Annotated in this window: 104 protein-coding genes and 7 tRNA genes (2 of these 111 running past the window's edge); 92 read left to right on the top strand and 19 right to left on the bottom strand. The window is 36.5% G+C overall.

Annotated features, from left to right (window positions below; translation table 11 throughout):
- The 8 genes from COMX_RS02550 to COMX_RS02585 all read left to right on the top strand — a co-directional run.
- Nucleotides 1–867 carry the 3' portion of a dihydroorotase gene (locus COMX_RS02550; protein ID WP_034336653.1) on the top strand. The gene continues 453 nt to the left of window position 1, outside the view, so 867 of the gene's 1,320 nt are visible here — the last part of the coding sequence; the start codon falls outside the window, past its left edge; the stop codon is at nt 865–867.
- Nucleotides 868–925: 58 nt separating this feature from the next.
- A complete protein-coding gene (locus COMX_RS02555) occupies nt 926–1,300 on the top strand; it encodes a hypothetical protein (protein ID WP_051461806.1) in 375 nt (124 codons plus the stop codon).
- A gap of 78 nt (nt 1,301–1,378) precedes the next feature.
- A complete protein-coding gene (locus COMX_RS02560) occupies nt 1,379–2,083 on the top strand; it encodes a tetratricopeptide repeat protein (protein WP_051461807.1) in 705 nt (234 codons plus the stop codon).
- A complete protein-coding gene (locus COMX_RS02565) occupies nt 2,080–3,459 on the top strand; it encodes an outer membrane protein assembly factor BamB family protein (protein ID WP_034336656.1) in 1,380 nt (459 codons plus the stop codon). The genes COMX_RS02560 and COMX_RS02565 overlap by 4 nt, the downstream gene beginning before the upstream one ends.
- Nucleotides 3,460–3,470: 11 nt before the next feature.
- Complete coding sequence (der, locus tag COMX_RS02570) at nt 3,471–4,850, top strand: ribosome biogenesis GTPase Der (protein ID WP_084051496.1); 1,380 nt, start codon at nt 3,471–3,473, stop codon at nt 4,848–4,850.
- A gap of 389 nt (nt 4,851–5,239) precedes the next feature.
- Complete coding sequence (locus COMX_RS02575; RefSeq protein WP_034336661.1) at nt 5,240–5,803, top strand: recombinase family protein; 564 nt, start codon at nt 5,240–5,242, stop codon at nt 5,801–5,803.
- Nucleotides 5,804–6,157: 354 nt separating this feature from the next.
- Complete coding sequence (locus tag COMX_RS02580) at nt 6,158–6,724, top strand: Spy/CpxP family protein refolding chaperone (RefSeq protein ID WP_034336664.1); 567 nt, start codon at nt 6,158–6,160, stop codon at nt 6,722–6,724.
- Nucleotides 6,725–6,838: 114 nt separating this feature from the next.
- Nucleotides 6,839–7,762, top strand: a complete 924-nt coding sequence (locus COMX_RS02585; RefSeq protein ID WP_034336667.1) for a hypothetical protein — start codon at nt 6,839–6,841, stop codon at nt 7,760–7,762.
- Here the strand turns inward: COMX_RS02585 and COMX_RS02590 are convergent.
- A complete protein-coding gene (locus COMX_RS02590; protein ID WP_051461808.1) occupies nt 7,757–8,125 on the bottom strand; it encodes a MerR family transcriptional regulator in 369 nt (122 codons plus the stop codon). The genes COMX_RS02585 and COMX_RS02590 overlap by 6 nt on opposite strands.
- Nucleotides 8,126–8,144: 19 nt before the next feature.
- Entirely contained in the window at nt 8,145–9,338 is a 1,194-nt protein-coding gene (locus COMX_RS02595) for an MFS transporter (protein ID WP_034336670.1), read from the bottom strand.
- 296 nt (nt 9,339–9,634) lie between these two features.
- Between COMX_RS02595 and ffh the strand changes: the two genes are divergently transcribed.
- The 10 genes from ffh to leuB all read left to right on the top strand — a co-directional run bounded on the left by ffh (nt 9,635) and on the right by leuB (nt 17,748).
- The gene (ffh, locus tag COMX_RS02600) at nt 9,635–11,023 is read left to right on the top strand and encodes a signal recognition particle protein (RefSeq protein ID WP_034336672.1); all 1,389 of its coding nucleotides are present in this window, start codon (nt 9,635–9,637) and stop codon (nt 11,021–11,023) included.
- 42 nt (nt 11,024–11,065) lie between these two features.
- Nucleotides 11,066–11,419: a 30S ribosomal protein S16 gene (gene rpsP / locus COMX_RS02605; protein WP_034336674.1), complete on the top strand. Its 354-nt coding sequence runs from the start codon at nt 11,066–11,068 to the stop codon at nt 11,417–11,419.
- 36 nt (nt 11,420–11,455) lie between these two features.
- Nucleotides 11,456–12,001: a ribosome maturation factor RimM gene (gene rimM / locus COMX_RS02610; protein WP_034336676.1), complete on the top strand. Its 546-nt coding sequence runs from the start codon at nt 11,456–11,458 to the stop codon at nt 11,999–12,001.
- Nucleotides 11,998–12,708 (top strand): tRNA (guanosine(37)-N1)-methyltransferase TrmD, encoded by a 711-nt coding sequence (gene trmD, locus COMX_RS02615; protein WP_034336678.1) that lies wholly within the window; start codon nt 11,998–12,000, stop codon nt 12,706–12,708. Before rimM ends, trmD begins: the two co-directional genes overlap by 4 nt.
- Nucleotides 12,709–12,780: 72 nt before the next feature.
- Nucleotides 12,781–13,173, top strand: coding sequence for a 50S ribosomal protein L19 (gene rplS, locus COMX_RS02620; RefSeq protein WP_034336680.1), 393 nt, complete (start codon nt 12,781–12,783; stop codon nt 13,171–13,173).
- A gap of 106 nt (nt 13,174–13,279) precedes the next feature.
- Nucleotides 13,280–14,683, top strand: a complete 1,404-nt coding sequence (leuC, locus tag COMX_RS02625; RefSeq protein WP_034336682.1) for a 3-isopropylmalate dehydratase large subunit — start codon at nt 13,280–13,282, stop codon at nt 14,681–14,683.
- Between the two features lies 1 nt (nt 14,684).
- Nucleotides 14,685–15,320: a 3-isopropylmalate dehydratase small subunit gene (gene leuD / locus COMX_RS02630; RefSeq protein WP_034336685.1), complete on the top strand. Its 636-nt coding sequence runs from the start codon at nt 14,685–14,687 to the stop codon at nt 15,318–15,320.
- A gap of 359 nt (nt 15,321–15,679) precedes the next feature.
- A complete protein-coding gene (locus tag COMX_RS02635; RefSeq protein WP_034336687.1) occupies nt 15,680–15,907 on the top strand; it encodes a hypothetical protein in 228 nt (75 codons plus the stop codon).
- Nucleotides 15,908–16,001: 94 nt separating this feature from the next.
- Entirely contained in the window at nt 16,002–16,616 is a 615-nt protein-coding gene (locus COMX_RS02640; protein ID WP_034336690.1) for a glutathione S-transferase family protein, read from the top strand.
- Between the two features lie 28 nt (nt 16,617–16,644).
- Complete coding sequence (leuB, locus tag COMX_RS02645; protein WP_034336693.1) at nt 16,645–17,748, top strand: 3-isopropylmalate dehydrogenase; 1,104 nt, start codon at nt 16,645–16,647, stop codon at nt 17,746–17,748.
- Nucleotides 17,749–18,221: 473 nt separating this feature from the next.
- Here leuB and rpsU read toward each other — a convergent pair whose 3' ends face one another.
- Nucleotides 18,222–18,425: a 30S ribosomal protein S21 gene (gene rpsU, locus COMX_RS02650; RefSeq protein WP_008853618.1), complete on the bottom strand. Its 204-nt coding sequence runs from the start codon at nt 18,423–18,425 to the stop codon at nt 18,222–18,224.
- A gap of 154 nt (nt 18,426–18,579) precedes the next feature.
- On the opposite strand from rpsU, the gene COMX_RS02655 reads away from it, so the two are divergent.
- From COMX_RS02655 to COMX_RS02665, 3 genes are read left to right on the top strand one after another with little or no spacing between them, the layout of a single operon-like run.
- On the top strand, nt 18,580–19,119 hold the full coding sequence (locus tag COMX_RS02655) for a MarR family winged helix-turn-helix transcriptional regulator (protein ID WP_051461809.1): 540 nt from the start codon (nt 18,580–18,582) through the stop codon (nt 19,117–19,119).
- Nucleotides 19,116–19,850, top strand: coding sequence for a response regulator (locus COMX_RS02660; RefSeq protein WP_034336698.1), 735 nt, complete (start codon nt 19,116–19,118; stop codon nt 19,848–19,850). Before COMX_RS02655 ends, COMX_RS02660 begins: the two co-directional genes overlap by 4 nt.
- Before the next feature lie 10 nt (nt 19,851–19,860).
- Nucleotides 19,861–21,258 (top strand): ATP-binding protein, encoded by a 1,398-nt coding sequence (locus tag COMX_RS02665; RefSeq protein ID WP_051461810.1) that lies wholly within the window; start codon nt 19,861–19,863, stop codon nt 21,256–21,258.
- Nucleotides 21,259–21,265: 7 nt separating this feature from the next.
- Here COMX_RS02665 and COMX_RS02670 read toward each other — a convergent pair whose 3' ends face one another.
- On the bottom strand, nt 21,266–21,886 hold the full coding sequence (locus COMX_RS02670; RefSeq protein ID WP_051461811.1) for an outer membrane protein assembly factor BamE: 621 nt from the start codon (nt 21,884–21,886) through the stop codon (nt 21,266–21,268).
- A 173-nt stretch (nt 21,887–22,059) separates the two neighbouring features.
- On the opposite strand from COMX_RS02670, the gene COMX_RS02675 reads away from it, so the two are divergent.
- The 7 genes from COMX_RS02675 to COMX_RS02705 all read left to right on the top strand — a co-directional run bounded on the left by COMX_RS02675 (nt 22,060) and on the right by COMX_RS02705 (nt 26,256).
- The gene (locus COMX_RS02675; protein ID WP_161631841.1) at nt 22,060–22,545 is read left to right on the top strand and encodes a DUF177 domain-containing protein; all 486 of its coding nucleotides are present in this window, start codon (nt 22,060–22,062) and stop codon (nt 22,543–22,545) included.
- A gap of 200 nt (nt 22,546–22,745) precedes the next feature.
- Nucleotides 22,746–22,949: a 50S ribosomal protein L32 gene (rpmF, locus tag COMX_RS02680; RefSeq protein ID WP_034336703.1), complete on the top strand. Its 204-nt coding sequence runs from the start codon at nt 22,746–22,748 to the stop codon at nt 22,947–22,949.
- 107 nt (nt 22,950–23,056) lie between these two features.
- Entirely contained in the window at nt 23,057–24,118 is a 1,062-nt protein-coding gene (gene plsX / locus COMX_RS02685; protein ID WP_051461812.1) for a phosphate acyltransferase PlsX, read from the top strand.
- Between the two features lie 36 nt (nt 24,119–24,154).
- On the top strand, nt 24,155–25,132 hold the full coding sequence (locus tag COMX_RS02690) for a beta-ketoacyl-ACP synthase III (protein ID WP_034336706.1): 978 nt from the start codon (nt 24,155–24,157) through the stop codon (nt 25,130–25,132).
- A gap of 67 nt (nt 25,133–25,199) precedes the next feature.
- Complete coding sequence (locus COMX_RS02695) at nt 25,200–25,514, top strand: integration host factor subunit alpha (protein WP_034336709.1); 315 nt, start codon at nt 25,200–25,202, stop codon at nt 25,512–25,514.
- Nucleotides 25,515–25,517: 3 nt separating this feature from the next.
- A complete protein-coding gene (locus COMX_RS02700) occupies nt 25,518–26,126 on the top strand; it encodes a MerR family transcriptional regulator (protein ID WP_051461813.1) in 609 nt (202 codons plus the stop codon).
- Between the two features lie 56 nt (nt 26,127–26,182).
- A tRNA-Pro gene (locus COMX_RS02705) sits at nt 26,183–26,256 on the top strand.
- A 22-nt stretch (nt 26,257–26,278) separates the two neighbouring features.
- Here COMX_RS02705 and COMX_RS02710 read toward each other — a convergent pair.
- The gene (locus COMX_RS02710; protein WP_084051498.1) at nt 26,279–27,388 is read right to left on the bottom strand and encodes an AI-2E family transporter; all 1,110 of its coding nucleotides are present in this window, start codon (nt 27,386–27,388) and stop codon (nt 26,279–26,281) included.
- A gap of 13 nt (nt 27,389–27,401) precedes the next feature.
- Nucleotides 27,402–29,513, bottom strand: coding sequence for a S9 family peptidase (locus COMX_RS02715; protein ID WP_034336711.1), 2,112 nt, complete (start codon nt 29,511–29,513; stop codon nt 27,402–27,404).
- An 866-nt stretch (nt 29,514–30,379) separates the two neighbouring features.
- On the opposite strand from COMX_RS02715, the gene glf reads away from it, so the two are divergent.
- The 3 genes from glf (at nt 30,380) to purU (ending at nt 34,066) form a co-directional block, all read left to right on the top strand.
- Nucleotides 30,380–31,534: a UDP-galactopyranose mutase gene (gene glf, locus COMX_RS02720; protein ID WP_034336714.1), complete on the top strand. Its 1,155-nt coding sequence runs from the start codon at nt 30,380–30,382 to the stop codon at nt 31,532–31,534.
- A 609-nt stretch (nt 31,535–32,143) separates the two neighbouring features.
- The gene (locus COMX_RS02725; RefSeq protein WP_034336716.1) at nt 32,144–32,791 is read left to right on the top strand and encodes a hypothetical protein; all 648 of its coding nucleotides are present in this window, start codon (nt 32,144–32,146) and stop codon (nt 32,789–32,791) included.
- A 402-nt stretch (nt 32,792–33,193) separates the two neighbouring features.
- Nucleotides 33,194–34,066: a formyltetrahydrofolate deformylase gene (gene purU / locus COMX_RS02730; protein WP_034338803.1), complete on the top strand. Its 873-nt coding sequence runs from the start codon at nt 33,194–33,196 to the stop codon at nt 34,064–34,066.
- A gap of 68 nt (nt 34,067–34,134) precedes the next feature.
- Here the strand turns inward: purU and COMX_RS02735 are convergent, their stop codons facing one another.
- The gene (locus COMX_RS02735; protein WP_034336717.1) at nt 34,135–35,139 is read right to left on the bottom strand and encodes an acyltransferase family protein; all 1,005 of its coding nucleotides are present in this window, start codon (nt 35,137–35,139) and stop codon (nt 34,135–34,137) included.
- 115 nt (nt 35,140–35,254) lie between these two features.
- Nucleotides 35,255–36,103, bottom strand: a complete 849-nt coding sequence (locus COMX_RS02740; protein WP_034336719.1) for an NUDIX hydrolase — start codon at nt 36,101–36,103, stop codon at nt 35,255–35,257.
- A gap of 124 nt (nt 36,104–36,227) precedes the next feature.
- Between COMX_RS02740 and COMX_RS02745 the strand changes: the two genes are divergently transcribed.
- From COMX_RS02745 to fusA, 3 genes are all read left to right on the top strand, one after another.
- The gene (locus COMX_RS02745) at nt 36,228–38,054 is read left to right on the top strand and encodes an ABCB family ABC transporter ATP-binding protein/permease (protein WP_034336721.1); all 1,827 of its coding nucleotides are present in this window, start codon (nt 36,228–36,230) and stop codon (nt 38,052–38,054) included.
- 149 nt (nt 38,055–38,203) lie between these two features.
- Nucleotides 38,204–38,506, top strand: coding sequence for a 50S ribosomal protein L28 (gene rpmB / locus COMX_RS02750; protein ID WP_034336724.1), 303 nt, complete (start codon nt 38,204–38,206; stop codon nt 38,504–38,506).
- Nucleotides 38,507–38,648: 142 nt separating this feature from the next.
- Nucleotides 38,649–40,736 (top strand): elongation factor G, encoded by a 2,088-nt coding sequence (gene fusA / locus COMX_RS02755; RefSeq protein WP_034336726.1) that lies wholly within the window; start codon nt 38,649–38,651, stop codon nt 40,734–40,736.
- Between the two features lie 668 nt (nt 40,737–41,404).
- Here fusA and COMX_RS02760 read toward each other — a convergent pair.
- Both COMX_RS02760 and COMX_RS02765 read right to left on the bottom strand, forming a co-directional pair.
- Nucleotides 41,405–41,671 (bottom strand): GlsB/YeaQ/YmgE family stress response membrane protein, encoded by a 267-nt coding sequence (locus COMX_RS02760; RefSeq protein WP_034336731.1) that lies wholly within the window; start codon nt 41,669–41,671, stop codon nt 41,405–41,407.
- A gap of 82 nt (nt 41,672–41,753) precedes the next feature.
- Nucleotides 41,754–44,576 carry a phosphoenolpyruvate carboxylase gene (locus COMX_RS02765; protein WP_034336733.1) on the bottom strand — a complete coding sequence of 941 codons (2,823 nt, stop codon included), beginning with the start codon at nt 44,574–44,576 and terminating at the stop codon, nt 41,754–41,756.
- A gap of 124 nt (nt 44,577–44,700) precedes the next feature.
- Between COMX_RS02765 and COMX_RS02770 the strand changes: the two genes are divergently transcribed.
- The 8 genes from COMX_RS02770 to COMX_RS10560 all read left to right on the top strand — a co-directional run bounded on the left by COMX_RS02770 (nt 44,701) and on the right by COMX_RS10560 (nt 53,576).
- Nucleotides 44,701–45,990, top strand: coding sequence for a DUF445 domain-containing protein (locus COMX_RS02770; protein WP_235176747.1), 1,290 nt, complete (start codon nt 44,701–44,703; stop codon nt 45,988–45,990).
- A 130-nt stretch (nt 45,991–46,120) separates the two neighbouring features.
- Nucleotides 46,121–46,537: an RrF2 family transcriptional regulator gene (locus COMX_RS02775; protein WP_051461814.1), complete on the top strand. Its 417-nt coding sequence runs from the start codon at nt 46,121–46,123 to the stop codon at nt 46,535–46,537.
- Nucleotides 46,538–46,583: 46 nt separating this feature from the next.
- Nucleotides 46,584–48,077, top strand: a complete 1,494-nt coding sequence (gene sufB, locus COMX_RS02780) for a Fe-S cluster assembly protein SufB (protein WP_034336737.1) — start codon at nt 46,584–46,586, stop codon at nt 48,075–48,077.
- Nucleotides 48,078–48,084: 7 nt separating this feature from the next.
- A complete protein-coding gene (gene sufC / locus COMX_RS02785; protein WP_034336739.1) occupies nt 48,085–48,867 on the top strand; it encodes a Fe-S cluster assembly ATPase SufC in 783 nt (260 codons plus the stop codon).
- On the top strand, nt 48,860–50,140 hold the full coding sequence (gene sufD / locus COMX_RS02790) for a Fe-S cluster assembly protein SufD (protein WP_051461815.1): 1,281 nt from the start codon (nt 48,860–48,862) through the stop codon (nt 50,138–50,140). The genes sufC and sufD overlap by 8 nt, the downstream gene beginning before the upstream one ends.
- Entirely contained in the window at nt 50,140–51,375 is a 1,236-nt protein-coding gene (locus tag COMX_RS02795; protein WP_034336741.1) for an aminotransferase class V-fold PLP-dependent enzyme, read from the top strand. The genes sufD and COMX_RS02795 overlap by 1 nt, the downstream gene beginning before the upstream one ends.
- A 117-nt stretch (nt 51,376–51,492) precedes the next feature.
- Nucleotides 51,493–51,897, top strand: coding sequence for an SUF system Fe-S cluster assembly protein (locus COMX_RS02800; protein WP_051461968.1), 405 nt, complete (start codon nt 51,493–51,495; stop codon nt 51,895–51,897).
- A gap of 119 nt (nt 51,898–52,016) precedes the next feature.
- Nucleotides 52,017–53,576 carry a glycosyltransferase family 2 protein gene (locus COMX_RS10560; protein WP_051461816.1) on the top strand — a complete coding sequence of 520 codons (1,560 nt, stop codon included), beginning with the start codon at nt 52,017–52,019 and terminating at the stop codon, nt 53,574–53,576.
- 30 nt (nt 53,577–53,606) lie between these two features.
- On the opposite strand, the gene COMX_RS02810 is transcribed toward COMX_RS10560, so the two are convergent.
- Together COMX_RS02810 and COMX_RS02815 are read right to left on the bottom strand one after the other, a co-directional pair.
- On the bottom strand, nt 53,607–55,052 hold the full coding sequence (locus COMX_RS02810; protein ID WP_034336746.1) for a DEAD/DEAH box helicase: 1,446 nt from the start codon (nt 55,050–55,052) through the stop codon (nt 53,607–53,609).
- Between the two features lie 133 nt (nt 55,053–55,185).
- A complete protein-coding gene (locus tag COMX_RS02815; protein ID WP_034336749.1) occupies nt 55,186–55,632 on the bottom strand; it encodes a hypothetical protein in 447 nt (148 codons plus the stop codon).
- Between the two features lie 147 nt (nt 55,633–55,779).
- Here COMX_RS02815 and COMX_RS02820 point away from each other — a divergent pair, with 147 nt between their 5' ends.
- The 32 genes from COMX_RS02820 (at nt 55,780) to COMX_RS11440 (ending at nt 88,952) form a co-directional block, all read left to right on the top strand.
- Complete coding sequence (locus COMX_RS02820; protein WP_034338814.1) at nt 55,780–57,213, top strand: NAD(P)H-hydrate dehydratase; 1,434 nt, start codon at nt 55,780–55,782, stop codon at nt 57,211–57,213.
- 73 nt (nt 57,214–57,286) lie between these two features.
- Nucleotides 57,287–57,371 (top strand) — tRNA-Leu (locus tag COMX_RS02825).
- A gap of 112 nt (nt 57,372–57,483) precedes the next feature.
- Nucleotides 57,484–58,815, top strand: coding sequence for a trigger factor (gene tig / locus COMX_RS02830; RefSeq protein ID WP_034336751.1), 1,332 nt, complete (start codon nt 57,484–57,486; stop codon nt 58,813–58,815).
- Between the two features lie 163 nt (nt 58,816–58,978).
- Nucleotides 58,979–59,617, top strand: a complete 639-nt coding sequence (gene clpP / locus COMX_RS02835) for an ATP-dependent Clp endopeptidase proteolytic subunit ClpP (protein WP_034336753.1) — start codon at nt 58,979–58,981, stop codon at nt 59,615–59,617.
- A 76-nt stretch (nt 59,618–59,693) separates the two neighbouring features.
- Nucleotides 59,694–60,953, top strand: coding sequence for an ATP-dependent Clp protease ATP-binding subunit ClpX (clpX, locus tag COMX_RS02840; protein WP_034336756.1), 1,260 nt, complete (start codon nt 59,694–59,696; stop codon nt 60,951–60,953).
- Nucleotides 60,954–61,238: 285 nt separating this feature from the next.
- Entirely contained in the window at nt 61,239–63,695 is a 2,457-nt protein-coding gene (gene lon / locus COMX_RS02845) for an endopeptidase La (RefSeq protein WP_034336758.1), read from the top strand.
- A gap of 173 nt (nt 63,696–63,868) precedes the next feature.
- Complete coding sequence (locus COMX_RS02850) at nt 63,869–64,156, top strand: HU family DNA-binding protein (RefSeq protein WP_034336761.1); 288 nt, start codon at nt 63,869–63,871, stop codon at nt 64,154–64,156.
- A 93-nt stretch (nt 64,157–64,249) separates the two neighbouring features.
- Nucleotides 64,250–64,325, top strand: a tRNA-Val gene (locus COMX_RS02855).
- Between the two features lie 70 nt (nt 64,326–64,395).
- A tRNA-Asp gene (locus tag COMX_RS02860) sits at nt 64,396–64,473 on the top strand.
- Between the two features lie 34 nt (nt 64,474–64,507).
- A tRNA-Val gene (locus tag COMX_RS02865) sits at nt 64,508–64,583 on the top strand.
- A gap of 70 nt (nt 64,584–64,653) precedes the next feature.
- Nucleotides 64,654–64,731 (top strand) — tRNA-Asp (locus COMX_RS02870).
- Nucleotides 64,732–65,339: 608 nt separating this feature from the next.
- On the top strand, nt 65,340–65,705 hold the full coding sequence (ndhC, locus tag COMX_RS02875; protein ID WP_034336763.1) for an NADH-quinone oxidoreductase subunit A: 366 nt from the start codon (nt 65,340–65,342) through the stop codon (nt 65,703–65,705).
- Nucleotides 65,706–65,766: 61 nt separating this feature from the next.
- Nucleotides 65,767–66,342, top strand: a complete 576-nt coding sequence (locus tag COMX_RS02880) for a NuoB/complex I 20 kDa subunit family protein (protein WP_034336766.1) — start codon at nt 65,767–65,769, stop codon at nt 66,340–66,342.
- A gap of 61 nt (nt 66,343–66,403) precedes the next feature.
- Nucleotides 66,404–67,000, top strand: a complete 597-nt coding sequence (locus COMX_RS02885; RefSeq protein ID WP_051461970.1) for an NADH-quinone oxidoreductase subunit C — start codon at nt 66,404–66,406, stop codon at nt 66,998–67,000.
- Between the two features lie 36 nt (nt 67,001–67,036).
- Nucleotides 67,037–68,287, top strand: a complete 1,251-nt coding sequence (locus tag COMX_RS02890; protein WP_034336769.1) for an NADH-quinone oxidoreductase subunit D — start codon at nt 67,037–67,039, stop codon at nt 68,285–68,287.
- A gap of 21 nt (nt 68,288–68,308) precedes the next feature.
- The gene (locus COMX_RS02895) at nt 68,309–68,923 is read left to right on the top strand and encodes a complex I 24 kDa subunit family protein (protein ID WP_034336771.1); all 615 of its coding nucleotides are present in this window, start codon (nt 68,309–68,311) and stop codon (nt 68,921–68,923) included.
- A complete protein-coding gene (gene nuoF, locus COMX_RS02900; RefSeq protein WP_034336773.1) occupies nt 68,913–70,235 on the top strand; it encodes an NADH-quinone oxidoreductase subunit NuoF in 1,323 nt (440 codons plus the stop codon). Before COMX_RS02895 ends, nuoF begins: the two co-directional genes overlap by 11 nt.
- An 11-nt stretch (nt 70,236–70,246) precedes the next feature.
- Entirely contained in the window at nt 70,247–72,310 is a 2,064-nt protein-coding gene (gene nuoG, locus COMX_RS02905) for an NADH-quinone oxidoreductase subunit NuoG (protein WP_034336776.1), read from the top strand.
- Nucleotides 72,311–72,315: 5 nt separating this feature from the next.
- Nucleotides 72,316–73,341: an NADH-quinone oxidoreductase subunit NuoH gene (gene nuoH / locus COMX_RS02910; RefSeq protein ID WP_152534148.1), complete on the top strand. Its 1,026-nt coding sequence runs from the start codon at nt 72,316–72,318 to the stop codon at nt 73,339–73,341.
- Between the two features lies 1 nt (nt 73,342).
- The gene (gene nuoI, locus COMX_RS02915; RefSeq protein WP_034336779.1) at nt 73,343–73,831 is read left to right on the top strand and encodes an NADH-quinone oxidoreductase subunit NuoI; all 489 of its coding nucleotides are present in this window, start codon (nt 73,343–73,345) and stop codon (nt 73,829–73,831) included.
- Nucleotides 73,832–73,909: 78 nt separating this feature from the next.
- The gene (locus COMX_RS02920) at nt 73,910–74,647 is read left to right on the top strand and encodes an NADH-quinone oxidoreductase subunit J (protein WP_034336782.1); all 738 of its coding nucleotides are present in this window, start codon (nt 73,910–73,912) and stop codon (nt 74,645–74,647) included.
- Nucleotides 74,644–74,964: an NADH-quinone oxidoreductase subunit NuoK gene (gene nuoK / locus COMX_RS02925; protein WP_034336784.1), complete on the top strand. Its 321-nt coding sequence runs from the start codon at nt 74,644–74,646 to the stop codon at nt 74,962–74,964. Before COMX_RS02920 ends, nuoK begins: the two co-directional genes overlap by 4 nt.
- Nucleotides 74,965–74,971: 7 nt before the next feature.
- Complete coding sequence (gene nuoL, locus COMX_RS02930) at nt 74,972–76,918, top strand: NADH-quinone oxidoreductase subunit L (RefSeq protein ID WP_034336788.1); 1,947 nt, start codon at nt 74,972–74,974, stop codon at nt 76,916–76,918.
- Between the two features lie 24 nt (nt 76,919–76,942).
- Complete coding sequence (gene nuoN, locus COMX_RS02935) at nt 76,943–78,367, top strand: NADH-quinone oxidoreductase subunit NuoN (protein WP_034336790.1); 1,425 nt, start codon at nt 76,943–76,945, stop codon at nt 78,365–78,367.
- Between the two features lie 14 nt (nt 78,368–78,381).
- The gene (locus COMX_RS02940) at nt 78,382–79,143 is read left to right on the top strand and encodes a biotin--[acetyl-CoA-carboxylase] ligase (protein WP_051461818.1); all 762 of its coding nucleotides are present in this window, start codon (nt 78,382–78,384) and stop codon (nt 79,141–79,143) included.
- A gap of 2 nt (nt 79,144–79,145) precedes the next feature.
- Nucleotides 79,146–79,928 carry a type III pantothenate kinase gene (locus COMX_RS02945; protein WP_034336792.1) on the top strand — a complete coding sequence of 261 codons (783 nt, stop codon included), beginning with the start codon at nt 79,146–79,148 and terminating at the stop codon, nt 79,926–79,928.
- Nucleotides 79,929–79,951: 23 nt separating this feature from the next.
- Complete coding sequence (locus tag COMX_RS02950; RefSeq protein ID WP_034336795.1) at nt 79,952–81,598, top strand: ribonuclease J; 1,647 nt, start codon at nt 79,952–79,954, stop codon at nt 81,596–81,598.
- Between the two features lie 74 nt (nt 81,599–81,672).
- A complete protein-coding gene (gene proS, locus COMX_RS02955) occupies nt 81,673–82,995 on the top strand; it encodes a proline--tRNA ligase (protein ID WP_034336798.1) in 1,323 nt (440 codons plus the stop codon).
- 5 nt (nt 82,996–83,000) lie between these two features.
- Nucleotides 83,001–84,263, top strand: coding sequence for a lipoprotein-releasing ABC transporter permease subunit (locus COMX_RS02960; RefSeq protein WP_034336801.1), 1,263 nt, complete (start codon nt 83,001–83,003; stop codon nt 84,261–84,263).
- Nucleotides 84,256–84,951: an ABC transporter ATP-binding protein gene (locus tag COMX_RS02965; protein ID WP_034336804.1), complete on the top strand. Its 696-nt coding sequence runs from the start codon at nt 84,256–84,258 to the stop codon at nt 84,949–84,951. Before COMX_RS02960 ends, COMX_RS02965 begins: the two co-directional genes overlap by 8 nt.
- 19 nt (nt 84,952–84,970) lie before the next feature.
- Nucleotides 84,971–88,402, top strand: coding sequence for a DNA polymerase III subunit alpha (dnaE, locus tag COMX_RS02970; RefSeq protein ID WP_034336806.1), 3,432 nt, complete (start codon nt 84,971–84,973; stop codon nt 88,400–88,402).
- 40 nt (nt 88,403–88,442) lie between these two features.
- Nucleotides 88,443–88,952, top strand: coding sequence for a DUF805 domain-containing protein (locus tag COMX_RS11440; protein ID WP_051461819.1), 510 nt, complete (start codon nt 88,443–88,445; stop codon nt 88,950–88,952).
- Between the two features lie 78 nt (nt 88,953–89,030).
- Here COMX_RS11440 and COMX_RS02980 read toward each other — a convergent pair whose 3' ends face one another.
- The gene (locus COMX_RS02980) at nt 89,031–89,630 is read right to left on the bottom strand and encodes a cysteine hydrolase family protein (protein WP_034336808.1); all 600 of its coding nucleotides are present in this window, start codon (nt 89,628–89,630) and stop codon (nt 89,031–89,033) included.
- A 123-nt stretch (nt 89,631–89,753) separates the two neighbouring features.
- Between COMX_RS02980 and panB the strand changes: the two genes are divergently transcribed.
- Nucleotides 89,754–90,575, top strand: coding sequence for a 3-methyl-2-oxobutanoate hydroxymethyltransferase (panB, locus tag COMX_RS02985; protein WP_034336811.1), 822 nt, complete (start codon nt 89,754–89,756; stop codon nt 90,573–90,575).
- A 125-nt stretch (nt 90,576–90,700) separates the two neighbouring features.
- Here the strand turns inward: panB and COMX_RS02990 are convergent, their stop codons facing one another.
- The 3 genes from COMX_RS02990 to htpG form a co-directional block, all read right to left on the bottom strand.
- Entirely contained in the window at nt 90,701–92,314 is a 1,614-nt protein-coding gene (locus COMX_RS02990) for a glycosyltransferase family protein (RefSeq protein WP_034336813.1), read from the bottom strand.
- A 74-nt stretch (nt 92,315–92,388) separates the two neighbouring features.
- Complete coding sequence (pncA, locus tag COMX_RS02995; protein ID WP_051461820.1) at nt 92,389–93,057, bottom strand: bifunctional nicotinamidase/pyrazinamidase; 669 nt, start codon at nt 93,055–93,057, stop codon at nt 92,389–92,391.
- Entirely contained in the window at nt 93,058–94,908 is a 1,851-nt protein-coding gene (gene htpG, locus COMX_RS03000) for a molecular chaperone HtpG (RefSeq protein ID WP_034336815.1), read from the bottom strand.
- An 87-nt stretch (nt 94,909–94,995) separates the two neighbouring features.
- Here htpG and COMX_RS03005 point away from each other — a divergent pair, with 87 nt between their 5' ends.
- Nucleotides 94,996–95,421 (top strand): CoA-binding protein, encoded by a 426-nt coding sequence (locus tag COMX_RS03005; RefSeq protein WP_051461821.1) that lies wholly within the window; start codon nt 94,996–94,998, stop codon nt 95,419–95,421.
- 129 nt (nt 95,422–95,550) lie between these two features.
- Nucleotides 95,551–96,168, top strand: a complete 618-nt coding sequence (locus COMX_RS11070; RefSeq protein WP_034336818.1) for a hypothetical protein — start codon at nt 95,551–95,553, stop codon at nt 96,166–96,168.
- A 119-nt stretch (nt 96,169–96,287) separates the two neighbouring features.
- On the opposite strand, the gene COMX_RS03015 is transcribed toward COMX_RS11070, so the two are convergent.
- Complete coding sequence (locus COMX_RS03015; protein ID WP_051461822.1) at nt 96,288–97,160, bottom strand: N-formylglutamate amidohydrolase; 873 nt, start codon at nt 97,158–97,160, stop codon at nt 96,288–96,290.
- 113 nt (nt 97,161–97,273) lie between these two features.
- Between COMX_RS03015 and COMX_RS03020 the strand changes: the two genes are divergently transcribed.
- Both COMX_RS03020 and COMX_RS03025 read left to right on the top strand, forming a co-directional pair.
- A tRNA-Val gene (locus COMX_RS03020) sits at nt 97,274–97,348 on the top strand.
- A gap of 85 nt (nt 97,349–97,433) precedes the next feature.
- Nucleotides 97,434–98,228, top strand: a complete 795-nt coding sequence (locus COMX_RS03025; RefSeq protein WP_051461823.1) for a tetratricopeptide repeat protein — start codon at nt 97,434–97,436, stop codon at nt 98,226–98,228.
- Nucleotides 98,229–98,231: 3 nt separating this feature from the next.
- On the opposite strand, the gene COMX_RS03030 is transcribed toward COMX_RS03025, so the two are convergent.
- Nucleotides 98,232–98,771 (bottom strand): cytochrome b, encoded by a 540-nt coding sequence (locus COMX_RS03030; RefSeq protein WP_034336820.1) that lies wholly within the window; start codon nt 98,769–98,771, stop codon nt 98,232–98,234.
- Between the two features lie 95 nt (nt 98,772–98,866).
- On the opposite strand from COMX_RS03030, the gene COMX_RS03035 reads away from it, so the two are divergent.
- The 13 genes from COMX_RS03035 (at nt 98,867) to COMX_RS03095 (ending at nt 113,885) form a co-directional block, all read left to right on the top strand.
- Nucleotides 98,867–99,475, top strand: a complete 609-nt coding sequence (locus COMX_RS03035) for a fumarylacetoacetate hydrolase family protein (RefSeq protein ID WP_034336823.1) — start codon at nt 98,867–98,869, stop codon at nt 99,473–99,475.
- Between the two features lie 458 nt (nt 99,476–99,933).
- Nucleotides 99,934–100,929 carry a lytic murein transglycosylase gene (locus COMX_RS03040; protein ID WP_034336825.1) on the top strand — a complete coding sequence of 332 codons (996 nt, stop codon included), beginning with the start codon at nt 99,934–99,936 and terminating at the stop codon, nt 100,927–100,929.
- A gap of 76 nt (nt 100,930–101,005) precedes the next feature.
- Nucleotides 101,006–101,899 (top strand): septal ring lytic transglycosylase RlpA family protein, encoded by an 894-nt coding sequence (locus tag COMX_RS03045; protein WP_161631842.1) that lies wholly within the window; start codon nt 101,006–101,008, stop codon nt 101,897–101,899.
- A gap of 13 nt (nt 101,900–101,912) precedes the next feature.
- Complete coding sequence (locus tag COMX_RS03050) at nt 101,913–103,148, top strand: D-alanyl-D-alanine carboxypeptidase family protein (protein WP_084051501.1); 1,236 nt, start codon at nt 101,913–101,915, stop codon at nt 103,146–103,148.
- 76 nt (nt 103,149–103,224) lie between these two features.
- A complete protein-coding gene (gene tmk / locus COMX_RS03055; protein ID WP_034336832.1) occupies nt 103,225–103,863 on the top strand; it encodes a dTMP kinase in 639 nt (212 codons plus the stop codon).
- Entirely contained in the window at nt 103,860–104,813 is a 954-nt protein-coding gene (locus COMX_RS03060; RefSeq protein WP_034336835.1) for a DNA polymerase III subunit delta', read from the top strand. The genes tmk and COMX_RS03060 overlap by 4 nt, the downstream gene beginning before the upstream one ends.
- The gene (metG, locus tag COMX_RS03065; protein WP_034336837.1) at nt 104,810–106,345 is read left to right on the top strand and encodes a methionine--tRNA ligase; all 1,536 of its coding nucleotides are present in this window, start codon (nt 104,810–104,812) and stop codon (nt 106,343–106,345) included. The genes COMX_RS03060 and metG overlap by 4 nt, the downstream gene beginning before the upstream one ends.
- 5 nt (nt 106,346–106,350) lie before the next feature.
- A complete protein-coding gene (locus COMX_RS03070; protein WP_034336840.1) occupies nt 106,351–107,139 on the top strand; it encodes a TatD family hydrolase in 789 nt (262 codons plus the stop codon).
- Between the two features lie 2 nt (nt 107,140–107,141).
- The gene (locus COMX_RS03075) at nt 107,142–107,933 is read left to right on the top strand and encodes an MBL fold metallo-hydrolase (RefSeq protein WP_034336843.1); all 792 of its coding nucleotides are present in this window, start codon (nt 107,142–107,144) and stop codon (nt 107,931–107,933) included.
- Nucleotides 107,934–108,385: 452 nt separating this feature from the next.
- Nucleotides 108,386–110,590: a DNA topoisomerase IV subunit A gene (gene parC / locus COMX_RS03080; RefSeq protein WP_034336846.1), complete on the top strand. Its 2,205-nt coding sequence runs from the start codon at nt 108,386–108,388 to the stop codon at nt 110,588–110,590.
- A gap of 102 nt (nt 110,591–110,692) precedes the next feature.
- Nucleotides 110,693–111,535 (top strand): SDR family NAD(P)-dependent oxidoreductase, encoded by an 843-nt coding sequence (locus COMX_RS03085; RefSeq protein WP_084051502.1) that lies wholly within the window; start codon nt 110,693–110,695, stop codon nt 111,533–111,535.
- On the top strand, nt 111,522–113,036 hold the full coding sequence (locus COMX_RS03090; RefSeq protein WP_034336849.1) for an AMP-binding protein: 1,515 nt from the start codon (nt 111,522–111,524) through the stop codon (nt 113,034–113,036). The genes COMX_RS03085 and COMX_RS03090 overlap by 14 nt, the downstream gene beginning before the upstream one ends.
- Nucleotides 113,037–113,159: 123 nt before the next feature.
- Nucleotides 113,160–113,885 carry a pirin family protein gene (locus COMX_RS03095; protein WP_034336852.1) on the top strand — a complete coding sequence of 242 codons (726 nt, stop codon included), beginning with the start codon at nt 113,160–113,162 and terminating at the stop codon, nt 113,883–113,885.
- A gap of 522 nt (nt 113,886–114,407) precedes the next feature.
- Here COMX_RS03095 and hemB read toward each other — a convergent pair.
- Nucleotides 114,408–115,343 carry the 3' portion of a porphobilinogen synthase gene (hemB, locus tag COMX_RS03100; RefSeq protein ID WP_034336854.1) on the bottom strand. The gene runs 57 nt beyond the window's last position, so only the last 936 of its 993 coding nucleotides appear in the window; its start codon lies beyond the right edge, outside the window; its stop codon occupies nt 114,408–114,410.

The raw sequence follows: 115,343 nt of genomic DNA on the forward strand, positions 1-115,343 counted from the left end.
TCTTCAACAGGTTCATTAATGGTAGAGGATGATGCAAGCCTGGAACAAGTTATGTTGCATGGGCATCGTCGTGTTTGCTATCATGCCGAAGACGAGTATCGCCTGCAAGAAAGAAAAAAACTTTTTTGTGAAGGAATGCCTTATGAAAATCATAGTAAATGGCGCGATGAAGAAACTGCGTTTCTAGGAACACGTCGTATTATTGCTCTTGCACGTAAAACAGGTCGTCCAGCACACATTCTCCATACCACTACTCAAGAAGAAATGGAGTGGTTGGTTGATCATAAAGACATTGCCACCGTTGAAGTATTGGCTAATCATTTAACGCAAATTGCCCCAGAATGTTATGAGCGGTTAAAAGGCTTTGCGGTAATGAATCCACCTATTCGTGACAAACGTCATTATGATGCTTGTTGGGAAGCTGTGCGTAACGGAGTTGTTGATGTGGTTTCATCGGATCATGCGCCTCATGATCCTAGTTTGAAAGCACAACCTTGGTTATGTTGTCCTTCTGGAATGTTAGGGGTTCAAACAATTGTGCCATTGATGTTAAATCATGTAAATGAGGGGCGATTATCTTTAAGTCGTTTAGTTGATGTAATGTCGGCTAATCCAGCACGAATTTATGGGATGCCTTCTAAAGGGCGTATCCAAGTGGGTTACGATGCAGATTTTACGCTAGTAGATATGCAGAAGAAACGCATTATTACCAATGACTGGATTGCATCTCCAGCAGGATGGACCCCTTATGATCAAGTAGAAGTTAAGGGATGGCCGATGGTAACAATTGTCAAAGGGCGTGTTGTTATGCAAAATGATGAAATGTTGGGTAGACCAAAAGGCGAACTGGTTAATTTTTTACCATAGAATAATTGTTTAATTTGAGTTATTTATAAATACGTAAATTGATTTTAGGATTATAGAGATGAAAATAGTATTACAAGCAGGAATTGTTGGTTTAGGGTTGATTGCGGGTGGTTCTGCGTTTGCTCAGGATTGGGCAGCAAGTTGTGGTCACGAACCCAAAGCACCAACCATCAATGTATCCAATGTAACCAATTATAACAGCAGTGTTGAACATTATACAGCTTATGATAAAGCTTCACGTGCATATTATGCTTGCGTTGCAAAGGCTGCACATGCAAAACAAACAGCTATAAGTCAAAAAGCTGCTGCGGATATGGAACCTTATAAAAAAACAACAACAGATGTACGTAATCGTATTACAGCGAACTTAACTAAAATACAGACTGAATTAAAAGCAGGTGGAAAAAAATTAGGGGCAAAACCTAAAAAATAGGTTATGTAGATGTTTAAGCTGCTTTATAGGCAAAGATAAAGGCAGGCATTCTGTGATGAGAAAAGGGAGTACGAGTAGGTGTCTGAGGACCTATTAAAAGAGATTGACGCAGATATGCGCGCAGAGACAATAAAAAATGCAGCACGCCGTTATGTTGTTTTTGTAGTTGTACTAATTGTTGTTGCTCTTGTGGCGTTGGGGATATGGCAATATAAAAGCTGGCAACATCATAAAGCTATACAAGCGGCTTCCTTTTCTTATTTTAATACGATGCAGCCTGTTATTCCAATGATGGAAGGTCAAACAGTTCCAGTTGATGCTAAAAATGCAGCAATTAAACAATTAAAAACATTATCGGATCATTCACCTCAATCAATACGTGCATTGTCTCAATTGGAGCGGGCAGGCTTGCTTGCTGATCAAGGTAAAATTAAAGAGGCCTCTGTTATTTGGGAAACTTTGAGGGCTGATCAAACGGCATCTTCAGCTTTTCGCTCTTTGGCAGGTTTGTTGTGGATACAACATCATCTTGATAACGCGTCTCCTGCGGATCTTCGTACTCGTATAAATGAATTGCTTGGACAGCAAACGCCTTGGTATGGATTGCTCAAAGAATCCGAAGCATTATTAAATTTACGGACAGGAAAGTTGATTGAGGCACGCCAAATTTTTGGTCAATTATCAATAGATATGAATACCTCACCAGGATTACGTCAACGTGCCAGTGTAATGTTACAAATTATTGCTCATAATAAAACCGTTAATAAAAAGGGTAACCCATGACAAAATCTTTGCCTGCAACGCATAAAGGTTTTTCTCGTCGTTCGATATTACTGGCCACTGGAGGCAGCATGGCGCTGGTTGCTTGTGGGCATAAAAATAGCAAACCTATTTTGGTTGGTAAACGTGCAGATGTATTCAGCTCTGGTGCAGGATTAATGGTGGATCAGGACGATCATACACCTATTACCATTCCCGCCCCTGTTATCGATTCAAAATGGATGCAAGAAGGACGGGTTCCAAGCCACACTTCTATTCATAGTGCTATCGGTGGAGTGAGAAAAAGATGGGATTGCAGCATTGGTTCTGGAAATTCAGAGCCAAGCCCTTTGGCGTTTATGGCCTTAGGATCAAAAGGCAGAGGAATTGTGAGTACAACCCCAGTCGTTGATGGCGAACGTTTTTTCACAGTTGATGCTGTAGGAAAAGTGACAGCTTTTGATTGGAAAACAAAAAAAGTTTTATGGAAATTAAATCCTAATAAAAAAGGTTCAAAATCTAGTAATCTCGGTGGTGGTATAGGCCTCACTGATGATGCGCTATATGTTGTTGATGGTGTGGCACAAACGTTACGTGTGGATCGCAATACAGGTAATGTTGTCTGGCGAATAGACGTTGGTACTCCAGGGCGCTCTGCACCAACGATTGTTGATGAGCGTGTATATTTTGGCACGATTGATGGCAGTCTTTTTTGTTTGGATTCCAAGACAGGAAATCAAATTTGGTCTTATCAAACAGGCAGCGTACAAACTAAATTGTTTGGACAACCAGCGCCTGCTTATTTTGATGGAATTATTGTTGCAGGGTTTGGTACAGGGGATTTGGTTGCCTTACGTGCTGAAACAGGTGAACAAATTTGGACTGAGACTTTGGGGCGCAGCGGTCGTGATTCAGACACAGATTTTTCTGCGATTAGTGCATTACCAGTCATTGTTGACGGTACGGTTTATGCAATCAGTGTTGGTTCTGTATTAGTTGCGATTGATGTGCGTTCAGGTCGAAGATTATGGGAACGTGAAGCGGCTGGTCAAAATGCAATGGTTGTTATATCAGATTGGTTGTTTGCGTTATCATTGGATCAACAACTTGCTTGTTTAGATCGTGTCACAGGCAGAGTACGTTGGGTTACTCAGTTGCGACGCTTTAAAAATGAAGAAAAATCAAAAGATCCTATTGCTTGGTATGGTCCCGTATTGGGTGGTGGTCAGTTGATTTGTATCAGTGATTTTGGGGATAATGGTTTGGTGACCATTGATCCCGCAACGGGGAAGGTAACAAAGGTTGTGAAAACAGATATTACACCAGCGCTTGCCCCGGTAATTGTTAATGAGAATTTGCTGGTCCTTGGACAAAATGGCAAATTGACTGCTTTTGGATAGGAATAAAATACGTGGCATTATCCACTAAATCTTTACCTGTGATTGTAATTGCTGGACGTCCTAATGTTGGAAAGTCTACTTTATTTAATCGTTTGGCAGGCAGACGATACGCAATTGTAAATGATCAACCAGGTGTTACGCGTGATCGTAAATCGGTTGATATTGAATTGCGATATCGCAATGTAACTTTGGTGGATACTGCGGGGTGGGAAGAAGACGATCCACAAACTGTATTTGGTCGGATGCGCCAATCCTCTGAAAGTGCAGTTGCATCTGCTGATGTTGTTATTTTCTGTGTTGATGCGCGTTCAGGTATTAATCCTGTTGATGAGCATTTCGCGCAATGGTTAAGAAAACAAGGCAAGCATATTATTCTGGCAGTAAATAAAGCTGAGGGTAATGCGGGTAATATTGCTGCATTAGAGATGTATAGCTTTGGTTTGGGAGAGCCTTATCCTGTTTCTGCAGAGCATGGTAATGGGATCGGTGATCTTATAGAAGCAGTCTTAGATTGTTTGCCAAATGAAGAAGAAAATGACGAGTTCGAAGATTTTGAGAATGAAAACGTTGATCGTCCTCTAAAATTGGCCATTGTTGGGCGTCCAAATGCTGGAAAATCTACTTTGGTTAATCAGTTGTTAGGTGAACAGCGCGTTATTACTGGACCAGAGGCAGGATTAACGAGAGATTCTATTTCAGTCTTTTTGAGAGATGAAGAGGGTGAAGTAGAGCTGGTTGATACAGCAGGGCTGCGCCGTAAAGCTAGAATTGATGAAACTCTAGAAAAAATGTCCGTCTCGGCTTCTTTGGAAGCATTAAAGATGGCTGAAGTAGTGGTTTTGGTTATCGATGCAGAGCTGGGTGTGCATGAACAAGATCTACAAATTGCACGTTTGATTGAGAGAGAAGGGCGCTGTTGTGTTCTTGCTTTGAACAAATGGGATATTTTAGAAGATAGAGAAGCAGTTCGTCAGGCAATTAAAGATCGTATTGAAATTTCATTGACTCAAATGAACGGGATTGCTGTCGTTTCTTTCTCGGCTTTGACAGGTAGAGGTATCCATAAACTGTTGCCTGCCGTACGTAGAGCATATGCAATATGGAATAAACGTGTTCCAACGGGTGCTTTGAATCGTTGGTTTGAAGAAGCGATTACGCGTCACAGTCCTCCTATGATTGAAGGCCGTCGTTTAAAAATACGTTATATTACTCAGATTAAAGCTCGTCCACCAACATTTGTTTTATTTGGAACAAGAACGTCAAAGATACCTATGGATTATCAAAGATATTTGGTTAATGGGTTAAGGGCTACTTTTGATATGCCAGGAACACCGATACGACTGCAGTTCAGGGATAGTAAAAACCCTTATGCTACCCCTTCAAAAGATTAGGGATGTTATTAAGAGCTGAATTGTTAAAAGTTTAGCTCTTTTTTTATAGTATATAAATAACAGTTATGTTGAATTTATTTGTTTATATTATTTCATTTCATGAGGAAGTATATAAATACTCAGGATCATTACAATTAAAAGTAATAGTCGACGAGGGTTGAAAAGCCAATAAATTACATAAATGAATATTAAATGAATATTAAGAAAATTTAATCAAATATCCATTACTAAAAAGTCAATAATAAAAAGTTATCTGATAATATAATGTTGTTTTTTTCATATATTTAAAGAATTTTATTAAATAATAATAATTTTTTGTAAATATTGACATTTAATAAGTTTATAAACATTATCGGCAATAGATGAGTTTATAAATATATAGGTCAATTATGGTTAATATTGGATATGCTAGAGTATCAACAACTGAACAAGATACAGCTTTACAAATAAAAGCGTTAAAACAATTTGGTTGTGATAGCATTTATGAAGATAAAGCCTCTGGAGCTAAGACAGATAGACCAGAATTATTAAAAGCCCTTTCCTATTTAAGAGAGGATGATGTATTAGTTGTATGGAAATTAGATCGTCTTGGGCGATCAATAAAACATCTAATAGAAATTGTAAATGATCTAGAAGCTCGTAAGGTTGGTTTTAAATCCTTAACGGAGAATATTGATACAACAACACCTGGTGGGAAGCTTGTCTTTCATTTATTTGGAGCGTTGGCACAATTCGAACGAGATTTAATCAAAGAGCGAACCAAAGCTGGATTAAAAGCTGCCAGAGACCAAGGTAGAATAGGTGGAAGACCAATTGCAATGACAGATGATAAGCTTAAAAAAGCAAAAGAACATTTACAAAATGGGTTAAACGTTAGAGAAGCTGCTGCACGTATTAAAGTTTGTACAACAACCTTATATAAAGCTCTCAATATTAAAAAATCTTATATGTAAAAAGATATATTATTTTTTGATTAATTGATATTGCGAGTTGGTAAGTCTGAATTACAAATATATTCCCTTTAGTTAAGATTGTATCCTCTAAGTTTTTTGGATTGTTATTTAAAGAATAATTATAAAACCCGAGATAAAGCTAAATAATAACCTAAAAAGGTGTGGTTTATATATAGGATTAGACTTTAAAGAAATAAATTATCTTCTCCTATTAAAATATTTGTTATTGCGATCATGAAAAAATACAGAATTTGTCATATTTTTGCCTAAAAGATTGTTAAAACTCATTATTAGAGCACAAGGATAGTTTTGAAATAATTTTAAATTGTGTCAATGGAAATAGGGATTATAATAATGTTTAACAAAAAAATGCTGACTTCTTTAGTGGTTGCAAGTGGATTAAGCTTTGGTGCTGCTGGGGCAGCTTTTGCACATCCTGCTCCTCCTCCTCCTCCTCCTCCTCCAGGTGAAGACATGCCTCCACCTCCACCACATCATCCAAGAATGTTTGGCCCAGGGGCAGGTCCAATGGGGATGATTTTCCAAGGTATTAAGTTAACCAAAGAACAAAAGCAAAAAATGAGCGATATTATGGCTGACGCTCGTAAAGAAGAAGCCAAAAATCGCGATAGTATGAAGACAATTCATGATCAGATGGCAACAGCTTTGTTATCTTCTGGCAAGGTAACAGCTGAAAGCTTACAACCTATTTTAGACAAACAAGCAGCTTTGGAAAAAACAGTTAAGGCTGCACATGTTAAAACAATCCTTGCTTTACGTGATGTGTTAACTCCAGAACAGCTTGCCAAAGCAAAATTACGATATAGTAAAATTAAATCGATTAAAGAACAAATGAAAGAGTTGCGTGATATGGATGCACCTGCTCCAGAAGATGCACCAGCACCTCCTCCATTACCATAATCTTTGATTGATTCGAGATGTTAATAAGGCCTGTTACTCTTTATGGAGTGACAGGCTTTTTTTGTTTGATAGTATAATCATTTGAATATGTTTATTGTTAAAAGTGTATCCCAAATGAAGTATTATTTTAAGTTTTCAATTAGTCTTTTAGTAGCTTCTTTCTTGATGCTTAGTATCAAAAATACTTTGGCAGATGAGCCCAGTTCTTACACAGATATGCCAAAAGCATGTCAAAATATTGATTTGGCATCAATGACTTTTGAACTACCATTATTGACGCAGGAATTGACACAAGAACAACGAAAGAAAATTCGAGAAATACTAGGCGAGGCATATACACAAGCTTGTATAGTAAAATTGCAGTATGATGGCTTATTACAACAAATGATCTCAGTGTTATTTCAAGATAACAATGTTACTAGCCAAAAATTAAAGCCATTCTACGATCAATTACTGTCTTTGATACAAAATCGTATAGAAATTAATATTAAAACTGTAGAATCTATTCATAAAATCTTATCAAATAAAGAATGGAGTATACTTATTTCTGAGAACGCAGATTATATAGAGAGTAAAAATAAGTTTATTAGACAACAAACGGGTCTGCAGCAATCCTATGATGATTTAATTAGTGGAAATTATAATAGTGAATTTATAACACTTGCTTTGATGCCGTCATCATTTTGTATAAAAAACAATCCTAAGATTAAAATATTAGAACAAATAATTGCAAAGTCATCTTTAACAAATTCTCAAGAGGGACTTTTCCGTAATATCATGAGACTTCAGGAGAGGCAAAGTTGTATTGCACGTCAAGAGATGAATCAATTAACATTACAATTATTAAAGTTAATTGCAATGAAATCAGATCAGGCGCAGGAAAATCAATATATACAGATTTTTAATCAGTTGAGTAGTAAAGCTTATTTACTTGATTATTATCAAATAGAGGCGTTATCTTCTTTGATTAAAATTTTAATTCCTGAACAGAAAAATAAAATAAGAGAGAGTTATATAATTATCAATGGGATATTATAAATCCAGAGATTTCTTCATATCTTCATAAAATTTGCGTTTATATTTAATTGTTTCTAAGGTTTTTTGTAGCTCTTGCAATTGATGTTCAACTTTTTGCTGTTGTTTTTTAAACAAATTTAACCTTTGTTCAACAGTGCTATCTCCTTCATTAATCCATTGTATAAATTGTTTTATCTCTTTAAGGGTCATACCCGAGTTTTTTAAGCAATGGATCAGAGATAACCACTCTAGATCACTTTCTTGAAATTGTCTGATACCATTAGAATTTCGTTGAACAAAGGGAAATAATCCTTCTTTGGCATAATAACGCACAGTATGAGGATTCATGTTCATTTTCTTAGCAACATTATGAATAGTATACATTATGGCCTCTATGAATAAATTATATTTTTTCTTTTGTAATTTTATAGAGTAGCGAAAAGCTTAAATAAGTAAAAGTAATAGCCATTATAAAAATACAAGCTGCAGTCAAAAAGAGAGCTGGAACTCCATAATGATCAAATATCATACCGCCAAGGGCTGCTGCAAGAGTGATGGATAATTGAATAGAAGCAACCATGAACCCACCTGCCATTTCAGCTTGTTTTGGTAAGGTTCGGGCAATCCATGTTGACCATCCTACGGGAATAATACCAAAGATAAAGGCCCACAGTAAAACAGTTATAATATTTTCAAAAAAAGAATGTTGATTAAATAAAAATGCAACAGCTACAATACCCAGAATAATATGAATGGAAATCATGGTTGTTTGGAATGATCTATTGATAAAAAAGCTGGCGATCAAAGTTCCAAAACAATTTATTATTCCAAAACAGAATAAAGTTGTTGTTAACCCTCCGTGGGATAGGTTTAAGTTGTATTGTAAAAATGGTTTCATATAAGTAAAGAAAATATGATATCCAGCATAACTGCAAATAATAGCAATTAATCCAGTAATGACCCATGATTGATTCAATAAGTTGACCATTTCTTTAAAATTGCTTTTGTTATTTGTGGATAAAGTGGGCAGGGTAATATACTGCCAGACAAGTGTTAATACACCTAATAAGGCAGACAAATAAAAGATGGTTCTCCAGCCTAGCAGATCTCCAAGATAACTTGCAAAAGGCAAAGCAATAATTGTAGCAACAGATACGCCAGCATAGATGACGCTTAAAGCACGAGGAACATTTTGTTGAGGAACAAGTTGTAATGTTATTGCTGAAATTAATGACCAAAATCCACCTACACATATACCCAAGAGGGAACGTCCAATTAACAAAATAGTAAAATTTGGCGAAAGAGCGACCAGTAAGTTCGATATAATAAGTGTAGCAGAAAAGGTCAGTAAAATATGGCGAGGATTTATTTTTGTTGTTAAAGGTGCAATTAATAAACTGGTTATAACTGCAAGTACCCCTACAGCAGTGACAGATTGCCCTGCTTGCCCTTCGGTAATATGAAGTTCATTGGCAATATTGGTAAGTAAACTAATCGGGATAAACTCTGCCGAAATAAGGCTGGTTACACCCATAAATAAAGAAAAAACAGCATTCCAATGGGGTATTTTTGGATAATTAATAGAAATAGAATTCATGTAAACCTACCTAAATTAAGATATAATCTTAGATTAAATTTAGGTATAAGCTTTAGAGTTTACTCTCAGTCAATATGTTTTATTTTGTAAATTAGTTGGAAAGTGTTTATTTTGTATTTAGAGCTTAAATATAATTTATTCATCATATTTGAATTTTTTTGAGCAGTGCTTATCAATTTATACTTGACCTTTGCATATAAATTGAGTTATCTTTTATTAAAGATAAGAAACGTCACCTCGCGAAGACTCGTGCAGTGACGCGTTATTTATTGCTTAAAACTGTAGGATGATTTAACGTGTTTGATCGTTTATCTGGAAAGCTTTCTGGCGTATTTGATGGGTTGTCAAAACGCGGTGCTCTGTCTGTAGAAGATGTCAATGAAGCCATGCGGGAGATCCGTTTGGCGATGTTGGATGCTGACGTTGCTTTACCAGTGGTTAAAGACTTTGTTAAAAAAGTTCAAGAAAAATCTGTTGGACAAGAAGTCTTACATAATATTTCCCCAGGTCAAGCCATTGCAAAGATCGTCAATGACGCTTTGATCGAAGCCCTTGGTGGGGCGGGGGCTGTTCCGTTAAATTTAAATGCCGTTCCTCCTATTCCTTATCTGATGGTGGGGTTACAAGGGTCTGGTAAAACCACGACCTCTGCAAAAATTGCGTATTATTTAAATCGTCGTGAACGTAAAAAAGTTTTATTAGCCAGTTTGGATACATACCGTCCTGCTGCTCAGTTACAGTTAGAGCAATTGGCTAATCAAGTTAAAGTAACATCTTTACCTGTGATTGAAGGGCAAATGCCTGTTCAAATTGCTAAACGTGCGATGGAAGTTGCGCGTTTAGAAGGGTATGATGTAGTTATTTTGGATACTGCGGGTCGTTTATCTATCGATGAAGCATTGATGGAAGAAGTCCAAAATATTCGTGACGTAGCAAAACCAGCTGAAACCTTGTTAGTTGTCGATGCAATGACAGGGCAAGATGCGGTTCACACTGCCAAAAGTTTTAATGAAAAAGTCGGTATTACTGGCGTTGTCATGACCCGTATGGACGGTGATGCACGTGGTGGTGCGGCTTTATCAATGCGTGCGATTACAGGTGCACCGATTAAGCTGGTTGGTATGGGTGAAAAAGTTGATGCGTTACAGGAATTTTATCCTGAGCGTGTTGCCAGTCGTATCCTTGGTCTTGGGGATATCGCAGGTTTGGTTGAAAAAGCCAGCGAAACCATTGATCAAGAAGAAAGTGAGCGTCTTGCGAAAAAGATGCTTAAAGGCAAGTTTGATCTGAATGATTACGCAGCTCAAATTGGTCAAATTAATAAAATGGGTTCTATTTCAAATATCATGGATATGATGCCTGGTATGGGCAAAATGAAAGAGAAACTCGGAGATAAAGAGTTAGATACCTCTATCCTAAAACGTCATCAGGCGATCATTTCGTCAATGACTAAGGCAGAACGCAAACAGCCTGCTATTATCAAGGCCTCTCGTAAAAAGCGTATTGCCTCAGGTTCGGGTTCAACAGTTCAAGAAGTTAACCGTCTATTAAAACAATATGATCAGATGGCTTCTATGATGAAGCGGTTTAATAAACTGGGCGTTAAAGGTTTAATGCGCCAGGGATTATCCGCTCTTTTACCAAAAGGAATGACGCCACCACCAGGTGGTGGGATGATGCGTTAATTCTTTTTCAATTGTGGCTAGATATCTGGAGAGAAACAGTCAATGAGCCTTAAAATTCGTTTAGCCCGTGCAGGGTCAAAGAAACGTCCTTATTATCACATTGTTATTGCTGATAGTCGTTCACCACGCGATGGTCGTTTTATTGAAAAAGTTGGGTCTTATAACCCAATGTTACCAGCAGATCATGCTGAAAGAATTCGTTTGGTTGACGAACGTATTAAACATTGGTTATCACAAGGTGCACAGGCAACAGACCGCGTTGCTCGCTTTTTAGGAAATGCAGGTCTTGCTCCTAAATTTGAATATCGTGAACAACCACAAAAATCAGCTCCAAAGAAAAAAGCACAAGATCGTGCTGCGGCAGCTGCTAAAAAAAGCGAAGAAGCTGCTGCTTAGTCGTTAATTAGTTATCACAAGAGAGTAACAATCTTTATGAAAACGCCTCTGGTTCATATAGGGACAATAGGAAAACCCCACGGTGTTCGTGGTTTGGTTCACTTGCATTCTTGTATTGAAAATCCAAAAGATTTAGAAACTTATGGTGAACTGGTTGACGATCATTCAGAACGTTGGACGATATGCTGGCAAAGCGAAAAGGTTGCCGCTCTTTATGACAGTCAAAAAAAACGGATGGATAATCGAACAGCCGTAGAGAAATTGACTAATCGTAAATTGTTTGTTCCTAAAAGCTTATTGCCTGAGCCAGATGAAGATGAGTTCTATTATAGTGATTTGGTCGGTTTGCAAGCAAAAATAAAGCATGACGATCAAACTGAGGAACTCTTTGGAACGGTTTATCTGGTGCATGATTATGGTGCTGGGGTCAGTTTGGAAATTAAACGGGGTGAAGGCGAAAATGCCATTATTCCTTTTACCAAGCTTTGCTTTCCTCACATTGATATTAAGTCTGGTTGGTTAGAGGTTTGTCCTCCAAATGAGGTGGAAGTTCGTCCATCTGATGTAGAGGATCAATCATGACTTGGCAAGTTGATGTCTTAACGTTATTTCCTGAAATGTTTCCTGGGTTTCTTGGTTATTCCTTGGCAGGCAGAGCGTTAGAAGATCAAATTTGGTCATTAAAAACACATGCACTTCGTGAATTTGGTTCAGGGCGACATAAGGCTGTTGATGATACCCCTTTTGGTGGTGGAGCAGGAATGGTTATCCGTGCTGATATTTTAGATGCAGCACTTCAGGCGACTAAGCCTATGGATGATCGTCCTATTATCTATTTGTCTCCAAGAGGAAGATCGTTACAACAAGCAGATGTGGCGCGTTTTGCATCAGGTCAAGGAGCTTATTTTATTTGTGGTCGTTATGAAGGGATCGATGAACGGATCTTTCAAAAACACACAATTGAAGAAGTTTCTGTTGGAGATTATGTTTTGTCAGGTGGTGAACCCGCAGCATTAATTTTAATGGATGCGTGCGTGCGTTTATTGCCAGGTGTGATGGGTTCAGATCAAAGTGGGATAGAGGAAAGTTTTTCCAATGGCTTATTGGAATACCCTCATTATACCAAACCTGCAACTTGGTCTGATTATTCTGTGCCAGAAATATTGCTTTCTGGAAACCATGGTGCCATTGCTGCTTGGCGCAAAGAACAGGCAGAACAGGCAACCAAAAAGCGTAGACCTGATCTGTGGCAAGCTTATCAACAGACTAGCAAACAGGCATATAACTGACGTTCGATATTGTTACTTGGATTGTTTATAAGATTATAAGAACTTATCTTATTGTAAAAGGAATAGGATTAAATGAATACCATTCAAAAATACGAGGCAGAGGAAATCGCTCGTTTAACAGCAGAACGCCCAGTTCCTGAGTTCTTCCCAGGGGATAATGTTCGTGTTGATGTTCGCGTTGTTGAAGGTGAACGTAAGCGTATTCAGGCTTATGAAGGTGTAGTAATTGCACGTTCAAATAAAGGCTTGAACAGCAATTTTACAGTGCGTAAAATTTCCAATGGTGAAGGTGTGGAACGTGTATTTCCTCTTTACTCACCAACAATTGCAGAGATCACTGTAGTACGTCATGGTGATGTTCGTCGTGCAAAATTATACTATCTACGCAGCCGTAGCGGTAAATCTGCACGTATTAAAGAACGTAGCCGTGATTTTAAAAAAGCAGCTGATACAGCTCAAAGCTAATAATTTATTTATTAGTTTAAAATAAAAGACTATATATGTATCTGGCAGCTTTTTAAGTAAGGTTGCCAGATATTTTATTTAAGAAACAAAATAATAAGGAAAAAAAATGAAGGCGCGTACTTTATTTGATAAGTTGTGGGATAGTCATGTGGTTGAACAACTTCCAGATGGTACCGCAATTCTGTATATTGATCGTCATTTAATCCATGAGGTTACCAGCCCACAGGCATTCGAGGGATTGCGTCTGGCTGGGCGTAAAATTCATAATCCAGCAGCAATGATGGCAGTGATTGATCATAATGTTCCTACAACAGATCGTAATCAACCGATTAAAGAAGATGATAGTCGCCAACAAATCGAAGCTTTGGAACATAATGTCAAAGAGTTTGGTGTCCCTTTTATTCCTTTACAATCTGATAAACAAGGGATTATCCATGTTGTTGGACCCGAAGAGGGCATTACGTTGCCTGGGATGACAATTGTTTGTGGTGACAGTCATACATCAACACATGGAGCATTCGGAGCTTTGGCTTTCGGTATTGGTACTTCAGAAGTTGAACATGTCATGGCAACTCAGACCTTATTGCAAAAGCCTGCTAAAAACTTTAAAATTGAAATCAATGGCACTTTAAAAGCAGGGATGAGTGCTAAAGATATTGTATTGGCTGTTATTGGAAAAATTGGTACAGCAGGCGGAACAGGTCATGTAATCGAGTTTACTGGCTCTGCCATCCGTAATTTAGATATGGCGGGTCGGATGACCGTTTGTAATATGGCGATTGAAGGTGGCGCAAGATCAGGTCTGATTGCACCAGATGAGGTAACTTTCGAATATATCAAAGGTCGTCCAAATGCCCCACAAGGTGCTGATTTCGATGCTGCGGTTAAATATTGGAAAAGCCTAGTTTCTGATGAGGGTGCGCAATATGATAAAGTTGTTACCATTAATGTGGATGATTTAGAGCCAATGGTTACATGGGGGACGAGCCCAGAAGATGTATTACCAATCACAGGAAATATTCCTGATCCAGCTTTACTAAAAGATGAATCTCAACGTCTACGTAAACAACGTATGTTGGATTATATGAATTTAAAAGTTGGTGAACCAATTGCAGGCACTAAAATTGATGCAATTTTTATAGGTTCTTGTACTAACAGCCGTATAGAGGATTTGCGTGCTGCTGCTCATGTTTTAAAAGGTAAAAAGATTGCTAACCATGTATGGGCGTTGGTTGTTCCAGGTTCTGGCTTAATAAAAAAACAAGCTGAGGCAGAAGGGCTGGATAAAATATTTATCGATGCTGGTTGTGAATGGCGCGAAGCAGGATGCTCAATGTGTTTAGCAATGAATCCGGATCGTTTGAAACCGGGTCAGCGTTGTGCATCAACGTCAAACCGAAATTTTGAAGATCGCCAAGGACCAGGAGGCAGAACACATCTTGTTTCTCCGGCAATGGCTGCTGCTGCTGCGGTTAAAGGTGAGTTAACAGACGTAAGGGAAATGATTTAAAATGGATAAATTTGATATTTTGACAGCAATTGCTGCACCCTTGCCAGAAGAAAATATTGATACCGATAAAATTATTCCTGCTCGTTTTTTAAAAACCACTAAGAGAAGTGGGCTAGGGAAGTCAGCTTTTTATTCTTGGCGTTACGATGAAAATGGTAAAGAGCGAGAAGAGTTCGTTTTAAATCGTGAACCTTATCGTCAAGCAGAAATATTAGTAACCTATGAGAATTTTGGTTGTGGCTCATCCAGAGAACATGCGCCTTGGGCACTGTTAGATTTTGGTATCCGCTGTGTGATTGCCCCTTCTTTTGCTGATATTTTCTTTAATAACTCTTTTAAAAATGGTATTTTGCCGATCCGTTTGCCCAGGGAAATTTGTGAATTGTTGGTTGAAGATACCAAAATGGGTGCGAACGCAAAATTGACAATCAACTTGGAAAAACAAGAAATTATACGTCCTAATGGAGAAAAAATTTCGTTTGAAGTTGATCCTTTGCGTCGCCAATTACTGTTGGATGGATTGGATGATATTGGTCAAACCATGCAGCATTTAAGATCTATTGATAGTTTTGAAGAAAAACGTAAAAAGGAACAACCTTGGTATCCAAAAGTATCCGCAGATAAGTTGTCTTCTTAATATCATTAATATTAGAAATGATTATGATGGCTCATTATTTACAATAATGAGCCCTTTTTTTATTATAATATAAAATATATACGTTTTAGAGAAGGTCAATGATTATGATTTATAAAATTTATTTAGTTTTAAACTACAGTTACAAGTTGGATTAATTTCATTTAATAAAATTCAAAATTGGGCAGACCAAAGAATTCTATAAAATAATAGTTGCGTAATAATTTTAGATATTTGTTTAATAACCAGTGATCAAGAGTTGAATGATTATATAAATTGTTTACTTATGTATGAGTTTAACATAGATAAAGACAAAATCGCTTTAGAAGTTTTTAAGCAGCATTTTTATAAAAAAGATGTCGATGCAGTTCGATAATCAATTTAATTATCATATTTCAAATTTAAAAATCCTTGCAGATTATCTTTATGACGTTAATTCTTTTAAAAAAGAAGTATCTTTAATTTCATATATTTTAGCTTATGATGATGAAATATTACTTGCTGAAAGAGGCTATTTTTCTATTTCTTCCGAACAAGTTTATATAGGATTTTATAACTATTTACAGAACTGGATATTAAAATCTAGTTAACATAGATATATTATAAATTGTTACGATGATTAGTTGATATAAAAAAAATATGAATATTGTTATATATTTTAAAAGATAAAAAGGTGTGTTGTTGATGAAACTTATAGGAATGTTAGATTCCCCTTATGTTAGACGTGTAGCCGTTTCTTTAAAGGCAATGGAACTTTCATTTGAACACGAACAACTCTCTGTTTTTAATAATATTGAACAGATGCAAGCCATAAATCCACTAATGAAAGCACCTGCTTTAATTACGGATGAAGAAACGTTGTTGGTTGATTCAACATTGATATTGGAATATTTGGACAGAAAATGTAAAAAATCGCTTTCTTTGTCTCCAGAGAACATTATGGAGTTTACACAGTCTCAATATTTAATTGGGATTGCTTTGACCTTATGTGACAAAGTTGTTCAGTTGTTTATGGAATATAATCGTCGTCCTCCTGAAAAATTTTATCAAGAATGGGCTGATCGGATTGTTCAACAATTACAGACAGGTTTGGAATTATTAGACCATCATGTTATAATGAATAATGCTGGTTATTTAATTGCTGGACGTGTAATGCAAGCGGATATTACGATTGCTGTTGCGATAAAATATATAGAAAAGAAATTGCCTGATCTTTATAAAAATCATGTATCGAACAAGTTAAAAGCTTTTTCTGCAAAAATGGAAGCTATACCACTTTTTCAAGAATGTATGTTTTAAAAATTTTACTTCATAATGGATTAATAAAATGACACAAGAAAAAAAAATATTAACGTTGGCTGGTGATGGGATTGGTCCAGAAGTGATGGAGCAAGCACTTCATGTTTTGAATTGGGTGCAAGAAAACTCTGATTTATCTTTTTCAGTAGAGAAAGATCTTGTTGGTGGTGCTTCTATCGATGCGAATGGCGTGCCTTTAACCAAAGAGGTGATTGCCAAAGCAAAAGCAGCGGATGCTGTTTTGTTTGGTTCAGTTGGTGGGCCAAAATGGGATGGAATTGGTTTTGATAAACGACCCGAAGTCGGGATAATTGGTCTTCGGAAAGAATTAGGATTATTTGCCAATTTGCGTTCTGCGATTGTGTTTGATTCGTTAATCGGTGCTAGCACGGTAAAGCCCGAAGTTATCCAAGGTCTTGACCTTATGATTGTCCGTGAAAGCACGGGCGGTGTTTATTTCGGTGAACCTCGTGGTATTGAAACTTTGCCAGATGGAACACGCAAAGGGGTTAATACCGAAGTTTATACATCTGTTGAAATCGAACGAATTGCAAGAGTTGCTTTTGAATTAGCTCGCCAACGCCAAAATCGTGTTTGTTCTGTTGAAAAATGTAATGTGATGGAGAGTGGTCTTTTATGGAAAGAGGTTGTCACCGAACTTCACAAAAAAGAATATTCGGATGTTCAACTTTCTCATATGTTAGCAGATAATTGTGCAATGCAACTGGTTCGAAATCCAAAACAATTTGATATTATTTTAACTGGTAACTTATTTGGAGATATTCTTTCTGATTTAGCTGCGATGTTAACAGGCAGCTTGGGTATGCTTCCTTCTGCTACATTAGGTGCTCGGCAAGCTAATGGTGTTATTCCAGCCTTATATGAACCTATTCATGGCAGTGCTCCAGATATCGCAGGACAAGGTAAGGCAAACCCACTAGCTCAGATTTTATCGTTAGCAATGATGTTACGTTATTCTTTTGATCAACAAACAATCTCTGAAAAAGTTGTAAATGCTTGTGAAGCGGTTCTCAATCAAGGTCTTCGCACTCCGGACATAATGAGTCAAGGAATGAAATTGGTTGGGACAGCAGATATGGGTAAGGCTGTTTTAGCTGAGTTAAATAAATAAAAAAATTATAATGAAAGATTTAATAAGAAATTATTAGGTCTTTCAATTAATAGTTAAAGTAATATATCTTAACCATTTTTTGGAGTTTAATGATAACTTAATTGGAATAGATACATAGTATCAAATTATTTTGATTATTTTTTTTTAATCTGTTTGTAAGCGTCTTATACCGTAACTATTGGATGTATAATTATTTCGTAAAAGCTTTTTTATGTCTATTAAGAATCTTATAAATTAAGTCTTATATTAACTGGTAGATATTTGAGAGAATAAATTTTCAAAACTAACATCAGTAGTAACAATAAAGTAATCATTTATCATTTCAAAAATGTATAAATAAGATTTTAGTTTTCATAAAGCAAAACGCTTCATTATAAATAACGAAGCGTTCAAAACATCACCAACTTACAAAAAATTTAGTTAGAAAATATGAAAATTTATTTATTTTCTTATCAAGTTTTATAAAGAAAAAACTAAAAGCCTTCGCGTTCTACGCGTTTACGTTCCATTTTACGAGCACGTCTTACAGCTTCTGCAGATTCACGAGCGCGACGCTCTGATGGTTTTTCGTAATGACGGCGTAATTTCATTTCGCGAAAAATACCTTCGCGTTGCATTTTTTTCTTTAAAGCTTTTAAAGCTTGATCAACATTATTATCTCTAACAAGAACTTGCACTTGGCTTTCATCCCCTGTGTGTTAAGTGAACATTAATTATATATATCATAAATATTTATAACTAGACAAAGTTATATACGCTATATTGTTCAAAAAAGAAATAGATTATTGTAATCTAATTATGTTTTCTAATTTTTTATAAAGAGATTTTTATTTGTATCGTCCTTTTCGCTATGATCCACCGATTTCAAAGCCTGGTGAAGAGCTTTTATTCTTGCGTGAAGAAAAGATTCGATTCATGCAAGATATTTTGTTTTTTATTGATTGTGAACTTCATAATTCAACCAAACCTGTTTTACAAGAATATGGAATAGGGCATGCTCATCATAGGTTAATGCAGTTTGTATGTCATTGTTCTGGTGCCAGTGTCAGCGAGATTTGCAAACTGTTAGGAATTACCAAGCAAAGCCTAAATCGTGTTTTACGTGAAGTCATAGAGTTGGGCTATGTTGAATATCGCTCTAACCCCAAAGATCGTCGTAAGAAAGAGCTTTTTTTAACCAAAGAAGGCGTCAAAGTAGAAGAGAAATTATTTCAATTACAACGAAAACAATTTTTGCGAGCTTTTCGCGAATCACCTAATAATACATATATTGAGGGGTTTCAGCGTATTCTTTATGGTATGTTAAGTACAGAATCTAAACAATTATTGGAATTACATTCAAGTCAGAAAATAGATAAGGAAAAAGCATGATGGATGAGAGCATAAATAAAAACGACGACTCAGAATCTTTACATGTTTTAGTCATTGATGATGATCCGCGCCTGCGTCGATTGTTACAACGATATCTTAGTGAAAATGGTTTTCGTATCAGTGGTGCAGAATCTGCCAAGGAAGCCAGAGAAATGCTGGAGTTTTTACGTCCTGATGCTATTGTATTAGATGTAACAATGCCTGGTGAGGATGGCTTGCAATTAACCCATGCATTGCGTGAGGAGGGTAAGGATACCCCAATTATTCTTTTAACCGCCAGAGGGGAACCAGAAGATCGTATTGCAGGACTTGAAGCTGGAGCAGATGATTATTTAGGCAAGCCCTTTGAACCCAAAGAATTATTACTTCGATTACGTGCACAGCTACGCCGCTTACATCAGCCTATTGTTACGGATAATATAAGAGTAGTTAAGCTTGGGGATATGGAATTTGATCCAGTACGTAATCTGCTGATGCATAATAATGAGATTATTCATTTAACGGGTGGTGAGATTGCACTTTTATGTATTTTAGCTAATCGTCCTAATGAGATTTTATCACGTGAAGAAATTGTAAAAGAAATTGGGATGGAAGAAATTGGAGAACGAGCGGTAGATGTTCAAATTACTCGTCTACGGCGCAGAATAGAGGTTGACCCAAAACAGCCCAGGTTTTTACATACTGTCAGAGGAAAAGGGTATGTATTAAAACCAAGTTATTCATTATCTTAAGGATTATTAAGTGTTTGAATATTTTTTTCGTCATCGACGGCGCGTTTCCAAAGAACAAAAAATAGCTGTTGATCGTAAAGTGCGAAGGTTTTTGCCACGTTCTTTATTGGCACGTTCTTTGTTGATGATTTCATTACCTTTATTTATTACACAAGCTATTTCTCTAGAACTATTTTACGGAACTTTTTTAAGTACAGTTTCTCGTAGGTTAACAGATTCAGTTAGTGGAGAGATAAGTTTCATTGTTCAACAATATTCTACAACACAGTCAGTGGTATATCACTCAGCACTTTTGGATCAATCGCAGCAATCTTTACAATTAAATATAAAATGGCTGGCAAATCAGAGTATACAAAGTAAATCCAATTCTAATCCGATAATTTTAGGGCCTGTTGACGAGTTACTAGATCGAGGGTTAGATGATCGTCTTAGTGTCCCCTTTAAAACTGATTGGCACAGTTATAATGATCAAGTTGTGGTTTCTGTACAATTAAAACAAGGGGTTTTAGAGTTTTTAGTACCAAAGAAAAAACTTACTGCTGGTTCTGTATGGTTATTTGTCATTTGGATTGTCGGTAGTGCAATCCTTTTGTTTCTTATTACTGCAATATTTGCATGGGTTCAGTTTCGAGCTATTCGTCGTTTGTCTAAATCAGTTGAGAAATTTGGCAAAGGAAGAGATCCAGGAACATTACATCCTGTGGGTTCGAAAGAGCTGCGTAACGCTGCAGAATCGTTCAATGTTATGAGAGAACGGATTCTTCGTTTTGTTAAACAAAGAACTGTCATATTAGCCAGTGTTTCTCATGATTTACGTACTCCTTTAACACGGTTACGGTTAAGTTTAGCTATGTTGCCGCAAAAAGGGATGATTAATGCTGAGGATCAAGCTTTAGATATTGCAGAGATGGTTACAGATATCGAAGAGATGGAACAGATGATTTCTGGTTATCTTTCATTTGCACGAGGCGAGGGAACAGAAGAGCTTCAAATGACAGATATGGTGCAGCTAGCCGAAGATGTGGTAGCTGCAGCGTATCGATTGGGAACACAATTTTTATCTGCTGATATTCCTGCAAATATACCCGATATGATGGTCAGAGTAGGAAGTATACGAAGAGTTCTTGCCAATATTCTAGAAAATGCAAGACGTCATGGAGGGCAAGTCAGCTTTGCTGTTAGAGAAAAAGATAGAGGAATCTTTTTTATAATTGATGATAACGGCCCAGGAATTCCAGAAGAAAAACGCGAAAGTGTTTTTATTCCTTTTGAAACAGGTAATAGTCAGAAAGGAACAGGACTTGGTTTGGCTATTGCGCGAAATATAATCCAAGGTCATGGTGGTGACATTGAATTGCAAAACAGCCCACAAGGTGGGCTGCGCGTAATTATTTTTATTCCTAATTAAAGAAATATTATCTGATTGTATTACCGGAACTTCCAATACCGCCAGCGGTATTAGGATTGCTAGCAAATGGTCCTGAACTATTGTTGGGCCCAAAGGTGCTGCCTAAGCCCATAGCACTTAGAGGAGAATACTGTCCGATATTACCTAAAAGTTGTTGGAAAAAGTTTGTTTTAGTTCCAGGTGTTGGGGTAACTTCGGAAACCATTCCTACAGGTTTAGCATCTTTTTTTCCGAGATGTTGTATTTTTTGTAAAGTACCATTTTGATCAAAATATAATGACAATACCTCTTGTTTGGTAATTCCAGGATATGACAAAGGAACTAGTCGTGTCATCATAGAAATATAAATCCAGTTATTTGGATCAAACGTTGCATAAGCCGTAGGAGATCCTAATATATCAACGACGTCTGCTTTACTTGTGCTGCCGACTTGCAAAGATTTTAAATCTTCCTTACCAATAATGTTTCCTCGAGGAAGTGGTGGTGGGGAAAAAATAGAACAAGCAGACAAGGTCATTCCAATTGAAAGAATAGAAGCCAAACAGGCACCTTTTCTTGCTTTACGAAAAGAATGAAATCTTGATTTAAACGACGGAGCAAGAGGTTTCTTATTGAAGCATGGTCGCATGATTGATAAATATTCCTCGAGATTTGGATATAAAAAAAATACCTGTTATAAAAATGCGTATTGTAGTTTGAATAAAACTTCAACAAAAAAAAACATATGAAAGCATAAAAATGAAAGCATGTTGCGAGTTTTCAAGGAAATTACAGATCAGTCAGATTCAAAAAAAACCATTAATGATTAAAATTGAGGCTGATGAAGAGGAAAAAAAGGCTTTGGCAGAACGTTTTTCAATCCCTAAATTACATTCATTATTTTGTATTTATCAATTAAAATATTATCATGGTAGGCAAGTGCGTGCGAAAGGGGAAATAAAAGCATTGATCACACAAAATTGTGTTATTTCTTTAGAGGACTTCTTTGTTACAATTCATGAATCGTTCGAGCTTCATTTTATTCCTAACGATGATCTTAAATCAGAATTAGAGGAGATTGATGATCCAGATATCATTCCTTATGAAGGTGAAGTGATTGACTTAGGTGAAGTCACAGCTGAACAATTAGCACTATTTTTGGATCCATATCCGCATAAAGAAATTTCTGATAATCCTTTGATTATTAACGATAATGATGAGGATATTAATTCTACAGAAAGAGTGAAAGAAAATCCATTTAAGGTATTAGAGCAATTGAAAAAATTGAATTCTGATAAAAAGAAATGATGATTTTATACTTATCTGCTTGTCATTTTGAACAATAAGGGATATTAACCTTGATGAAAAGTAAAATTACAGACGATATTTCTTTATAACTTGCATAAAAGATTATTATCTGTTAGGAAACTCGTTTTAATTTGAATAGTTTAATACATATCGAACAATTTCAAAGTTGTTCGATAGTTGGGAAAGGTTAGGGGGGACTAATGGCTGTTCCTAAGAGAAAAACATCACCTTCACGTCGTGGTATGCGTCGTAGTCATCATGCATTACGTACAGAAGCACATGCAGAATGTGCAAGTTGTGGCGAGTTGAAACGCCCTCACCATGTTTGCAGTCACTGTGGCCATTATGATGGACGCGAAGTCGTTGCAGCTGGTAAAGCACTGAAAGTTGCTGTTCGTCAGTAGTTTTATAAGGAAACCCTGTAAAACATGTAATTTGATGAGATTAACTTTAACAATTGTAATTGTATAATTTTATTAGAGTAATGCTTTACAGGAGTAAGCTATAAATTATGAGCTCAGAAGCAGAAATTCCAAAAGAAGATCAATATGATCTCGTTATTGATGCAATGGGGGGTGATCAAGCCCCTGATATTGTTATCAAAGGATTGGATTTTACAGCGCTCCGTCATCCAAATATAAAAATATTATTGATAGGTGATGCAACAAAGATTGATCCTTTGTTGCATCAATATCCTAATGTTTCGGCTGTTTGTACACTCAGGCACACATCTGTATCTATTCCAATGGATATGAAACCGACAACCGCTTTGAAAATACGGGATTCTTCTTTGCGTATGGCAATGGAAAGTGTTGCTAAAAAAGAATCTAAAGGTGTTGTGTCTGCTGGTAACAGTGGTGCTATGTTAGCTTTAGCTCAGATTATTGTCAAAACGATGCCTGGTATTGCTCGCCCAGCAATGGCTGCTATTAACCCAACAGCTAAAGGGGATGCAGTCATGTTGGATTTGGGCGCAAATGTTGCTTGTGATAGCCGTAATCTTGTTGATTTTGCTATTATGGGACATGCTTTTGCCAAAGCAGTTCTTGGGCTCCCGCATCCAACAATTGGTTTGTTGAATGTTGGTTCAGAAGAGTTGAAAGGTGATGAGCGTTTGCGCGTAGCTGCTGATGTTTTGCGCAATAGCCCTTTATCTGATCAATTTTATGGGTTTATAGAAGGCCATGACATTACTGCCGGAACCACGGATGTCGTTGTTACAGATGGATTTACAGGGAATATAGCGTTGAAAACAGGTGAAGGGGCTTTAAAGCTCGTCTTTCACTTGTTAAAGCAAGTTTATACTTCAGGCGTACGTGGCAAACTAGGTTACTTGATGGTTCGGCCAGGTTTAGAGCGTATGAAAGAATGGCTTGATCCACGCCGTTATAATGGCGCTGTATTTGTGGGGCTTAATGGGGTTGTGGTAAAATCCCATGGTGGGGCAGATGAAGTTGGTTTTGCATGTGCAGTTGATGTTGCGATGGATATGATCAGTCATGGTTTTCATGAAGAAATCTTGGCTGGATTGTCTAAAGTTAATGCTGTAAAAGATACTAATCAACAATCATAAATTATAGATAATCAAATCGGATTTTAGGATAACTAGATGGCATATTGTTCACGCTTAATAGGATTTGGTGGGTGTTTGCCAGAAAGAATTGTAACAAATCAAGAGTTATCAGAAACAGTGGATACATCTGATGAATGGATTCGTGAAAGAACTGGTATCCATCAACGCCATATTATTTCAGGAAATGAAACCTGTACATCTCTTGCTGTTAATGCCGCCAAACAAGCAATGGAATACGCAGGGTTAACTGTTGACGATATTGATGCGATTATCGTTGCAACTTGTACACCAGATCAAGTATTTCCAACAACAGCAGCGAGAGTGCAGCAAATTTTAGGAATTAAAAAAGGCTTTGCTTTTGATATTTCCTCTGCATGTGCAGGGTTTGTTTTTGGGTTATCTGTTGCAGATAATTTTATTCGTAATGGTCAAGCTAAAAATGTTCTTTTAATTGGTAGTGAGGTTTACTCACGTATATTAGATTGGTCAGATCGTAGAACATGTGTTTTGTTTGGTGATGGTGCAGGGGCTGTCATACTGAGTGCCGAAGAAATTCAAAATACGGCTAAACAAGATAAAGGCATATTAGGGGTTTATTTACATACGGATGGTTCTTATGGAGATCTTTTGTATGTTGATGGAATACCTTCGAGAACAGAAGATTCTTGTTTTGTAAGAATGCATGGTCAAGAAGTGTTTCGTCATGCTGTAACTAAACTTTCTGAAGTTGTAGAAGAAGCTTTGAAAGCAAACAACCTACAACACGAAGATATAGATTGGCTTGTTCCTCATCAGGCTAATTTAAGAATTATTGCAGGGATGGGAAAGAAATTACATCTTTCTTCTGACCGTGTGATTGTAACCGTTGATCGTCATGCAAATACGTCTGCAGCCTCAGTACCACTTGCTTTAAATGAAGCTGTGCGTGATGGCCGTATTCAAAAAGGCGATTTAATAGTTATTGAAGCTTTGGGGGGAGGATTAAGTTGGGGATCGTCCTTAATTCGGTTATAGGAAAAAAACCTTTAAAGCTGATTATGATTTTGTTAACAACTTTTAATTATTGATTATTTGATAAATTATGCAAACTTTGACACGTGCTGGATTAATAGAAAAACTTTATAGCCATGTTGGCCTTTCACGCAGTGAATCAGCCAAACTACTGGAAGATGTACTTGAAAAAATTATTTCGACTTTGGAAGGTGGTGATTCGGTTAAAGTAAGCGGATTTGGAACCTTTTCTGTTAGAAGAAAAGGTAGTCGCGTTGGACGAAATCCAAAGACTGGAGAAGAGGTGGTTATTGAACCGCGATTGGTTTTAGCATTTCGTCCTAGCCAAATGCTTAAAAATAGTGTTAATGAAGGTATGATGAAGAAAGCTGCTCGAAAGGGTTAAAAGATGACGAATAGCACCTCTACTGTTTCTTCTAGTGAAGTAGAAGAAGAATTCTTGGATAATATCGAAGATAATTCTGATATAGAGGCAGAAGGGGTGACTAAGAAACACCCAGGTGCTTTTCGTACAATCAGTGAAGTAGCGGAAGAGATTCACGTCCCACAACATGTATTGCGTTTTTGGGAAACGCGGTTTAAACAAGTGCAACCCGTAAAACGTAGTGGTGGGCGGCGTTATTATCGCACCGAAGATATTTCTTTGCTACAATATATTTCAGAGCTTTTATATACTCAAGGGTATACAATAAAAGGTGTTCAACGTCTTTTAGAAGAAGATTTTTCTAAGTTTAACACCAAAAAAACTGATATAGATCTAGAGTTGCAAAACGAAAATGATATTGATGTCTCAAGCTCTTCTATAGCTTCTCAAGAAATGCCACCAGAGCAATCTGAAGAGGCTGATATGAATGATGAAAAATTATCTCCAAAATCAGTAGCAAATACTTTGGAAGTCACACGCCTCAAAGAAGAAAATAAACTTTTGATTTATTCTTTGAAAACTATTTTAAGTGAATTACAAGAGTTAAGAAAAATAATTGCTGCTGAATGTTAGTTTTTTGTTGATTATCGCCATATAGGTTGCTATATGGCTTTTAACTTGTCATTAAACGGGCAGTAGCGCAGCCTGGTAGCGCATCAGTCTGGGGGACTGGGGGTCGTGGGTTCGAATCCCGCCTGCCCGATATCGTTTAATGACTTATTAAATCAAAGACGCGTTTTTTTGCTTGTCGTCCAATTATACCATAACATCATTAATGCTGCCATGATTGCTGGCCCGATAAATAGACCAATCATGCCCCATGATTCTAATCCTCCTAAGATACCAATTAATACCCAAATAAAAGGTAGCTTCGTTGATCCTCCGATTAATGCAGGGCGAATAAAGTGATCTGCGATAAAGACAATGATACACCCTATCACAACAACACTGATTGCGGCGAAGGAGGAGACTTTTAACAGTGCAGTAATAGCGACAACTGCAATGGCAATTAATGGACAAAAGGGTACCATGGCAGCTATGGCTGTCATAATTCCAAACAGGGCTGCATGTGGAATGCCAACAAAATAATACGTAAATCCTAGAATAACCCCTTGACCTAATCCCACCAAAACCAGACCTGAAACTGTGCCATGAACAGAGGCAATCATTTGTTTGGCAATGTTTTCTCCTTGTTGCCCAAATAAACGTCGTGATCCAAGCAAGCATTGTTTTACAACGCTTTCTCCATCCTTAAAGAGAAAAAACAATGTGATGATAGCAAATAGAAATTGCAAGCCTCTGTGGAATAATTGCGTCCCAATTTGTTGAGTGACGTAGACACCATGACTTAGATGTAAGTTCGATAGCAAATTAGAAGCAGATTGTGGATCTGCAAGATTCTGATTCCACCAACTAATTATTGTATCTTGTGCAAAAGGCAAGTTTTGTAGCCATTGTGGTGGAGAAACCCCTTCATGACTGGCATGAATAATCCACTCAAATGATGCTTGTATATCTTTGGTAACTTCAACGGCAATAATCGTAAAGGGAAACATAAAAAGTAATGTAATTACAAGAGCGAATAGTAATGGCAATATAAAGTCTGGTCTTTTATAAGGCCAAATCTGTTTGACTTTGACATAAAGTGGCCAGCACGCAATGGCAAAGATAATACCCCAAATCAAAGACGGCACAAATGCACGAATAGTATATAAACCAAACAAGAATAAAATAATGGTTAAGCAAGTTTGGGCAATAGTTTGATTATGGATCTGTTCTGCACGGCTCAATTGTCGTGTAATATTCAGATCTGGATCTTTGTTATTAAGAGGCATAGTGTACCTTTAATTAAATTTGATTAGATTGTTTAGAATGAATCGTTAAAAGAGCAAACGCTTGAATAAAAGCAGCCTCTTTAAGGGAATCGTATCGTCCCGCCGATCCTCCATGCCCAGTATCCATATTAATTTTTAAGAGTAATGGAGCATCAGAGAGATTATGCTCTCTTAATTTAGCAATCCACTTTGCAGGTTCCCAGTAGGTTACCCTTGGATCAGTTAACCCACCAATAGCTAATATTGCAGGATAGTCTTGTTTCTTTATGTTATCATAAGGAGAGTAACTGGCAATATATTTATATGCTTGTTCGTCTTTAATGGGATTACCCCATTCTGGCCACTCTGGAGGGGTTAAGGGTAGAGATGTATCAGACATGGTGTTTAACACGTCTACAAAAGGAACCACGGCCACGATCGCGGCAAATAGATCTGGACGCTCATTGGCAATATAACCCATTATCATTCCTCCAGCAGACCTGCCATCAGCAACAATATAGCCAGCTTGTGTATAGTTTTGTTCAATTAAATAATCAGCACAACATATAAAATCAGTAAAACTGTTTATTTTATTAAATTTGCGCCCTTCTAAGAACCAATTCCAACCTTTTTCAGAGCCACCGCGCACGTGAGCAATCGCATAAATCCATCCTTGATCCATATAATTTAGTGCATTATTCGAAAAAGTTGGATCAATAGCATAACCATAAGAGCCATACCCATAGAGTAAAACTGGTGTTCTACCTTCTAATTTTATATTTTTACGATATGTAAGTGTTATGGGAATTTTTACACCATCTGAAGCCGTCGCCCACAAACGTTTAGTTTTATAGTCTTTAGGATTATGACCAGAGGGGATTTCTTGAAGCTTAAGTGTTTTTTGTTCCCCTGTGCGCATATTATAGTGATACCAATGTCGTGGAGTAGTAGGGGATTGATAGCTGTAACGCAACCATTCGGATTGATTCGTTAAAGTTTTATCTATGGATAAAGTGAAAGCTTCTTCAGTGCCTAATACTGGGGTTTCTTCGCCTTCTTTATTGGTAATAATAAGGCGAGTGTTAACGTCATGGCGTTCCAAACGAATAAAATAATCTTGATAGGCAATCATATTCATAAGATATATTTGAGGATCATGTTCTACCCATGATTGCCAATAGTCAGAAGATAAGTTCGCTTGTGATAAATTTTGTGTGTTGGGTATGGGAAGGCGCATCAGTTTAAAATTATCTGCTGCGTCTAGGTTAGTTTTGATAATAAAATGATGTTGCCAGTCTGTTAACTCATATTGAATACCAGATTGGCGGGGCATAACGCAAATAGGATCAGCCGTTGGCGTTTTCGCAGAAATGAGCCAAGTTTCGTTTGTATCATGATCATTAGCTGTAATAAAAATCCAGTTATTAGAGAGGCTGCGCTCTAAAGAGAGGAAAAATCCAGGATCTTTTTCTTCATAGATTAATATATCATTTCCAGAGCAAAGTTCATGACGGTAGATTTTGGTGGGGCGACCATGTTCGTCTCTATAAATCCAGAATAGATAAACGCCGCAAGGTGAGAACGTAAATTGTCCTGCACAGAGAGAGATTGTTTGAGGTAAAAGCGTATTTGTATTTAGATCTTTGATACGAATATCCCAAATTTCAGAACCCTGGGTATCTTCTGCATAAGCAAGATGCTGATGAGTAGGGCTGTGTTCGATATAACCGACTTTGTAATAGTCTGTTTTTGTTGCTTGTAGATTAGGGTCTAGAATAAGTTGTTCGGCAGGACTATGAATAGATCTTCGGTAATAGGTTTTATATTCGTTTCCTTCTTCATAGTGAGAAAGATAAATCCAATCGCCATCTTCTAATTCTGGGCTATTATCTTTGGCAACAATACGATTTTTCATAGATTGAAAGAGGTTTTCTTGCAAAGGTTTGGTTTGTGCAAGATAGTTTTCTGTAAAGTTGTTTTCTTGTATTAAATAGGTTTCTATTTCTTTCTTAAGATATTTTGGATTATGTAACACTTCTTGCCAATTTTCATCCTTGAGCCAAGCATATGCATCTGTGCGTTGATATCCAAGTTGTTCGATCTGCTTGATTTTCTTTGATGTTATTGGGGGCAAGAGTGATGTCATAAGAGGGGTTAATCCTTCAATAAATATAAATAAAATGATGTGAGAATAAAGATATTTAACTTTGTGTTCTTTATACTAGGATAATCCTTAATTGAAAATAAAACTATAATGATAAAGTGTAAGAAAATTGGTTAAAAAATTATATTTTTTGTTGTAAGTTGTATAGTTCTATTGTTGTTTTTTATGCCTACTTTATTAGAAGAACTATTATATTCTTCAATAAAATCAAAATGTAAAAACCAAGAAAGCTGTATGATGCGTTTGCACGAAATAACGCCATTTGAATGGGATAAAGCTTATTTTTTGAAAGTAAAAGTTCATATTATATAAATATTGATAAGATCATAGGGGATTAACCTAGAGTAAAACAAGATGTTTTAACGATATTAGTTGTCTTTACTAAAAAAGATAAAATCGTAAATGAAGACATTTTTGAAGTTATTTGTAGTGACTATTATCATATAGGTTTGCTTCTTTTCTTTCAATTTTCTCCGCGTAAAACTGTGGATATCAATTTCTTTTTAAGTAAAGAGAAACTGAAAAAGTATAATTATTAAAGAAATCTTGACAATCTTGGTAATTCAGTAAATGTTTTATATTATGAAATGACACCACAAAACGATTAATTGTGGGCAAATTGTCAAACTTTTTATCTTCGTGCAGCTGGCAGTAGAGTAGAAGAAATGCAGTGTGTGCTCGGTTTAACCAATTTAAATCAGGTTGTTTTATTTAATTCCAAGGTACATAAACAACTGAAATAGAATTTAGTTTATAGATAGAGTAATTTTGTAATGATTAGTATGCTAAAATTCTAATATTTGTTATAAGAAAAAAATTGGCACTTTGTAGAGAGTTAAAGAGAGATAATGGAAAATAAAAAAATACTTATCGTTGGTGCAGGCTTTTCTGGTGCGGTTATTGGGCGTTTGTTGGCCGAAGATGGATATGATGTTCATATTATTGATGAACGTAATCATACTGCTGGGAATTGTTACTCTGAGCGTGACGAAGAAACTGGGGTGATGGTGCATACTTATGGTCCGCATATCTTTCATACTGATAACGAAGAAGTTTGGAATTTCCTTAACCAGTATGCTGAAATGATGCCTTATGTAAACCGTGTAAAAACGACAGTAAATGGACAAGTATTTTCTTTACCGATTAATTTACATACGATTAATCAATTTTTTCATAAAACATTCTCACCAGATGAAGCAAAAGAATTTATTGCTGGTAAAGGTGATGTGTCTATAACAGAGCCAAAATCATTTGAAGAGCAAGCGTTGAAATTTGTGGGTAAAGAGTTATATGAAGCATTTTTCAAAGGTTATACTTTGAAACAATGGGGATTGTATCCCTCTGAGTTGCCAGCTTCAATTTTAAAACGTTTACCAGTCCGTTTTAATTATGATGATAATTATTTTAGTCATAAATTTCAGGGTATGCCAAAGGATGGATACACTGTCATTATTGATCATATTTTGGATCATCAAAATATTACAATTTCATTAAATACCAAGTTTGATAAGGCAGACCAAACCAAGTATCGCCATGTATTTTATAGCGGTCCATTGGATGCTTATTTTGATTATCAATATGGACGTTTAGCTTATCGTACTTTGGATTTTCATAAATTCACCTATCAAGGTGATTATCAAGGTACAGCAGTGATGAATTATGGAGAAGAAAGCGTTCCTTATACTCGTATTACCGAGCATAAATATTTTGCACCATGGGAAAACCATGGTGATTCAGTAATGTATAAAGAATTTAGTCGTTTATGTACAGAAAAAGATCTGCCTTATTATCCTATTCGTTTGGTTGGAGAGATGACACAGCTAGAACAATATGTTGATTTAGCCGAAGCTGAAAACAATGTTACTTTTGTAGGACGCTTAGGAACATATCGTTATTTAGATATGGATGTTACAATTGCAGAGGCTTTAAATACTGCCAGAATATTTTTAGAAAACATTAATAAAGATAGAGAAATGCCGGCTTTTACGGTGAAAATGAAATAATTATGATTTTTAAAAAAATGAACTTATTATCAAAGCTTTCAAAAGCTATATAGTTTTATTAAACTATATGATTACTCTTCAAATCCAACTTGGGGAGTAGTCAATGCTGCAGCAACAATTTTTGATATTCGCTCAAAAGTGCCGTATCACTGCTAAGTTTTAATGAGCACCGTAGAAAAACTTATATGAGTGCATTTGAAAAGTTTAAAGGTGAATTTGATTGGCTTGTATATTTAGATGTGGCTGTTCCAAATGGCGATGATGTTATATCAATCCGCATCAATTTGCAGTGTTGTGGCAAGAGCTATACAAAGATGAACCGTAGCAGCACAAGATTAGTCCGTTGCTGTTAAAAAGGATTACGCCTTTCTTAGTAAAGAACATTATATTGAACAATTAAACAGTAGAAAGGATATACATATATCTAATACTGGGATAGGTTTGTTTAATGCTTGTAATACAAGTGATCTTTATGAGCTAATAAAATTGAAGCGAATTAATGCTTTGTATGCTTATATTTATAAAATATAACATTGAACGTCACTTGAAATTATAGAAAAAATCAAAGAAGTTAAGTTAAATCAAAACAAGTTAAAAGAACGAGATGTAATGTCGGAAAAAAATGCAATTCATGAAAACAAAGAAGACTCAAACCAAGCTTTTACTCCTACTAAGATAGAAAAGGTTTCAATTTATCAAGTCGATACATTTTTTTTAACTAAAGTCGTTGTTGATAAAAAGAATGGTAGGCTAGCTCATACCAGTTTGCATGATGGTTATGAGGATGTATTACCAGTAACATTTTTCACTATTGATAGCAAACCAGAGTATATTTTCTTAATTGTTTTAAATAATTTTATGCCTATCTATCAAGCTGGAGAAATAAGAGCTTCTAAAATTCTTGCATATAAAAAGGTAAAAATGGAGTCTGACGTTTTTGCACTACAAAACCCTCTTACTCTAAAAATTGTTACGTTTAAAGAAATAGCTGGTGATGACTTAATAGCGTACACAGAGTGTGATCGTGACTGGACTTTACAATGGGAAAGTTTGCAAATAATAAGTATTATGGATGTAATGGATGGGATATTGTTCGATATTGCTCAAGTAATTGTTGATTCTGATTCCAAAAAATCTGAAAACAGTGCATTAGACGCGGATTTATATGCAGACGCTTTTCTAGCGGGATTATCTACTCTTGACAGCGATCAGGCAAAACGTTTTTATATAGAAAACAATATTATAATATACCCATAGCTCCAAAAAGATCAAACATTGAGTTTATAAAATGATGCATAATAATGATAAAAAAATTGCTGTGGTTTTTTAAAGATGGGGCTTTGGATTTGCCACCTTAGATTGCTTGATATACTTTAGTTATATAAGAGAAAAATTCTGAATGAATAAAAGAAGTCATAGATATTGCTTCATTATTTTTAAATCAGAAAATGTAAAGTCCCATATAGGGTTTATTTTCAACACAGGCAAGGTTCTGTATATTTAGACACGGTAGAGAAATTTCTTAATAAATTCGAATAGATTTTGTTCATTTAACTAAAATAATATTTTCTAAATGCCACTATGATAATTACTGCCATGTTTATTAAAAATGTGTATAATTACCGATCAATAAAAATTAAAAAAGCAAGCTATCAACAAATGACAAAAGTTAACGGTATTATTGAGTATGTACTAACCCTCTCTTGCCCAGATCGACCAGGAATTGTGTCGGTGATTTCAACAGGGTTATTTGAGGCGAAAGCAAATATCTTAGAATCTCAACAGCATGACGACCCATCAGGACGTTTTTTTATGCGGGTTGTTTTTGCTTTGCAAGATCACGATGAAACTTATGAATGGTTGCACGCGCGTATAGAGGCGTTAGCTTCTCAATTTAATATGACTTGGTCTTTACATAATCGCTCAAAACGTAGGCGTGTGATGCTGATGGTATCTAAAATGGATCATTGTTTGGTCGATTTATTATATCGTTGGCGGATAGGTGAGTTGCCGATTGATCCCGTGGCGATTGTTGCGAACTATCCAAAAGAGGAATATGCACATATAGATATGAAAGATATTCCATTTTATTATCTGCCAATTTCTAAAGACACAAAAAAAGAACAAGAGCAACAATTATGGGATATTATTAAGGAAACGCGCTCTGAGTTAGTGGTTTTAGCGCGTTATATGCAAATCTTATCTTCTGATATGGTAAAAAAACTACCTGGTCAGTGTATTAATATTCATCACTCTTTCTTACCTGGGTTCAAGGGAGCAAAAGCTTATCATCAGGCCTTTACGCGTGGGGTAAAACTGATTGGTGCTACGGCTCATTATGTGACCGAAGATTTAGACGAAGGCCCTATTATTGAGCAAGATGTTGAAAGGGTCAGTCATCGTGATGTGCCTGATGATTTGGTACGCAAAGGACGTGATATTGAACGTCGTGTATTGGCTAAAGCCGTTCGATATCATGTAGAAAACCGTGTCATTTTGAACGGCAGTAAAACGGTTATTTTTGCAGATTAATTAAAGTGATAATGGTCAGGCATCTTTTGATTTTTGCAATAATGCCTAACCATTAAAATTGAACAGTTTCAGACTGTTAATTTCGATTTAAATTTATAAAATATTTTTGATATAGTTGTATAAATGAACATTAAAATAAATGATGCTATAAAAGTAATTATTAAGTTAATACAAAATAAACAAATTAATTTATAATACCAAATCATATTAAAATCTTGGTCTATAAAATATAGAACAGAAGCACCAACTCCTTGCCCAGCATAGAAAAATATAGCTTTATTTCCTACGAAATTAAGAAGTGGTATTTTCTTGTTGGAGTTACAAAACATCACAAGAAAAATAGAAACCATTGAGGCTATTATATAAGGCAAGTTAGTAGGAAATTTTGAGGATTGCAGGTCAAAATCATTAGGGTGATAATAGATCATCGTTAGAAAAATACATAATGATAGTATGGATAAGAGAGGCCAGAAAATTTTTCCTCTATACTCGTAAACATAATAACCAAATAGCATGACTGAGGTATAAAACAATAATCCGTTTACACTTGATCCCATGAAATGAAGATTGATGCTGTATAAATGATTATAATGTAAAACATAGTAAATTATTGAGATCGGGATTAAAAATAGGCTTGTTTTTCCTATGGTTTGAATAAGACCACAAGATGCTATTAGTGCCGAGCAATACATAGGAACGAACCAATAAGATCCATCAATAACCCGCAATCTTGTAACGATTGCGCTATTTAAGGTTATTGATTCAAGAATATGTTGAAAATCAAAGTGTCCCAATATTAAATTAATAAAAATAACCACAAAGGTGAAGAAATAAATCAGTTTAAATATCTGTTTAACAGGATTAAGTCGTTGAGATAGACGAAGGGAAAATCCAGCTAAAAGAAAAAATATAGGAACATCAAAAAATAAAGCAATATTCCTCATATAATCTGGGATATAATGTCTGCCACTCCAAAATACGGTATGAATAAAAATGATGGATATTGTTGCAATACCTCTAAAATTATCCACACTTGCGTCTCTGTTTGAATGGATAGTTTGATTTTTGGTCATATTTTTTAAAAGCTTCGTTATCAGGTAAGTAAAACTCTTTTCTATTATTGTATGAATAGGAAAGATAAAGTGAGTGCTATATTTGGTTAGTTTTGCATAGAAGTTAGAGTTTATATCAAGGAAATAATTTTCCTCTTAACCCGATTTTTAACATTTGTGCATTGGCTGATTTAGCAGAAATAACACCCAAACGTAAAAATAAATCGATTAAAACGAGATTAATATTAAACTTAAAATCATTAGTATCGCAAACACGCCTATAAACATCTTCAATTTTCATTAACTCAAATCCGACAACTTCTCCGTCATTGGGTGTGGGTATGAAATCTTGCGGTAGCCATAAATCATAACAATATAAGACATCTCGACGCAAACCTTCAGGGCGAATCATGCTGTAGGTTACCATGCTAGTATATTGAGCCTGAATAATTAGCTGATGAGGAATATTAGCTTCTTCCTCGGCCTCTTTGGCTAAGGCACTTTGATGAGTATGTCCTGCAGGAATACCTCCAGCAACGATATGATCAAGTTTGCCTGGATCAAGACGCTTATGTGGGGATCGTTTAGCAACCCATAGGTAGGTATCATCTCCATCCTTGACCAGGCCATTCAGATGAACGCCTGTGCCGATAAAACCCAAAGAGGGTAAAACAGCACGATCAATTTGTCCGATGGGCTTTGCATGAGGAGAAGGATAAACGTCAAACAATTCATGCATAGTTTGAACAAGCTTATCTTGAATTATTTTTTGACCCAAAGATTCTAAACTTATTGTAGGGGGTAGAGTGTTAATTTGATCATCAGCTTTAAAGATACCATACTGATATAGGGTGTTTATAAACTCTGGTTTAACCCATCCTATAATTTGATCATTTGCTCTGAAAGGTAGAAAATCTTTGTGTAAATGTGCAGTATTACACTTTTCTATATAGTTTAATAATGTTTTAAAATCAGTGGCTTGCATTAATAACCTTTGTTATTACATGAACTGTAATGATTTAAATAATTTACAAGAAAGACGTTATTGTCTGTATTTAAATTTTATATTCTTCTAGTATATATTTTTTTACAACAATTAATAATTGAATATGTCAAGATACTCTAAATTCCTTTTTTCTGCCAAAGATAGTAATCGATCAGGCTGGTCAACTTTGCTTGAGCTTTTATCTTATCTGTGGCCAAAGCATCAACCCATGATGCGTTTACAGTTGGTTTTTGCAACTCTTTTAATGGTTATTGCCAAAGTATCTGCTTTGGGTATCCCGTATCTTTACAGTAAAGTTGTCGATGTTTTGTCTAAAACAGATGGGCAAAATTTAATTTATATCCCTTTATGGCTTATTTTAGGGTATGGGCTTATTCGAATTATATCTAGTCTATGCTCTGAACTCAAAGATACAGTGTTTGCCCCTTTGCGTTTTCGGGTAATGCGCACCATTACACTCAGATGTTTTGAGCATATGCATAACCTTTCATTAAAGTTCCATTTAAACCGTCATACAGGTGCTATTACCCGAGCAATCGAACGTGGAAGTGAAGGGGTAGAGACTATTTTAAGAGTGGGGGTGTTTAGTATTGTCCCGACCTTAATCGAAGCTCTGATGGTTTTAATTGTTATCGCAAATTTATATGATTGGCGATATACAACGTTAGTTTGCATTGCTATTGCAGCTTATTTTTTATTCACAATTTTATTTACATCTTGGCGTATTCAAATTCGTCGACAAATGAATGAAATTAATAACGAGGCTAATAACCGTGCTTTGGATAGTTTACTAAATTATGAAACTGTAAAATATTTTGGTAATGAAGCACATGAGATCAAACGTTATGACGAATCTCTTGCACGTTATGAAAAAGCTTCAATCACAACACAAATGACTTTAAATGGTCTCAATTTTGGACAGTCATTTATTATTGCAACGGCGCTTACCTCTGTGATGATCCTTGCTGCCCATGATATCGTGCAAGGTAAGTTTTCTGTTGGTAAATTTGTGCTGATTAATACTTATTTAATGCAATTATATCAACCATTAAATTTCCTTGGAAGTGTGTATTCAAACCTCAGAAAATCGATTGTAGATTTGGAAAATATGTTTTCTTTGTTATCTCAAGATTCTGAAGTCGATAATCGAGAGCATACTCAGCATTTACCAGCCAATTTATCCGAGGCTGGGCCTGCTAGTATCAAGTTTCGTGATGTTTATTTTGGTTATGATGAAGATCGAGAAATATTACACGGTATAAGCTTTGATGCCAAACCAGGGAATCAGGTAGCAATTGTAGGACCAACCGGGGCAGGAAAATCAACAATTAGCCGTTTGCTTTTTAGGTTTTATGATGTGAATTCTGGCTCTGTGATGATTGATGGTCAAGATATTCGTGAGTATACGCAGTCTAATTTAAGGGCTGCAATTGGCGTTGTACCACAAGATACAGTCCTCTTTAATGATACAATTGAATATAATATTGCTTATGGTCGTCTTGGATGCAGTAAAGAAGAAATAGAACATGCTGCAAAATTAGCACAAATTCATAATTTTATTCAAAGTTTACCTGATGGATATCAGAGTTACGTTGGAGAGCGTGGATTAAAGCTATCTGGGGGGGAGAAGCAGCGTATAGCGATTGCCCGAGCTATTTTAAAGAATCCTCGTATTTTAATCTTGGATGAAGCAACAAGCGCATTAGATAGTCGCACAGAGCAAGAAATACAGCAGGCTTTGGATAGTGTTGCCAAAGGAAGGACCGTCGTGACTATTGCGCACCGTTTATCTACAATAGTTCACTCTGATTTAATCCTGGTTATGATAGATGGTAAAATAAAGGAGCAGGGAACGCATGAATTCTTACTTGCAAAAAATGGTTTTTATGCCAGTATGTGGGCAATTCAAGCAAAACAATCTGATGAATGATTTTATTTTATAGAATTTTTCCAGATTTTGATGTAAATACACTTAAGACCCTTGACTAATACCGCAATTTTAGTCATTTAGAACATATTAAGTATTTGTTATTCTTGCCGAGCATTCGTGTGTCGGCTTTATTATCTGAGGATAAACGCATGTCTCGCCGTTGCCAAATTACAGGCAAAGGTGTGTTGACAGGAAATAATGTCAGTCACGCCAACAATAAAAGCCGCCGTCGTTTCTTGCCCAATTTGCAAGATTACTCTTTGTTGTCCGATATTCTAGGACAATCAATTCGTTTACGTGTAACAAACCATGGTTTGCGTACTATTGAACATAATGGTGGTTTGGATAGCTTTTTGTTAACAACACCGAATCGCAAACTTACAGAAGAAGCAATGGTGATTAAACGCCGTATTCTTCAAGCGCGTAATAAGAAAGAAGCTGTTACAGCTTAATTCTTTACTTAAAACTTTATAGAAAAAAGCCCTCTTTAATAATTATTTATTGAGAGGGTATTCTTGTTTATTATCGATTTGATACGAATATCTTGAATCTTATTAAAATATCGTATCTTTCATCGTTTGTGGAGGTTTTCCTTTGTCCGCCCAGTCTGAACTTTCAAAAATCCGTAATATAGGTATTACCGCACATATTGATGCAGGTAAAACAACAACAACTGAACGTATTTTATATTACACTGGTGTTTCTCATAAGATTGGTGAGGTTCACGATGGAAACACCACAACCGATTACATGGATCAAGAACGTGAAAGAGGGATTACAATTACCTCTGCTGCGGTGACTTGTGAATGGAAAGATCATCGTATTAACATCATTGACACCCCAGGCCACATCGATTTTAATATCGAAGTAAATCGTTCTTTGCGTGTTCTTGATGGTGCTGTATTCGTTATTGAAGGTGTTGCTGGTGTTCAGCCACAATCTGAAACGAACTGGCGTTTAGCTGATCGTTATAATGTTCCACGTGTAATTTATATTAATAAATTAGATCGTACGGGTGCTAATTTCGATTATGCATTCAGCACATTAAAAGAAAAATTAGATATTATTGCAATTCCATTGCAATTCCCAATTGGAGCTGAAGAAAATCTTCAAGGTATCGTTGACCTTGTAGAAATGAAAGCATTGATCTGGGAAGGTGATGAGCTCGGAGCGAAATTTAACGTTGTAGAAATTCCTGAAGAGTTAAAAGAAAAAGCTGCTGAATGGCGTCAAAATTTGCTAGATACAGCGCTAGCTGTTGATAATTCAGCAATGGAAGAGTATTTTGAAAACGGTGATGTTTCTGTTGAAGTTCTAAAGAAATGTATTAAAAAAGGTACAATTTCTGGTGAATTCCGTCCAGTAGTTTGCGGTTCTTCATTTAAAAACAAAGGGGTTCAACCTTTGTTAGATGCAATTATTGATTATTTACCAGCTCCTGATGATGTTGAAGGTATTCGTATTGCACCTCCAGAGGATGAAGAAGTTGATGAAAACACATTGCCAATTATTCCTGTTGATCCAGATGGAAAATTTGCAGGCCTAGCATTTAAAATTATCAATGATAAATATGGTTCATTGACCTTCGTTCGTGTTTATCGTGGTGTATTACGTTCTGGTGATACAGTGTTGAACACAACACACGGTCATAAAGAGCGTATTGGTCGTATTTTCCAAATGCATGCTGATAAACGTCTTGAACTTAAAGAAGTTCATGCAGGTGATATTGCTGCATTTGTTGGATTAAAAGATACAAAAACTGGTGATACGCTGGCTGATGGTTCTGATCCTGTTATTTTGGAACGTATGCAATTCCCAGTTCCTGTTATTGACATTTCTGTTGAGCCAAAAACAAAAGAAGCAGTGGAAAAAATGACACTTGCTTTACAAAAATTGGCTGCTGAAGATCCATCTTTACAATTGAAAACAGACCAAGAAACCGGACAAACCATCCTTTCTGGTATGGGTGAGCTTCATCTTGACATTATTATTGATCGTTTACGCCGTGAATATGGTGTTGATGCGAATATTGGTGCGCCTCAAGTTGCTTATCGTGAAACGATTACTCAACCTCATACTGAAATTTATACCCATAAAAAGCAATCTGGTGGTGCTGGTCAGTACGCTGAAGTAAAAATTATTTTCGAACCTACCGAACGTAATGAAGGTATTATTTTCGAAAATAAAATTGTTGGTGGTTCTGTGCCAAGAGAGTATATCCCAGCTGTTGATAAAGGGATTAGAAATCAGGCATCTTCTGGTGTTCTAGCTGGCTTCCCAACTGTTGACTTTAAATTTACATTAGTCGATGGTAAGTATCATGACGTTGACTCTTCAGCATTGGCATTCGAAATCGCTGGTAAAGCATGTTTTCGTGAAGGTATGAAAAAAGCTGGTCCAGTTATTCTTGAACCAATTATGGATGTTGAAATCACCACACCAAATGATCACGTTGGTGATGTGGTGGGCGATCTTAACCGTCGTCGTGGTATGATCCAAAATCAAGAAACAGCAGGCAGCACCGTTATGGTTCGTGCTTATGTTCCTTTGAAAGAAATGTTTGGTTATATTTCTGATCTACGTTCTATGACCAAAGGGCGTGCATCATTTACAATGCAATTCCATCATTATGATCCAGTACCTCGTAATGTTGCTGATGATATTATCAGTCAATCTGCATAAAAGATTAAATTGATAGTTTAATTTAAAGCGAATGCCTGATTGGTATTCGCTTTTTTTATGATTACTTAATTTTTAAAAATAGATAATATCAGCTTTAAGTTAAGATATAAATATCAAGTGATTTGATGTCTTTGAAGGGCTTCGTGAAAGCCTTGCTGTTAGTGTTTTATTGAGTTCATCTGGTTGGACTAATAATCGTCCATTTATTGGTGCTTGTTTCAGAGTTGTGTATTTTTATTATGACAGGATTTATTCTGTCATATGTGCATTCTTCAGAAAGTTTTATAAAGTATTTTCTTACGAGATTAGCTCGATTGCGGTTATTGATGTTCGTTTCGACAGTTTAGATGGTTTTGTTCTGTAAATATAACCAAAATCATGCGAAACATTTGTACATAAGCTTCAAATTTCTCGTCTTTTGGGATATATCAATTTTCCGCTTTATTTATTGCATAGTTGTGTTGTTATTATAGGATCCACGTATCGAAGTAATTTTTTTACTTTTAACAATTACTACTGGAGCTACGGTTTCTATTTTTATAGCTTATATTTAAGCAAGTTATGTAGATTTTTATTTATATCCATATTTCAAAAAACAGATTAATAAACTTTTTTTTGAAAAATTTAAAAAAGCTGCTTTATTAAACAAAAACAGCTTTTATGAGAATCTAAGTATTCGGATTATTATACATAATTTCTATAGCTTTTTTGTATAGATATAAGATGATCAGTGCACCTACGACAGAGAATATAAACCCTGCCTTTTCTCCATTATGGTATATATTTAAAGCTTGCCCTAGCCACGTTGCAAAGCTAGATCCTGCAATTCCAAGGATAATAGTTACGATAAATCCACCAGGTTGTTTGCCTGGCATTAACAATTTAGCAATAGCGCCTATAATAAACCCTATTATGATTGCCCCAATGATTGACATTATTATTCCTTTTTATTTTGTTATCAGTATTAATGATAAAGATGTACTAAAATTAGATAAAAACAATATCTAAAATAAAAAATTAACCAAAAGCGTGTAATCGATGAATTAAAGCAACACTTATTTCACGGATAAGATCAAAATTCTTTTGAATGGGTTTGAAAATCTGACGATCATCCATTTCATAAGCGCCTTCATTACGTGGAGCTTTTGGTTCATAAAAATAAAGATCAGAAATATGTTCTCCTGCTTGGGGAAATACATGTAATAATAAATTTAAAGCAGTTGGGATTTCTAATGATAAAATTTTTGTTTCCAATGCCTCTCTGCTAAATTCATGATAAGGGGAGAAATAAGGAATTTGTGTTGAAAGCATCCAAATTTCTTCAATGACCGTCAAGCGTATAGCATGAAGCAATATTTCTTTAGCATCCATAGAAGGAGCTTCTTTCCAGATGGAAAGCAAAGTAATATGATCGCCCTGAACCCGATGAAAAGTAGCTTGGGTACTAGACCATAAGTCCATTCTTCGAAGGCCTTTAGCTAATGATAAATAGGATTCTTGTATATTAGGGTTGTCCTCAGAACTTGCTCTATCCAACCAAATTCCAGGGTCAAGCATATATATAATTGCTCGTAATACTGCTGGATTTGAATGTTTTAATGCATGACGTGCAAAATCTAGTGAACGTCTAAAGCGAGGACTATTTCTTAACATATCTTGAAAGGTTTCAGGATTAGCTGATGCTGCTGTTCCTAAACCTTGTAAGGTATTCGCGCACCATCCAAGCTGTTGTAGGATTGCATTATTAGGAATAGCCCTTAGCTCTCTTGGTTGTTTTATGTGTGTAGAGCTAGCATAAGCATCGCTTTGTCTAACTGCAGCTCTAGAGCCAGTGCGATCAATCATGGCAGGGCCAAAGACACTCAGTAAAGTTCCGTATCCTTTATCTTTGACTAGGTCTTTCATTTCTGAACTGATGGTAGAGAAGAAATCAGCACTGAAATCAGCTTCTTCATAAATTGGATCATGTTCATCCAGTTCGAAATTATACACATGCTTTGCGATAATACTGATTGTGGCATTTGCTAATGCTTGAGAGCCAAAGAGTAGATACCCATCACCACCTTGAAAAGCAGTTTCTTGACGTGTGGATATACCATTTTTTTTGAAAAATAATTGTGTGTTTTTAGGAGAAAGATATTCTAGGCGATCCTCCATACTAAAGGGGTGTCCGCCTCGACCCATGCTTTCACCGTGGGTATCGAAAAGAACAATTTCGACGTCTGTTAAATCATATTTACTCAAAAGAGCTGCAATTTTACGACGTAATCTTTCAATCTCATAGGTCGCAGCAATCTGCCCTACAAATCTTCCAGAATCTGAATATCCGAATTGCAAACACAACTTGCCTGTATTGCGCAAATATTCTCTCCAATGAGAGGAACGAAGTGCTTGTTCTATAATATTAGAGCCATGTTGTAACGCCGCATCTGTTTCGAATAAAGGTGAAATTTCTATTTGTTTTTCAATTCCAAATAAACGAGCCAACCATAATGCAACGAGTAAAGTATATCCATTTTCAGTTTCAGCGATTAAAAAGCGAATAGGGGTTTTAGTATCAATATGTTTAATAATTTGTGTTAACAACATCATTAACGTACTGGCAGATGCTTTTTCAGTTAACAAAGAGCCAAAATCAACAGGAATTGCTGAAACATGCCCCAATGCAGTGTTAATAGTATTGAAAAGGGTTCTCGTATGAGAGCGATTATCAGGATTGCTGGTAATTCCCAAACGTTGACGTGCCATATTATGTACTTGGACAGAATTTAATCTTACATGTGTGTGTGACAGGCTTAAGCCGTGGCTAATAAAACCAGCACGCGCTATTAATAAATCAATTTTATGATTTTCATCGACTTGCTTTAATGCTTGATCAAAAAAAGGTATTAAATCATTTGTAGAAAGCAGTGCATCTTGCCGATTTTCGATAAGAACTCTGGCAAAATCAGAGAATTGATCAGGATCAGCACTGGTGGGGCAAAGTTCTCTTTGATTTTTAACGGTTTTTAATGCCAAAGAAACATGTTGTTTTAGATCTTCTACTCCATTAGCAATAGGTTCAAGTTGATAATATAAACGCTGTAATTGTAACTCTTTCATCTGGAGACGGATATTTAAACTGTCCCACCAACCAATATCAGTTCGTCCATCAGTATCATATCCAACCCAGCTGCTGAGTAAAATCGAACATGGTGTTAGTGTTGTCCAATAATCAGGCCAGTGTCTTTGTGCAGCATCGAATAAATAACGATTAAACATATCTAACGCATTACGAGCACGCTCTATGGCATGAATTGCCAATCCTAACTCTTCTTTCAAAGTTGGAGGTGCTACCCTGCGATGTGTAGAGAAAAAGGGCACCTGAGTTTCTTTAGTAATGGGATGACTGGCCATATCAGCAAGGGCCGTGTAAACAGCATTGGCAACAGAAAATGTTGGATGAGCTGTGAATACAGCTGCAAATTGGCTTTTTTCAACTAGTTGTTTAAAACACTCAAAACTTTCAGCTGTATTAGTCTCATGTTTTATTGTAGCTTGCTGAACAATATTTTGAACAATAGTGTCAATTCGTTCATGAATAATTTTTTTTTCTGGATTATTCACATATTTTTGCAAATGAATAGCATGAGATAGGAAAGCAGAATCCCTGAGTTGTTGAATAATTTCTTTTAACACATCAAATGAGAGCTCTCCTGATTTCAACTGTTGTTTAATTTTTTGTGATAAAATTAAAACGGGATTTTCTGTAGGTTCATGATTATGTTTAGACATCAACTGAGTTGTTAAGGTAACTAATTGATCTAACATATGAGAAGATGCTGCTGATGTGTTATTCATAATTAAATAATCCATATGATAATAAAATAATTTTGATATATGGTATTTATGATTGATTATTATGGATAAAATGAAAAGATAAAATTCTATTTTAGTTAAAAAAATGCAAGAAAAAGCGAAGACTGTGGAGAAAATACCTGAGGCAGAGCGCATAGCTTGGCAAGCTTATGTTCACTATCGTCGTATAGCAACAGGGCTATTGATGATGATGGGCGTGCTTACGTTTTTAGGCTATTTGTTACCTTATTATGGAATTATCGAAGATAGTTTTTTACTTAACGTTATGCGTACAGGAACTCAAGCAGGATTTATTGGTGGGTTTGCAGACTGGTTTGCTGTAACGGCATTGTTTCGTCACCCAATGGGTATTCCTATACCTCATACTGCGATTCTTCCAATGCAACAAAAACGATTGGGGCAGGGGTTGGGGCGTTTTATTACGCGTTATGTGTTTACAAAGGAAGAGCTTACACAAACCTTAAATAAAATTGATTTCCCTAGTATTTTAGCACAATATTTATCTAATCCTGCGAATATAGAAATTTGTAGTAATATTATTTTAAAATCAGTTCCAAATATGTTGGATCGTTTTGAAGATGGTCGGGCAAGTAATTTTATTGGTCGGATATTTTCGCGTTTATTAAGTGGTGAGTCACTTTCTCCTTTGATGGTTCGTGCTTTGCGGACAATGGTTGACAATGAACATCATCAAGAAGTGGTTTCTTTTTTACTCGAAATTATTAAAAAGAATTTAAAAGAAAAAGAGCAAGATTTTAAGGATATAATTCAAGATAGGGTGCGCGAACAAGGGGGACGTTTTTTAGGCTGGATGATTGGTGGTTCCATTGCCAGTAAAGTCTTGGTTGCAGTGAGTAAAGAGATGGATCGTATAGACCCTCAAGATTCAGATCTTCGTCATGGTGTTGCTGAATGGATGAAAAAAGAGATTGATAAATTCGAGACTAACCCAGAACGAGGCGAAAAAATTTCTGAAGCATTAAAAGTTTTTGTTGATCATGAGAGCGTGCAAGAGTGGCGTGAAGATATTTGGCAAAAAATACGTTTGATGGTTGAGGAAGATCTGGAAAATAATGAAGGTTGGATGAAAACCTTAATAAATGACACGTTGACCTATCTGGCAACACAATTACGTGAAGATCCAGTTGTTCGTGAAAAAGTTGTAAATACGATTCAAAGCGCTGTAATACGCTCTTTGCCACATACACAAGAATGGTTGATTCGTTTTACAGAAACGGTAGTGGCAGGATGGGATAGCAATGCACTTGTTGCTCGTTTAGAAACTCGTGTAGGTAAGGATTTACAATACATACGTATTAATGGTTCTGTGGTGGGATTCCTTGTCGGTATAATATTATATTTATTTCTATATTTATGTTTTGGGCATACAAATTAGCACGTATTTTGTTAATTTTATAAAAAAATCTTTTAAAACTCTTTTAAATGGACTAAAGTAGTCCTATATAAAAAAGATGTTTAACATTAAACTGTCATTCAGTTTATTTTTAAGATTGAAACATGATCTAATGCTAAAGATATCAAAATTAACAGATTATGCCACTATTCTCTTAATACATCTTTCCAGGTTTCAAAAACCTACGTCCTCGTCTGTGCTAGCCACTGAAACGGGTGTTCCAGAACCGACAGTAGCCAAAGTTCTTAAAATGCTGACACGTGCATCTTTAGTTAAATCATGTCGGGGCGCAGGAAGCGGTTATAGTTTATCATTCCCTTTAAAGGAAATAACACTTGCACAAGTCGTTGTTGCGATTGAAGGCCCCATTGATTTGGTAAATTGTGATAAAGATAATTGCAGGTTAATTGCTGAGGAGTGCGAATTATACGGAAAATGGGAGGCAATTAGTTTTCAGTTACGTAATGTATTTGAAAATATTACAATTGCAGATTTGCAAGATAAGAAATCCATGACTCATTCATGTTAAAATTATTAAAACAAGATAAAAGTATTCAAGAAACAAGAGTGATACAATGACCAAACTAACTCAGGATCCAGCATTATTAAAACAATTAGAAACGAATACCTATAAGTGGGGATTCGAAACTCAAATTGAAATGGATATGGCTCCTAAAGGATTAAATGAAGATATTATTCGGTTAATTTCTGTGCGTAAAGAAGAACCGGAATGGATGTTGGAATGGCGTTTAAAGGCTTATAGATTGTGGTTGACCATGACGCCCCCTGATTGGGGTAAAGTTAATCATCCCAATATTGATTTCCAAGATTTACATTATTACGCAGCTCCCAAAAAGAAAAAAGGGCCAAAATCTTTGGATGAAGTTGATCCAGAGCTTTTAAGAACTTATGAAAAACTCGGGATTCCTCTTAAAGAGCGTGCTATCTTAGCAGGTGTTGAAGGGGCAGAGGAAATGTCTGATGTTCGTGCGCCTATTGCTATTGATGCTGTTTTTGATAGTGTTTCTGTAGCGACAACTTTTAGAGAAACGTTGTCGGAGGCTGGTGTTATTTTTTGCCCTATTTCTGAGGCGATCAAGGATTATCCAGAGTTAGTTAAAAAATATTTGGGCAGTGTCGTTCCGCAAGGCGATAATTTCTATACCGCATTAAACTCTGCTGTTTTTACGGATGGATCTTTTGTTTATATTCCAAAAGGGGTGAGATGCCCGATGGAATTATCAACTTATTTTCGAATTAATGCTAAGAACACGGGACAGTTTGAACGTACTTTGATTATTGCTGATGATAAAGCGACAGTATCATATCTTGAAGGATGTACAGCACCACAACGTGATGAAAATCAACTTCATGCGGCGGTGGTTGAACTGGTTGCTATGGAAGATGCCTTTATTAAATATTCCACTGTACAAAATTGGTACCCAGGAGATAAAGACGGTAAGGGTGGTATTTATAATTTTGTGACCAAAAGAGGTGTTTGTCGTGGCGATCGCGCCCGTATTTCTTGGACACAAGTAGAAACGGGTTCTGCTATTACGTGGAAATATCCATCTTGTATCTTGCAAGGCGAAGGATCTATTGGTGAATTTTACTCGGTTGCGGTAACGAATGGTCATCAACAAGCCGATACGGGAACAAAGATGATCCATATAGGGCGTAACACACGTTCGACAATATTGGCCAAGACAATCAGTGCGGGCAAGTCCGATAGCACATATCGTGGTTTGGTAAGAATGTTGCCCAGAGCCAAAGATGCACGAAATTTTACAGAGTGTGATAGTTTGTTAATTGGGGATCAATGTGGTGCCCATACGGTGCCTTATATTGAAAGTCAAAATAGCTCTGTCAAAATAGAGCACGAGGCCACGACGTCCAAAATCTCTGAAGAACAGTTATTTTATTGTCAACAACGCGGCCTTTCGCAAGAAGAAGCGATTGGGCTGATTGTTAATGGTTTTTGTAAAGATGTATTAAAAGAACTTCCAATGGAATTTGCTGTTGAAGCACAACAGCTTTTACAAATTAGTCTTGAAGGAAGTGTAGGGTAAATAAAAGATGAATAATATTTTAGAAATCAGAGATTTACATGCTTGTGTAATGGATGAGACTGCTGAAAATAGCTGTAAAGAAATTTTAAAAGGTGTTAATTTATCCATTCCTGCAGGAGAAACCCATGTGATTATGGGGCCAAATGGTTCTGGAAAATCGACTTTATCTTATGTGTTGTCAGGACATCCCAGTTATAATGTAACCAAAGGATCAGTAACATTTAAAGGACAAGATTTGTTAGCATTGTCTCCTGACGAGCGTGCAGCAGCAGGATTATTCTTGGCATTTCAGGCACCTATTGAACTTCCTGGTGTGAATAATGCCAATTTTCTCAGAACCTCTGTAAATTCAGTGCGTAAAGCTCGCGGTGAAGAAGAACTGGATCCTGTTAATTTCTTAAAATTGGTAAGAGAGCTTTCTAAAAAGCTTTCCTTCTCAACTGATATGTTAAAGCGTAATGTAAACGTTGGGTTTTCTGGTGGGGAAAAAAAGCGTAATGAAGTCTTGCAAATGACATTATTACAGCCCTCTTTTGCGATTTTAGATGAGACGGATAGTGGTCTTGATATTGATGCGCTGCGTATTGTTGCTGAGGGGGTTAATGGGCTGCGTTCTCCTGAGTTCTCATCTTTGATTATCACCCATCATCAAAGACTACTTGATCATATTCAACCTGACTATATTCATGTCTTGGCCAAAGGACGTATTATTCATACAGGTGGACCAGAGCTTTCTCGTCAACTAGAAGCAGAAGGATATGGCCGCTTAGTTGGAGAAGCTGATGCCTAATCATTCAGAAGATCATAATTTGAAAGGGCTTGAATCTCTTTTATCCCAAGTAAGGGGAAAAGAGATGAGTGCTGATCAAAAAAATGCAGTGGCTTTTTTAACCGATAATGGTTTACCCACACGTCGAGCAGAGATTTGGAAATACACGGATCTTAGATGGGTAAATCAGCATGTTTTTACGCAGCCTAGTCAAGTTAAGCACAAGAAAATTCAAACATGGTTGGAAAAAAATATTTTCGCTTCTGAAGCTTTATTTAAATTACCGCGTTTAATTTTGGCTAATGGTCAAATTATCGAAGAATTTTCTACTTTTTTTCATAATTCAGCTTGTGAGCTTGAACTAAAAGATTATGTTTACGGTAATTTAGGACAGCCACAAAGAGATGTCATAACTGCTCTTAATTATGCTATGGGCAAGCAAACCATTCAATTAAACGTTCCAAAAAACCAACACGGTGGCACAATCTTGCTGATTCATCTCGGATATGGAGATCAATCTGGTTTGGCTTCTTTTCATTATCGATTAAATATAGAGTTACAAGAACAATCTCAACTTTCTGTAATTGAAATGAATGCTGGAAGTGGAGAGTATTTTACAAACCCAGTTTGTGAAGTTAAAGTAGGATCTGGTGCTAATTTTGAATATAATAAATTAGTTAATTCTTCTTTAGAGAGCTTTAACTGTTCAAATCTCTATGTAACCTTGGCTGATCATGCTAAATATCGACAGTTTTTAATTTCTAAAGGTGCTAAGTTCTCTAGGCAAGAAGTCTACATGGATCTTCAGGGTGAATGGTGTAATGCTTCGTTCCAAGCAGTACAAAATTTACATGATAGACAACATGCTGATATAACCACTGTTTTTTCTCATCTTGTGCCGCATTGTCAATCTGATCAAAATGTAAAGAATATTTTGTCAGATCAAAGTCATGGTGTTTTTCAGGGTAAAGTCTTTGTGCACCAAAAAGCTCAAAAAACAAACGCACAGCAACAAAATCAGGCGCTACTACTTTCTGATCAAGCCGAAATTAATACAAAACCTGAACTAGAGATTTATGCTGATGATGTAAAATGCTCGCATGGGGCAACAGTCGGAGCTTTGGATGAAGATCAGCTTTTTTTCTTGATGGCCAGAGGAATACCTTATGATCAGGCCAGAGAGATTTTAATTAATGCTTTTGTGGCTCAAGCTGTTGAAGAAATTCATGATCCTATTGCCAAAGACTTGTTCAAGGAGCAATTAGGTGTTGAAGTCGTAGAGGATATTACATAATGCAAAAATCAGTTGGTTTTGACGTAGAGAAAATTAGAAATGATTTTCCGATATTACAGCAAAAGATTAATGGGAAACCTTTTGTATTTTTAGATAGTGGCGCATCCGCACAAAAACCTATTCAGGTGATTGAAGCAATGCAGAAATCTGTTTATACGCAATATGCCAATGTTCATCGTGGGGTTTATACGATGAGCGAGGCAATGACCGATCAATATGAAGCTGTACGTCAAAAAATAGCTGATTTTATGGGAGCGGTTTCTGCGGAAGAAGTGGTTTTTACAAAAAATAGTACCGAAGCAATTAATTTAGTTGCTTACTCTTTTGGTTCTTTGTTAAGTCAAGGGCAGGGTGTTGTCATTTCTGAGATGGAGCATCACGCTAATCTTGTGCCCTGGCAAATGCTCAGAGATCGCTTGGGGCTGCACTTATTTGTAGCGCCTATTACTGATCATGGTGACTTGGATTTAATTGCTTTAGAACAAATTCTGCTTGAAAATGATATTGGGATAGTTGCAATTACGCACATGTCTAATGTTTTGGGAACGATTAATCCCATTAAAATGATCGCGTCAATGGCGCATCAACATGGGGCAAAGATCCTTATTGATGGCAGCCAAGGTATTGTACATCAACAAGTGAATGTCCAAGATCTCGACGTGGATTTTTATACTTTTACAGGACATAAGCTTTATGGTCCGACAGGTATTGGAATTCTGTGGGGTAAAAAAACGCTTTTGGAACAAATGCCTCCTTTTATGGGTGGGGGGGATATGATTGAGCGTGTTACTTTTGAAAAATCAACATGGGCTCCACCTCCTGTCAGGTTTGAAGCTGGAACACAGCCTATCCTGGAAGTGGTAGGGCTGGGTGCTGCTATTGATTATGTATTGTCTATTGGATATGACAACATAATTAATCATGACGAGCAACTGGTAAATTATGCTCTAGAAAAAATGCAGGCAATTGAAGGTATATCTATCTTAGGTAATCCTGAAAAGCGTGGTGGTGTTATTGCATTTACTATGAATGATGTGCACGCACATGATATTGCGACTTTACTAGATCAAAATGGTATTGCTGTAAGAGCTGGGTCACATTGTGCCGAGCCTTTATTGCATCGGTTACATCATACCAGTGTTGCCAGAGCCAGTTTTGGTATTTATACAAATTTTCAAGAAATAGATGTCTTTATCGAGACATTAAAGCTTGTTCAACAGATGTTTATAAAATAAATTTCATTTCTTACTTGTTTTATGATTATCTCATTATTATTTATTATTGGTGTCTGAATGGAAAATAACTCAATAACATCAACGAATTTGCAAGAGGTTGATTCTTTGTCTGAAAATATGCAACCAAACACAAATCAAGCGGAACCTCAATCTGTTGTAGAGGTATGGACACCAGAAGACACACAGGTTAATAGTGAAAATACAACAACAGAGTCCGGTGAGATTAATGAAAATGCAGTAATTGATGCAATTTCTACAGTTTATGATCCAGAAATTCCTGTTAATGTTTACGAACTAGGATTAATTTATGCAGTTGATCTGCATGATGATGGAAGAGTTAACGTTGAAATGACATTAACAGCTCCTAATTGTCCAAGTGCCCAAGAATTACCAATTATGATTCAACAAGCTATTGAAAAAGTAGCTGGGGTTACCCAAGTACAAGTAGAGGTTGTTTGGGATCCGCCTTGGGATATTTCTCGAATGAGTGATGAAGCGCGATTAACCTTAAATATGTTCTGATTTTTTTTCTTATTCTATGCTACCTTACTAGGGCAATCTTTTAATTAAGATTGCCCATTTTTTTATTTAAAAGTGGTTAGTTTAAGTAATAAAAATACAATTTAAAGGAATATTCATTAATGACAAAAGTTGCCGTAGCTTTGTTTGTTAAAAATGAATGTAGTGATATTGCTGGATGGATTGCTTGGTATCAGGCTTTTGGTGTTGATAAGCTTTTTATATTTGATGATTATTCTACCGATGGCACCTTTGAAATTATTCAAGGAGCAGCAAAATTATATAATATACAAATCCTAAGAACAAATCCGATTGAACAGCCAAATTTTTATTGGAGACAGCGTGATGCTTTTATGCAAGCGGCACAATTGGCGAAGGGAAAATATGATTGGATTGGTTTTTTTGATGCTGATGAGTATATTTATTTAAATAATCACAATAGTTTTTCAGATTTCCTCGAACAATTTCCGAATGCTGACGGGGTTGCAATTAATTGGTGTATTTATGGAAATGCGAATAAAGTAATACAGCCAAGGGGTATTCCTGTAGAAGTGTTTTTGGAACATTCAGACCTTTTTTTTGGAGATAATCAACAGGTCAAAAGTTTTGTTCGTCCAGAAAAAATAGGTATGAATTATATTAATCCACATCAATTTGATATTGATTTTTCAAAATATGTTGATGTTCAAGGAAAAACTGTTGAATGGCGTGGCCCGAACAAAGATGTTGAGTGGGATGGTGCCAAAGTCATGCACTATATTTGTCGTAGTATGGAGCAATATGTAGGACGTATAAAAAAAAGAACAGATGATCTGGGTGACAGTCTTCGTCACTGGCAACAATATGGGTTTCATTTTGATGCAATGTCAGTGGATATAGAGCCATTAAGGATGATGCCTAAAGTAAGGCAACATATAGCTAAGATCAATCAACAAATTATCCAAGAGATCAGAGAAAAAATACTAACGAAACCTTTTCTTGAAGCTTTATCCTTTCATTCCTTTAATTATGAAACCAAAGATACTGACTTGCAAAAGCCTACATTATATCAGTATTTCAAAGAGAAATTTAATATCCAGGAAAATATACCTATTACATTGAGTATGATGGGTGCAAACCAGCACTATTTGTACGTGTCTGTAACCAATCAACAGCTTAAGCAAACCACCGAGCTAGAAGCAGAAATGAAGTCTTTAATTCCTGTTTTAGGTATTGTTTTTCCATATTTGCCTAATGTGGTTGTTTTAACAGCAATATTTGATCAGCGATATTATCCTGTATCCTTCAGTATTGAAGGACAATATTTATCATCTTTAGAACATTATTTACGTGTTTCATTTGACGAGAATCAACAAAAATATAACGTATTTTCTATTTACGACTCTAAAAAGTTGGGCTTTGAACAACAGAATACACAAAAGATCAATTTTTACGATATATCTGAACAGCATTCAGCTTGTTGTTATTGGGATATCCACTATGTTTCACAAGGAATAAAGTTGGATTATTTGAATCTTGCTAATGTGAGTGAACAGACTAATTTACAAGAATTATATCCTGTATTTCAACAGTTACCTAAGGATAAAAATAGAGAGTTTATGCGTCTGATCGTAAACCTCAATCCTATTGAAAAGGCTAAAATAAAATTATTATTTCCTGGATATATAGATAAATTTCTATAAAAAAGGCTGGAACATATTCCAGCCTATCACTTATTGTTTACGAAAAGGAGATAACATAAAAGCAGGAACAAACTGTCCGAACCCAATAACGGGATTATTATCATCCACAATAGCCTGAGACAAAGGAATACGAGGACCGCTTGTTTTATCTTTTTTGAAACGTGATTTCTTTGTTGTTTTCTTTTGGGTTTCGTCTTTATCTATATGCTTTTTCTTTTGATCAACTTCATTAGTATTATTTTGTTCTGGTTCTATGTTCGCTGGTGTGTTTAACGTAATCAAAGGAATAGGATTTTTAGTTAAAGCCTCAATAGCTTCTATGATTTCTTTATCATTTTCAGTGGCAATACTATAAGCGTGGCCTGTTCGTCCAGCACGTCCTGTTCTTCCGATACGATGTACGTAATCTTCTGCATGACGGGGAAGATCAAAGTTAAACACGTGTGACAAATTATCGATGTCAATCCCTCTGGCTGCCACATCAGAACAAACTAGATATTGAATATCACCGTTCTTAAATTCTTCCATTGTTTTTGTACGAAGTTGCTGCGTTAAATCCCCATGCAGAGCGCTGCTTTGGAAGCCATGGCGATTTAATGAACGGGTTAGGATATCAACATCACGTTTTCGGTTACAAAAAATAATGGCATTTTTGACATTATCTTTACGTAGTAATTCGCGCAATGTGTCTCTTTTTTTCTTTTCATGAACAATAATTAGCCCAGATTCAATGGTTGTTGCCACAGAAGATGGTGGAGCTACGGTAATTTCTGTTGGATTAGATAAAAAAGAATCTGTTAGTTTTTTTATTTCAGGAGACATTGTTGCAGATAAAAGTAAGGTTTGTCTAGTTTTAGGGAGATAAGAAATTATTTTTTCTACATCAGGGATAAATCCCATATCAAGCATACGATCTGCTTCGTCAATTACCAATACTTTGATTTGATTTAAAAGGATTGCACCTTTGTCAAACAAATCCATTAAACGCCCTGGTGTAGCAATAATAATATCAACACCACGGTTTAATATGTCTTTTTGCTCTATGATACTTTCGCCACCAACCAATAAAGCATGGTTAAGTTTTAAATGTTGTCCATATTGTTTTAAATTATCAGCAACTTGAATTGCAAGTTCTCTAGTGGGTTCTAAAATCAAAGCGCGAGGCATTCTTGCCCTGCCTTTGCTGCTAGTTAAGATCTCTAAAATAGGCAGCGTAAATGATGCTGTTTTCCCCGTTCCAGTCTGAGCAATGCCAACAAGATCTTGCTTTTTTAAAATAACGGGAATTGCTTTTGCTTGTATTAGAGTAGGGGTCTTATACCCAATCTCATCGATAGCCTGCATAATAGGAGCTGATAATCCGAGATCACTAAAGAGAATAGAAGGTTCAACCTCTATTGTTTGTGTATCTAAAATAGTATCTGATTGTTTTTTGTTTGTTTTTTTATGGATAGCAGGCAAAGTGGTTTCTACCATTGATGTCAATAAAATGAAAAGAAGTTTCAAGAATATGAAACTATAAGATACTTCTTATATTAAGATAACTATAAATAATCAATCATTATATGGTTTTTATATGTGATATAATGATTTATTTTTAAAGTGTTACTTAAAACACAAGCAAAACTAAATTGAGAATACCTAAAAATACAATTAGTTTTAATGGTGTGTTAATTTTTCTGAAAACCTCAGGTTTGGGTCTAAGCGCACGTCGTGCCTTACTGTAAGAGGTGGTAAACACATAAAATTGTAAAATAAGCATAATGATAATTATAACGAGTGCTGCACCAGCAGACCAAGCGATGTTAGAGAGCTCAAAGTCGTTGTGAAAAATTAACACCCCTTGAGTAACGAATACTATAATTCCATTAATCCAGTTAAATTGAAATAATTTTCGCAGAGCTTGCAATTGCAAAGAATTTTTTTGTGTTGGATCCAAGAGGCTTAGACAGGATTGTAGTCCAAAAACATAGTAAAAGATACTGCCAATCCATAAAGCAATGGTAATATTATGAATGGCGGTTAAAGGCCCCCAATAAAAAGCAATTTGAGACATTGTGTTTCCATTTCCAAAGTAAGGTAATATGTAAATTTATTATAAAATTTTAATGGTAATATAAACAAAGAAAATAAAATGTGCAGGGTTTTATTTCTTTTTTTACAATGTAGTATTAATTTTATGTTTTATAAAGGCCATAATATCGTGAAAAATCAGAATACAGACTTGGTTTTATTAACACCTTTACAAATGCAGATTGTTGATAAAGCTGCTGCAAAAACAATTCCAGTAAAACAATTAATGGAAAATGCTGGGTGGGCAGTCACTCAAGAAATTTTAAAGCGATATAAACCTTGTTCGGTTTTGATTTTATGTGGTCCAGGTAATAATGGTGGTGATGGATATGTAGTTGCACGATTATTAGCCAAAGCTGGATGGCCTGTATGTGTTGGAGCCATTGGTAAACCAAAGGCTGGCAGTGATGCTGAATATGCAGCAAGGCAATGGTGTGGAAAAACAGTAGAGAACCTTGAAGCTTATGTTGAAAAAGCGAGCTTGGTAGTTGATGCAATTTTTGGTGCAGGGTTAACGAGTAATCTTGATTGCCGAATTGCTGATCTTTTACGCAAAGCAAAAAGAGTAATAGCTGTTGATATTCCCTCTGGAATAGACGGGGAAACAGGACAGATTAAGGGATATGCCCCATATGCAGAATTAACAGTGAGCTTCTTTCGAGCAAAACCAGGACATTATTTGCTGCCAGGACGTGAGCATATGGGTGTGTTAGTTATCAAAGATATAAGTATTTTAACCAACACCATATTCACAATAGATATAAAATATTGGTTAAATGAGCCCGGATTATGGGAAATACCAAGAGCTGAAATTGAAGACTATAAATATCGTAGGGGAGCTGTCAGTATTATAGGTGGGTCTCAAATGACGGGGGCTGCACGACTCTCGGCTCATGCTGCATTAAATATGGGGGCAGGGTTGGTGCATATTTTACCGTTGGGAAACAATGAAATCTATAGTAATTTCTCAGCTTGTCTTATTGTCGATAATGATCCTTTAGAGGATGTAATCCAAGACAAGCGCAGAAAGGTTTGGGTTTGTGGTCCAGGGTTGTCTATCAAAGAGGTGCGAAGAACACTACCTATATTAATAGCAGCAGGAAAAAAAGTTATTGCTGATGCTGGTGTTTTTCAAACTGATCAAATTGATATGTTAAAAGGGACTTCTATTATTACACCCCATATGGGTGAGTTTAAGCGTGTATTTGGGGAGATCATAGAAGATAAAGTTTCAGCAGCTAGACAAGCAGCGGTGAAAACAGGTGCTGTTGTTGTCTTAAAAGGTGCTGATACTCTAATTGTGGCTCCTGATGGTCGGGTTGCCATTAATCAACATGCTTCTGCACGATTGGCAACGGCAGGTTCTGGCGATACGCTGACAGGGATTATTGCAACTTTGTTGGCATCAGGAATGCCAGAATGGGAATCTGCATGTGCGGCCGTGTGGATGCACGGTGAGGCTGGATATTTATGTGATCACTCATGGCCAAATGCAGAAATGTTGGCAAATAATCTTGGAAAAGCACGGGATAATGCAAAAATAATAAAAAAAATCGATAATTAAAGTAAAATATGTGAAAAAGATGTTGATCAGAATCAAATAGTGCGTTAATACAACAAGCATAAAGCACGGATGTGCGGATGTGGTGAAATTGGTAGACACGCTAGACTTAGAATCTAGTGGCGTGAGTCGTGGGGGTTCAAGTCCCTCCATCCGCACCAAAAAACAAGTTCTACTAACTTGTTTTTTTTTGAGTGAAAAAAAATCCGTTTACAATTTTATAGATACCCAATTCGGGTAAATTACATTTTGACCGAGAGGATGGCCTAGCTGATGCAGGTTACTGAAACGCTTTCTGAAAGCCTCAAGCGTGGCTTTACAATCGTAATTGAAGAAAAACAACTAGCCGAAAAAAGAAATAAGCGCCTTGAAGAAATGGGGCATCAAATGAATATTCCAGGCTTTCGTCCTGGAAAAATTCCTTTGGCTGTTGTAAAGCAACGTTATGGTGAGAATGTTCAAAACGAAGTTCTCAATGAAGCTGTTACAGGCGCAATTCAGTCAACTCTTGAAGAAAGAGGTTTGCGTGCAGCCGCTCAACCACAGATTACTTTAAAAGATGGTTACAAAGAAGGTGACGATCTGGAATTTACTTTTGAAGTAGAATTAATTCCTGATTTTGAAGTGCCAGATTTTAAAGGGATTAACCTAACCCGTTTAAAAGCAAAACCTGATGATGAAGCTTTGAATAAAGCATTAGAATCAATTGCTGAGCGTCAACGCGATTTTAAAGATATCGAAGAAAAACGCCCAGCTGTTAAGGGTGATATTTTAGTTGTTGATTTCGTTGGTAAGGTTGATGGTGTTGCATTTGAAGGTGGCACAGCTGAAGACGTTAATGTTGAGATTGGTGGAAGTGGGTTTATTCCAGGATTTGCAGAGCAAATCGAAGGATTAACACCTGGTGAAGAAAAGCAAATTACCGTAACTTTTCCAGAAAACTATCAAGCAGCTCAACTTGCTGGAAAAGAGGCAACTTTTGACATCAAAGCAAAAGGCTTAAAGGAAGCAGTAACTCCTGAAATTAATGATGAATTTGCTAAAAAGGTTGGCCTAGAAAGTCTAGAAAATCTTAAAAGTCTTGTTGGTAAACAAATTACATCTGAATATGATCAAATGTCTCAGATGAGATTAAAGCGTGACATTTTAGATGTATTGGCTGAAAAGGTTTCTTTTGAAATCCCTGCTGGTTTATTAGACGCAGAATTTGATCAAATTTGGCAACGTATTGAAGAAGATCGTAAAGCAGATCGTCTTGATGAAGAAGATAAAGCTAAAGACGAAGAAACACTTAAAGCTGATTATCGTAAAATTGCTGAACGTCGTGTTCGTTTGGGGCTTTTGTTAGTTGAAGTTGGTCGTTTGAACTCAATTGCAGTAACAGAAGAAGAATTAACACAAGCAATGCGTAGCGAAGCTATGCGTTATCCTGGTAAAGAAAAAGAAGTAATTGAGTTCTTTCAAAAGAATCCTCAAGCAATAGATTCTTTACGTGGTCCGATATATGAAAATAAAGTTATTGATTATATTTTAGAGCTTGCAAATATTGAAGATAAAGAAGTAAACGCAGAAGAACTTGCAGAAATGCCCGCTTCTAAGGTTTAATTTTTTTTATTAATTTATAGAAATGAATGTCTGGGCGCTTGTCTGGGCATTCATTTTTTTTGCTTTTAAATATGGGTTGAATTAAGTATCTATTTTGATTATCTATATGTATAAAGTACACATAGATAAATAAAGTACCAGTATAATTTTAGGAAAAAAATTGATGAGGGATTCTCAACCGCTGGAAATTTATGATAATGCACTTGTACCAATGGTTGTTGAGCAAACTTCCAGAGGGGAACGCGCGTTTGATATTTATTCACGTTTATTAAAAGAAAGAATTATTTTTTTAACGGGGGCTGTGTATGATCAAGTTGCTTCTTTGATTTCAGCCCAGCTGTTATATTTGGAAAGCGTCAATCCTAAAAAAGAAATTTCTTTTTATATCAATAGCCCAGGTGGTGTGGTTTCTGCAGGTTTAGCTATCTACGATACAATGCAATATATCCGTTGCCCTGTTAGTACTGTATGTATTGGTCAAGCAGCGTCTATGGGATCATTATTGCTATGTGGTGGTGAAAAAGGGCAGCGTTTTGCACTTCCTAATGCCAGAGTTATGGTTCACCAACCTTCTGGCGGTGCGCAAGGACAGGCAAGCGATATAGAAATTCAAGCAAAAGAAATCTTGGCTGTACGTAAAAGATTGAATGAAATTTATAATCTGCATACAGGTAGAACATTAGAAGAGATTGAACAGCGCCTTGAAAGAGACAGCTATATGTCTGCAGAAGAAGCAAAAGATTTTGGAATTATTGATCAAGTTGTAACCAAGCGAGACAATGATTTGTCTCAAGACAAATAATATTTTTCCCCTCTAGTTAGGTTGTTCTCTTTAATGGGGGTTGGCTTATCTCAACCATTAAAGGGTAGGAGTAAAGATGACTGATAAGAATAACGATTCCAAAAACGCACTTTATTGCTCTTTTTGTGGAAAGTCTCAACATGAAGTTCGTAAACTAATTGCTGGACCAACGGTATTTATTTGTGATGAATGTGTTGAATTATGCATGGATATCGTGCGTGAGGAAAGTAAGGCTCAGATTACAAAGGATCAGGGAAGTTTACCTACACCTAAAGAGATCTGTAAAATCCTAGATGATTATGTTGTTGGACAACAAGATGCAAAGAAGGTTTTGTCCGTCGCAGTTCACAACCATTATAAGCGTTTAAATCAAGCAGATAAGGCCGGTGAAGTTGAGATTGCAAAATCTAATATTTTATTAATTGGTCCGACTGGAACAGGTAAAACGTTATTAGCTCAAACGCTAGCCAGAATTTTGGATGTTCCGTTTACAATGGCTGATGCAACTACATTGACTGAAGCTGGTTATGTAGGTGAGGATGTTGAAAATATTATTTTAAAACTGTTGCAATCCGCAGATTATAATGTTGAACGTGCACAGCGTGGTATTATCTATATTGATGAAATTGATAAAATTTCACGAAAATCGGATAACCCTTCTATTACCAGAGACGTCAGTGGTGAGGGTGTTCAGCAGGCTTTGTTAAAAATTATGGAAGGGACCGTTGCATCTGTTCCACCTCAGGGTGGTCGTAAACATCCTCAACAAGAATTTTTGCAAGTTGACACGACAAACATGCTCTTTATCTGTGGTGGTGCTTTTGCTGGGCTTGATAAAATTATTAGTGCAAGAAGTGTCGGTTATGGTATTGGATTTGGTGCTGATGTTCAAACAGCAGATGATCACAAAATAGGGGCTTTATTTCGTCAGCTTGAATCAGAGGATTTGATGAAATTTGGTTTAATTCCCGAATTTATTGGGCGTTTACCTGTTATTGCAACATTGGACGATCTTGATCAAGAAGCTTTAGTACAAATTCTAAAGGAACCAAAGAATGCTTTGGTTAAGCAATATCAAAAGTTATTCGAAATGGAAGATGTAAAACTTACATTTTCTGATGAAGCTGTTGAACAAATTGCTAATAAAGCTATTGAGCGTCGGACAGGAGCTCGCGGATTGCGCTCTATATTGGAAACTGTTTTGCTTTCAACGATGTTTGAGCTGCCAGACTTAAATGACGTGAGTGAGGTTTTAATCAGTAAAGAGGTTATTAACCGCGAAGCAGAACCTGTTTATGTTTATGAAAAAGAAAAGAAAGCTGGAAAAACAGCTTGATCTTTGTATAAATTTTGACAAGATGAAAAGGATCTATTTCGATAGATCCTTTTTTATTATTTGATTATAATGATAATTTATCGAAATGAGTTTCGCAGGGATATCGTTGTATTTTGCTGTGATCATGTTTATATTTAAATAAGTGAGATTTCTATCGTTCAATAAATAATAAAAAGAATAAAGAGTTATTATTAATTTATAATAGAAATAATAGTTTGATAATAAAGTGTGCCAATTTTGGGCGCTTTGTTTGATGAGATCGTCCATATAAGGAGGTCATAGTTTATGACAAAAGAAAAAGAAAACGTCTTGATTAATGATACTGAGGCGGAGATCACTGAGACACACGATGAGAAATCGGATTTAATTGCAGTATTACCTTTGCGCGATATTGTTGTTTTTCCTCATATGATTGTACCTTTGTTCGTTGGACGTGAAAAATCTGTAAAAGCATTGGAAAAGGTTGGAAGTCAGCAAAATAAAATTTTACTGATTTCTCAAAAGGATGCTTCTTTAGAAGACCCTACTGAAAGTGATGTTTATCATTTTGGGACTGTCGCATCGATTCTTCAGATTTTAAAGCTTCCTGATGGGACAGTTAAAGTTTTAGTAGAAGGATTTCAAAGAGCGAAAGTTAAACAGCTCTTTGATCGTGAATCTTTTTTTGAGGCTGATATTGAAGTTGTCGAAGAAGTTGTCGATGAAACGAATAAAGAAATTGATGCTTTACAACGCACAGTCATCACGCTGTTTGAACAATATGTTAAATTAAATAAGGCAATTGCACCTGAAGTCTTAGTAGCGGTTAATCAAATAGATAATCCGTTTAAGCTTGTTGATACCATTACAAGCCATCTGAACCTGAAGGTTGCAGATAAACAATCTATTTTAGAGTTGATACCTATTGATGAACGCTTAGAAAAGTTGCTTGAGCATTTAGAAGCTGAGTTGGGTGTTTTACAAGTCGAAAAACGTATTCGAAATCGCGTTAAAAAACAGATGGAGAAAACCCAGCGCGAGTATTATTTGAATGAGCAACTTAAAGCGATTCAAAAAGAACTTAATGATGGAGATGAGGATAAAGACGAATTATCCGAGTTAGAAGAAAAGATTAAAAAGACTCGTTTGAGTAAAGAAGCTAAAGATAAAGCTTTATCTGATTTAAAAAAATTACGTGCAATGAGCCCAATGTCAGCAGAGGCAACAGTTGTACGAAATTATTTAGATTGGATTATTGGAATCCCTTGGAAAAAACGCTCCAAGATTTCTAAAGATCTTAAGCTTGCGGAAAAAACACTAGATCAAGACCATTATGGATTAGAGAAAGTCAAAGAACGAATCTTGGAATACCTTGCTGTACAAGTTCGCTCTTCCAAGTTAAAAGGTCCAATTTTGTGTCTGGTTGGTCCTCCTGGTGTAGGTAAAACCTCTTTGGCGCGCTCAATTGCCAAGGCGACAGGACGTGAATATGTTCGTATGGCGTTGGGTGGTGTGCGTGATGAAGCAGAGATCAGAGGTCACCGTAGGACTTATATCGGTGCTATGCCTGGTAAAATCGTTCAAGGAATGAAAAAGGCTGGAACTTCGAATCCTTTATTTTTGCTTGATGAAATTGATAAGCTTGGATCTGATTGGCGTGGTGATCCAACTTCTGCGTTATTAGAAGTTTTAGATCCAGAACAAAATTCTACCTTTGCTGATCATTATCTTGAGGTGGATTACGATTTGTCTGATGTTATGTTTATAACAACAGCTAATAGTTACAATATGCCTCAACCTTTATTGGATCGTATGGAAATTATTCGCCTTTCTGGGTATACAGAGGATGAAAAAGTTCAAATTGCTCGCCGCCATTTGGTTAAAAAGCAAGGCGCTGCTCATAATCTTAAGCCTAGTGAATGGTCAATTTCAGATGATGTATTGCATGAATTAGTCCGTACTTATACGCGAGAAGCTGGAGTGCGTAATCTAGAGCGTGAAATTGCTAAAATTGCTCGTAAAATCGTGCGAAAAATTGTCATAGGTGAATGTGATCATGTTGCTGTAACCCTTGATAATCTAGATGACTATGCGGGTGTAAAGCGATTCCGCTATGGCGAAAGCGAAAGTGAAGATCTTATCGGCATTGTGACAGGTTTGGCATGGACTGAGGTTGGGGGTGACATTTTACATATTGAAAGTGTAACCGTCCCAGGAAAGGGTCATATCAAACATACAGGTAAACTGGGAGATGTGATGCAAGAAAGCGTTGCAGCAGCACTCTCATACGTCAAGAGTCGTGCAGGGCAGTTTGGGATTAAATCTGCATTATTCGAGAAAAAAGATATTCATGTGCATGTTCCCGAAGGTGCAACACCAAAAGACGGCCCTTCAGCCGGGGTTGCGATGGCAACTAGCATTGTCAGTGCAATGACAGGTATTCCAATTCGAAGAGATGTAGCGATGACAGGTGAAATTACCTTGCGCGGTCGTGTTCTTCCTATTGGAGGATTAAAGGAAAAATTACTAGCAGCACTACGTGCAGGGATTAAAACAGTCTTTATTCCTAAAGAAAATGAAAAAGACCTAGTCGACGTTCCTGAGGTTGTGAAAAGCAATTTAAGTATTATTCCAGTATCAAGTGCTGATGAAGTGATTGGCCAAGCGTTGATTCGCCCATACGAATCACTTGAATGGGATGATGATGCGGAATCGGTTAAAGTTACTGATACATCTTCTCAAGAAGCACCTTTAACGCATTAAAATGTGCTGATCTTGCAACCTAACCGGTAATAAATGTAAGAAAATGGCTATTGAAGTATAGAGAATGGTTGACGTTCTTGCAAAGTGCTTCAATAGTCTGATTATGGATTATTGATACAGTCCAATTAAGATATAGTTTTTTGTATCCTCACTATAGTGGAAAGATAAAATAAATGGAAAAGCCGCTTAATAAACAAGAACTCGTTGCAGCTGTTGCAGAAAAAGTTGATCTATCAAAAGCAAAATCTGCTGAAGTTGTCGATGCAGTGTTGAGCACCATCGAAGGAACACTTGCTAAAAAACAAGAAGTGCGTCTTGTTGGTTTTGGTAGCTTTGTAACTGCAACTCGTAAAGCAGCAAAAGGTCGTAATCCTCGTACAGGCGAAGAGATTGATATTCCAGCATCTATTTCTGTTCGTTTCAAACCTGGAAAATTATTAAAAGAAGCTGTTAGTAAATAGTTTTATAGTTATTGAAAAAATAACTAGACATACAACGACTTCAATGCTAAGAAGTCGTTGTTCTGTTAGAAACGGTAAGTTTCCAGTAGAAAAGGGCGATTAGCTCAGTTGGTAGAGCATCTCGTTTACACCGAGAGGGTCGGCAGTTCGAGCCTGTCATCGCCCACCATAAACCAGTTTTAAAGTAGATTAATTTACTTTAAAAATATGACTTGTCTGTAAAGACAATAATACCCTGCGCGGGTGTAGCTCAGTCTGGTTAGAGCGTCGGCCTGTCACGCCGAAGGTCGCGGGTTCGAGCCCCGTCACTCGCGCCACAATATAGTTTATTATTTTTCTTGAAAAATAAAAGGGCGATTAGCTCAGTTGGTAGAGCATCTCGTTTACACCGAGAGGGTCGGCAGTTCGAGCCTGTCATCGCCCACCATAAACCAGTTTTAAAGTAGATTAATTTACTTTAAAAATATGACTTGTCTGTAAAGACAATAATACCCTGCGCGGGTGTAGCTCAGTCTGGTTAGAGCGTCGGCCTGTCACGCCGAAGGTCGCGGGTTCGAGCCCCGTCACTCGCGCCACATAAATTATGGTATTATAATCCAAAATATCTGCTATAATCACACATTGATATAACAACTATTTATAAAGTTATCGCTTGAAAATTATATAATTTTTTATGATGAAACTGTAAATTCTTTTTCTCTTTAAAATCTAAATCAATATATGTAATAAAATATCATGTGAAATGCCTTATATATTTTGTTATGAAAGTAGATTCTTATATAGATGAATATGATGTTTTAACGACTTAAGGATTAGGATTAGTTAAATAAACTTTTATAGATATTTTCTCTGAATTGATACCTAATGAAACACAATATTCTTTGACTGCTTGTTATCGATGAAAAGGTTTCGTAAATAATAGTTTATTTGCACTTTTTATTTTAATGGAAAAGGTTGATGTTTTAAATATTAGTATAGAAATACATTTAATTTCTAAGTTCTAAGAATTATTTCAATATCAATATTCTATACTTAATGATTAAATTAAATTAAATTTTCGATATGCTCGTATATAAAAAAAGCACATTAACAGTATAATTTTATTTAGTTCTCTGTTATAAGACTTACAATATTCAATTTTTATTGATGATTTTAATTGTTATAGAAGCTAAAGAGTTATCTCATGCAGGCTATTTTAGGTAATTATTTACCAGTGCTGATTTTTGGAATTATTTCATTAATTATAGCATGCGCTATGTTAGGGGCGGCACTATTCTGTGCAAAACAAAAGCCCTATGCTGAAAAGAACTCACCATATGAGTGTGGATTTCCAGCATTCGAAGATGCACGCCAAATGTTTGATGTGCGTTATTATCTTGTGGGAATATTATTCACAATTTTCGATTTGGAAATGGTGTTTTTATTTCCATGGGCTTTAACGCTTTCCAAAATTGGAATGTTTGGTTTCTTTTCAATGCTCGCTTTTCTTGTTGTTTTGACCGTCGGATTTATATACGAATGGTGCAAAGGCGCATTAGAGTGGGATTAGGCTAACGAAGAATAAAGTGCGTAATTATAAAGCAGATTTATATCTGTAAAATGAGATTGTGATGAATCAGAATACTACAGAAAACTCTGGTCTTGAAAAAGTATATTGGAATCAGGATGCTCTGCCGCCAGGGTCAGAGCAGGATGCTGTTATAAAAGGCATTACTGGGGCAATTACAGACAAAGGGTTTGTTGTTGCAAAGCTGGATCAATTAATTAACTGGGGCAGAACGGGCAGTCTTTGGCCAATGACTTTTGGTTTGGCTTGTTGTGCTGTTGAAATGATTCATGCTTATATGCCCAGATATGATTTGGATCGTATGGGGGTTGTTCCGATGGGATCTCCTCGTCAGGCAGACGTTATGTTGGTTGCAGGAACTGTTACTAACAAAATGGCTCCTGCTTTGCGTCGTTTATATGATCAAATGTCTGAACCTCGTTGGGTAATATCCATGGGATCTTGTGCGAATGGTGGGGGATATTATCACTATTCATACTCTGTCGTTAGGGGATGTGATCGTATTATTCCTGTTGATGTTTACGTTCCAGGGTGCCCACCAACAGCCGAAGCCTTGATTTACGGTATTATGTTGCTCAAGAAGAAAATTAAACGGACGGGGACAATTATTCGTGGTTGATCATATTGATACATACACAAAAAGTTTCATAAATTTACCACGTTTACAAGCTGTGGGGTTTATGCTGTGTACTTCTGTTAAAGGTGTTATTAAAACAGATTTCGAACAAGATGAACTGGTTGTTGTTGTAGAGTTAGATCATCTTTTTGATTTGTTAAATTTATTAAAAACGCATCATTTATGCTGTTATGAGCAATTAATGGATGTTTGTGGTGCTGATTATCCTCAGCGAGCAAAACGTTTTGATATTGTCTATAATTTACTGTCTGTTTCTTTAAATCAGCGCATTCGCGTTATTGCTCATATTGATGAGCAAACCCCAGTACCTTCTGTTCGTAGTTTATGGAAATGTGCAGATTGGTGGGAACGTGAATGTTATGATATGTTTGGCATTTTATTCTCTGGTCAGCCCGATTTACGACGTATTTTAACTGATTATGGTTTTGATGGGCATCCTTTACGTAAAGATTTTCCTGTAACAGGGTATGTTGAAGTGCGTTATGATGCGGATCAAAATAAAGTGGTTTATGAACCTGTGAAGCTTACTCAAGATATGAGAGATTTTGACTTTGATTCTCCTTGGGAGGGGCTTACTACCTTGCCAGGTGACGAAAAAGTTCATGTGAAGCGTCAAAATATTAAGCCGTATTCTTTGTAATTAATATATTGTAAGTGATCGGCAAAAGGATATTTGATGAGTGAAGTAATTAAAAAAGAATCAACGAATAAAGCGCAAGGACTAGATGAGAAAGTAAAACAAAATATTTCTCAAGTTTTGTCTGGTGATTCCCATACCTTAAATTTTGGCCCTCAACATCCATCAGCACATGGTGTGTTACGTGTTGTAATGGAATTAGAAGGTGAGGTTATAAAACGTGCAACCCCGCATATTGGGTTGTTACATCGAGGTACTGAAAAATTATTAGAGCATAAAGCCTATCATAAGGGTTTGCCCTATTTTGATCGCTTGGATTATGCATCTCCTATGTGTGAAGAGCATGCTTATGTTCTGGCAACAGAAAAATTATTGCGTGTAGATGTGCCAGATAGGGCAAAGTGGATACGGGTTTTATTTGCTGAAATTACTCGTATTTTAAACCATTTACTGAACGTTACGGCCATGGGGTTGGATTGCGGAGCGATGACCCCTGCATTATGGGCTTATGAAGAGCGTGAAAAGATGATGGAATTTTATGAAGGTGTGTCAGGGGCACGTTTTCATGCTAATTATTTCCGTCATGGTGGTGTGGCAAAAGATATGCCAGTTGGAATGGAAGAGAAAATTGGTAATTGGGTCAAAGATTTTCCAAAAATTGTTGATGATATCGAAGGGTTGCTGACCAATAACCGTATTTGGAAACAAAGAACGGTTGGTATTGGAGTATGCACGACAGAGGATGCGCTTTCTTGGGGATTTACGGGGCCTTGTTTACGTGCCTCTGGTGTTCCTTGGGATTTGCGTCGTTCTCAACCTTATGATAATTATGATAAAGTTGATTTTCAGGTGCCAGTAACACGTCAAGGTGATTGTTATGATCGTTATTTAATCAGAGTGATTGAAATGCGAGAAAGTGCAAAGATCATCGAACAGTGTTTGAATAAAATGAAACCTGGTGCGATTAAGGTTGAAAGTGAAAAAATTTCACCGCCTAAACGTAAAGATATGAAGCATTCTATGGAATCTTTAATTAACCATTTTAAGCTTTACAGTGGTGGATTTCATGTTCCTGCTGGAACAACTTATACAGCTGTTGAAAGTCCAAAAGGCGAGTTTGGTGTTTACTTAGTCGCTGATGGTGGGACTAAGCCATATCGTTGCAAAATACGTCCAACAGGTTTTGCACATTTGCAAGCGCTAGATGAATTGTCACATCGTCACATGTTGGCTGATATGGTTGCAATTATTGGTTCTATGGATTTGGTTTTCGGTGAAGTGGATAGATAGGGCGTGATGTCAGAGAAATCGATGAATAAACAACCTGCTGAATTTGCTTTTGATCAAGAAAGTGAACAGCAAATTGAAAAAATCTTAGCAAAATATCCTGCTGCACGAAAAGCAAGTGCAGTGATTCCGTTATTATATATAGTTCAAAATCAAATGAAACGGGTGACCAAGAGCGCATGGGTGCCAAAGGTTGCTATGGTTGTTGTTGCTAAACGGTTAGAGATCGCTCCCGTTCGTGTATTTGAAATCGCAACTTTTTATACCATGTTCAATTTGGAACCAATTGGTCAGTATCATTTGCAAGTTTGCTCTACGACGCCATGTTGGCTGCGTGGCTCTGAGGATATTGTAGCGGCTTGTAAAAAGGTTACGGGTATTAAAGAGTTCGGACAAACCAGTGAAGATGGTATGTTTACGCTTTCTGAAGTAGAGTGTCTTGGAGCGTGTGCGAATGCACCAATTTTACAAGTCGATCATGATTATTATGAAGATATGACCGCAGAAAGCACGATTGAGTTAATTGAGTTATTGCGCAAAGGCGAAAAACCTGCGCATGGTCCAATGATAGATCGTTTAAATTCTGCACCTGTGGGCAAGAAAATTACACAAAATACAGGGGCCGAAGATGTTAAGTGATAAAGATCGTATTTATCTAAATTTACATGGCCATGATGATTGGAAATTGGCTGGCGCCCGTAGGCGTGGGGATTGGGATAATACCAAAGATATTTTAGCCTTGGGTCGTGATGCGATTATTAAAACGATTATTGATTCTGGATTGCGTGGTCGTGGAGGAGCAGGGTTCTCTACAGGTTTAAAATGGTCTTTTATGCCTAAAAAAGAAGGTCCATTACCACATTATTTAGTGATTAATGGGGATGAATCAGAGCCAGGCACTTGTAAAGATCGCGAAGTTATGCGCCATGAACCTCATAAAATTGTAGAAGGTGCATTATTGGCATCTTTTGCAATTGGTGCGCATACTGCTTATATATATATTCGTGGTGAGTATTATAATGAGGCCAACAGATTACAAGTTGCAATTGATGAAGCTTATGAAGCAGGATTGATTGGTAAGAACGCTTGTGGCAGTGGTTGGGATTTTGATTTTTATATTCATCGTGGTGCTGGTGCCTATATTTGCGGTGAAGAGACGGCTCAGCTTGAGAGTCTTGAAGGAAAAAAAGGTCAGCCTCGTCTAAAGCCGCCATTTCCAGCAGGAAAAGGTCTTTATGGTTGTCCTTCTACAATTAATAATGTAGAAAGCATTTCTGTAACACCAACGATTATGCGTCGTGGTTCTGCATGGTTTGCGGGAATTGGCCGCAAGAACAACACAGGCCCTAAATTGATGGCTATTTCAGGTCATATTAATACACCTTGCGTGTTTGAAGAGGCACTTGGATTGCCTTTAAAAGAAATTATTGAAACGCATGGTGGTGGCGTTCGTGGTGGATGGGATAATTTGCTTGCTGTTATTCCAGGCGGAACATCAATGCCGATGTTGAACAAAGAAACCTGTGAAACCGTTATTATGGATTTCGATGGTATGCGTGATGTAGGCTCGGGTTTAGGTACTGCTGGTATTGTGGTTATGGATAAATCAACTGATATTATTCGCGCTGTTACTTTGCTATCCAAGTTTTATAAACACGAAAGCTGTGGTCAATGCACGCCATGTCGTGAAGGGTCAAACTGGGTTTTAAAAGTGATGAACCGTATGGTTGAAGGTCGTGCAGAAATTTCTGAAATTGATATGTTGATGGACGTAACCAAAAACATTGAAAATACAACAATTTGTGCGATGGGTATGTCAGTTGCTTGGCCGGTTCAAGCACTTATTCGTAACTTCCGTCCTGTTATGGAGCAACGAATCATAGATTATAAAAAAGCCCATGGTGGAGTATCACAAATTCAGGTGTCTGTTGATGCACCAATAGGGGGCTAATAGGTAAGAATATGACAAAAGTAATTGTAGATGGTATTCCTATAGAGGTTCCCAATAATGCTTCTGTATTGCAAGCATGCGAGGCTGCTGGTAAGGAAATCCCCCGTTTTTGTTATCATGACAAGCTTTCTGTAGCTGGTAATTGCAGAATGTGTATGGTTGAAATTACAGGTTCTCGTAAACCTTTGGTTTCATCTTGCTCTCAACCAGTTATGGAGGGAATGCAAGTTACGACTGATTCTGAAACTATTCGTGCTGCGCGTCGTAGTACAATGGAATTATTATTGATTAATCACCCTTTAGATTGTCCTATTTGTGACCAAGGTGGTGAGTGTGATTTGCAAGATCAGGCTGTTGGATATGGTCGTGACTGTTCACGCTTTACTGACGAAAAACGTGCCGTTGTTGATAAATATATGGGACCCTTGGTTCGAACAGTAATGACGCGTTGCATTCAGTGTACGCGTTGTATTCGTTTTACCAATGAGATTGCTGGCACTGCTGAGCTTGGGGGTATTTACCGAGGCACTAGTCTTGAAATTACGCCGTTTATAGAACAAGGGATTAAATCAGAGCTTTCTGGTAATTTAATTGATGTTTGTCCAGTTGGTGCGTTGACTTCGAAACCAACAGCTTTTCATTTCCGTTCTTGGGAATTAAAAAACACAGATTCAATTGATGTAACAGATGCTGTTGGTACTAATATCTTGTTGCAAGTACGTGGCAACGAAGTGATGCGGATACTCCCTCGTAAGAATGATGATGTGAATGAGGAATGGCTTGCTGATAAAGGTCGCTTTTCGTTGGACGGATTAAAACGTCGTCGTTTAGATCGTCCGTGGATAAAGAAGAACGGTAAACTTGTCGAGGCGTCGTGGACAGAAACATTGCAACATGTTGCTGATAAATTAAAAACAGTTTCATCAGATCGTATGGGTGCCATTGCGGGGGATTTGTGTGATGCAGAAAGTATGTTGGCATTAAAGCATCTTATGAATGCATTGGGCTCCTCAAATGTCGATTGTCGTCAAGACAATGCCTATTACGATATTTCGCAACGCGGGCATTATGTGTTTAACACTTCTATTGCAGGGATTGATGATGCTGATGCATTATTGGTAATCGGTTCTTTCCCAAGGCAAGAAGCTCCTGTATTGAATTCTCGTATTCGGAAACGTTGGTTGTCTTTGACCGAACAATTCCCGATTGGGTATATTGGAGAGCTTCCAGATGATCCTACTTATAAAGTTGATCAATTAGGGGAAACTCCTGAACTGATTGCTGAATTGATTGCAGGCAAACATCCGTTTTCTGAAATATTAAAAAATGCAAAACGCCCAATGATTATTTTAGGGCATGGTGCGATAACGCGTCCTGATGCAAAAATTATATTTGAACAAACAATGGCTTTGGCTAAAACAGTCGGAGCAGTGACTGAAGAGTGGAATGGATTTAATATTTTACATCATTCTGCTGCTCGCGTTGCTGGTTTGGATCTTGGTTTCGTGCCTCAAGGGCAAGCTAAAGATATCAAAGCAATGGTAAATGGTGGAGTTGATGTATTGTGGATGTTGGGCGCGGATGAAGTTAATCTTTCTGCATTACCAGCTGAAACTTTTGTTATATATCAAGGACACCATGGAGAAAAAGCAGCATCTAGAGCTGATGTGATTTTACCTGGTGCGGCTTATACCGAAAAATCAGGGACTTATGTGAATACAGAAGGGCGCGTGCAACGTAGTTTTGCAGCGATTTGCCCTCCTGGTGAAGCAAAAGAAGAATGGGCAGCTATTTATGCTGTTGCTCAATTATTAGCTGTTGACTTGCCTTATCATAATATAGATAGCCTTAGAGCGTATATGGCAGAAATTAATCCTGTCTTTGCTCAATTGCGACTTGTACAGAATGTTGTTGATGTTAATCTTGGCGATAATGCTCAAGGAAACTTTGAAAAACAAGTTCTTAGAGCTGTTATTTCAGATTACTTCTTAACTAATTCTATCAGTCGGGCAAGTTTGACAATGAATGAATGTTCGAAGTTGCGCTATGCAGTTTCGGCAGAAGCGGCGGAGTAGTCGACGTGGAACATTTCTTTTTTCATACGATGGTTGGATCGATTATTCTGATTGTTTTAAAAGTTCTTGCTGTTTTAGTACCTCTATTAATGGGGGTTGCTTACCTTACATGGATAGAACGTAAAGTTCTGGCTGCAATCATGTTACGTAAAGGGCCAAACGTCGTTGGACCTTTTGGATTGTTGCAACCTTTTGCCGATGCTGTGAAAATGATTTTCAAGGAAACCATTATTCCGACCAAGGCAAATCGTGTTCTTTTCTTTATAGCTCCAATCCTTGGTTTTTCCCTATCTATGTTGGCATGGGCGGTTATTCCTACAAATGATGGTTGGGCTGTTGCGAATTTAAATATTGGTATTTTGTATTTATTGGCTATATCATCAATTAGTATCTATGCAACATTGTTGGCAGGTTGGGGTTCTAACTCCAAATATGCATTATTAGGGGCGATGCGTGCTGCGGCTCAGATGATTTCATATGAGTTGGCAATGGGATTGGTTATTGCATCAATCTTACTGTTGGTTGGTAGTGGTAATTTGAATGATATTGTATTGGCGCAACGCCATATATGGTTCTTTTTACCTATGTTCCCCATGTTTATTATTTTCTTTATTTCTTGTTTAGCAGAAACAAATCGTCCGCCATTCGATTTTGCCGTTGGTGAAAGTGAATTGGTTGCAGGGTTCTTTGCAGAATATTCATCCATGGCTTTTGGTTTGTTTTTCTTGGCTGAATATGGAAATATGATTTTAATGTCAGCCATTATTAGTATTTTATTCTTGGGTGGGTGGTTGCCTCCATTTGATTGTATGCCATTTACATGGATCCCAGGCCCATTTTGGTTAATTATTAAAATTTTGATTTGCTTGTTCTGTTTTATCTGGGTCCGAAGTGCTTTCCCAAGATACCGTTATGATCAGTTAATGCGTTTAGGTTGGAAAGTATTCTTACCATTTACACTGGCATGGGTTGTGTTAACGGCAGGGTTTATGATGGCTACAGGCATTGGTATTTACGGAGGGGCAGTTTAAAATGGGTTTTATAGATAGAACCGCGCGATCCTTTTTATTGTCAGAGTTATTGGCAGGTTTGGGAATTACGCTACGTTACTTTTTTAAACCAAAAGCAACGATAAATTATCCTTATGAAAAAAGCCCATTATCTCCTCGTTTTCGTGGAGAGCATGCTTTGCGTCGTTATGCAAATGGTGAAGAAAGATGTATTGCTTGTAAGTTATGTGAAGCAACATGTCCTGCGGAAGCAATTACCATTGAAGCCGAAGCCAGAAGCGATGGCTCAAGAAGAACAACGCGTTATGATATTGATATGACCAAATGTATTTATTGTGGTTTATGTCAGGAAGCTTGTCCTGTGGATGCTATTGTTCAAGGGCCAAATTATGAGTTTGCAACTGAAACCAGAGAAGAGCTGATGTATAATAAACAAAAATTATTATCGAATGGCGATCAATGGGAAAGTGTATTAGCACTTAGGTTGGAACAGGATGCCCCTTATCGGTAGGCGGGAAATAATAACAATGATGAGTAAAATGTTTTTCTTACAAATAGGCTTTATGCCCTTACAAAAAGGAATAAGGTCATGATGCCAATTATTCTTTTTTATATTTTTGCAACAATTCTGCTTTTATCAGCCGTCATGGTTGTATGTTCTCGTAATTCTGTTCATGCTGCTTTGTTTTTGGTTTTAGTATTTTGTAATGCGTCTGGATTATTTTTGCTTGCTGGGGCAGAATTTCTCGCGATCTTGTTGATTGCGATCTATTCTGGTGCGGTTATGATTTTATTCCTTTTTATTGTCATGACTATGCAAACTAATTTAGTTCAGCTTAAAGAGGGTATGCAAAGCTATATGCCTGTGGGTTTTTGTATTGCTGCAGTTTTGGTGGTTGAATTAATCATTGTTGCAATAAACTGGCATATTGATCCACAAATCGCACAAGCTTCTCAACAGCCTTTGCTACAAAATATGTCCAATACCCAAGCTTTAGGGGCTTTAATCTATACCGATTATATTTTATTGTTCCAAATTTGTGGTTTGGTACTATTGGTGGCTATGATTGGTGCTATTGTTTTAACGTTGCGTAAACGTCCAAATAATCGCCGTCAAGTCGTTGCTCGTCAGCATATGCGTGAACCACATCAAAGTCTGGAAATGCGTTCGATTGAACTCAATAAAGGGGTTGATGAGTTGGGTGGTTTTTTAAGGCCAAAAGAAACTTATTTTGGGGTTTCCCAAGAAGACTCATTTGGTCCAAAGCCTGGAGATAAGATGGATATTACTGAAAAAAGACAACAAATGAAGGAGCAATCAAAATGAATATTTTGAATACAGTGGGGGTTGCTCCTTATATGATTGTAAGTGCACTTTTATTTGCGATTGGTTTGTTTGGTATTTTTGCAAGCAGAAAAAATTTAATTGTTATTTTAATGTCGATTGAAATGATGTTGCTTTCTGCAAATCTGAATTTGATTACTTTTTCTTCGGCTTTTGGAAATCTTACAGGCCAAGTCATGGTGATGTTTACCTTAACGGTTGCTGCTGCGGAATCTGCAATTGGGCTTGCGATTGTGATGGTTTATTATAGAAACCGTCACTCTGTAGAAGTTCAAGATACGACGATGATGAAGGGATAATGGGAAAATGACACCAATAGCATCATCGTTATTTGCCATAGCTGTATTTGCACCTTTGGGTGGATTTTTAATAGCAGGTTTACTGGGACGGGTAATTGGCGACAACTTTGCTAAATTTATTTCTATTTTAGGAATGATTATCGCCGTTGCTTGCTCATGGTGTGTTTTAGGGCACTTGTTGAATTCCAACGCTGGAGGCGTAACGGTTCCATTAATTGATTGGATCCACGCAGGTAATTTTAACGCTACCTGGTATCTAAGAATGGATATGTTGTCTGTATCAATGTTGACAATGGTTACAAGCGTATCGTTGTTAGTGCATATTTACAGCATTGGGTATATGGCTCATGATTCAATGCCGACTTATCGGTTCTTTGCGTATTTATCCTTGTTTACATTTAGTATGTTAATGCTGATAACCTCAGATAATTTAATTGAATTATTCTTTGGTTGGGAAGCTGTGGGTTTATCCAGTTACTTATTAATTGGATATTGGTATACACGCCCATCAGCCGTTGCTGCTGCTATTAAGGCATTTGTAGTTAATCGTATTGCAGATTTATTTTTCCTCGTCGGGATTTGTGTATTGTTCATCCTTTCTGGTTCTGTGTTTTATGATGATATTTTTCATAAAATCCCAGAGCTAGCGCAAACTCAATATCATTTATATGGATATAGCTTTCAAGCTTATGAATTTATTGCACTTTTATTATTCATTGGGGCAATGGGTAAGTCAGCTCAATTGTTCTTGCATGTATGGTTACCCGATGCTATGGAAGGACCAACCCCTGTATCAGCATTAATTCATGCTGCTACAATGGTTACGGCGGGTATTTTCTTAATGGCACGTATGTCTCCATTGGTAGAATTTGCGCCACATGTTAAAATGTTTATTGTAATCATAGGCGCAACTACAGCATTCTTTGCCGGGACTGTTGCCTTAGCTCAGCCTGATATCAAAAAATCAATTGCATATTCAACTTGTTCTCAATTGGGATATATGTTTGTTGCGGTTGGTGTTGGTGCTTATCAAGTAGCTTTGTTTCATTTAACAACGCATGCATTTTTTAAAGCTTTATTATTCCTTGGTGCAGGTTCTGTTATTCATGCTCTTCATGATGAACAAGATATGTTTAAAATGGGTGGTTTGTATAAAAAGTTACCAGCTACTTGTTTATTAATGTGGATTGGGTGTTTAGCACTTGGTGGGATTTTCCCTTTTGCAGGTTATTGGTCTAAAGATGCGATATTAGAAGCCGCATGGATGTTTGGTGGTAGTGTTGGTCATTATGCTTGGATTATGACAGCGATTACAGCATTTTTAACAGCATTTTACAGCTGGCGTTTATTATTTTTGGTATTTCATGGCAAACCAAGAGATCAAAAAATTTATGATCATGCGCATGAATCTTCCTTAGTAATGACATTACCGATGTGTGTGTTAGCAACTGGGGCGACTATTGGTGGGATTGTGCTCGCACCATATTATATTGGTGTGCATCAAGTCGCATTCTGGGGGGGGGCTATTTTCAATGCGCCTTCTAATCAAATTATGAGTTTAATGCATCATACACCTTACTTAATTGCAAAAACGCCTTTGGTTTTGGGTGTGTTGGGTATTATTGTTGCATTTGTTTGTTATATTGCAGTTCCGAAAATCCCTGTTGCTGCGGCATCTGGATTAAAAGGGGTATATCAATTCCTATTAAATGCATGGTATTTCGACAAGTTATATGATTTTATTTTTGTTCGTCCTTATCTCGCATTATCAAAGGTTTTATGGAAAGTGGGTGATGAAGAGATTGTTCAGGGGATGCCTGTTTCTATTGCACGAATTACCAATCGTTCAGCAAAAACTGTATCTTGGACACAAAATGGGTCTTTTGCTTTGTATGCTTTTACCATGGCAATTGGGTTGGTGGTGGTACTTGCCACTTTCCTGATCTATCATTGATATTAGAAAGTCAGGATTAATCCGATGAATTGGACACTTGCTATTCCAGAGATTGTTTTATCAATCAGCGGTCTTATTATTCTTTTATGGGGTTCATTTGAGAAGAAAGGAAATGCTTTCTTCCCTTGTGCGATCCTTTCGATTGCTGCTTTTGTTGCAGTTGGTTTCTTAACATTAACTGTTCAAAATGGCTTGGGATATCATGGATTATTTATCAATGATGAATTCTCTCGCTATATGAAGCTTTTAATTATTATATCAGGCTTTTTATGTATTATTTTATCTATTGATTTTAATGGAAAAAATAATACTAATTGTTTTGAATTTATTGCCCTAATTGTTTTCTCAACAGTGGGTGCAATGATTATGGTGTCATCTAATAATTTGATGACATTGTATATGGGGCTTGAGTTATCATCTTTGGCTTTATATATTTTATGTGCCATTGATCGCCAAAGTGTATTTTCAGCTGAATCTGGAATTAAATATTTTATTCTAGGATCTGTTGCTTCTGGAATTTTGCTATATGGAATTTCCATGATTTATGGTTTTTCTGGTGGCATGGGATATGAAAATATTCACCATATTATTGCTTCAGATCATGCTTTATCAGCTGGGTTTGCTATTGGTTTAGTTTTTGTATTGGTTGGATTGTGTTTTAAGATTTCAGCCGTTCCATTCCACATGTGGACACCTGATGTTTATCAAGGTGCACCAACACCTGTGACAACATTTTTGTCAACAGCACCAAAATTCGCCGCTTTTGCATTATTCTTACGTTTAATGGTAGGTCCTTTTGGAGCATTATCTCCACAATGGCAATTATTAATTGAAGTGATTGCTGTTTTATCTATTATTATTGGTAGTGTTGGAGCAATTGCTCAAACGAACATTAAACGGATGATGGCATATTCTTCTATTTCACATATGGGATATGCTTTGGTTGGGTTGGCTGCGGCAACACCCGATGGTGTGATGGGAACATTAATTTATTTAACAACATATTTATTTATGAATATTGGTACATTTGCTGTGATTGCTGCGATGTCTCGCAGGGGACATATTGTTGAAAATATTAATGATTTAGCAGGTTTAGGTAAGACAGATCCAGGTATAGCAACAGCAATGGCTATATTTATGTTTAGTATGGCTGGTGTGCCACCATTAGCTGGTTTTTTTGGTAAATTCTTAGTGTTTAAAGCTGCTTTAGCTGCAGATCTATATGTTTTAACTATTATTGGTCTGTTAGCTAGTGCTGTGGGTGCTTTTTTCTATTTAAGAATTATAAAAATCATGTTTTTTGATAAAGCTGCCGAGCCTTTGGACAAACGTTCTTTGTCTTTATCTTTTATTTCATTTAGTATGGGTACCATAACAGTAATATTTTTACTCTTTTTGTCACCAATGTTAGAAATGGGACAAATTGCAGCGCGGTCTTTATTTCATTGATGTTGTAGGGTAAGGTGGATAGTAGCATTATCTGGCAGGTAGAACATTATCATACTTTGCCTTCAACAAATGATTATTGTATCGAACAAGCCAAATTGAGAAAAAAACTCAATTTGGCTGTGTTGACAGATTTCCAGACGGCTCCTAGAGGAAGTCGTGGACGTGGATGGGTTGAGCCGACTGGAAATTTGGCATTATCTTTTTTATATTGGCCTTCATTTTCTATTGAACAAGTGAGTTGGGTGCCTTTTATAGCATCTTTGGCTTTATACGATGCAGTGGACGAGTTATGTGGTTCTTCTGCTGACTTATATATTAAATGGCCTAATGATTTAGTTTACCAAAATAAAAAAATAGCGGGTATACTCATTGAAAGTTATGTCCAATATCCCGATATTTTGGAATGGTTAGTGTTTGGATTTGGATTGAATATTCATTCAGCACCTGTGATTGAAGGTAAAGAGCTTGGTTGTTTAAAGGATTTTTTTAATAAAGATCTTCCTCAAGCAACCGAAGTTTCTGAGAAAGTAAGAGAGTATTTAACTTATTGGATTATATGTTTAATAAAGGGAAAACAAGCTTTTATTCGAGAATCCTGGTTACAAAGAAGTTTGCCTTTGGACACATCATTAATTGTCAATCAAGGAAATAATTCTTATAAGGGTAAATATAAAGGAATAGATAATAGAGGTTTTTTGTTATTACAAACTCAAACTGCCATTGAAAGTTTTTCAGCTGGTGAGTTGCTTTGTTTGGGTCAAAGTAGGGATAAGTAAAATTGCTTTTGGTGATTGATGTTGGTAATACAAATATTGTATTTGCAGTTCATGATGGAAATAAATGGTTAGGAACGTGGCGTTTTGCGACAATGGCTAATCGAACGTCGGATGAATATGCAGCTACATTATTCTTTTTAATGTCAAAACATAACATTCCTGCAGATAAAATTACTCGTGCAATTATCGGAACCGTTGTTCCACCTGTTTTGTATCAATTGCTTTTATTATGTCGGAAATGGTTTTTGGTTGATCCTATTGTGGCATCTTCGTCTTTAGATTGGGGGTTTGAAATCAGAACAGATAACCCCAAAGAAGTTGGTGTTGATCGTTTATTAAATGGATTGGCTGCACATCAATTATATGGTGGTCCGTTGGTTGTTGTGGATTTGGGAACAGCAACAACGTTTGATGTTGTAGATCAAGATGGAAATTATTGTGGAGGGGTTATCTCACCAGGATTAACCCTGTCTTTGGAGGCACTTCATAGTGCAGCGGCAAGATTGCCCAGAATTGGTATAGGTAGACCTCAATCTGTGATAGGAAAAGAAACGATTGGTGCGATGAGGTCTGGTATTTACTGGGGATATATTGGGCTCATTGAAGGCATTATAGAGCGTATCAAAAAAGAATTTTTAGTATCTGAAATTACAGTTGTTGGTACAGGGGGCTTGGCACCGTTACTTGCTGAAGGAACCCCTGTTTTTAAAGAAATTAATTCGGAATTAACATTGGAAGGGTTAAGAATCCTTGCAGATAAGAATTCATCAGGAAACAAAATATAAATATAGAATTATAAAGGATAGATATGAATGAACAAGTAAACGATTTTGCTTTTCTTCCATTAGGTGGAACGGGTGAGATTGGTATGAATTTTAACCTTTATCGTTTAAACGGTAAATGGTTGGCCATTGATTGTGGAATTGGCTTTACTGGTAATGACATGCCAGAAGCAGATATTATGGTTCCAGATCCAGAATTTATCGCACGTCAAAAAGATGATTTGTTGGCATTGGTAATTACGCATGCTCATGAAGATCATATTGGTGCTGTTGCATATCTGTGGCCAGATCTGGAGTGCCCTGTTTATGCAACCAAATTTGCAGCGTCGATTTTAAGGCGTAAATTACGTGAAGCAGGAATGTTGGAAGATGTGACAATTCGTCTTATTAAAATGGAAGATCGTTTTAATATTGGTGAATTTGATTTGGAATTTATTCCTGTTACGCATTCTATTCCAGAAGCACAAAGTGTTTTTATTCGTACCCCTTATGGTAATGTGTTACATACGGGGGATTGGAAACTTGATCCTGAACCTGTGATTGGAAACGTTACTAATTTAGAAAAATTCGCTGAATTAGGGCGTGAGGGTGTTTTAGCAATGGTATGTGACAGTACCAATGTTATTGTAAAACGTGCTCCAGAATCAGAGGCTCAAGTTCGACGTAGTTTGATTGATTTAATCGGCAGTATTAAGGGCAGGGTAGCTGTTACTTGTTTTGCAAGTAATGTTTCTCGTGTCGAAAGTATTGCTTATGCTGCTAAAAAAGCAAATCGCCCTGTTGTAATTATTGGTCGTTCTTTAAAAAACCTTGAGGTTGCTGCCAGAGAAAATGGATATCTTGCTGATATTCCTCCATTTTTTACTGAACAAAATATGAATGATGTTGATCTTGATCATGTCATTTTTATTGTTACAGGCAGTCAAGGTGAGGAACGTTCTGCGTTAACGCGTATTTCTTTTGATGTACATCAACATATTGCTTTTGGATCTGGAGATACCGTTATTTATAGTAGCCGTACTATTCCAGGAAACGAGCTGGCTATTATGCGTGTTCAAGATAATCTTGCACGTCGTGGTGCCAAAGTGATTACGTCACGCGATCATTTTGTTCATGCTTCTGGGCATGCTTGTTATGAAGAAGTATGTGAACTCTATAAGCTGGTAAAGCCTACTTATGGAATACCTGTGCATGGGGAGTGGATTCATCTGAATGGACAGGCTAATGTTGCCAAAGAATATGGTGCCGAGCCGATTTTATTAGAAGATGGTGACATTTTACGTTTAGGGCCAGGGAAACCAAAAATTATAGGTGGTGCACCTTATGGACGTTTGGTTATTGATGGCAGCCGTTTGTTATCTATAGGTGGGGATGTTCTTACTGCAAGGCGACGGATGTTATATAATGGCGTTGTCGTTGCCAGTTTCGCTGTGAATATGAATGGTGAGTTGTTGAGTGACCCTAATATCAGTGCCCCAGGGTTATTTGATCAATATGACGAAGAATTCGATGATGTTATTGATGAATTTGGGGAGGCTATAGAACGTTTACCTCAAAAAATCCGTTTAAATGACGATGAATTAACCGAAAGTGCCAAAGTTATCCTACGCCGTATTTTAGGACGTCGATTAAAAAAGAAACCTTTGGTAGAGATTCATTTATTACGTCTTTAACTTTTTAATAGAATCCCATTATAATGGGATTCTTTTTTATGCTCTATATCCCTTAGTTCAGGATTGATTAATCTATGCGTTTATCCTCAAGTTTTCTTCCAACATTAAAAGAAGTTCCAGCAGAAGCTCAAATTGCCTCTCATCGTTTGATGCTCAGAACAGGAATGGTTCGCCAAATGTCTTCGGGTATTTATGCCTGGTTACCAGCTGGCTTACGTGTATTAAATAAAATAGCCGATATTGTTCGTGCGGAACAAGATGCTATTAATGCTCAAGAAGTGTTAATGCCAACCTTGCAATCAGCAGATCTGTGGAAGCGTTCTGGACGTTATGACGCATATGGACCTGAAATGTTGCGTATTGTTGATCGCCATAAACGTGATTTGTTATATGGACCAACAAACGAGGAAATGATTACAGATATTTTTGATCAATTTGTAACATCATATAAGGGGTTGCCAGCTTTATTATATCAAATTCAGTGGAAATTCAGAGACGAAATTCGCCCTCGTTTTGGGGTTATGCGTGGTCGTGAATTCTATATGAAAGATGGTTACAGCTTTGATGCAGATTACGACAGTGCTGTAGTAACCTATCATAAAATGATGTTGGCTTATCTACGTACATTCCAACGGATTGGAGTCAAAGCTATTCCAATGTTGGCGGATACAGGCCCTATTGGTGGGGATCTTAGTCATGAGTTTATTATTTTAGCCCCTACGGGTGAAAGTGGTATTTTCTTTGATTCTGCATTTGCAGAACAAAATTGGTTGGAAATGCCAGTCGATATTGAAGATAAAAACTCTCTTGCTTCATTCTTTACCCGTATGACCAGCTTTTATGCAGCTACTGATGAAAAACATGATGAAGCTGAGTGGGAAAAAGTACCTCAGGAAAGAAAATGTGAAGGACGCGGAATTGAAGTTGGCCAAATTTTCTATTTTGGCACCAAATATACTGAGTCAATGGATGTTTCTGTAGCTGGCCCAGACAGTAAAAAACTTTATCCGCATATGGGATCATACGGTATTGGGGTTTCTCGTCTAGTTGGGGCAATTATAGAATCTTCACACGATGATAATGGAATTATTTGGCCTGATAATGTTGCCCCTTTTAAAGCGGTGATTATTAATTTGGGTATGAAAGATCAAGCCTGTAAAGATGTGTGTGAGTCATTGTATCAAACAGATCCAGATAATTTTCTTTATGATGATCGTGATGAACGTGCTGGTGCAAAATTTGCAGATGCAGACTTAATGGGACATCCTTGGCAAATTATTGTTGGGCCTCGTGGAGTTGCACAGAATATTGTCGAGATTAAACGTAGAAAGACAGGAATGCGTGCTGAGGTTCCTGTGGATCAGATTATGGAATATATGGCTTCTCATCAGGATTAATAAATATGTTTGGTTCTTTTGAAAGAATGGTGGCAAAACGTTACTTGCGAGCTCGCAAAGGGGAACGCTTTGTCTCTGTGATTGCTATTTTTTCCTTGATCGGAATTGCTCTTGGAGTTGGTACATTAATTGTCGTTATGGCGGTGATGAACGGCTTTAAAGATGATTTATTGGGTCGCATTTTGGGGTTGAATGGGGATCTGAGTGTCTATGGACAAATGTCCTATAATGGCCCTCAGCCTATTACTGATTATGATCGTTTGGCTTCACGTATGGAAAAAATCCCTGGTGTTAAAGTAGCTATTCCTTTTACAGAAGGCCAAGTTTTATTAAGTGCTGGTAATTATAATTCTGGGGGCATGGTGCGCGGCATGAGTGCCGAAGGGTTGAAAAAATTAACAGTAGTCAGTAAAAGCCTGACTCCAGAATCTTTTGAGCGTTTCAAAGGGGATGATGCGATTGTTATTGGAAAAACCTTGGCAGATCGCGCAGGTCTTGGAATTGGCTCCAAAGTAACTTTAATTTCTCCACAAGGTTCTGCAACCGTAATGGGGAATATTCCTCGTATCAAAGCATATACAGTGGTGGGGATTTTTGATTCTGGAATGCATGAATATAATTCAAGTTATGTATTCTTGCCCATTTCGGCAGCGCAAAAATTCTTTCAAATCAAAGATGGTGTAACAGGAATACAGATATCGACGACAAACCCCGCAAAAGTTCAAAAAACCACGCAGGCGTTGATTTCAGAGTTCAGAGAAGAAAATTTACGCTTTCTGGATTGGACACAAAGCAATAATGCCTTTTTTGGAGCCGTTCAAGTTGAACAAAATGTAATGTTCTTGATTTTAACTTTAATTATTTTAGTGGCGGCTTTTAACGTAATTTCCTCTTTGATTATGATGGTCAAAGATAAAACTCGTGATATTGCAATCTTACGGACAATGGGGGCATCTCGTGGAGCAATTATGCGTATTTTCTTGATGTGTGGCGCTTCTGTTGGGGTCACAGGCACCTTTGCAGGAACGATAATTGGCATATTATTTTGTAAGAATATTGAGCATATCCGTCAAGGGTTGCAAAAACTAACGGGAACTAATTTATTTAATCCAGAGGTATATTATCTGGAACATTTGCCTGCTAAACTTGATTGGGCAGATGTCATTCAAATTGTTTTAATGGCGTTGGCTTTATCTTTGCTTGCGACCTTATATCCATCTTGGAAAGCCGCACGTACCGATCCAGTAGAAGGATTGCGTAATGAATAATTCAACTCAAGCAGTCTTAGAACTCAAAGATGTTCATGTTTCCTATAAGAGTGGAGACGAACAGCTTGAGGTTTTAAAAGGTGCAGATTTCACTTTATACCCAGGTGAGATTGTGGCTTTGGTAGCTCCTTCTGGAGCAGGCAAGTCAACCTTGTTGCATGTTGCTGGTTTATTGGAAAAACCAAGTAAGGGTGAGATTATTATTAACGAGCAAAATACAGCCAAGCTGAGCGAAAGAGAACGCACCGTATTAAGGTTAAGATCAGTTGGTTTTGTTTATCAGTTTCATCATTTACTGCCAGAATTTACAGCTTTAGAAAATGTAATCATGCCACAGATGATTGACAAGAAATCAAAAGCGATAGCTTCTAAAAAAGCCAAAGAATGGCTGGAAAAATTTGATTTAGGCCACCGTGTTAACCATCAACCAGGAAAATTATCTGGTGGGGAAAAGCAACGCGTAGCAATTACAAGAGCTTTGGCGAATTCTCCTTATATTTTATTAGCGGATGAACCAACTGGTAATTTAGATGAAAAAACATCAGATCATGTGTTTGGTTTGTTATTACAAGCTGTCAGGCAGGAAGGGTTGGCGGCTCTGATTGTAACTCATAATAATGAACTTGCGTCTAGGATGGATCGTGTCATGACGTTACACGAAGGAAAGATCGTTCCTTTTACTCTCTAATTGAAATTAAAATATAGTAATGCCCCTAGCTCCTTTTATTCATTTACGTAACCATTCTGCATATTCTCTTAGTCAAGGGGCCATTCGAGTACCAAAGATGGTAGAGCTGGCAAAGAAAATGAATATGCCAGCTATTGCCATTACGGATACAGGAAATTTATTTGGAGCTTTGGAATTTTCTAAATATTGTGTTGATGGCGGAATTCAACCCATTATAGGATCACAAATCGGGATTCCTGCTATTGGCGAAAACACAGAATATGCCCGTAGTTGGCCAATTGTGTTATTGGCTCAAAATGAAACAGGATTGCTCAATTTACAATTTTTATCATCAGAAGGATTCTTAAAAGGGGATCCTGCTGATCCTGCTGTTGCAGTAGAGACAATATGTGAACATTCAGAAGGACTTATTTTACTGAGTGGTGGAACAAGAGGGCCTATCTTTAAACTGCTTTCAGAAGGTCAGGAAAAACATGCGTCAGATTTAATTGAGCAACTTGCCAAGGCATTTCCTGATCGTCTTGTGATAGAGTTGAACCGTTTGGGTCTAACAGAAGAAAAAGCCATTGAACCAGGTATTATTGGACTTGCTGATCGTTTCGGGTTTCCCTTAGTGGCAACGAATGAATGTTTTTTCCCCACACCTGATTTATATGAATCGCATGATGCATTGATCTGTATTGCTCAGGGCTGTACTGTTGATATGCAAGATCGATGGAAAGTTACTCCAGAAAACTGGTTTAAACCGCCTGAAATGATGTGTGAACTTTTTGCTGATTTACCAGAGGCTTGTTCAAATACTATAGAGATTGCTAAACGGTGTGCGGTTAAGATTGAAACACGAAAGCCGATGCTGCCTCATAGTCGTAAGATTAAAGAGGGCACAACAGCAGATGAAACTTTACAGCAAATGGCTCAGGCTGGTTTGGATGAGCGTTTAAAAACCTATTCTGATTTAACCGAAGAGAAGCGAAAGGAATATCAACACCGTTTGGAATATGAAATTTCCGTTATTCAAAAAATGGGATTTCCAGGATATTTTTTAATTGTTGCTGATTTTATTCAATGGGCCAAAGAAAATAATATTCCAGTGGGGCCAGGTCGTGGTTCAGGTGCAGGATCATTGGTGGCGTGGGCGTTAACTATTACGGATTTAGACCCTTTACAATTTAATTTATTGTTTGAACGTTTCTTAAATCCTGAGCGTATTTCGATGCCTGACTTTGATATTGACTTTTGTCAGGATCGACGTGATGAGGTCATTGAATATGTCCGTCATGCTTATGGACTTAATCAAGTTGCGCAAATTATTACCTTTGGTAAATTACAGGCCAGAGCAGCCGTGCGTGATGTTGGACGTGTCCTTGGGTTACCTTTTGGGATGGTGAATAAGGTTGCAGAGCTGATCCCTAATAATCCTGCCAAACCAACGACTTTGGGACAGGCGATAGATGGTGAACCTCGCTTGCAAGAAATGCGCGATAGTGATGAAAATATCAGACGTTTGATGGAGGTGGCTTTACAATTGGAAGGTTTATACCGTCACGCTGGAACCCATGCTGCTGGGGTAGTGATTGGAGATAGACCTTTGGTAGAGTTGGTACCGCTCTATCGAGATCCGCGTAGCGATATGTTGGTTACCCAATATAATATGAAGTTCGTTGAGCAAGTTGGGCTGGTGAAGTTTGACTTTCTGGGCTTGACGACGCTTACGATCTTACAGCGTGCTGTAAATATGTTGGAAAAGCTGGGTCAACATATTGATCTTGCTTCTATTCCTTTGAATGATAAGCCAACGTATGAAATGTTGAGCCGTGGTGAATCTGGCGGGGTGTTCCAGTTCGAAGGTGCTGGCATGCGAGATGTATTGCGTCAAATGCAGCCCACACGAATTGAGGATTTAATTGCGGCGGTGGCCTTATATCGTCCTGGTCCTATGGCGAATATTCCTGATTATTGCCGCAGAAAACATGGAGAGGCGTGGGAGCCACCGCACGAGCAAATCCGTGATATTCTTGAAGAGACCTATGGAATTATGGTCTATCAGGAACAGGTAATGCAGATTGCTCAAAAAATGGCGAAATATAGCCTAGGCGCTGCTGATTTATTACGCCGTGCGATGGGTAAAAAAATTCGCTCTGAAATGGATCAACAACGTGAGATCTTTACCAAAGGTGCGATTGAGAACGGGGTTGATGAAAAAAAAGCTATAGAAGTTTTTGATTTAATGGCACGCTTTGCTGATTATGGATTTAACAAATCTCATGCGGCGGCTTATGCGTTGGTCTCTTATCAAACAGCATGGATGAAGGCTAATTACCCAGTAGCTTTTTTTGCAGCATGTATGTCTTTGGCAATCGAAAAGACTGATAAGCTAGCAATTTTAAGGCAAGAAGCCAAGCGTATTAATATTCCTGTTTTACCTCCTGATATAAATAAATCGGGCGCAGATTTTGAGATCGAAAAGCAAGAAGATGGGACTTATGCTATTCGTTACGCTTTCGCTGCGATTAAGAGGGCTGGTTTTTCCGCAATGCAAGGCATTGCAGAGGCTAGAGGAGGGCAACCCTTCAAAGATTTACTTGATTTTGCCGAGCGTATCGATTGTCAAAATTTAAATAAAGGGCAATTGGAAAATCTGGCTAAAGCAGGGGCATTTGATTCCATTGAGCCCAATCGACATAAAGTATTCGCTGCTGCTGAAGTGATTTTACGTAGAGCACACGCCCGTAAAGATGAAAAGGCCAGTGGTCAAATTGGTTTATTTCAAATGGGGGATATAAAGACTGTCGAGCCTTTGAAGTTACCTTCTGTGTTTGAATGGCCGGAAATAGAGCGCCTAACGATGGAAGCCGAAGCCATTGGGTATCATATGACGGCTCATCCTTTGGATTCATTTAGAGCGTTATTGGATAAAATGGCTATTCAGCCTATGACGCATCTACAACAGCTGGCTCGTTCTGGGAGTACGCGTATTCGGTTGGCGGGATGTATTTTAAACACCAAAGTGCGTCCTACGAAAAAAGGAACAAAAATGGCTTGGGTGGGTCTATCTGACAAGAGTGGAGCCTGTGAAGTAACATTTTTTTCCGAAACGCTTAATCGATCCAGAGATTTGTTGGTGACAGGAAAAATGGTTATTGTTACCGTAGATTTACGTATGGATGAAGAAAATTTACGTATTACAGCGCAACATGTTGAAGACCTAGAAGATGCGATTACAGGTTTAGTCAAAGAAATTAAAATATGGATCAAAGATTTAGATTCAGTTAAAAAAATATCAAATATTTTAGCCAATACACAAAAGGGTAGAGGAAAAGTAGTTTTAGTTCCTCAATGTGGCAATCAACAAGAGGTCGAGGTAATTTTACCTGAATATTATAATGTATCCCCCATCCTTGCACAGCATATCAAAGTAATACAAGGGGTCGAAAAAGTAGAACAATATTAGCTTTATTTTGATATTATTTAAAAGGGTTCAAATAAAAAAAATGTTCTATATCAAGAATATATTTAATGAGTATTATTATACTTTATCCAGATGGAAAGATTATAAAAGTAGAAGCCCAAGAAGAGAGTGTTGGATTTTTAATTGTATTAACATAGTGTGTTATTTTGTTTTGCTTCAACTTAGAGATACTATTACTCAACAGAATGTATTCAATATTTTTATGGGAATAACATACATATATGTTTTATTTATTCTTATTCCTAGTATTCCTCTTGTAATAAGAAGGTTGCATGATTTAGGATTTTCAGGGAAATGGTATTTTTTATATCTATTTGCTTATATTGTTGACGATTTTTTTCTAGATGGTGGTATCTATGAAGATTTGTTTTCACAATCTACAGATTTCACATACCGTATAATTTTATTATTTGTTATCCTTATTATATATTCAATATTTATAATAATCTTTATAGCTACTTTTTTCTGCCCAGGAAACCAAGGGAGAAATAAATACGGTTCTGCATTATCTGCATTATCAAAAAATAATTAATATACATCATGTATCGTAAGTCTTGTGTTTGAAGTTTGCTGTTAAATTAAAGCAATTCGCGACAAACTTCATTGATATTTATCCGATTGTTTTCAACCACTCTTTGTGATTAATAACATGAGAAAAGAGGGTCAAGTCTTTTTCTAAAGCCATATTGTGTTCTTCCATGCTCAAAGTAGCACAACAGTCGTTTAAGGTAGTAACATCATAGCCCTTTTCATAGGCAGTACGTACTGTTGATTCAACACAACAATTTGTCAGAAAGCCACAAATCGCCAATGATTTAATATTCAACTGACGTAAAATAAAATCCAGATTTGTGCTGTAAAATGCATCTAAGCCGCGTTTACCTTCGAGTATAATTTCATGAGATAATGGTTTAACATTATCTATAATTTCTGCACCCCAACTGCCTTGACGAAATGCTTTGGCAGAAATTACATTTTGTAATACGCCATAAGTTGGTTTTCTGAGCTCTCGATAATTATCAGAGAAACTAATGGGCGAATAAATAACCGTAACGCCCTTTTCACGTGCGGCTTTTAACGCCGCTTGACTGTTTGCCAGCATATTCGTTTGATGCATACAATCTTTTACTCCGTTATGTAAAGCACCGTTTACGGAGGTAAAATCATGTTGATATTCGATTAAAATCAAAGCAGTTTGAGAAGCCATCATAAGAAAATGCCTTTTAAATTGATGAATGAGTAATTTACATTCTATTTTGATAATGCTTAATATATTAGTTCAATTTAATTTAAAACTTTATTTCACTTAAAAGATAGAAGAAAAGCTAATTCTATGACTAATACACCTATAAAACGTTTGACTGTTCCTAATATCATAACAAAAAAAGGTAAAGAACCGATTGTCTCTTTGACGGCTTATACAACACCAGTGGCTCAATTAATGGACGAGCATGTAGATCTGATCTTGGTTGGTGATTCTTTGGGAATGGTGATTTACGGGTTGGATACAACATTGTCAGTGACAACAGAGATGATGATTGCTCATGGTCAAGCTGTGATGAGAGGAACGCAACGGGCTTGTGTAATGGTGGATTTGCCCTTTGCTTCATATCAAGAAAGCCCCCAACAAGCATTTCGGACAGCTTCTCGTATTTTACAAGAAACAGGTGCAGCGGCTGTTAAATTAGAGGGCGGAGAAGAAATGGCCGAAACGGTGGAATTCCTAACCAAAAGAAATATTCCAGTTTGTGGTCATGTTGGCTTAATGCCTCAGGCTGTGCAGATGATGGGGGGATTTAAAGTAGCTGGAAAAAACGATGAGAGTGTGCAAAAAGTTATTCGTGACAGCCATGCTATCGCCAAGGCTGGGGCTTTTGCAATCGTATTAGAAGGGGTTGTTGAACCAGTAGCCCAAACCATTACACAACAAATTGCTATTCCAACTATTGGGATTGGTGCTTCGCCTGCTTGTGATGGGCAAGTCTTGGTTTGTGATGATATTTTTGGTGTATTCCAAGGTTTCAAACCCAAATTTGTTAAACGTTATGCTCAAGTTGGACAAACGATGACAGAAGCTGTTCAACAATATGCACAGGAAGTTCGTTCAAGAGCATTTCCGACGATGGAATATTGTTTTCAACCGAACAAAGGCTAATTACCAATTACGATGATCTGAAATCGGATCATCGTATTAATTTAATTTCTTAGTATTTTCATTTTTAAATATTACTGATTTTATCTTTTAGAGTAATATATATTGAAAATGTTAAAATTGTATATTTACACTTTCAATAACATTTTGTTATCAGATCTTTTTAATTTTATTAAGCTCATAATTCCAATTAAAAATAAAATAAAACCCATATAATATTGTTGTCTTTCTTGTGATATGGATATGGTATGGTCGCCTTTATGAAGATATATTCCTAACCGTCCATCTTTTGTATAGATGGTTGGAATATTTTTATTATTTATAATTATCTTTATAAAATTATAATAAATTAATGGTAAAGAAACGATACTATCTTGTAGAACAACAACTTTATATTCTGGAAATCCATTGCGTATTTGTGATGATTTGATAGTATAATTAACGTTTTGATTATCATTACTAAAAATATTTTTTGAAGTATCAAAATCATGGTAATAACCATTATGTTGAGTATGATTGTTCAGGTAATCATGATATAAGTAACTGTTATTATAGTCGTTTATTACATAATGACGATGTGAATATGCTTTCATATATGGGTAATAGTTGCACAGCAATGATAGTATAATTATTAGAGGGCAAATAATTAATCTATTTCTTTTTAAAATTATGGGGGATAGCCATAATGAAAATAAGCATATAATTGTTGAAAATAAACGCCATGGATATTGCATGATATTAAACAAAATGAATTTGTCTGGAAAAACCCACCAAGGAAATAAAAATGTTGTTAAAAAAATAATAGTCACGATGAAGATTATTTTTTTCTTACTACATATATTGTTTTTAAAAAAAGAAATAATGAGTAAACAATTACCAATAATACCAATGCTAAATATCATATTTTGATATGGGTTAATATTAAAGATCACCAATGGCAGCTTTGCGACTGATTTGTATATTTGAGTGTAGCTGTCTGTTTGTGAAGACATTACAATATACTGTCCAGATAAATTATATAATAGTGGTACAAAATAAATTGCTGATATGGCAATAGTTATCAGTAAGCTTTTTAATAAAAATATTATATTTTCTTTTTTGATGAATGTTTGAAAATAAAATAAAAAATAAAAGAATGACATAATTATAATACAAATAGTCGTAGGAATATTTGTTATGCAAATTAATGATGCCATTAAAGGGATTAAATAACGATCTTGTTGATCAGTTCTAAAGGAATCAAGTCCTCTAATATATAATATAATAAAGCCAAATGACGTATATTCGGCAATAGCAAAACGTGTAAAAATAGCTGTTAGATAGTAGGCCGAGCTTAATAATAAAGCAGCACAAAATAATCCAACCCAATAAGACTTGTACTGTCTATAGCCAGCATAAAATGCACACATAAAATTCACTAGGCTAATCAATAGCCATATAAATTTAAAATGAGCAATATTGTTTTCTCCATAACAAACAAGATATGATAATAAAAAATAGATATTAGTTAAGGGAGGATAAAAAGCTTGCCAAGAGTATCCGTAACCATTATTCCAAAAGTCAAATAATGGTAAAAACTGACTATGTTTTACTTCATCATGCAAAGATATCATGCGTGACGTGTGAGCAACCCAATCAAGTCCAGTAAATAAACCAGGTAAAAATATATTGACAATAATTAATAGTAAAGGCAGTAAACAAAAGAAAATAAGAAGTAAGTTTATATAATTTTTTTTTGACATTATAATAATATTTTCAGGTTATAGGAATATGTTTCTATAATATAGATAGTTATTATATGGCAATATTTATTGTATTAATAAAGTGAGTTCACGGTTATCTTGTCACTGAGAATATACTTTGTTCCTATAGCTAGGAGTATTTTTTTTTGATATTCGGTGCTGGAGATTTGATTGGAAAGCATCAAATTTACAGGCTTGGTTGCATCGATAATAATATAACTTTCAAACCCAGCGTTAACAGCATCCATTGCAGAATACGCAACGCAAAAATCTTCTGCTAATCCAGCAAAGAAAATGCGTTTGATACCGATTTTTTGTAACCAGTTGATTAGTCCAGTCGATGTTTTGCAATCATTTTCATAAAAGGCTGAATAGCTATCAATATCTTGATGCCATCCTTTACGAAAAATCTTTTGAAAACAGTCTTGTTGTAATTCAGAGGATAATTCTGCGCCCTTTGTATTTTGTACAGCATGAGCAGGCCATAAAGTTTGTTTGCCATAAGGCAATTCAATTGCATCATATGGTTTTGCGCCAGGATGATTACATGCAAAAGAAATATGATCTTTGGGATGCCAATCTTGAGTGGCAAAAGAACGCTGAAAACGGTGGGATAAAAGATGATTAATGACAGGAATAATTTGATCCCCATCTTTAACCCCTAATGCCCCACCAGGTAAAAAGTCATTTTGCACATCAATTACAGCCAAAATATCGGTTTGTTGATTAATGTGCATTATCATTTATTTACCCGTTAATGCGGTTGCAATACGACGAGCAAACAAAGTTGGATCAACAGGCATTTCGCCATCTTGAACTCTGGCAAGATCAAGCAAAATACTTGCTTCATCGTTAATATCTTTGCCATCTTTGGCTTTTAATACCAAAGATTTAATCCAAGGATGATTTGGATTTAACTCTAATACAGGCGATGGGGAGGGCATTGACTTGTCATTACGGCGCATTAGGCGTTGCATTTGTAAATCTGGCCCACCAGCAGACGCAGCCAAAATTACAGGACTGTCAACCAAGCGTTGAGTAGTACGCACTTCGCTGACTTTATCCCCTAAAGTTTCTTTTAAAGATTTAATTAAACCCTCTTCCTCTTCGCTGTTGACATGTTCAACATCACCCATCAGCTTTTCAAGATCTTCTTTGGCTTGGGTAATGCTACGTAAAGGTTTATCTGCATATTTACCAACGCGATCAGGCCAAAAAGCATCAACGGCATCGGTGAAGAGCAATACTTCAATACCTTGTGCTTTAAATCCTTCAAGTTGAGGGGAAGATGAAAGAATTTCTTTAGAATCTCCAGCTAAGAAATAAATTGCTTCCTGGCCATCTTTCATCCGTGAAACATAATCTGGCAGGGTGGTTAAACCTTCCTCGGTAGAAGAGTAAAATCTGGAAAGTTTAAGAATACTTTCTGAATGTTCTCCATTTTCCCATAATCCTTCTTTGAAGATTGCACCGAACAGATTCCAGAATGTTTCGTATTTTTCTTTATCTTCAGAAAGTTTTTGTAATTCAGAAATAACGCGGTTGGTCAAAGCTTTACGAATACGAGCCAACACAGGGGTATTTTGTAACATTTCACGAGAAACGTTTAAAGGTAAGTCTTCTGTATCCACAATCCCTTGGATAAAACGTAACCAAGCAGGTAACATTTCAGCTTCGTCAGTAATGAACATACGACGTACATGAAGGCGAACTTTACTTTTTCTTTCTTGATCCACAGGAGCAAAAGGAGAAATCATTCCTGGAATAAAAAGGAGTGAAGTGAACTCAAATACACCTTCAGCATGCCATAACAGAGTTGCCAAGGGTTTATCGAATAAATGGGTAATATGACGGTAAAAATCATCCATTTGTTCGTCGGTGATTTCACTGCGGGGTTTGCGCCATAAAGCAGTACCTTCGTTGGCGTTTCTTTCTTCTTCTTCGCCTTGTTTAATAACGATTGGCCATGCAATATGATCCGCCCATTTGCGAATAATATTTTCCAAGCGCATGCTTTCTAAATATTCATCAGCATCGCTTTTAATATGTAAAATAATAGTCGTGCCCGCGGTATCACGGGTTGCTTGGGTTAAAGTATACTGACCTTTACCTTCAGAAACCCAACTCCATGCCTCATCAGTACCTGCACGACGAGAAATGACTTCAACTTTGTCAGCCACCATGAATGCAGAATAAAAACCAACACCAAATTGACCAATTAAATTAGGGCGGTCTTCTGGTTTTGCATCTTTTAATTCTTTTTCAAAAGCTCGGGTTCCAGAACGTGCAATAGTACCAAGATTTTGGATGATTTCTTCTTTGCTCATGCCAATACCGTCATCGCTGATGGTTAAAAGGCGTGCATCCTTGTCAATGTTTATGCGTAGTTGGGGCGTTGCAGGTAGGGCACATGCTTCATTGGTAAGTGCTTCAAAACGTCTTCTGTCTGTAGCATCGGCAGAGTTAGCAATGAGCTCACGTAGAAAAATTTCTCTTTCTGAATAAAGAGCGTGAACCACTAAATCCATAAGGCGTTCAACTTCAGCACTAAACTGATGTTGTTCTTCTTTGTGATTTGATGTGTCAGTAGTCATGAAATAAATTTCCTATAATTTAATTATTTTTAAATTTTCATCTGTTATTATACAATAAATGGCTAATAAAAATAAAGAGGCAAAACAATGGCAAAAATTTTAACAGAACAATCAGACATTTTGAAAGATTTATTAGCACTTAAAACGATTGCTTTGGTTGGCGCATCCAACAAGCCTGAGCGTCCTAGCTATGGAGTTATGAAAAAATTATTAGATTATGGATTTAAAGTTATCCCTGTAAATCCTGGTTTGGAAGGGCAACAAATACTAGAACAAAAAGTTTTTGCAAATTTGTCTGATATTAATGTACCAATCGATATGGTAGAGGTCTTTCGCAATACAGATGCTGTTCCAGAAATTGTTGATGAGATGTTAACTTTAAAACTATTACCTAAACTTTTATGGACACAGCTGGGTATCGTTCATGAAGTTGCTGCTCAGCGTGCAGTGAGTGCAGGTATTGATGTAGTAATGGATCGTTGTCCTGTGATTGAATTAGGATTACATGGATAGTGCAAAATAAACAAAATATTAGTTTATATAATATGAGTTATACTGATACTAAGTAATAAATTCGTTTATAAAAGCATTTCTATAGATATGTGATTATAACTTAATGACTAATTTATAACGAGATTTTTTATGATATTTATAATTATTATAATGTCTTTGATTGTTATTTTGCCATCAATTTTTATTTTTTTTGTCATTAGAAATAAGTTTAGAAATTTGGATATTTTTCTTTCTGCTTCGTTTTTTATACTTTGTATTTATTATGGATCTTCAAACGATTTTTTTATCTTCTTTTTTGGTCTATTCATTTTAATTTGTCTGCTTTTTGTATCTGTTGCCATTATTTTTAATCATTTTAAGGAAAATAAATCTGTTAGAAATCTCATAATATCGGTATTTCTTATAATTTGTGCCCCAGTGGCAGCGATCACTTCATCTAAACTTTATCCCTATTCGATATTTTATCAGTGGGTTTTATTTCATCCAATGCAGTTTGAAGAAGCAAAAGGACAAGAAGGTTTTTTATACGAAATTGACTCATGGGGTTTTGCAGGAATGGATTCTTCGCTTATGCTTGCGTCCAGCCAAAGTTATAATCTCAGCGTATCTGATGATTTAAAATTATGGAAAATGAAAAATAAAATTGTTTGCGATGTATCTCGTGTATATAAAGTATATCCAAATTTATATACAATATTCCCATATACCAACGCAGAGTGTTATAAAAAAGACGATATTTATAAATGATGATAAGGTTTTATGTTTATTAACATATTCTTCTCTATACCTTTAATCAAAGCTGTGTTCATCTGATATCGTGCTTATTCAAGTTGAATTATTATAAGCTAGTGCTGAAGATTTAATATTTAGTTATTGAAGATGGTTTTTTGTAAACATATCCATTTAATATACTCGATTAATATTGATTGTAATACTGTGAATCCTCCATGCATTTCAAAATCATCTTCTTTCATATATAGGCTTTTATTAATCTCAATTTGCATGGTATGGATATTTTGCTTGGGGTTACCATAATGGCGAGTAATATAACCTCCTGCATAAGGGGTGTTTTTACTGACTTTTAAACCGTGTTGAGTAAAGAATTTTTGACTGTTATTAATCAGTGTCGATGAGCATGTTTGTGCAAAGCCATCCCCTAAGACAATATCTGTATAATAGGGGCTTCGTTTAGGCATCGAAGGCATTGAATGGACGTCTAAAAGAATACAGCCCCCATAATGATCACAACTGGTTTGAATAAATTGTTGAATTTGCTGATGATAAGAAAACCAATAAGTCTCAATTCTTTGATAGATTTTAGGAAATGATAAATAATATTTATAAATTGGTCTGCCCAAAGCACTGATTTTATGAACAGTGCCAAAGCCCCTTTTAACTTGATAGCTGTTTTGATTACACCAATCTGGCAAGCGATCCTTGAACATATCAGGGTCCAGCTCCCATGCTTCACGGTTTAAATCACAAAATATTCTCGGCAGAGTGGCTTGTAACAAAGTAACGCCAAGTTGAGGGAACTGATCGCATAAAAGATGAACATAGCTATCTTCACTTTTACGCAATTCCTCTATAGAGAGCCTACTTAAAGATAATAATTGTGTATCATATTGCATTCCAGAATGAGGAGAGCTGACTAGGATTGGATAAGGATGCATATTTTGTGGATATTGCATAATAAAGGGTGAGGAAAATGAAGAATCTATAAGATCAAAAAGTGACATTGGTAATCCATATAAACAATATTCATAAATATCTTTTAAAATATTTCATTTTTTTTACTTTGACCACTTGCACTTTTAAAAGAACATCGTTATTAAACGTTTATCAGCTAGATGGGTGTATAGCTCAGCGGGAGAGCACTACCTTGACATGGTAGGGGTCACAGGTTCAATCCCTGTTACACCCACCATCTAAGCTATAGTATAAAAATTTCCCATAAAATAGATAGAATTACCTGTTTTAATATGACAGTTACGTTTTTAGGGGCTCATTAAATGCTTCGATATAGATATTTTTTTGCTATTTTTGCCTCTTTGTCGTTTTATAATAATTTTGCTAGTGCAAAAACTGGTAATCCATTTTCAAATAATAATAATATTTATTTATCTCAAACATCCTCAAATGGAAATCCATATATAACTAATAATGTTAGTTTAGATACAATCAAATCTAAGGCCAATCATGGAGATGCAAATGCTCAGTTGACTTTAGGATTGTTATATAGTCTAGGAAAACGCGTACCTGTAGATCATAAAAAAGAACTATATTGGTACCAAAAAGCAGCTGATCAAGGAAATGCAAATGCTCAACTCATGCTGGCGTTATCTTATAAAGATGGAATTATTATTTCTCAAAATGATAAAAAAGCTGCTTATTGGTTTCAAAAATCAGCAGATCAAGGACAACCTATAGCACAATTTGAACTTGGATTAATGTATTATGAAGGTAAAGGTATTCTTCAAAATTCTATTAAGGCAAAAGAATATTATCAAAAAGCGGCCAATCAAGGAAATGTTAATGCTTTGGTAAATTTGGGCACAATGTATGATATAGGACAAGGTATTCCTCAGGATTTTAAAAAAGCAAAAATTTACTTCGAAAAAGCAATAGATAAAGGAAGTGATTTGGCTAAAATTAAATTAGGTATTAAATACCAATCAGGAGAGGGTTTACCAAAAGATAATAAAAAAGCGTTGAATTTACTTCAGCAAGGATGCAAAGCTTCTCCTAAGCTGTGTGATGTACAAACCCATTCCATAATTTCAAAATTAAAAGCTCAACAAAACTAATTTTTATTTGAACATCATAGAGTTAAACACACTATCTTTGTCAATAAAACGATGTTTCAAAGCACTGGCAATATGCCCAATAACCATAACCCCTACTACCCAAGATAAATAAACATGTGTAGGTTTTAAAATAGCTTTTAATTCTGGATTTTTTTGTATGATGTCCGGTAAGTTAAACAAATATAAAACAGGTGCTTGATAACCTGCACTCCAGCTTAACAAACAACCAGTTATTGGCATCAATATCAATGCAAGATATAAGATAATATGCATGATGTGAGCTAATTTTTTCATGATTGGAGACATAGTATCAGGCAATTTAGGGGCGGGGTGGGTATAACGCCAAAAGATACGAATAAAAAACAAGAAAATAATAGTTGTAGCAATATTCTTATGTAATCCGATTAAGGTATGTTGCAGAGCATCTGTATTTGTATCGAAAATCAGATGGTTTGAATAAAAAGCAAGGCACCATACAAAAATAAATATTGCAGCCATCAACCAATGTAAGATTTTTGCAGTCAAAGTATAAGAATTATTCATGCGATCATTTTCAATAAATAAATTTGGGTAATTTAGATTTGTTTATATAATGAAAATTAAAAAGAGTAACGTCAATTTATGTAATGGAGATTAAAATGATTAATAATATTTACTGTATTGGCAGAAACTATTCTGAACATGCCGAAGAGTTGGGAAATAAGGTAGAAGCAGAGCCAATTATTTTCAGTAAACCAAACTCGTCGTTGGTAACCAATAATACCATTCAATTACCTGATTTTTCTGATGTTGTTCATTATGAAACAGAGTTAGTGATTAAGATTGTCAAGGAAGGGTTCCAGATTAAACAAGAAGATGCTGAATCCTATTATGATGAAATAGCCATTGGTTTGGATTTAACAGCTAGGGATTTGCAATCAAAGCTCAAAGAAAAGAAATTACCTTGGTTTTTATCCAAAGGATTTAAAGATTCTTGTTATGTTTCTTCTTTTGTGAATAAATTTAAGTTTAAAGAAAAAATTAGTTTTTCAATGAAATTAAATGGTGAAACAAGACAAGAAGGGTACACTCAAGATATGATATTTACCATTCCAGAAATTATTGCTTATTTGAGTCAGTTTATTATCTTAAAGCCTAATGATCTGATTTATACAGGCACGCCCAAAGGGGTTGGTCAATTAAATCATGGGGATCAGCTTGAGCTTTTTATAGAATCTCAAAAAATGGCTGATTTAAAGGTTTTTTGATTTTATATTTCTTATTTAAAGTCATAAGGTATTCAAACCCGTTGGTAAGCTGTTAAATAGAAAATATGGCATCAATATATAGTTTTTTAAGTGATGAAGATTGGACAAAGGGTTATTTTTTTTATGAAAAGTTTTTCAACATATTCATTGTCAGAGATAAATGCGAACTCTTCACAATTAACCCAAGATTCTGTAATAGATACCAACGTTTTAAATTTGTCTGTCTTTTACAAGTTTAATTTTATCATCTGATATCCATAAAAATCACTGATATAAGTTCATATATTTATCTTAGTTTCTTTTAGATAAAAAAGAAATGTTTCATAAGGGGTGGTGAAGTATTAATTTTTTAATATTTATGGAATATATTATCTGTTTTCTTGCCTTGCTATGAATGAAGGATATGATTAATGTGATATTGATCGTTATTTAAAAATATCAAAGTGTAAGGGTGAAGCATGATAGAGCGTCGTAAATTTTTAATTGGTGCAGGAACAGCTGTTACAACCTCTGTAATATTGTCTGATTCATTATTAACCAAAGCGATTGCTCAGAGTACAGCGGGATATCAAGCTTTTTTAAAACAAATTCAACAACAAGCTGTGCAACAAGGTTTTGATGCATCTATTATGAAACGTGCTTTGGATTGGTCTGTTCCAAATGCCAAAGTTATTCAATTGGATCGTAAGCAACCTGAGTTTACGATGACTTGGGCTCAGTATTATGAAAAAGTCATTTCTCCAACCAAAATAAGTCAAGGCAAGGCATCTTATCAATCTTTACAAAACACCTTATCTCAAATTTGGAAACAGTATCGTGTTGACCCAAGAATAGTTCTGGGGATTTGGGGAATTGAATCTGCGTATGGAAAACATACAGGGAAATTTAACGTAATAGATTCCCTTGCGACTCTTGCTTATGAAGGCCGTAGAGCAAAATTCTTTAAATCAGAGTTGATGAAAGCTTTAAAGATTTTGGATAGTCGTGATATTGCTCCAGAAAAAATGTTAGGCAGTTATGCTGGGGCTATGGGACAACCTCAATTTATGCCCAGTGCATATTTACAATATGCGGTGGATTTTTCAGGAACAGGACAGCGCAATATTTGGACAAATGTGCCTGATGTATTGGCATCTATTGCAAATTATTTGGCAAAATGTGGATGGAAAGCATCTGAACCTTGGGGACAAGAAATCACTATTGACGGTAATTTATCTCAAGGACAAATTGGTCGTAAAAATATAAAAACATTAGCACAATGGCAAGCTTTGGGGGTTAGGCGCAGAGATGGTTCTAAATTCTCAACAAATTCTGTTCAAGGTGCTGTAATTAGACCAGATGGAGAAGGTGGGCAGGCCTTTATGGTTTATCACAATTTTAATGTGATACGCCGTTACAACCCCTCTGATTATTACGCTCTGGCTGTTGGATTGCTTGGGGATGCAGTTGGATAATAATTAAAGTTGTTTTTTCATAAAGAGAAGCGTAAAGCTTAGTCTAATTTTATCTTTTTGAATGGCTGTATATGCTGTGAACTATTCGGTAATTAAAATATCTGGTTTTTTATGTGCTGCTTTTTTGTTATCTTCATGCAACAAAAATGTTGATGATGCAGCTTTAAAAACCGCAAAGCTTCATTATGAGGTTGGACAACCTTATCAATTAGGTAATCGTTGGATTTACCCAGAGGAAAATTTTGCTTATAAAGGGACAGGCATTGCGGTTGTTTCTTCTAAAAGCGGAAAACAAATTACTGCAGATGGAGAAATCTATGATGCGCAGTCTATGACAGGTGCTCATCAAACCTTACAACTTCCTGCAATTGTCCAAGTGCGAAATATGGATAATGGTAGAGAAATTACTATTCGGTTAAATGATCGTCCAGCTTCTACAACAGATCGGATATTGGAGTTAACTCCAAAAGCGGCAAGTTTGCTTGGTTTAGTAAAAGGTTCTGTGGCTAAAGTTGAAATTATCGAAGATGAGAAACGAAGCCAAGATCTTGCATTTAAATTACCTAATGGTCCTCAGACACAGATGCAAGTCAGTACAGCGCCTTTGGAAACCATCAAAGTTGAGAGTTTAGATGGAACTCAACCTTTGAAATCGGATACACGTCATCTTGAACAACCTCAAGAGAACAATGTGCAAGCATTAACGCCATTAGAAGAATTGCCCGCACAATATCGTCAAGGGGCTGCAACAAATGGTCAGCTTTGGATTGATGGTGGTTCGTTTACATCAAGTGTTTATGCTAATCGTTTAGCCGCAAGAATGGGTGGTCGTTTGGTAAATACCTATACTGGGGGACGTCGTGTTATCAGGGTTCGCTCTGGACCGTATAGCAGTGTAGAACAAGCAGATCAAAATTTGGATTCTTTATTAAAATCTGGCATAAAAGGTGCCAAAATCATCGTTGAATAGGGATAGAATAAGCGTGCAAACTCGTAGATCATTATTAACTGGTGCTAGTGGCCTTGCGTTTTCTTTGGCTGTAATCAATTCCTCTCCTGCTGAGGCAAAAACCACCCAACGTAAAAAGAAAACTGCTGCTAGTATTGCAGCTCAGCCTGCAATTTCAAATGGCCCTCCTGCTAATACACCGATAGGCCCTTTTGATACCAGTGCGCAATACGCATTTATTATGGATTATAATACTGGTACTGTTTTGTTGGACAAGCAAGCAGATCAGCCAATGCATCCATCTTCATTAACAAAGATAATGACATGTTACGTTGTGTTTGCAATGTTGAGTACTGGTCGTATAAAACTGGATCAACTCTTACCTGTCAGCGAGAAAGCATGGAGAATGCAAGGCTCAAAGATGTTTGTCCCACTCAATGCACAAGTATCTGTGCAGGATCTTATTCAAGGGGTGATTATTCAATCAGGGAATGATGCTTGTATCGTTTTGGCTGAAGGAATAGCTGGATCAGAACAACAATTTGTTGCTATTATGAATGATTGGGCACCAAAATTAGGTCTTAAAAATACGCGTTTTATGAATTGCACAGGCTGGCCTGATGATAATCATTTAATGTCTGCACATGATATTGCGTTAATAGCCTATCATTTAATACACGATTATCCTCAATATTATCATTTTTTTTCTGAAAAAGAATTTACTTATAATAAAATCACTCAAGGTAATCGTAATGTCTTGGTCGATAAAGGGTTGGCTGACGGTTTAAAAACCGGCCATACCTCTGCAGGCGGATATGGATTATGCGCCAGCTCTGAACGCAATGGTCGTCGTATTATATTGGTTGCTAATGGAATGTCATCTATGAATGAACGTGCACATGAATGTGAACGTTTATTACAGTGGGGTTTTAATCAGTTTGAAAATGTAAAATTGTTCAACAAAGGCGAAGTCATTGAAACCGCACCTGTGTGGATGGGAACATCTCCAACAGTGTCATTAGTTGCGGGTGAAGATTTGTTAATGACCCTTCCTGTTGGTTGGCGTAATAAAATGAAGATTTCTTTAGATTATAACGTACCTATTGCAGCCCCTATTACCAAAGGACAAGTTGTGCAAGCATCATTATCAGTTGAAAATGGTGGGCAGGCTATCCAAATTCCTGTTATTGCAGGAGAATCTGTGCCAAAGTCAGGTCTAATTTCTCGAACGTTTAAAAATATAGGCTATCATTTCGGAAAGAAACCATAATTCTTTCATTAATGGAAGGTAAGATATTATTTCTATCTTCCATTTTATAAGATTAATAGGAAAGTATTATACGGTTATGACAGGATATATGATTACTTTCGAAGGTGGAGAAGGGGCTGGCAAATCGACACAAGCCCAACGATTATATGAAGCATTTGAAAGAGAAGGCCGAAAAGTTTTATTGACCAGAGAACCTGGTGGTACAAAGGGGGCGGAAGCTATTCGAGAGCTTTTACTGTTCGGGGGGTATTCATTTTCTTTACGTTCTGAAATTATGGCGCATTTTACAGCGCGTTGCGATCATGTTGATCAAATTATCAAGCCTGCTTTGAGCCAAGGTTATGTTGTTATATGTGATCGATATATCGATTCAACAAAGGCATATCAAGGCTATGGATTAGGTAATGGCGATAAAGATTTAATTCGATATATTAGCAATCTTTCCAATCTTATTGCATTGCAGCCTGACCTTACTTTGATTTTCGAAGCTCCTTATGATATTATGAGGGAACGGTGCCGTGCCCGTCAAGGTAGAGTAGATCGATATGAGCAACTTGATGAGAATTTCCATTATCGTGTTTTAAATGGATTTAAACAAATTATGATGGATAATTCTGATCGATGCGTTAGAATCGATGCTCACAGAGATATGGAAGCGATTCATCGAGATGTTTATGATATTGTGTCTCAGAAACTATTCGAATTAAAGCAATGAAACCCAGAGAAAATGATCATTTATGGGGGCATAAAAAAGAGTATGCTTATTTTCAGCAAGCGATTGCGCAAAATAAGTTGCATCATGCTTGGTTAATTAATGGTGAAGAAGGGATCGGAAAGGCAACTTTTGTTTATCATTTAGTTCGATTGATTTTAGGAAATAGTCCAGCAGCAATTAGCCGGATCAAAGCAGGAAGCCATGCTGATTTATTAGTCGTTGCTCGTCGCTTAGATGAAAAAAAAAACCGATTACGTTCTGAAATTCTTATAGATGATATTAAAGCCGTTGGAGAATTCTTACGCCTGACTCCAGCAGAGGGTGGGTGGCGCATTGTTGTTATTGAAGATGCAGATTTAATGAATCGTAATGCGGCAAATAGCTTATTAAAATTGTTAGAGGAGCCACCCAAAGGCGCTTTATTATTTCTGATTACGACACACCCTAACCGTTTGCTACCGACAATTTTAAGTCGTTGCCGTAAGATGAGTTTGCGCGGATTATCAACAGAAGAAATGGAACAAGGATTATCTATATTAGCCCCTCAATTATCCGAAATAGATAAAAATAAAGTTATTCAACTTGCGGAGGGCTCTTTAGGAAAAGCGTTACAACTTTTGGAAAGTGGGCATTTAAATATAAAAGATATTGTTGAAAATCTTTTAAACCACTCATTTAAAAGTAAAGATATGTATCAACAAGCTGATTTAATCTTACAAAAAGAAAATGGCTTTACACTTTTTTTAAATTTATTAACCGATGCGATCGCTTTACGCATCCGACAAGCTGTGCAAACGCAAAAAAACGAATTTGGACATCCTATGCGACCTATTTCGCAATGGATAGAAATATGGCAAACACTTTTAAAGTGGCATAAAGAAGCCGAATCTTTTAATCTGGATAAGAAACAGACCCTTATTTCTGAATTTAACCTTGTAAGTGAACTATGAAACCTCATTATATGATTACTACCCCGATTTACTATGTGAATGGGGCTCCGCACGTTGGTCATGCTTATACGTCTATAGCTGCTGATGTTTTGGCTCGTTTTAAACGTCTAGACGGTTATGATGTGTTTTTTTTAACGGGTACAGATGAACATGGACAAAAGGTAGAACAAGCAGCGCAGGATAAAGGTCAATCAGCACAGAATTTTGCAACGATGGTGTCTGCACAATTTCGAAATATGGCTGACCAACTCAATGTTTCTTATGATGATTTTATCCGCACGACAGAAGAGCGTCATATCAAAAGCTGTCAAGCGCTATGGCAAAAAATAGCAGACGCAGGTCATATTTATCTTGGTGCTTATGAGGGGTGGTATTCTTTACGTGATGAATGTTATTATGGCGAAGATGAACTTACAACGACACAAGAAGGAAAAAAAATTGCTCCGACAGGGGCCGAAGTAAAATGGTTAAAAGAGCCTTCTTACTTTTTTAAACTGTCTGCATGGCAAGATAAATTATTAGAATTTTATGAACAAAATCCTAAATTTATAGGACCAGAAAGTCGTCGTAATGAGCTGTTAAGCTTTATTAAATCTGGATTACGGGATTTATCTGTTAGCCGTACGAGCTTTAAATGGGGCATACCTGTTCCAGGTGATGATGACCATGTTATGTATGTTTGGTTTGATGCTTTAACGAACTATATTTCGGCTTTAGGTTATCCAAATATAAAAAGTTCTGATCTGTGGCGGTTTTGGCCTGCTGATTTGCATTTGGTCGGTAAAGAAATCTCTCGTTTCCATGCACTTTATTGGCCAGCCTTTTTAATGGCTGCTGGTTTAGAGGTTCCAAAACGTATTTATTCTCATGGTTGGTGGACAGTCGAAGGTGAGAAAATGAGTAAATCGGTTGGGAATGTTATTGAGCCCTTGAAACTGGTGCAAGAATTTGGTTTAGATCCTGTTCGTTTTTTCTTGTTACGTGAAGTGCCTTTTGGTGGCGATGGAGATTACAGCCGACAATCATTAATCAATCGTATGAATAACGAATTAGCAAATGATTTGGGTAATCTGGCACAAAGGACGCTTTCTCAAGTCATGCGAAACTGCGAGGGAAAACTCCCTGAAATTGGTCAACGTCATCAAGATGACGAGACTTTATTATCAAAAGCGATATTGTTACCGACCTTATTGCGTGAACAAATGGACCGTCAAGCATTGCATGAATCTTTGGAAACCATTTGGAAAATTATTCGTGCTTCAAATGCCTATATAGATCATCAAGCACCTTGGACATTAAAAAAGACTGATCCCCAAAGAATGACTGTTGTATTACGGGTTCTGGTTGATACATTGCGGATCATTGCAACCTGTTTACAGCCATTTATACCTGGGGCAATGGATAAGTTATTGACCCAATTGGGTGTTTCTGAATCTGAACGCCAGTTATCAGATCTTGAAACGGTTATTCCTGCTGGACGTGAACTTCCTGCACCTTCTGGTATTTTCCCACGTTTTGTAGAGGCTGAATAATTCTTATGCGTTTAGTTGATTCCCATTGCCACCTTGATTTTTTTTCAGATGAAGAAATTGCAACTCTGTTAGATCATGCAGAGGAGGCAAAATTAGGAGAGGTGGTAACTATTGGAACACGCATATCCAAAGCTGATGTGCAAAAGCGTATTACAAGTTTTGCTAGGCCTGATTTAAAATTATGGTGTACTGTTGGAACGCATCCTGAGTATGTCAAAGATGAAGTTTTTGCTACTGCTGATGAAATTGCAGCCTCAACAGATCACCCGCAAGTTATTGGTATTGGTGAAACTGGGCTTGATTATTTTTATGGTGAACCAAGTATATTTATCAAGCAGCAAGAATTTTTCAGAGCACATATACAAGCAGCACAAAAAACGCAATTACCCGTTTGTATTCATGCTCGTGAAGCTGATGATGATATTGCCAGAATTTTACAAGAAGAAACTAAGAATAATGGCAGTTTTCCATTTCTGATTCATTGTTTCACGTCTAGCCTTGCTTTGGCCCAAACAGCAATAGAGCTGGGGGGATATATCAGTATTTCTGGAATTGCGACGTTCAAGAAAGCTCAAGAATTACGAGATATAATCGTTCAACTGCCAATAGATCGTTTATTAGTTGAAACAGATTCACCTTATTTAGCGCCTGTTCCATATAGAGGAAAACGTAATGAGCCTGCTTTTGTTGCGCATACGGCAAAATATGTTGCAGAATTAGTAGGTATGTCCGAGCCCGATTTTGTCGATCAAACAACCACTAATTTTCATCATTTATTTACGAAAGCAAAATAAGAATGAAAGTAACCTTTTTAGGGTGCAGCGGTTCAGGTGGTGTGCCAATGGTTGGTGGGGAAGATGGTAAAGGAGACTGGGGGGCTTGCGATCCTTTGGAAACGAAAAATCGTCGCACTCGTTCTTCGATAGTGATTGACACAAATCTTGGTAAGCGGATTATTATTGATACAGGTCCTGATATTCGAGAACAGTTATTACGTGAACAAATCAGTAAGTTAGATGCGGTTATTTATACACATGCGCACGCGGATCATATTGCGGGATTGGATGAGTTACGTTCAATCAACCGTATGATTGGCAAACCTATCTCAATTTATGCGACCTCTGAAACATTGCAAGAACTTGAAAATCGCTTTGCTTATGCATTTAAACCTTGGACAACAGCCCCGCATTTTTTTCGTCCAGCTTTAGATGTAAATATTGTTGAATATGGTGATGTGTTCATCGTGGCAGAGGAAAAGATTCAGACATTCGAACAATGTCATGGTTTTGGGAAAACACTTGGAATCCGTTGTGGCTCTGTAGCGTATTGTACAGATGTAATGGATATCTATCAAGATGGTATTGATATTTTAGATGGGGTTGAAACGTGGATTGTTGGATGTTTTCAACGAGAGCCTCATCCCGCTCATGCGTGGGTAGATAAAGTTTTAGAATGGCGTGAAAAAATTAACCCAGAACGGACGATTTTAACCCATATGGGGCCTGATATGGATTGGACATGGCTTAGAAATAACCTTCCTCAAGGGGTTGATGTTGCATATGATGGATTAAAGATTGTTTCTTCTTAATGGGTTTGTGTATTCAATAATGAATTATTAAACATATTTATTTTTTGGAGTAAAATTGTATCTTCAAGAAAAAAACATGAGCTTGAAATATAAAAATTAGAGGAAGCAGTCGAAGAAATATAATTTTTACTTTGATATTTTTATATGCTCTCTAAACAAATTAGATAAAATAAACTTGTCAGTTTTGTGGAAAAATAAATATTATCGATAATATTAATTCTAATTAATTTTACATATAAATTCATGATTGATAAGACCATCCAAAAAGGTTATTTGTTCAAACTTATCTTTCATTTTAATCCTTGTCGAATATATTGCAGATTGTTTGTATGATTACTCACTATTAAAAATATCAAATTTATAATAAACACATAACTACTTGAAAAACTTTATGGTTAACATTTTAACTATAAAGAAACTATTTTTATCATTTAAGAATAAGAGCTTGGGTAATGACGATTGAAAACGAAGGCTTGATTAAAGAAACCCCATTGGCAACGGCATTAAGCGAACGCTATTTGGCTTATGCGTTATCAACGATTATGTCTAGGTCTTTACCAGATGTAAGGGATGGATTAAAGCCTGTTCATCGTCGTTTAGTTTTCGCGATGCGGCAACTAAAGTTGGATCCAAAATCGGGATTTAAAAAATGTGCTCGTATTGTTGGGGATGTTATTGGTAAATATCATCCTCATGGAGATGCTTCTGTTTATGAAGCATTGGTGCGTTTGGCTCAAGAATTTGCTGTCAGATATCCTTTGGTCGAAGGGCAAGGAAATTTTGGCTCTATTGACGGTGATAACGCAGCTGCAATGCGTTATACTGAATCTCGGATGACGATGATTGCTCAGGCATTGCTTGAAGGGATTGATGAAAACGCTGTTGATTTCCGTGATACCTATGATGGTGAAGAAGAAGAGCCGATTGTACTCCCTGGGGCATTTCCTAATTTATTAGCCAATGGTTCCAGCGGAATAGCTGTAGGAATGGCAACCAATATTCCCCCCCATAACGCAGGTGAGCTTTACGCTGCTGCAATGCATTTAATTAAAAAGCCTGATGCTTCAACCAAAGACTTATTGCAATTTGTGCAAGGTCCTGACTTCCCTACAGGTGGAATAATTGTAGAAAATCAGGATATTATTCTTCAGACCTATGAAGTTGGGCGAGGATCACTGCGCCTTAGAGCGCGTTGGGAGGTTGAGCAAGGGCGTTTTGGAACATGGCAAGTGGTTGTTACTGAAATCCCTTATCAAGTTCAAAAATCTAAATTAATTGAGCAAATTGCTTCGTTAATGGAGCAAAAAAAACTGAATTTACTGGCTGATATTCGCGATGAAAGCACGGATGAAGTGAGGTTGGTAATTGAACCCAAAAATCGCACGATTGAACCAGAAGTATTAATGGAATCATTATTTAAAGCGACAGCTTTAGAAGGACGTTTTTCTTATAATATGAACGTTCTAGATTCCAAGGCTGTTCCCAAAGTAATGGGTTTAAAAGATATTTTACGTGCTTGGCTGGATCATCGATACATTGTGTTAGTACGTCGTAGCCAGCATCGCCTTAGCGCATTAGAACGTCGTTTAGAGATATTACAAGGATTATTAGCGGTTTACCTTAATTTAGATGAGGTAATTCGTATCATTCGTGAAGAAGACGAAGTCAAGACCGTTTTGATGCAGACTTTTAAACTGACTGATTTACAATCTGAATCGATATTAAATATGCGTTTACGCAGTTTGCGTCGTTTAGAGGAAGATGCCATTCGTCATGAATATGATCAGCTTTCAGCTGAAAGAGAAGCACTGAATATTCTGTTAAATGATGAATCTTTATGTTGGAAGAAAATTTCACAAGAGTTAAAAGAAGGTAATAAGCAATTTGGAACGGGTCCCTTGGGACAACGTCGTACTTTAATATCTGGAGCCCCCAAGGCAGTTGATGTGGTTGAGGTATTAGAAGAAGTTGAAAGAGAACCATTAACGGTAATTTTATCCCAAAAAGGATGGATTAAGGCGTTAAAAGGGCATGGTCTTGATTTATCCTTACAAAAGTTTAAAGAAGGGGATCAGTTACAAATGTCTTTGGAATGTCAAAGTAACGATCGCCTGTGTGTCTTTGGCAGTGATGGTAAAAGTTTCAATATTAAAGTTTCTGATTTGCCCAGAGGTCGTGGGGATGGGCAACCCATTCGGTTATTAGTAGATTTGTCCAACGATGCAACGATTTTAGCTCTGTTTGTTTTAGAAGATAACGGCAAATATTTATTAGTGTCTGATGGTGGGCGTGGATTTGTTACCGAGGGAAATAATCTCTCTACGGATCGTAAAATTGGTAAGCAAATTTTAAATCTTAAAGATGATGAAAAAGCAATTTATTGTTTGTATATAAAGGGGGATTATGTTGCAATTGCCAATACGATAGGTAAATTTCTTATTTTCCCACTGGATCAAATTCCAGAGTTAAAGAAAGGTGCTGGCGTTATTTTACAAAAACTTGGTAAAGGTAAACCAAAAATTGTAACAATTTTCTCTGCTGAAGAAGGATTAACAATTTCAGAGAAAAGCCGTAAACGGAATTTCGAAGATTTAAAAGATTTTGTTGGTAATCGTGCAGGTGTTGGTAAAAAATCACCAAATTGGTTAAGAGGATAATCTTTCTAATAAATCAAGTATAGAAAATAAGATATATTTTGTTTTGTATGCTTGATTCTAATTATGTAGCTTTGAATTATTTTCTTTACGGATATAAATAAGTTGATAGGCATAATAGAGAGCATTTTATTTCCACGGGTTAAAATAAACAAAGCCTTACTAGCTGATAAGCTACAAAAGAAAACCATTGTTATTACGGGTGGGAGTTTCGGAATTGGAGAACAGCTTTGTTGCCAATTGTCTGAGATTGACTGTCATCTTATTCTCGTGGCAAGGACAAAAGAAAAGCTCCAACAGATTCAGCAAGAATTACAGAATAAACCTGCAACAATTCATCTGTTTTCTGCTGATTTATCCGATGAATTACAACTTGACCAATTTATACTTTATTTGCAGAAATACACTGTTGATATTGTGATTAATAATGCAGGAAAATCTATTTGTCGTTCTACGATGAAATCATTAGATCGTTTTCATGATTTTCAACGAACAATGCAGCTAAATTATTTTGCACCAGTCAAGTTATGTTTTGCTTTAATACCGCAACTAATTAACAATAAAGGGCATTTTATTAATGTTTCTGCGGTAAATGTATTATTGGCTCCTACTGCTTATTGGGCAGCATATCAAGCCTCTAAAGCTGCTTTTGATCAATGGTTGCGTTGTGCCGAGGCAGAGTTGTTAATAAAGGGCGTAACTGTTTCTACTGCTTATTTACCATTGGTAAAAACGCGGATGATAGAGCCAACGCAGGCATATCAGTATGCCCCGACAATGTCTCGAGAACAGGCTGCTGATCATATTTGTCAGCTCATAATTGATCAAAAAGCATCTTATAAACCTTGGTGGACGTTATCAGGTCAGCTCTTGTCCATTCTTTTTGCAAGATCATGGGTAAAATTAATGCAATCTTATTTAAAGAATAAAAGTAATGGAAGGGATTAAAGCACTTTATCAAATCAAATTGCTGACGTTGAAAGGCATCTGGTATTTGATTAAAAGCATTCCAACTGTTGGTATGAATTTAATGGCGCTTCTTTATATTGCGCAGAAATTATTTCCCGATAGAATAGCTTTTCAAGATGACACTACGCATATTAGTTATCACGATTTATATTTAAAATCTCAGCATTTGGCGGATCAATTTTACTGTCATTATACTATTCAAAAACACCAAAAAATAGCAATCATTGCTTATAATCATTTACATTTAATTCACAGTTTATTCGCTTTATCTGTATTAGGAGCGGATATTTATTTATTAAACGCAGAAATATCGTCTGCACAATTTCAACGTTTACATGAAAAGCATCAGTTTCAGTGGGTTATACATGATTTTGAAATAGAATATGTTCCTTTAGAAAAAAGCATTTTTATGGATCATGACACTTTAATATCGATTAAGTCTTTATTAAAAGAAAAAATCTATCCTTCGAATACTCAAAGAAAAAGAACACATTTTTCAAAGATCATTGTATTGACCAGCGGTTCTACGGGAGCGTTTAAAAGTGCTGAACGATCTTCTAAAGTGGGTAATTTTTTAGTTCCTTTTTATCAGTTGCTCACCCAATTAAATTTATATCGTTATCGAACTATTTATATTGCAACGCCTATTTATCATGGATTTGGCATGGCAACATTATGTATGACGGTCATATTAGGCGCAACGGGTTATTTAAAAAAGAAATTTATAGTCCATGAAGCTTGTGATTTAATTGAAAAACATCAAATACAAGTCGTGACTTTGGTTCCTTTAATGTTGAACAGAATGCTGAGGCATGATGATCGTAAGCTACGTTCTTTGCAATGTATTATCACTGGTGGTGCAGCCATTGCAGAATCTTTGGTTACCGAAACGTTGAGGATATTGGGAAACATTTTATTTAATTTATACGGCACGTCAGAGGCAGGGGTTTGTATGATTGCTAGGCCGACTGATTTGTTGCAATTTCCAAAAACAATAGGCAAACCAATTCCTGGATTAAAAGCTAAGATTGTAAAGGATGGACAAGTTATCAGGGATGGTGCAGGCGAGCTTTATATACAATGTGCTTGGTCAATACAAAGAACAACATGGATAGTAACGGGAGATTTGGTTTCTAAGGATATAAATGGGTATTATTATTTACAGGGGCGTGTAGATGACATGATTGTTTCGGGTGGCGAAAATGTATATCCGTTTAGCTTAGAACAAACTTTGCTGGCATATCCTTTTATTATAAAGGCTGTTGTTCTAGTCGTTCCTGATATTGAATTTGGTCAAAGATTGATTGCTTTTGTTGTGTTGGAAACAGATAAAAATTTATCTAAAGAAGCATTATATATTTGCTTAAAAACAAAGGTTGCTCGTTATCAAATGCCTAAAAAGATAATTATTATCAGCGAGATTCCGATAACTGTCATTGGTAAGCCTGATAAGAGAAAACTATTACAGCTATTGTCATAAGCCGTTTTATGGAATGATTATGTATGAATAGGTTTAAACAGTTTTAACCAGATATTCTCTTATATTCGGTCACTTCGTATGGTTATATATAGTGTATTATATCAATAACATTATGGAAATATGATGATTGAACAAAGACTATCTCACGAGCGTGGTTCGGCTGACCATGGTTGGTTAAAAGCAAGGTTTAGCTTTTCTTTTGCGCATTATTGGGATCCAGAGCAAATTGGATTTTCTGATCTTTTGGTGATTAATGATGATCAAATAGCAGCATCCAAGGGTTTTGGAACACATCCTCATAAAAATATGGAAATATTTACTTATATCCTAGAGGGTGCCTTGGAACATAAAGACTCAATGGGCAATGGATCGGTTATCAAAGCAGGTGATATCCAATTAATGAGTGCAGGGTCTGGAATAACACATAGCGAGTTTAATCCATCAAACTCTCATAAAACGCATTCTTTACAGATTTGGGTGATGCCTAATACAGAAAATACTCAGCCTAACTATCAACAGCATTCTTTATCGCCAGAAGAGAAAAGGGGGAAACTAAAGTTGATTATATCACCTGATGGTGAGGAAAACTCTCTTTATATACGTCAAGATATCAGGATATACTCAGGTTTATTTGATGCTAGAGAACAAGCAATATTTACCATTCCAGAAAACCGTTATGTTTATCTTCATGTCGCAAAAGGTAGCTTAATAGTCAATGATTTAGTTTTTAATGCAGGTGATGGGGCTCGTATCCGTCATGAGCGGCAGTTGACTTTTAGTCACGGTGATAATGCTGAAACCTTATTGTTTGATATGCGTCCTGTTGAAAGCAATTATCCTTATGCATAAGATAAATAGGATTTATTGAATAAAAACTAATCAGTTTTAAATTGATATCCAGCTTGATATTTCTCTAAGAAATCAATCATGATATCTGCAAATTCTATCGCTGTAATAGGTTGTTTATCCTTTTTATTGTATATTGGTTTTTTAATAATAGGACGTTTAAGAACAAATAAGATAATGTTCTAAACCTGTCTGTATTTAAATTTAAAGATCAAAAAAATAAAAAAGGATAGAAGAGATATCAATAAAGGATTCCAATTATCATCAATATATTTTTTTACCGAAAGTAATTTCTAAAATATTCAATTGATAAATCAATAACGTCCGCACTATGAATAATTAAAAAATCTGCTCCAATATCATAAAATTCATATCTACCTTTATTAATAACTATATCTGGTGAGAATTCTTTGGAAGAAATACGATCTTCAGCGCAAATAATATATTTTTTTTACGAAGTAACTCTTTTGTTTCTATATCTTGTCCTATGATGCACCTTTAATTGTAAAGGTGCATCTGATCACATTATTCCTTTAATAATCTTGCTGCTTCTAATGCAAAATAAGTCATAATGGCGTTTGCACCTGCGCGTTTAAAGCATAGTAAAGTTTCTAAAATAGCGCCTTCTCTTTGTAAGAAACCGTTTTGAATGGCCCCCATTAACATGGCATATTCACCAGATACTTGGTAGCTAACGATTGGAATATCGAATTTATCACGCACAGAGCGAATAATGTCCAAATAGGGCATTCCAGGTTTAATAATAATGGAATCAGCCCCTTCTTTAATATCCAATTCAACTTCTGCCAATGCTTCCCCACGATTGGCTGGATCCATTTGATACGTTTTTTTGTCGCCTTTTAATAAGCCACCAGATTCCAAAGCATCCCTAAAAGGTCCATAATAAACGCTGGCATATTTTGCTGCATAAGACATAAGTTGTGTGTCGATAAATCCTGCTTGATCCAAAGCTTGACGAATAGAGCCAATACGACCATCCATCATATCAGATGGTGCAATAATATCGATACCAGCATGGGCTTGATTAACAGATTGTTTGATTAAGACTTCTACGGTTTCATCATTGACGACATATCCGTTTTTTACAATGCCATCATGTCCGTGGCTGGTATATGGATCTAAAGCAACGTCACCAATTAAAAGCATTTCAGGAAATTGCTTTTTTAATTCTTTTGCAGCAGAGCACATTAAATTGTTTGGGTTATAAGATTCTGAACCCGTTGGATCACGTTTTTCTTTGGACGTAACAGGAAATAATGCCAGTGCAGGAATATTTAATTTTGCAGCAGGTTCAATATATGCCCCCAGACGATCGACAGAGACGCGTTTTACGCCTGGCATTGAAGCAACTTCTGTTTCTATATTTTGTCCTTCGACGATAAAAATAGGCCAGATTAAATCATCGATGCTGAGTTTGTTTTCTGCAACCAGTCGACGCGT

The organism is Commensalibacter papalotli (ex Servin-Garciduenas et al. 2014) (assembly GCF_000527695.1).
Taxonomy (GTDB): domain Bacteria; phylum Pseudomonadota; class Alphaproteobacteria; order Acetobacterales; family Acetobacteraceae; genus Commensalibacter; species Commensalibacter papalotli.

What these genes read in the sequence shown, in the direction of transcription:
- COMX_RS02710 (WP_084051498.1), bottom strand. Translation starts at nt 27,388, where the DNA reads ATGCCTCTTAATAACAAAGATCCAGATCTGAATATTACACGACAATTG.
- glf (WP_034336714.1), top strand. Translation starts at nt 30,380, where the DNA reads ATGGAAAATAAAAAAATACTTATCGTTGGTGCAGGCTTTTCTGGTGCG.
- COMX_RS02585 (WP_034336667.1), top strand. Translation starts at nt 6,839, where the DNA reads ATGAAGTATTATTTTAAGTTTTCAATTAGTCTTTTAGTAGCTTCTTTC.
- COMX_RS02565 (WP_034336656.1), top strand. Translation starts at nt 2,080, where the DNA reads ATGACAAAATCTTTGCCTGCAACGCATAAAGGTTTTTCTCGTCGTTCG.
- COMX_RS02920 (WP_034336782.1), top strand. Translation starts at nt 73,910, where the DNA reads ATGATGCCAATTATTCTTTTTTATATTTTTGCAACAATTCTGCTTTTA.
- htpG (WP_034336815.1), bottom strand. Translation starts at nt 94,908, where the DNA reads ATGACTACTGACACATCAAATCACAAAGAAGAACAACATCAGTTTAGT.
- COMX_RS02745 (WP_034336721.1), top strand. Translation starts at nt 36,228, where the DNA reads ATGTCAAGATACTCTAAATTCCTTTTTTCTGCCAAAGATAGTAATCGA.
- COMX_RS02810 (WP_034336746.1), bottom strand. Translation starts at nt 55,052, where the DNA reads ATGGTAGAAACCACTTTGCCTGCTATCCATAAAAAAACAAACAAAAAA.
- COMX_RS03060 (WP_034336835.1), top strand. Translation starts at nt 103,860, where the DNA reads ATGAAACCCAGAGAAAATGATCATTTATGGGGGCATAAAAAAGAGTAT.
- rpsP (WP_034336674.1), top strand. Translation starts at nt 11,066, where the DNA reads ATGAGCCTTAAAATTCGTTTAGCCCGTGCAGGGTCAAAGAAACGTCCT.
- COMX_RS02735 (WP_034336717.1), bottom strand. Translation starts at nt 35,139, where the DNA reads ATGACCAAAAATCAAACTATCCATTCAAACAGAGACGCAAGTGTGGAT.
- COMX_RS02740 (WP_034336719.1), bottom strand. Translation starts at nt 36,103, where the DNA reads ATGCAAGCCACTGATTTTAAAACATTATTAAACTATATAGAAAAGTGT.
- COMX_RS03035 (WP_034336823.1), top strand. Translation starts at nt 98,867, where the DNA reads ATGATTAATAATATTTACTGTATTGGCAGAAACTATTCTGAACATGCC.
- COMX_RS02695 (WP_034336709.1), top strand. Translation starts at nt 25,200, where the DNA reads ATGCAAACTTTGACACGTGCTGGATTAATAGAAAAACTTTATAGCCAT.
- rplS (WP_034336680.1), top strand. Translation starts at nt 12,781, where the DNA reads ATGAATACCATTCAAAAATACGAGGCAGAGGAAATCGCTCGTTTAACA.
- tig (WP_034336751.1), top strand. Translation starts at nt 57,484, where the DNA reads ATGCAGGTTACTGAAACGCTTTCTGAAAGCCTCAAGCGTGGCTTTACA.
- COMX_RS03095 (WP_034336852.1), top strand. Translation starts at nt 113,160, where the DNA reads ATGATTGAACAAAGACTATCTCACGAGCGTGGTTCGGCTGACCATGGT.
- COMX_RS11440 (WP_051461819.1), top strand. Translation starts at nt 88,443, where the DNA reads ATGTTCTATATCAAGAATATATTTAATGAGTATTATTATACTTTATCC.
- sufB (WP_034336737.1), top strand. Translation starts at nt 46,584, where the DNA reads ATGACCAAACTAACTCAGGATCCAGCATTATTAAAACAATTAGAAACG.
- COMX_RS02800 (WP_051461968.1), top strand. Translation starts at nt 51,493, where the DNA reads ATGCAACCAAACACAAATCAAGCGGAACCTCAATCTGTTGTAGAGGTA.
- nuoF (WP_034336773.1), top strand. Translation starts at nt 68,913, where the DNA reads ATGTTAAGTGATAAAGATCGTATTTATCTAAATTTACATGGCCATGAT.
- nuoL (WP_034336788.1), top strand. Translation starts at nt 74,972, where the DNA reads ATGACACCAATAGCATCATCGTTATTTGCCATAGCTGTATTTGCACCT.
- nuoN (WP_034336790.1), top strand. Translation starts at nt 76,943, where the DNA reads ATGAATTGGACACTTGCTATTCCAGAGATTGTTTTATCAATCAGCGGT.
- COMX_RS02675 (WP_161631841.1), top strand. Translation starts at nt 22,060, where the DNA reads ATGATTAAAATTGAGGCTGATGAAGAGGAAAAAAAGGCTTTGGCAGAA.
- COMX_RS02850 (WP_034336761.1), top strand. Translation starts at nt 63,869, where the DNA reads ATGGAAAAGCCGCTTAATAAACAAGAACTCGTTGCAGCTGTTGCAGAA.
- COMX_RS02765 (WP_034336733.1), bottom strand. Translation starts at nt 44,576, where the DNA reads ATGAATAACACATCAGCAGCATCTTCTCATATGTTAGATCAATTAGTT.
- metG (WP_034336837.1), top strand. Translation starts at nt 104,810, where the DNA reads ATGAAACCTCATTATATGATTACTACCCCGATTTACTATGTGAATGGG.
- nuoI (WP_034336779.1), top strand. Translation starts at nt 73,343, where the DNA reads ATGGGTTTTATAGATAGAACCGCGCGATCCTTTTTATTGTCAGAGTTA.
- sufC (WP_034336739.1), top strand. Translation starts at nt 48,085, where the DNA reads ATGAATAATATTTTAGAAATCAGAGATTTACATGCTTGTGTAATGGAT.
- rpmF (WP_034336703.1), top strand. Translation starts at nt 22,746, where the DNA reads ATGGCTGTTCCTAAGAGAAAAACATCACCTTCACGTCGTGGTATGCGT.
- pncA (WP_051461820.1), bottom strand. Translation starts at nt 93,057, where the DNA reads ATGATAATGCACATTAATCAACAAACCGATATTTTGGCTGTAATTGAT.
- purU (WP_034338803.1), top strand. Translation starts at nt 33,194, where the DNA reads ATGACAAAAGTTAACGGTATTATTGAGTATGTACTAACCCTCTCTTGC.
- plsX (WP_051461812.1), top strand. Translation starts at nt 23,057, where the DNA reads ATGAGCTCAGAAGCAGAAATTCCAAAAGAAGATCAATATGATCTCGTT.
- nuoK (WP_034336784.1), top strand. Translation starts at nt 74,644, where the DNA reads ATGAATATTTTGAATACAGTGGGGGTTGCTCCTTATATGATTGTAAGT.
- COMX_RS02950 (WP_034336795.1), top strand. Translation starts at nt 79,952, where the DNA reads ATGAATGAACAAGTAAACGATTTTGCTTTTCTTCCATTAGGTGGAACG.
- COMX_RS02815 (WP_034336749.1), bottom strand. Translation starts at nt 55,632, where the DNA reads ATGTCTCAAATTGCTTTTTATTGGGGGCCTTTAACCGCCATTCATAAT.
- COMX_RS02885 (WP_051461970.1), top strand. Translation starts at nt 66,404, where the DNA reads ATGCTGTGTACTTCTGTTAAAGGTGTTATTAAAACAGATTTCGAACAA.
- COMX_RS02775 (WP_051461814.1), top strand. Translation starts at nt 46,121, where the DNA reads ATGCTAAAGATATCAAAATTAACAGATTATGCCACTATTCTCTTAATA.
- COMX_RS02640 (WP_034336690.1), top strand. Translation starts at nt 16,002, where the DNA reads ATGAAACTTATAGGAATGTTAGATTCCCCTTATGTTAGACGTGTAGCC.
- COMX_RS02700 (WP_051461813.1), top strand. Translation starts at nt 25,518, where the DNA reads ATGACGAATAGCACCTCTACTGTTTCTTCTAGTGAAGTAGAAGAAGAA.
- proS (WP_034336798.1), top strand. Translation starts at nt 81,673, where the DNA reads ATGCGTTTATCCTCAAGTTTTCTTCCAACATTAAAAGAAGTTCCAGCA.
- tmk (WP_034336832.1), top strand. Translation starts at nt 103,225, where the DNA reads ATGACAGGATATATGATTACTTTCGAAGGTGGAGAAGGGGCTGGCAAA.
- leuC (WP_034336682.1), top strand. Translation starts at nt 13,280, where the DNA reads ATGAAGGCGCGTACTTTATTTGATAAGTTGTGGGATAGTCATGTGGTT.
- COMX_RS02555 (WP_051461806.1), top strand. Translation starts at nt 926, where the DNA reads ATGAAAATAGTATTACAAGCAGGAATTGTTGGTTTAGGGTTGATTGCG.
- COMX_RS02795 (WP_034336741.1), top strand. Translation starts at nt 50,140, where the DNA reads ATGCAAAAATCAGTTGGTTTTGACGTAGAGAAAATTAGAAATGATTTT.
- lon (WP_034336758.1), top strand. Translation starts at nt 61,239, where the DNA reads ATGACAAAAGAAAAAGAAAACGTCTTGATTAATGATACTGAGGCGGAG.
- panB (WP_034336811.1), top strand. Translation starts at nt 89,754, where the DNA reads ATGACTAATACACCTATAAAACGTTTGACTGTTCCTAATATCATAACA.
- COMX_RS03030 (WP_034336820.1), bottom strand. Translation starts at nt 98,771, where the DNA reads ATGAATAATTCTTATACTTTGACTGCAAAAATCTTACATTGGTTGATG.
- COMX_RS03015 (WP_051461822.1), bottom strand. Translation starts at nt 97,160, where the DNA reads ATGTCACTTTTTGATCTTATAGATTCTTCATTTTCCTCACCCTTTATT.
- COMX_RS02575 (WP_034336661.1), top strand. Translation starts at nt 5,240, where the DNA reads ATGGTTAATATTGGATATGCTAGAGTATCAACAACTGAACAAGATACA.
- COMX_RS02960 (WP_034336801.1), top strand. Translation starts at nt 83,001, where the DNA reads ATGTTTGGTTCTTTTGAAAGAATGGTGGCAAAACGTTACTTGCGAGCT.
- rimM (WP_034336676.1), top strand. Translation starts at nt 11,456, where the DNA reads ATGAAAACGCCTCTGGTTCATATAGGGACAATAGGAAAACCCCACGGT.
- COMX_RS02890 (WP_034336769.1), top strand. Translation starts at nt 67,037, where the DNA reads ATGAGTGAAGTAATTAAAAAAGAATCAACGAATAAAGCGCAAGGACTA.
- ndhC (WP_034336763.1), top strand. Translation starts at nt 65,340, where the DNA reads ATGCAGGCTATTTTAGGTAATTATTTACCAGTGCTGATTTTTGGAATT.
- COMX_RS02760 (WP_034336731.1), bottom strand. Translation starts at nt 41,671, where the DNA reads ATGTCAATCATTGGGGCAATCATAATAGGGTTTATTATAGGCGCTATT.
- COMX_RS11070 (WP_034336818.1), top strand. Translation starts at nt 95,551, where the DNA reads ATGATATTTATAATTATTATAATGTCTTTGATTGTTATTTTGCCATCA.
- COMX_RS03005 (WP_051461821.1), top strand. Translation starts at nt 94,996, where the DNA reads ATGGCAAAAATTTTAACAGAACAATCAGACATTTTGAAAGATTTATTA.
- COMX_RS02690 (WP_034336706.1), top strand. Translation starts at nt 24,155, where the DNA reads ATGGCATATTGTTCACGCTTAATAGGATTTGGTGGGTGTTTGCCAGAA.
- COMX_RS02580 (WP_034336664.1), top strand. Translation starts at nt 6,158, where the DNA reads ATGTTTAACAAAAAAATGCTGACTTCTTTAGTGGTTGCAAGTGGATTA.
- COMX_RS02725 (WP_034336716.1), top strand. Translation starts at nt 32,144, where the DNA reads ATGTCGGAAAAAAATGCAATTCATGAAAACAAAGAAGACTCAAACCAA.
- rpmB (WP_034336724.1), top strand. Translation starts at nt 38,204, where the DNA reads ATGTCTCGCCGTTGCCAAATTACAGGCAAAGGTGTGTTGACAGGAAAT.
- COMX_RS02880 (WP_034336766.1), top strand. Translation starts at nt 65,767, where the DNA reads ATGAATCAGAATACTACAGAAAACTCTGGTCTTGAAAAAGTATATTGG.
- COMX_RS02590 (WP_051461808.1), bottom strand. Translation starts at nt 8,125, where the DNA reads ATGTATACTATTCATAATGTTGCTAAGAAAATGAACATGAATCCTCAT.
- COMX_RS03070 (WP_034336840.1), top strand. Translation starts at nt 106,351, where the DNA reads ATGCGTTTAGTTGATTCCCATTGCCACCTTGATTTTTTTTCAGATGAA.
- COMX_RS02965 (WP_034336804.1), top strand. Translation starts at nt 84,256, where the DNA reads ATGAATAATTCAACTCAAGCAGTCTTAGAACTCAAAGATGTTCATGTT.
- leuB (WP_034336693.1), top strand. Translation starts at nt 16,645, where the DNA reads ATGACACAAGAAAAAAAAATATTAACGTTGGCTGGTGATGGGATTGGT.
- dnaE (WP_034336806.1), top strand. Translation starts at nt 84,971, where the DNA reads ATGCCCCTAGCTCCTTTTATTCATTTACGTAACCATTCTGCATATTCT.
- COMX_RS02990 (WP_034336813.1), bottom strand. Translation starts at nt 92,314, where the DNA reads ATGTCAAAAAAAAATTATATAAACTTACTTCTTATTTTCTTTTGTTTA.
- COMX_RS03025 (WP_051461823.1), top strand. Translation starts at nt 97,434, where the DNA reads ATGCTTCGATATAGATATTTTTTTGCTATTTTTGCCTCTTTGTCGTTT.
- COMX_RS02635 (WP_034336687.1), top strand. Translation starts at nt 15,680, where the DNA reads ATGCAGTTCGATAATCAATTTAATTATCATATTTCAAATTTAAAAATC.
- sufD (WP_051461815.1), top strand. Translation starts at nt 48,860, where the DNA reads ATGCCTAATCATTCAGAAGATCATAATTTGAAAGGGCTTGAATCTCTT.
- clpX (WP_034336756.1), top strand. Translation starts at nt 59,694, where the DNA reads ATGACTGATAAGAATAACGATTCCAAAAACGCACTTTATTGCTCTTTT.
- COMX_RS02660 (WP_034336698.1), top strand. Translation starts at nt 19,116, where the DNA reads ATGATGGATGAGAGCATAAATAAAAACGACGACTCAGAATCTTTACAT.
- COMX_RS03040 (WP_034336825.1), top strand. Translation starts at nt 99,934, where the DNA reads ATGATAGAGCGTCGTAAATTTTTAATTGGTGCAGGAACAGCTGTTACA.
- clpP (WP_034336753.1), top strand. Translation starts at nt 58,979, where the DNA reads ATGAGGGATTCTCAACCGCTGGAAATTTATGATAATGCACTTGTACCA.
- COMX_RS03075 (WP_034336843.1), top strand. Translation starts at nt 107,142, where the DNA reads ATGAAAGTAACCTTTTTAGGGTGCAGCGGTTCAGGTGGTGTGCCAATG.
- COMX_RS02595 (WP_034336670.1), bottom strand. Translation starts at nt 9,338, where the DNA reads ATGAATTCTATTTCTATTAATTATCCAAAAATACCCCATTGGAATGCT.
- COMX_RS10560 (WP_051461816.1), top strand. Translation starts at nt 52,017, where the DNA reads ATGACAAAAGTTGCCGTAGCTTTGTTTGTTAAAAATGAATGTAGTGAT.
- COMX_RS02980 (WP_034336808.1), bottom strand. Translation starts at nt 89,630, where the DNA reads ATGATGGCTTCTCAAACTGCTTTGATTTTAATCGAATATCAACATGAT.
- COMX_RS02715 (WP_034336711.1), bottom strand. Translation starts at nt 29,513, where the DNA reads ATGACATCACTCTTGCCCCCAATAACATCAAAGAAAATCAAGCAGATC.
- COMX_RS02670 (WP_051461811.1), bottom strand. Translation starts at nt 21,886, where the DNA reads ATGCGACCATGCTTCAATAAGAAACCTCTTGCTCCGTCGTTTAAATCA.
- COMX_RS02895 (WP_034336771.1), top strand. Translation starts at nt 68,309, where the DNA reads ATGAATAAACAACCTGCTGAATTTGCTTTTGATCAAGAAAGTGAACAG.
- trmD (WP_034336678.1), top strand. Translation starts at nt 11,998, where the DNA reads ATGACTTGGCAAGTTGATGTCTTAACGTTATTTCCTGAAATGTTTCCT.
- nuoG (WP_034336776.1), top strand. Translation starts at nt 70,247, where the DNA reads ATGACAAAAGTAATTGTAGATGGTATTCCTATAGAGGTTCCCAATAAT.
- leuD (WP_034336685.1), top strand. Translation starts at nt 14,685, where the DNA reads ATGGATAAATTTGATATTTTGACAGCAATTGCTGCACCCTTGCCAGAA.
- parC (WP_034336846.1), top strand. Translation starts at nt 108,386, where the DNA reads ATGACGATTGAAAACGAAGGCTTGATTAAAGAAACCCCATTGGCAACG.
- COMX_RS03090 (WP_034336849.1), top strand. Translation starts at nt 111,522, where the DNA reads ATGGAAGGGATTAAAGCACTTTATCAAATCAAATTGCTGACGTTGAAA.